General features: G+C 69.7%; 115 protein-coding genes, 3 tRNA genes and 1 pseudogene (2 of these 119 only partly in view). 61 read left to right on the top strand and 58 right to left on the bottom strand.

Features of this window, described 5'->3' with window-relative positions; translation table 11 throughout:
- The 4 genes from AC27IY_RS21705 to AC27IY_RS21720 form a co-directional block, all read right to left on the bottom strand.
- On the bottom strand, positions 1–494 hold the 5' portion of the coding sequence (locus tag AC27IY_RS21705; protein WP_487179013.1) for a DNRLRE domain-containing protein. Its footprint begins 6,118 nt before the window's first position; 494 of the gene's 6,612 nt are visible here — the first part of the coding sequence; it begins with the start codon at positions 492–494; its stop codon lies beyond the left edge, outside the window.
- Between the two features lie 738 nt (positions 495–1,232).
- On the bottom strand, positions 1,233–1,958 hold the full coding sequence (locus AC27IY_RS21710; RefSeq protein WP_487179014.1) for a hypothetical protein: 726 nt from the start codon (positions 1,956–1,958) through the stop codon (positions 1,233–1,235).
- 205 nt (positions 1,959–2,163) lie between these two features.
- On the bottom strand, positions 2,164–2,889 hold the full coding sequence (locus tag AC27IY_RS21715; RefSeq protein ID WP_487179015.1) for a hypothetical protein: 726 nt from the start codon (positions 2,887–2,889) through the stop codon (positions 2,164–2,166).
- 58 nt (positions 2,890–2,947) lie between these two features.
- Positions 2,948–3,607 (bottom strand): transposase, encoded by a 660-nt coding sequence (locus AC27IY_RS21720; protein ID WP_487179016.1) that lies wholly within the window; start codon positions 3,605–3,607, stop codon positions 2,948–2,950.
- Between AC27IY_RS21720 and AC27IY_RS21725 the strand changes: the two genes are divergently transcribed.
- The 4 genes from AC27IY_RS21725 (at position 3,493) to AC27IY_RS21740 (ending at position 5,779) form a co-directional block, all read left to right on the top strand.
- On the top strand, positions 3,493–4,275 hold the full coding sequence (locus tag AC27IY_RS21725) for a transposase family protein (RefSeq protein ID WP_487179017.1): 783 nt from the start codon (positions 3,493–3,495) through the stop codon (positions 4,273–4,275). The genes AC27IY_RS21720 and AC27IY_RS21725 overlap by 115 nt on opposite strands.
- Before the next feature lie 332 nt (positions 4,276–4,607).
- Entirely contained in the window at positions 4,608–4,922 is a 315-nt protein-coding gene (locus tag AC27IY_RS21730; RefSeq protein WP_487179018.1) for a hypothetical protein, read from the top strand.
- Positions 4,923–4,938: 16 nt separating this feature from the next.
- Positions 4,939–5,238 (top strand): hypothetical protein, encoded by a 300-nt coding sequence (locus AC27IY_RS21735; RefSeq protein ID WP_487179019.1) that lies wholly within the window; start codon positions 4,939–4,941, stop codon positions 5,236–5,238.
- A 151-nt stretch (positions 5,239–5,389) separates the two neighbouring features.
- Positions 5,390–5,779, top strand: coding sequence for a hypothetical protein (locus AC27IY_RS21740; protein WP_487179020.1), 390 nt, complete (start codon positions 5,390–5,392; stop codon positions 5,777–5,779).
- A gap of 728 nt (positions 5,780–6,507) precedes the next feature.
- On the opposite strand, the gene AC27IY_RS21745 is transcribed toward AC27IY_RS21740, so the two are convergent.
- Positions 6,508–6,580 (bottom strand) — tRNA-Arg (locus tag AC27IY_RS21745).
- A 936-nt stretch (positions 6,581–7,516) separates the two neighbouring features.
- On the opposite strand from AC27IY_RS21745, the gene AC27IY_RS21750 reads away from it, so the two are divergent.
- Positions 7,517–8,578 (top strand): D-alanyl-D-alanine carboxypeptidase family protein, encoded by a 1,062-nt coding sequence (locus AC27IY_RS21750; RefSeq protein WP_487179118.1) that lies wholly within the window; start codon positions 7,517–7,519, stop codon positions 8,576–8,578.
- A gap of 13 nt (positions 8,579–8,591) precedes the next feature.
- On the opposite strand, the gene mscL is transcribed toward AC27IY_RS21750, so the two are convergent.
- The 3 genes from mscL to AC27IY_RS21765 are packed head-to-tail and all read right to left on the bottom strand — an operon-like array spanning position 8,592 to position 10,442.
- Positions 8,592–8,990 carry a large conductance mechanosensitive channel protein MscL gene (mscL, locus tag AC27IY_RS21755; RefSeq protein ID WP_344211136.1) on the bottom strand — a complete coding sequence of 133 codons (399 nt, stop codon included), beginning with the start codon at positions 8,988–8,990 and terminating at the stop codon, positions 8,592–8,594.
- Positions 8,991–9,021: 31 nt separating this feature from the next.
- Positions 9,022–9,639 (bottom strand): RcpC/CpaB family pilus assembly protein, encoded by a 618-nt coding sequence (locus AC27IY_RS21760; RefSeq protein WP_487179021.1) that lies wholly within the window; start codon positions 9,637–9,639, stop codon positions 9,022–9,024.
- Positions 9,636–10,442 (bottom strand): S-methyl-5'-thioadenosine phosphorylase, encoded by an 807-nt coding sequence (locus AC27IY_RS21765; RefSeq protein ID WP_329589604.1) that lies wholly within the window; start codon positions 10,440–10,442, stop codon positions 9,636–9,638. Before AC27IY_RS21765 ends, AC27IY_RS21760 begins: the two co-directional genes overlap by 4 nt.
- Before the next feature lie 115 nt (positions 10,443–10,557).
- On the opposite strand from AC27IY_RS21765, the gene AC27IY_RS21770 reads away from it, so the two are divergent.
- Entirely contained in the window at positions 10,558–12,528 is a 1,971-nt protein-coding gene (locus AC27IY_RS21770; RefSeq protein WP_487179022.1) for an MFS transporter, read from the top strand.
- Between the two features lie 1,323 nt (positions 12,529–13,851).
- Here the strand turns inward: AC27IY_RS21770 and AC27IY_RS21775 are convergent.
- From AC27IY_RS21775 to AC27IY_RS21785, 3 genes are all read right to left on the bottom strand, one after another.
- Positions 13,852–14,190, bottom strand: coding sequence for an FmdB family zinc ribbon protein (locus tag AC27IY_RS21775; RefSeq protein ID WP_487179023.1), 339 nt, complete (start codon positions 14,188–14,190; stop codon positions 13,852–13,854).
- A gap of 69 nt (positions 14,191–14,259) precedes the next feature.
- Positions 14,260–15,765: a potassium/proton antiporter gene (locus tag AC27IY_RS21780; RefSeq protein ID WP_423452377.1), complete on the bottom strand. Its 1,506-nt coding sequence runs from the start codon at positions 15,763–15,765 to the stop codon at positions 14,260–14,262.
- A gap of 24 nt (positions 15,766–15,789) precedes the next feature.
- On the bottom strand, positions 15,790–16,359 hold the full coding sequence (locus AC27IY_RS21785; protein ID WP_344211126.1) for a 5-formyltetrahydrofolate cyclo-ligase: 570 nt from the start codon (positions 16,357–16,359) through the stop codon (positions 15,790–15,792).
- A 24-nt stretch (positions 16,360–16,383) separates the two neighbouring features.
- Between AC27IY_RS21785 and galU the strand changes: the two genes are divergently transcribed.
- From galU to AC27IY_RS21825, 8 genes are all read left to right on the top strand, one after another.
- Positions 16,384–17,286: a UTP--glucose-1-phosphate uridylyltransferase GalU gene (gene galU / locus AC27IY_RS21790; protein WP_364455263.1), complete on the top strand. Its 903-nt coding sequence runs from the start codon at positions 16,384–16,386 to the stop codon at positions 17,284–17,286.
- Positions 17,273–18,496 (top strand): molybdotransferase-like divisome protein Glp, encoded by a 1,224-nt coding sequence (gene glp, locus AC27IY_RS21795; protein WP_423452379.1) that lies wholly within the window; start codon positions 17,273–17,275, stop codon positions 18,494–18,496. Before galU ends, glp begins: the two co-directional genes overlap by 14 nt.
- Positions 18,493–18,978, top strand: a complete 486-nt coding sequence (gene moaC / locus AC27IY_RS21800; protein ID WP_364455256.1) for a cyclic pyranopterin monophosphate synthase MoaC — start codon at positions 18,493–18,495, stop codon at positions 18,976–18,978. Before glp ends, moaC begins: the two co-directional genes overlap by 4 nt.
- On the top strand, positions 18,963–19,460 hold the full coding sequence (locus AC27IY_RS21805; protein WP_364455253.1) for a MogA/MoaB family molybdenum cofactor biosynthesis protein: 498 nt from the start codon (positions 18,963–18,965) through the stop codon (positions 19,458–19,460). The genes moaC and AC27IY_RS21805 overlap by 16 nt, the downstream gene beginning before the upstream one ends.
- Positions 19,461–19,508: 48 nt before the next feature.
- Positions 19,509–20,162 (top strand): GNAT family N-acetyltransferase, encoded by a 654-nt coding sequence (locus AC27IY_RS21810; protein ID WP_329592790.1) that lies wholly within the window; start codon positions 19,509–19,511, stop codon positions 20,160–20,162.
- Between the two features lie 124 nt (positions 20,163–20,286).
- Positions 20,287–20,904, top strand: a complete 618-nt coding sequence (gene sepX, locus AC27IY_RS21815) for a divisome protein SepX/GlpR (protein ID WP_344211116.1) — start codon at positions 20,287–20,289, stop codon at positions 20,902–20,904.
- 49 nt (positions 20,905–20,953) lie between these two features.
- A tRNA-Ala gene (locus AC27IY_RS21820) sits at positions 20,954–21,027 on the top strand.
- Positions 21,028–21,140: 113 nt separating this feature from the next.
- Positions 21,141–21,758 (top strand): hypothetical protein, encoded by a 618-nt coding sequence (locus AC27IY_RS21825; protein WP_487179024.1) that lies wholly within the window; start codon positions 21,141–21,143, stop codon positions 21,756–21,758.
- Here AC27IY_RS21825 and AC27IY_RS21830 read toward each other — a convergent pair.
- The 8 genes from AC27IY_RS21830 to AC27IY_RS21865 form a co-directional block, all read right to left on the bottom strand.
- Positions 21,751–22,896, bottom strand: a complete 1,146-nt coding sequence (locus tag AC27IY_RS21830) for a site-specific integrase (protein ID WP_487179025.1) — start codon at positions 22,894–22,896, stop codon at positions 21,751–21,753. The genes AC27IY_RS21825 and AC27IY_RS21830 overlap by 8 nt on opposite strands.
- Positions 22,893–23,078: a helix-turn-helix domain-containing protein gene (locus tag AC27IY_RS21835; RefSeq protein WP_091086446.1), complete on the bottom strand. Its 186-nt coding sequence runs from the start codon at positions 23,076–23,078 to the stop codon at positions 22,893–22,895. The genes AC27IY_RS21830 and AC27IY_RS21835 overlap by 4 nt, the downstream gene beginning before the upstream one ends.
- On the bottom strand, positions 23,071–24,432 hold the full coding sequence (locus tag AC27IY_RS21840; protein WP_487179026.1) for a replication initiator: 1,362 nt from the start codon (positions 24,430–24,432) through the stop codon (positions 23,071–23,073). Before AC27IY_RS21840 ends, AC27IY_RS21835 begins: the two co-directional genes overlap by 8 nt.
- Positions 24,433–24,882: 450 nt before the next feature.
- Positions 24,883–25,041 (bottom strand): hypothetical protein, encoded by a 159-nt coding sequence (locus tag AC27IY_RS21845; RefSeq protein WP_487179027.1) that lies wholly within the window; start codon positions 25,039–25,041, stop codon positions 24,883–24,885.
- Positions 25,038–25,457, bottom strand: a complete 420-nt coding sequence (locus AC27IY_RS21850) for a hypothetical protein (protein WP_487179028.1) — start codon at positions 25,455–25,457, stop codon at positions 25,038–25,040. The genes AC27IY_RS21845 and AC27IY_RS21850 overlap by 4 nt, the downstream gene beginning before the upstream one ends.
- Complete coding sequence (locus tag AC27IY_RS21855) at positions 25,454–26,152, bottom strand: DUF2637 domain-containing protein (protein WP_487179029.1); 699 nt, start codon at positions 26,150–26,152, stop codon at positions 25,454–25,456. Before AC27IY_RS21855 ends, AC27IY_RS21850 begins: the two co-directional genes overlap by 4 nt.
- An 85-nt stretch (positions 26,153–26,237) precedes the next feature.
- Complete coding sequence (locus tag AC27IY_RS21860; protein WP_487179030.1) at positions 26,238–27,608, bottom strand: FtsK/SpoIIIE domain-containing protein; 1,371 nt, start codon at positions 27,606–27,608, stop codon at positions 26,238–26,240.
- Positions 27,609–27,705: 97 nt separating this feature from the next.
- Entirely contained in the window at positions 27,706–28,038 is a 333-nt protein-coding gene (locus AC27IY_RS21865) for an SCO3933 family regulatory protein (RefSeq protein WP_371249809.1), read from the bottom strand.
- 138 nt (positions 28,039–28,176) lie between these two features.
- On the opposite strand from AC27IY_RS21865, the gene AC27IY_RS21870 reads away from it, so the two are divergent.
- The 4 genes from AC27IY_RS21870 to AC27IY_RS21885 all read left to right on the top strand — a co-directional run bounded on the left by AC27IY_RS21870 (position 28,177) and on the right by AC27IY_RS21885 (position 31,872).
- Positions 28,177–29,019 (top strand): GntR family transcriptional regulator, encoded by an 843-nt coding sequence (locus AC27IY_RS21870; protein WP_487179031.1) that lies wholly within the window; start codon positions 28,177–28,179, stop codon positions 29,017–29,019.
- Positions 29,016–29,687 (top strand): HAD family hydrolase, encoded by a 672-nt coding sequence (locus tag AC27IY_RS21875; protein ID WP_371249811.1) that lies wholly within the window; start codon positions 29,016–29,018, stop codon positions 29,685–29,687. The genes AC27IY_RS21870 and AC27IY_RS21875 overlap by 4 nt, the downstream gene beginning before the upstream one ends.
- Before the next feature lie 398 nt (positions 29,688–30,085).
- A complete protein-coding gene (locus AC27IY_RS21880; RefSeq protein ID WP_487179119.1) occupies positions 30,086–30,916 on the top strand; it encodes a DUF4365 domain-containing protein in 831 nt (276 codons plus the stop codon).
- A gap of 728 nt (positions 30,917–31,644) precedes the next feature.
- Positions 31,645–31,872 carry a hypothetical protein gene (locus tag AC27IY_RS21885; RefSeq protein WP_487179032.1) on the top strand — a complete coding sequence of 76 codons (228 nt, stop codon included), beginning with the start codon at positions 31,645–31,647 and terminating at the stop codon, positions 31,870–31,872.
- 400 nt (positions 31,873–32,272) lie between these two features.
- Here AC27IY_RS21885 and AC27IY_RS21890 read toward each other — a convergent pair whose 3' ends face one another.
- From AC27IY_RS21890 to AC27IY_RS21905, 4 genes are all read right to left on the bottom strand, one after another.
- Positions 32,273–32,794: a hypothetical protein gene (locus tag AC27IY_RS21890; protein ID WP_487179033.1), complete on the bottom strand. Its 522-nt coding sequence runs from the start codon at positions 32,792–32,794 to the stop codon at positions 32,273–32,275.
- A complete protein-coding gene (locus tag AC27IY_RS21895; RefSeq protein WP_487179034.1) occupies positions 32,791–33,927 on the bottom strand; it encodes a winged helix DNA-binding domain-containing protein in 1,137 nt (378 codons plus the stop codon). The genes AC27IY_RS21890 and AC27IY_RS21895 overlap by 4 nt, the downstream gene beginning before the upstream one ends.
- A 67-nt stretch (positions 33,928–33,994) precedes the next feature.
- Positions 33,995–34,837, bottom strand: coding sequence for an NAD(P)H-binding protein (locus AC27IY_RS21900; protein WP_345390488.1), 843 nt, complete (start codon positions 34,835–34,837; stop codon positions 33,995–33,997).
- A 63-nt stretch (positions 34,838–34,900) separates the two neighbouring features.
- Positions 34,901–36,091, bottom strand: coding sequence for an epoxide hydrolase family protein (locus AC27IY_RS21905; RefSeq protein WP_487179035.1), 1,191 nt, complete (start codon positions 36,089–36,091; stop codon positions 34,901–34,903).
- Between the two features lie 56 nt (positions 36,092–36,147).
- On the opposite strand from AC27IY_RS21905, the gene AC27IY_RS21910 reads away from it, so the two are divergent.
- A complete protein-coding gene (locus AC27IY_RS21910) occupies positions 36,148–37,116 on the top strand; it encodes a helix-turn-helix transcriptional regulator (protein ID WP_487179036.1) in 969 nt (322 codons plus the stop codon).
- A gap of 537 nt (positions 37,117–37,653) precedes the next feature.
- On the opposite strand, the gene AC27IY_RS21915 is transcribed toward AC27IY_RS21910, so the two are convergent.
- Positions 37,654–37,785: a LuxR C-terminal-related transcriptional regulator gene (locus AC27IY_RS21915; RefSeq protein WP_020545272.1), complete on the bottom strand. Its 132-nt coding sequence runs from the start codon at positions 37,783–37,785 to the stop codon at positions 37,654–37,656.
- A 363-nt stretch (positions 37,786–38,148) separates the two neighbouring features.
- Between AC27IY_RS21915 and AC27IY_RS21920 the strand changes: the two are divergent.
- Positions 38,149–38,259: pseudogene (locus AC27IY_RS21920) on the top strand (hypothetical protein); the annotation flags it as partial.
- A 31-nt stretch (positions 38,260–38,290) separates the two neighbouring features.
- Here AC27IY_RS21920 and AC27IY_RS21925 read toward each other — a convergent pair.
- A complete protein-coding gene (locus AC27IY_RS21925; protein ID WP_487179122.1) occupies positions 38,291–38,947 on the bottom strand; it encodes a hypothetical protein in 657 nt (218 codons plus the stop codon).
- 282 nt (positions 38,948–39,229) lie between these two features.
- On the opposite strand from AC27IY_RS21925, the gene AC27IY_RS21930 reads away from it, so the two are divergent.
- The gene (locus tag AC27IY_RS21930; RefSeq protein WP_487179037.1) at positions 39,230–40,096 is read left to right on the top strand and encodes a hypothetical protein; all 867 of its coding nucleotides are present in this window, start codon (positions 39,230–39,232) and stop codon (positions 40,094–40,096) included.
- 256 nt (positions 40,097–40,352) lie between these two features.
- Here the strand turns inward: AC27IY_RS21930 and AC27IY_RS21935 are convergent, their stop codons facing one another.
- Entirely contained in the window at positions 40,353–41,339 is a 987-nt protein-coding gene (locus AC27IY_RS21935; protein WP_423476996.1) for an NAD-dependent epimerase/dehydratase family protein, read from the bottom strand.
- Positions 41,340–41,463: 124 nt separating this feature from the next.
- On the opposite strand from AC27IY_RS21935, the gene AC27IY_RS21940 reads away from it, so the two are divergent.
- On the top strand, positions 41,464–41,916 hold the full coding sequence (locus tag AC27IY_RS21940; protein ID WP_371249825.1) for a MarR family winged helix-turn-helix transcriptional regulator: 453 nt from the start codon (positions 41,464–41,466) through the stop codon (positions 41,914–41,916).
- 77 nt (positions 41,917–41,993) lie between these two features.
- On the opposite strand, the gene AC27IY_RS21945 is transcribed toward AC27IY_RS21940, so the two are convergent.
- On the bottom strand, positions 41,994–42,248 hold the full coding sequence (locus tag AC27IY_RS21945) for a hypothetical protein (protein ID WP_371249826.1): 255 nt from the start codon (positions 42,246–42,248) through the stop codon (positions 41,994–41,996).
- A 249-nt stretch (positions 42,249–42,497) separates the two neighbouring features.
- Here AC27IY_RS21945 and AC27IY_RS21950 point away from each other — a divergent pair, with 249 nt between their 5' ends.
- Complete coding sequence (locus AC27IY_RS21950; protein ID WP_487179038.1) at positions 42,498–42,980, top strand: NUDIX hydrolase; 483 nt, start codon at positions 42,498–42,500, stop codon at positions 42,978–42,980.
- A gap of 137 nt (positions 42,981–43,117) precedes the next feature.
- Here AC27IY_RS21950 and AC27IY_RS21955 read toward each other — a convergent pair whose 3' ends face one another.
- Complete coding sequence (locus AC27IY_RS21955; RefSeq protein WP_487179039.1) at positions 43,118–43,879, bottom strand: NosD domain-containing protein; 762 nt, start codon at positions 43,877–43,879, stop codon at positions 43,118–43,120.
- Positions 43,880–44,153: 274 nt separating this feature from the next.
- Positions 44,154–44,783 carry a hypothetical protein gene (locus AC27IY_RS21960; RefSeq protein ID WP_487179040.1) on the bottom strand — a complete coding sequence of 210 codons (630 nt, stop codon included), beginning with the start codon at positions 44,781–44,783 and terminating at the stop codon, positions 44,154–44,156.
- Positions 44,784–44,855: 72 nt separating this feature from the next.
- Here AC27IY_RS21960 and AC27IY_RS21965 point away from each other — a divergent pair, with 72 nt between their 5' ends.
- Complete coding sequence (locus AC27IY_RS21965) at positions 44,856–45,731, top strand: alpha/beta fold hydrolase (RefSeq protein WP_487179041.1); 876 nt, start codon at positions 44,856–44,858, stop codon at positions 45,729–45,731.
- Positions 45,732–45,826: 95 nt separating this feature from the next.
- On the opposite strand, the gene AC27IY_RS21970 is transcribed toward AC27IY_RS21965, so the two are convergent.
- On the bottom strand, positions 45,827–46,294 hold the full coding sequence (locus tag AC27IY_RS21970; protein WP_487179042.1) for a hypothetical protein: 468 nt from the start codon (positions 46,292–46,294) through the stop codon (positions 45,827–45,829).
- 59 nt (positions 46,295–46,353) lie between these two features.
- Between AC27IY_RS21970 and AC27IY_RS21975 the strand changes: the two genes are divergently transcribed.
- The 5 genes from AC27IY_RS21975 (at position 46,354) to AC27IY_RS21995 (ending at position 48,798) form a co-directional block, all read left to right on the top strand.
- Entirely contained in the window at positions 46,354–46,494 is a 141-nt protein-coding gene (locus AC27IY_RS21975) for a hypothetical protein (protein WP_364455190.1), read from the top strand.
- A gap of 91 nt (positions 46,495–46,585) precedes the next feature.
- Positions 46,586–47,173 (top strand): RNA polymerase sigma factor, encoded by a 588-nt coding sequence (locus tag AC27IY_RS21980; RefSeq protein ID WP_487179043.1) that lies wholly within the window; start codon positions 46,586–46,588, stop codon positions 47,171–47,173.
- On the top strand, positions 47,166–47,882 hold the full coding sequence (locus AC27IY_RS21985) for a hypothetical protein (RefSeq protein WP_487179044.1): 717 nt from the start codon (positions 47,166–47,168) through the stop codon (positions 47,880–47,882). The genes AC27IY_RS21980 and AC27IY_RS21985 overlap by 8 nt, the downstream gene beginning before the upstream one ends.
- A 125-nt stretch (positions 47,883–48,007) precedes the next feature.
- Positions 48,008–48,481 carry a hypothetical protein gene (locus AC27IY_RS21990; RefSeq protein ID WP_423452395.1) on the top strand — a complete coding sequence of 158 codons (474 nt, stop codon included), beginning with the start codon at positions 48,008–48,010 and terminating at the stop codon, positions 48,479–48,481.
- Positions 48,481–48,798, top strand: a complete 318-nt coding sequence (locus AC27IY_RS21995; protein WP_449950920.1) for a winged helix-turn-helix domain-containing protein — start codon at positions 48,481–48,483, stop codon at positions 48,796–48,798. The genes AC27IY_RS21990 and AC27IY_RS21995 overlap by 1 nt, the downstream gene beginning before the upstream one ends.
- Positions 48,799–48,800: 2 nt before the next feature.
- Here the strand turns inward: AC27IY_RS21995 and AC27IY_RS22000 are convergent, their stop codons facing one another.
- Both AC27IY_RS22000 and AC27IY_RS22005 read right to left on the bottom strand, forming a co-directional pair.
- On the bottom strand, positions 48,801–49,418 hold the full coding sequence (locus AC27IY_RS22000; RefSeq protein WP_487179045.1) for a hypothetical protein: 618 nt from the start codon (positions 49,416–49,418) through the stop codon (positions 48,801–48,803).
- Between the two features lie 48 nt (positions 49,419–49,466).
- Positions 49,467–49,862 (bottom strand): RidA family protein, encoded by a 396-nt coding sequence (locus tag AC27IY_RS22005; protein ID WP_344211644.1) that lies wholly within the window; start codon positions 49,860–49,862, stop codon positions 49,467–49,469.
- A 111-nt stretch (positions 49,863–49,973) separates the two neighbouring features.
- Between AC27IY_RS22005 and AC27IY_RS22010 the strand changes: the two genes are divergently transcribed.
- Positions 49,974–50,948 carry a helix-turn-helix transcriptional regulator gene (locus tag AC27IY_RS22010; protein ID WP_423477005.1) on the top strand — a complete coding sequence of 325 codons (975 nt, stop codon included), beginning with the start codon at positions 49,974–49,976 and terminating at the stop codon, positions 50,946–50,948.
- Here the strand turns inward: AC27IY_RS22010 and AC27IY_RS22015 are convergent.
- Both AC27IY_RS22015 and AC27IY_RS22020 read right to left on the bottom strand, forming a co-directional pair.
- Positions 50,942–51,094 carry a hypothetical protein gene (locus AC27IY_RS22015; RefSeq protein WP_423477006.1) on the bottom strand — a complete coding sequence of 51 codons (153 nt, stop codon included), beginning with the start codon at positions 51,092–51,094 and terminating at the stop codon, positions 50,942–50,944. The two genes, AC27IY_RS22010 and AC27IY_RS22015, sit on opposite strands and share 7 nt — an antisense overlap.
- 17 nt (positions 51,095–51,111) lie before the next feature.
- Positions 51,112–51,681 (bottom strand): dihydrofolate reductase family protein, encoded by a 570-nt coding sequence (locus tag AC27IY_RS22020; protein ID WP_423477007.1) that lies wholly within the window; start codon positions 51,679–51,681, stop codon positions 51,112–51,114.
- Positions 51,682–51,753: 72 nt separating this feature from the next.
- Here AC27IY_RS22020 and AC27IY_RS22025 point away from each other — a divergent pair, with 72 nt between their 5' ends.
- On the top strand, positions 51,754–52,326 hold the full coding sequence (locus AC27IY_RS22025) for a TetR/AcrR family transcriptional regulator (RefSeq protein WP_364455168.1): 573 nt from the start codon (positions 51,754–51,756) through the stop codon (positions 52,324–52,326).
- Between the two features lie 4 nt (positions 52,327–52,330).
- Here AC27IY_RS22025 and AC27IY_RS22030 read toward each other — a convergent pair whose 3' ends face one another.
- From AC27IY_RS22030 to AC27IY_RS22045, 4 genes are all read right to left on the bottom strand, one after another.
- Positions 52,331–52,741: a VOC family protein gene (locus tag AC27IY_RS22030; RefSeq protein ID WP_364455165.1), complete on the bottom strand. Its 411-nt coding sequence runs from the start codon at positions 52,739–52,741 to the stop codon at positions 52,331–52,333.
- Between the two features lie 9 nt (positions 52,742–52,750).
- Positions 52,751–53,137 (bottom strand): helix-turn-helix transcriptional regulator, encoded by a 387-nt coding sequence (locus AC27IY_RS22035; RefSeq protein ID WP_423477008.1) that lies wholly within the window; start codon positions 53,135–53,137, stop codon positions 52,751–52,753.
- Between the two features lie 66 nt (positions 53,138–53,203).
- Positions 53,204–54,112, bottom strand: coding sequence for a glutaminase A (gene glsA / locus AC27IY_RS22040; RefSeq protein WP_423452402.1), 909 nt, complete (start codon positions 54,110–54,112; stop codon positions 53,204–53,206).
- Positions 54,109–55,011: a polysaccharide deacetylase family protein gene (locus AC27IY_RS22045; RefSeq protein WP_344211043.1), complete on the bottom strand. Its 903-nt coding sequence runs from the start codon at positions 55,009–55,011 to the stop codon at positions 54,109–54,111. The genes glsA and AC27IY_RS22045 overlap by 4 nt, the downstream gene beginning before the upstream one ends.
- Positions 55,012–55,071: 60 nt before the next feature.
- Between AC27IY_RS22045 and AC27IY_RS22050 the strand changes: the two genes are divergently transcribed.
- Complete coding sequence (locus AC27IY_RS22050) at positions 55,072–55,473, top strand: hypothetical protein (protein ID WP_487179046.1); 402 nt, start codon at positions 55,072–55,074, stop codon at positions 55,471–55,473.
- Here AC27IY_RS22050 and AC27IY_RS22055 read toward each other — a convergent pair.
- Both AC27IY_RS22055 and AC27IY_RS22060 read right to left on the bottom strand, forming a co-directional pair.
- Positions 55,430–56,221, bottom strand: coding sequence for a polyprenol monophosphomannose synthase (locus AC27IY_RS22055; protein ID WP_487179047.1), 792 nt, complete (start codon positions 56,219–56,221; stop codon positions 55,430–55,432). The genes AC27IY_RS22050 and AC27IY_RS22055 overlap by 44 nt on opposite strands.
- 106 nt (positions 56,222–56,327) lie before the next feature.
- Positions 56,328–56,615, bottom strand: coding sequence for a DUF4287 domain-containing protein (locus tag AC27IY_RS22060; protein ID WP_423477011.1), 288 nt, complete (start codon positions 56,613–56,615; stop codon positions 56,328–56,330).
- A gap of 102 nt (positions 56,616–56,717) precedes the next feature.
- On the opposite strand from AC27IY_RS22060, the gene AC27IY_RS22065 reads away from it, so the two are divergent.
- Complete coding sequence (locus tag AC27IY_RS22065; protein WP_487179048.1) at positions 56,718–57,365, top strand: winged helix-turn-helix transcriptional regulator; 648 nt, start codon at positions 56,718–56,720, stop codon at positions 57,363–57,365.
- Positions 57,366–57,374: 9 nt separating this feature from the next.
- Here AC27IY_RS22065 and AC27IY_RS22070 read toward each other — a convergent pair whose 3' ends face one another.
- The 4 genes from AC27IY_RS22070 to AC27IY_RS22085 all read right to left on the bottom strand — a co-directional run bounded on the left by AC27IY_RS22070 (position 57,375) and on the right by AC27IY_RS22085 (position 60,384).
- Positions 57,375–58,376: a polysaccharide deacetylase family protein gene (locus AC27IY_RS22070; protein ID WP_487179049.1), complete on the bottom strand. Its 1,002-nt coding sequence runs from the start codon at positions 58,374–58,376 to the stop codon at positions 57,375–57,377.
- A gap of 158 nt (positions 58,377–58,534) precedes the next feature.
- Complete coding sequence (locus AC27IY_RS22075; protein ID WP_371249842.1) at positions 58,535–58,894, bottom strand: bleomycin resistance protein; 360 nt, start codon at positions 58,892–58,894, stop codon at positions 58,535–58,537.
- Positions 58,895–58,911: 17 nt separating this feature from the next.
- Entirely contained in the window at positions 58,912–59,502 is a 591-nt protein-coding gene (locus AC27IY_RS22080; protein ID WP_487179050.1) for a DinB family protein, read from the bottom strand.
- A gap of 66 nt (positions 59,503–59,568) precedes the next feature.
- Positions 59,569–60,384: a hypothetical protein gene (locus AC27IY_RS22085; protein ID WP_487179051.1), complete on the bottom strand. Its 816-nt coding sequence runs from the start codon at positions 60,382–60,384 to the stop codon at positions 59,569–59,571.
- A 177-nt stretch (positions 60,385–60,561) separates the two neighbouring features.
- On the opposite strand from AC27IY_RS22085, the gene pip reads away from it, so the two are divergent.
- Entirely contained in the window at positions 60,562–61,524 is a 963-nt protein-coding gene (gene pip, locus AC27IY_RS22090; RefSeq protein ID WP_487179052.1) for a prolyl aminopeptidase, read from the top strand.
- 6 nt (positions 61,525–61,530) lie between these two features.
- Here pip and AC27IY_RS22095 read toward each other — a convergent pair whose 3' ends face one another.
- The gene (locus AC27IY_RS22095) at positions 61,531–62,025 is read right to left on the bottom strand and encodes an Lrp/AsnC family transcriptional regulator (RefSeq protein WP_371249846.1); all 495 of its coding nucleotides are present in this window, start codon (positions 62,023–62,025) and stop codon (positions 61,531–61,533) included.
- A 116-nt stretch (positions 62,026–62,141) separates the two neighbouring features.
- Here AC27IY_RS22095 and AC27IY_RS22100 point away from each other — a divergent pair, with 116 nt between their 5' ends.
- Positions 62,142–62,594, top strand: coding sequence for a DUF2000 domain-containing protein (locus AC27IY_RS22100; RefSeq protein WP_364455126.1), 453 nt, complete (start codon positions 62,142–62,144; stop codon positions 62,592–62,594).
- Positions 62,595–62,637: 43 nt separating this feature from the next.
- Here AC27IY_RS22100 and AC27IY_RS22105 read toward each other — a convergent pair whose 3' ends face one another.
- Positions 62,638–63,423, bottom strand: a complete 786-nt coding sequence (locus tag AC27IY_RS22105; protein ID WP_423477017.1) for an alpha/beta fold hydrolase — start codon at positions 63,421–63,423, stop codon at positions 62,638–62,640.
- 104 nt (positions 63,424–63,527) lie between these two features.
- Here AC27IY_RS22105 and AC27IY_RS22110 point away from each other — a divergent pair, with 104 nt between their 5' ends.
- Positions 63,528–64,178 (top strand): TetR/AcrR family transcriptional regulator, encoded by a 651-nt coding sequence (locus AC27IY_RS22110; protein WP_423452411.1) that lies wholly within the window; start codon positions 63,528–63,530, stop codon positions 64,176–64,178.
- A gap of 233 nt (positions 64,179–64,411) precedes the next feature.
- On the opposite strand, the gene AC27IY_RS22115 is transcribed toward AC27IY_RS22110, so the two are convergent.
- Together AC27IY_RS22115 and AC27IY_RS22120 are read right to left on the bottom strand one after the other, a co-directional pair.
- Positions 64,412–65,620, bottom strand: coding sequence for a hypothetical protein (locus tag AC27IY_RS22115; protein WP_449950966.1), 1,209 nt, complete (start codon positions 65,618–65,620; stop codon positions 64,412–64,414).
- A gap of 113 nt (positions 65,621–65,733) precedes the next feature.
- Positions 65,734–67,368, bottom strand: coding sequence for a dolichyl-phosphate-mannose--protein mannosyltransferase (locus AC27IY_RS22120; RefSeq protein ID WP_423452413.1), 1,635 nt, complete (start codon positions 67,366–67,368; stop codon positions 65,734–65,736).
- Between the two features lie 77 nt (positions 67,369–67,445).
- Here AC27IY_RS22120 and rsmI point away from each other — a divergent pair, with 77 nt between their 5' ends.
- The gene (gene rsmI, locus AC27IY_RS22125; RefSeq protein WP_344211012.1) at positions 67,446–68,285 is read left to right on the top strand and encodes a 16S rRNA (cytidine(1402)-2'-O)-methyltransferase; all 840 of its coding nucleotides are present in this window, start codon (positions 67,446–67,448) and stop codon (positions 68,283–68,285) included.
- Positions 68,286–68,335: 50 nt separating this feature from the next.
- Entirely contained in the window at positions 68,336–69,880 is a 1,545-nt protein-coding gene (locus AC27IY_RS22130; RefSeq protein WP_487179120.1) for a dolichyl-phosphate-mannose--protein mannosyltransferase, read from the top strand.
- Here the strand turns inward: AC27IY_RS22130 and AC27IY_RS22135 are convergent.
- Positions 69,816–71,363 carry a hypothetical protein gene (locus AC27IY_RS22135; RefSeq protein WP_344211008.1) on the bottom strand — a complete coding sequence of 516 codons (1,548 nt, stop codon included), beginning with the start codon at positions 71,361–71,363 and terminating at the stop codon, positions 69,816–69,818. The genes AC27IY_RS22130 and AC27IY_RS22135 overlap by 65 nt on opposite strands.
- Positions 71,364–71,463: 100 nt before the next feature.
- On the opposite strand from AC27IY_RS22135, the gene AC27IY_RS22140 reads away from it, so the two are divergent.
- From AC27IY_RS22140 to AC27IY_RS22155, 4 genes are all read left to right on the top strand, one after another.
- Positions 71,464–72,684 carry a glycosyltransferase family 2 protein gene (locus AC27IY_RS22140; RefSeq protein WP_423477020.1) on the top strand — a complete coding sequence of 407 codons (1,221 nt, stop codon included), beginning with the start codon at positions 71,464–71,466 and terminating at the stop codon, positions 72,682–72,684.
- Between the two features lie 104 nt (positions 72,685–72,788).
- On the top strand, positions 72,789–74,570 hold the full coding sequence (metG, locus tag AC27IY_RS22145) for a methionine--tRNA ligase (protein WP_449950971.1): 1,782 nt from the start codon (positions 72,789–72,791) through the stop codon (positions 74,568–74,570).
- Positions 74,571–74,598: 28 nt separating this feature from the next.
- Positions 74,599–75,453 (top strand): TatD family hydrolase, encoded by an 855-nt coding sequence (locus tag AC27IY_RS22150; protein WP_423477021.1) that lies wholly within the window; start codon positions 74,599–74,601, stop codon positions 75,451–75,453.
- A 100-nt stretch (positions 75,454–75,553) separates the two neighbouring features.
- Entirely contained in the window at positions 75,554–76,468 is a 915-nt protein-coding gene (locus AC27IY_RS22155) for a resuscitation-promoting factor (protein ID WP_487179053.1), read from the top strand.
- Positions 76,469–76,478: 10 nt separating this feature from the next.
- Here the strand turns inward: AC27IY_RS22155 and AC27IY_RS22160 are convergent, their stop codons facing one another.
- Together AC27IY_RS22160 and AC27IY_RS22165 are read right to left on the bottom strand one after the other, a co-directional pair.
- Positions 76,479–77,678, bottom strand: a complete 1,200-nt coding sequence (locus AC27IY_RS22160) for a hypothetical protein (protein ID WP_487179054.1) — start codon at positions 77,676–77,678, stop codon at positions 76,479–76,481.
- Entirely contained in the window at positions 77,675–79,843 is a 2,169-nt protein-coding gene (locus AC27IY_RS22165; RefSeq protein ID WP_487179055.1) for a serine/threonine-protein kinase, read from the bottom strand. Before AC27IY_RS22165 ends, AC27IY_RS22160 begins: the two co-directional genes overlap by 4 nt.
- A 46-nt stretch (positions 79,844–79,889) precedes the next feature.
- On the opposite strand from AC27IY_RS22165, the gene rsmA reads away from it, so the two are divergent.
- Positions 79,890–80,750, top strand: coding sequence for a 16S rRNA (adenine(1518)-N(6)/adenine(1519)-N(6))-dimethyltransferase RsmA (gene rsmA, locus AC27IY_RS22170; protein ID WP_487179056.1), 861 nt, complete (start codon positions 79,890–79,892; stop codon positions 80,748–80,750).
- 1,079 nt (positions 80,751–81,829) lie between these two features.
- Positions 81,830–82,516 (top strand): C40 family peptidase, encoded by a 687-nt coding sequence (locus AC27IY_RS22175; RefSeq protein ID WP_487179057.1) that lies wholly within the window; start codon positions 81,830–81,832, stop codon positions 82,514–82,516.
- On the opposite strand, the gene AC27IY_RS22180 is transcribed toward AC27IY_RS22175, so the two are convergent.
- Positions 82,489–83,652, bottom strand: coding sequence for an arginase family protein (locus AC27IY_RS22180; RefSeq protein WP_487179058.1), 1,164 nt, complete (start codon positions 83,650–83,652; stop codon positions 82,489–82,491). The two genes, AC27IY_RS22175 and AC27IY_RS22180, sit on opposite strands and share 28 nt — an antisense overlap.
- Positions 83,653–83,867: 215 nt before the next feature.
- On the opposite strand from AC27IY_RS22180, the gene AC27IY_RS22185 reads away from it, so the two are divergent.
- On the top strand, positions 83,868–84,770 hold the full coding sequence (locus tag AC27IY_RS22185) for a 4-(cytidine 5'-diphospho)-2-C-methyl-D-erythritol kinase (protein ID WP_344210989.1): 903 nt from the start codon (positions 83,868–83,870) through the stop codon (positions 84,768–84,770).
- 1,174 nt (positions 84,771–85,944) lie between these two features.
- Here the strand turns inward: AC27IY_RS22185 and AC27IY_RS22190 are convergent.
- Complete coding sequence (locus tag AC27IY_RS22190; protein ID WP_487179059.1) at positions 85,945–88,182, bottom strand: Orn/Lys/Arg family decarboxylase; 2,238 nt, start codon at positions 88,180–88,182, stop codon at positions 85,945–85,947.
- 153 nt (positions 88,183–88,335) lie between these two features.
- Here AC27IY_RS22190 and AC27IY_RS22195 point away from each other — a divergent pair, with 153 nt between their 5' ends.
- Positions 88,336–90,144, top strand: coding sequence for an ABC-F family ATP-binding cassette domain-containing protein (locus AC27IY_RS22195; RefSeq protein ID WP_344210985.1), 1,809 nt, complete (start codon positions 88,336–88,338; stop codon positions 90,142–90,144).
- 313 nt (positions 90,145–90,457) lie between these two features.
- Here AC27IY_RS22195 and AC27IY_RS22200 read toward each other — a convergent pair whose 3' ends face one another.
- Positions 90,458–90,964 (bottom strand): MarR family winged helix-turn-helix transcriptional regulator, encoded by a 507-nt coding sequence (locus AC27IY_RS22200; RefSeq protein ID WP_329589730.1) that lies wholly within the window; start codon positions 90,962–90,964, stop codon positions 90,458–90,460.
- Positions 90,965–91,021: 57 nt separating this feature from the next.
- On the opposite strand from AC27IY_RS22200, the gene AC27IY_RS22205 reads away from it, so the two are divergent.
- From AC27IY_RS22205 to AC27IY_RS22215, 3 genes are read left to right on the top strand one after another with little or no spacing between them, the layout of a single operon-like run.
- Positions 91,022–91,792, top strand: a complete 771-nt coding sequence (locus AC27IY_RS22205) for a trans-aconitate 2-methyltransferase (RefSeq protein WP_423452424.1) — start codon at positions 91,022–91,024, stop codon at positions 91,790–91,792.
- Positions 91,789–92,136, top strand: a complete 348-nt coding sequence (locus tag AC27IY_RS22210) for a VOC family protein (protein ID WP_423452425.1) — start codon at positions 91,789–91,791, stop codon at positions 92,134–92,136. Before AC27IY_RS22205 ends, AC27IY_RS22210 begins: the two co-directional genes overlap by 4 nt.
- A gap of 50 nt (positions 92,137–92,186) precedes the next feature.
- Positions 92,187–93,668, top strand: a complete 1,482-nt coding sequence (locus tag AC27IY_RS22215; RefSeq protein ID WP_487179060.1) for a CYTH and CHAD domain-containing protein — start codon at positions 92,187–92,189, stop codon at positions 93,666–93,668.
- Here AC27IY_RS22215 and AC27IY_RS22220 read toward each other — a convergent pair.
- The 4 genes from AC27IY_RS22220 to AC27IY_RS22235 form a co-directional block, all read right to left on the bottom strand.
- Positions 93,643–94,500: an NUDIX hydrolase gene (locus AC27IY_RS22220; protein WP_423477032.1), complete on the bottom strand. Its 858-nt coding sequence runs from the start codon at positions 94,498–94,500 to the stop codon at positions 93,643–93,645. The genes AC27IY_RS22215 and AC27IY_RS22220 overlap by 26 nt on opposite strands.
- A complete protein-coding gene (locus AC27IY_RS22225) occupies positions 94,487–96,550 on the bottom strand; it encodes an RNA degradosome polyphosphate kinase (protein ID WP_344210974.1) in 2,064 nt (687 codons plus the stop codon). Before AC27IY_RS22225 ends, AC27IY_RS22220 begins: the two co-directional genes overlap by 14 nt.
- Positions 96,551–96,670: 120 nt before the next feature.
- Positions 96,671–97,579: a TetR/AcrR family transcriptional regulator gene (locus AC27IY_RS22230; protein ID WP_449951009.1), complete on the bottom strand. Its 909-nt coding sequence runs from the start codon at positions 97,577–97,579 to the stop codon at positions 96,671–96,673.
- 43 nt (positions 97,580–97,622) lie between these two features.
- Positions 97,623–98,558 (bottom strand): acyl-CoA desaturase, encoded by a 936-nt coding sequence (locus AC27IY_RS22235; RefSeq protein WP_344210970.1) that lies wholly within the window; start codon positions 98,556–98,558, stop codon positions 97,623–97,625.
- 267 nt (positions 98,559–98,825) lie between these two features.
- Between AC27IY_RS22235 and AC27IY_RS22240 the strand changes: the two genes are divergently transcribed.
- The 12 genes from AC27IY_RS22240 to AC27IY_RS22295 all read left to right on the top strand — a co-directional run.
- Positions 98,826–98,897: transfer RNA gene (locus tag AC27IY_RS22240), tRNA-Gln, on the top strand.
- A 135-nt stretch (positions 98,898–99,032) separates the two neighbouring features.
- Positions 99,033–100,484 carry a bifunctional UDP-N-acetylglucosamine diphosphorylase/glucosamine-1-phosphate N-acetyltransferase GlmU gene (gene glmU / locus AC27IY_RS22245; protein WP_487179061.1) on the top strand — a complete coding sequence of 484 codons (1,452 nt, stop codon included), beginning with the start codon at positions 99,033–99,035 and terminating at the stop codon, positions 100,482–100,484.
- Positions 100,481–101,458 carry a ribose-phosphate diphosphokinase gene (locus tag AC27IY_RS22250; RefSeq protein ID WP_329589748.1) on the top strand — a complete coding sequence of 326 codons (978 nt, stop codon included), beginning with the start codon at positions 100,481–100,483 and terminating at the stop codon, positions 101,456–101,458. The genes glmU and AC27IY_RS22250 overlap by 4 nt, the downstream gene beginning before the upstream one ends.
- Before the next feature lie 100 nt (positions 101,459–101,558).
- A complete protein-coding gene (locus tag AC27IY_RS22255) occupies positions 101,559–102,191 on the top strand; it encodes a 50S ribosomal protein L25/general stress protein Ctc (protein ID WP_344210966.1) in 633 nt (210 codons plus the stop codon).
- Between the two features lie 67 nt (positions 102,192–102,258).
- A complete protein-coding gene (pth, locus tag AC27IY_RS22260) occupies positions 102,259–102,843 on the top strand; it encodes an aminoacyl-tRNA hydrolase (RefSeq protein ID WP_364455054.1) in 585 nt (194 codons plus the stop codon).
- A gap of 117 nt (positions 102,844–102,960) precedes the next feature.
- The gene (locus AC27IY_RS22265; protein ID WP_487179062.1) at positions 102,961–104,397 is read left to right on the top strand and encodes a sugar transferase; all 1,437 of its coding nucleotides are present in this window, start codon (positions 102,961–102,963) and stop codon (positions 104,395–104,397) included.
- Positions 104,397–105,161 (top strand): 3'(2'),5'-bisphosphate nucleotidase CysQ, encoded by a 765-nt coding sequence (locus AC27IY_RS22270; protein ID WP_344210960.1) that lies wholly within the window; start codon positions 104,397–104,399, stop codon positions 105,159–105,161. The genes AC27IY_RS22265 and AC27IY_RS22270 overlap by 1 nt, the downstream gene beginning before the upstream one ends.
- A 19-nt stretch (positions 105,162–105,180) precedes the next feature.
- Positions 105,181–106,095: a sulfate adenylyltransferase subunit CysD gene (gene cysD / locus AC27IY_RS22275; RefSeq protein ID WP_487179063.1), complete on the top strand. Its 915-nt coding sequence runs from the start codon at positions 105,181–105,183 to the stop codon at positions 106,093–106,095.
- Positions 106,096–107,358: a sulfate adenylyltransferase subunit CysN gene (cysN, locus tag AC27IY_RS22280; RefSeq protein WP_329589758.1), complete on the top strand. Its 1,263-nt coding sequence runs from the start codon at positions 106,096–106,098 to the stop codon at positions 107,356–107,358. It begins immediately after the preceding gene.
- Positions 107,359–107,470: 112 nt separating this feature from the next.
- The gene (locus tag AC27IY_RS22285; RefSeq protein WP_487179064.1) at positions 107,471–108,367 is read left to right on the top strand and encodes a sulfotransferase; all 897 of its coding nucleotides are present in this window, start codon (positions 107,471–107,473) and stop codon (positions 108,365–108,367) included.
- Entirely contained in the window at positions 108,364–109,272 is a 909-nt protein-coding gene (locus AC27IY_RS22290) for a glycosyltransferase family 2 protein (RefSeq protein ID WP_487179065.1), read from the top strand. The genes AC27IY_RS22285 and AC27IY_RS22290 overlap by 4 nt, the downstream gene beginning before the upstream one ends.
- Positions 109,269–109,964, top strand: the 5' portion of a protein-coding gene (locus tag AC27IY_RS22295) for a WecB/TagA/CpsF family glycosyltransferase (RefSeq protein ID WP_364455040.1). Its footprint extends 84 nt past the window's final position; only the first 696 of its 780 coding nucleotides appear in the window; its start codon is at positions 109,269–109,271; its stop codon lies off the right edge, out of view. The genes AC27IY_RS22290 and AC27IY_RS22295 overlap by 4 nt, the downstream gene beginning before the upstream one ends.

Raw genomic sequence — 109,964 nt, forward strand, 5'->3', positions numbered from 1 at the left:
AACCCGGTCGGGGTGGCGGTGACGACCAGGTCGATGCCCTTGCCATAAGCGGAGGAGTAGGTGGCGGTGCTGCCGTTGAGCTTGGGCTTGGGCAACGTGTGAGGGGCGTCGACCTGGGCGGCGACGTCGCCGCTCTTGCTCCTGATCACTTCGGTGTTGCCGCCCGCGGACAGTATCAGGCTGTCCTTGGCTGCTTTTGGCTTGATTACTCCATCTGCCTCGACAAGGGTTGTGTCGATCGGGGTGAAGCCGTCGCCTTTGGCGTTCTTGACCCGGATGGGCTCCAGATACAGCTCCATGCGCAAGGTCTTGCCGTCGGGGTTGGCGTAGTAGGTGGCGCTTTCCGAGCGCAGCGACTCAATCTCGATGCGCCGGTTGTCCTTCTTGGCCTGCGCCAGCGCCGTACTGGTTGGCGTGGCGGGGGTGCTCGGCGGAGTCGTAGGAGTGGCGGCAAGGGGCGGCGTCGCGCCCTGGGCGATCGCGGGCGTGCTCATGAGGGAGAACGGCATGGTCAGGGCCGCGATCAGGGCAGCGCGACGGCGCGTCCGGCTGGATAAGCGGGACGCTGTTCGTGATGGGTTCACTCGAGCCTTTCGAACTGATGTGGCAAAACCAAGTGATCATCACATGTGGGTGATCTAGTGTAAAGAGCCTTTTCAGTGACGGGGCAGGTGGATTATGTCAGCATCGGAACCGCACCCAGGTAAAGACCAGACTCAATCCATCAGTAACAATCTTTACGCACCTGAAGTGACAACCTCTGCTCAGGCGTAAGGACGAGTTTTCGGGCCTTCTGTCAGACGTAGGAGTGCGCTGAGCTGGAGCAGGTGCCAGCCCTGCCCGTGTGGAAGATCCTGCTGTCCTTCGCCGAGTTCGCTCATGGCCGGCCGTCCGCCGCCGGTTAGCCGCCGTCCCACCTCGGCCTGGAGCAGGGGCTCCGCCCGGAGCAGGATCACCGTCCAGGCGAGCCCTTCCGCCTGCTATTTGATCACCTCGCGCACATGTCGCCCATCGAGGTCTGGATCACCTCGATCAGGCACGTTTAGCTCGGCTGAGAAGCCCGCATACCCGCGGGGCATACCGGCTCCAGGGTCCCGCTGACGGCCTCACCTGGACGGACCTGAGGATCGTAAGCGAGGTCGACGGCGGCTTCGGCCTGAGCGCGTCGGCCCGCTACGTCTGACTCTTGCTGATCTGGCGGGCCGCCGCGTACGGCTCCTGGCTGTGGGAGCTCAGCGTGCGAGCTTGACTATCTTGCTCTCGTACACCCCCACCGACCAGCCGACCTGGCGGTTGGGGTGTCCTGCCTGCGCCCTTACCTTGCCCGAGATGGTGATCTTCGTGCCTGCGGGGACTTTCTCGCTCCACAGCATTGCGTTCGTCTCGTCCAGGGTCCGGTGGCGGCCACAGTCCCATGCCCCTGGGGAGGCTTCGTCGCCGATCTGGTACGAGATGAAGAGCCGATCCACCAGATCGCCCGTACACAGCTGCTCGATGCGGAAGTAGCCGCCCGGGCTCGTGACCGTCAACGCGAAGGACGACTCGCGCGGCCACACCCCCGAGGCCTGTCCGGCCAGCTTCAGGGTCCCCAGCCTGGAGGGAAAGGCCTCGACTGGATCCGGCTCGACCAGCCGGGCCGGCGGCGTGTACTCATAGACCGCCAAGAGCCAGTCGGCGTGCTGCAGGAACGTGCGGGTGGGGCACGGCTCGCCCTTTTCGCGGACGCAGCCCCAATCGGTGATGTCGAAGGTGACGGTCACCTGCTCCACGCCCTTGGGCACGCTCACCGAGTCCAGGACCATCCCCACCCCCTGTCTGGTCATGCACTGCTGGAACCAGTTGCCAGTGGGTTTGCCGTTCACGATGACCCTCGGTCTTTCCACCTTGAGCAGGTTGCCCTTCGGGCACAGCGCGGCCACCTCCAGCGGCTTGCCCGAGACCGGAACCGTGACCGACACCTTCTTCTCGCCCTTCGACTCCGCCTTGAGCGTGGCCGAGGCCAGCCGGCGGTAGGCGGAGCCGTCACCGGAGGTGAAACGGCGTGCTATCTACCTCAGCAACCGAATCGCCGGGATTGGTCTGAGCGTCGAGCGGGACGGAATGGGGCCCGTTGCTCGAACTTCGACGCCTTCAGGTTGTCGACGATTCTCTCAAACCCGGTAGTCACCTGGCCTCTGGTAGCCGAATGGCTATCAGGCGAACGCCAGGCTGGATGCCGACTTCGTCGATTGAGCGATAATCAAAGTCCGAGTCCAGATTCTTCTGGGCCCACTGGCGTCCCATGTCTCGATAAATGTGGTTGTCCTTGTAGTTCTTGAGTGTCCAGGATTCGCCGTAAGTATAAGGCTCGATGTAGTCGGACAGTGCGGCATACAGATCGTCCAGAAGCTCGCTGATGGTCAAATCTTTGGTCGCCTGAATCCGAAAAGGGATCTTGCCGAGGCGGTAATGGATCCGCCACAGCTCAACTTCGAGCCACTGATCCTTCAGTTCGAGATGTGCATGTTCGATGGCGGCCTCTAGAATCTCCTGCCTCGCGGGAACCGCGATCTCCGAGGACAAGGATGAAGTGATGGCATCGCGAACGATTGATTCAATGGAGTTGAGGCTCTTGTCGGTTGATGATGACATCGCCGCAACGAAGTCACTCACGGTCGGACGATTGGAGAAATCCTTTGGAGCGTAGAGTACGTACGGCCTCTTCCAGAGTATGCCAAAGAATATCGCCGCGACACCCGTAGGGAACACTACCGCGAATATCGCGAACAGACCTTGGATCCAGCCGGTTGCCTGTGTGGTGGCGATCCCTATGGTGAGTTCTGTAAGGCCGAGAAATAACGATATTATCCACAAAGGATTGATTTGCTTGGGTGGCGTGTTCGGGGGCATGAAGAGCTATTCATCCTATTCAGCTGGACGGCACGTTCGGTAAGGACATGAAGGTATATCAGAGATGCCGCAAAGAGGCCAGAGCGACGAAGTGGACGAAGTCTGGAGTGGCGTCGTCTGACCTTTCGTGCTTACGGCGCCGGAGGCGGAGCCTCGCCGCATGGCTTGAGCGCACGTGCGATCTTGTGCCAGTCCTGCCGGGCGGCGTATCGGAACGAGTAGCCAGCAGGTGAATCGCGCAGGTCTGCACGGTCATGCGGGGGTCGGACCGCCTCCACCGCCTGCGGCAGGCCCTTGGGCCCGTCGAGACCGGCATCAGTCCATCGTCCACGCCGCGGTTCTTCAGCTCGGTCAGCTCCGCCGGCCAGTGCTTGGCGTCCTCACCGCCGTCGCCGGCCCATCCTTCACTGCTGGATGTCTGAGCAGTATGACGATGTTGCGCCGCCGCACCCGCCCTCGGCGCTCGGTTGCTCATAGAAGGAGGCTTTTCCAACCTGATCGCGCTGGTCAGCACGGGGTGGCGCCGGGACGGGTTGGCATGAGAAGAGGCTCCCGGTAAGACAGCAGTCGACCAAGATCCGATGCCTCTACCGGAGAGCCTCGTTGCTGTCATATCGTGCCGCGATCCCGCTGTCCAATCACACCCTGACCCGCCTGGCGGCACTGATCCGCGCTCAGCGGGCCGAGCGCCGCTGCCGGTGGCGACGACTGGACCCATCCCGGCAAGCCCTGCTCGTACTCGCCCACCTGCGCAACGGCGACACCTACGCCCGCCTGGCCGCTGGCTTCCACGTCGGCACCAGCACCGCCTGGCGCTACGTCCGCGAGACAGCCGACCTGCTCGCCACGCTCGCCGACGACGTCCACGCCGCCGCCTTATGCGCCGCCCGGCTGGCCTACACCATCCTGGACGGCACCCTGATTCCGATCGACCGGCTAACCGACGAACGCCCGTACTACTCCGGCAAACACCGACGCCACGGCGTCAACGTGCAGGTCCTGGCCGATCCCGCCGGCCGGCTCATCTGGGCCTCACCTGCGCTGCCCGGTGCCACGCACGACCTGACCGCGGCACGCGCCACCGGCCTGATCGACGCGCTCACCACCGCAGGAGTGAAGACCTTCGCCGACAAGGGATATCAAGGCGCGAGAGGCAGCATCCGCACCCCGCCCAAAGGCCACCGGCTGCGGCCGCCACTTTCGCGCCACCAGCGCTCGGTCAACCGCGCACACACCCGCATCCGCGCCTGCGGGGAACGCGCCGTCGCCACCTTGAAGACCTGGAAGATCCTGATCCGGCTGCGCTGCTGCCCGCACCGCGCCACCACGATCGTGCAGGCCATCCTCGTCCTGCAGCTCATCGAAGAAGGCCGCTACTCAGGATGAAAAGGGCTCAATGATCGTTTCGAATGACCGCGCCAATTCATGCCTGACTCAGTGCGTCAAGGTGACTTATATCACAGATGTCCCTTCGATCTGATAGGGGCGGTTTCTACAGCGCGGTTGACATGCAGTATGCCTCGCTGTGAATCGCGAAAGCGGCATTCCGTAACGTCCCAGGCGGACATCTGGACATTAACCATGCCGTGATCGTCGATCAGGATCCGGACTGCTCGTCTTTATCAACTCCTTATGACGCGATGCGGCCTCTTCCCGAGGCCTGCGTCAGCGTGCCCTGAAGAGGTGGCGACATGCGAGTCCGGCGGCGGTTACGGACGATGGTGCTGGCCATCGCGATGGCGATGGCCGTGGTGATCTCCGGCTTAGGGATTCTTGACAACCTCGTGATTCCGGCGGCGGCGTCGGTGTCCGGGCCGGATCCCGAGACGTCGGTGGACGGCCGGCCGGTGACGAAGGCCAAGGTGGCCAAGGGGGCGGAGGAGTCCCAGCCGAAGGTCGACCGTAAGGAGCCGGTCTGGCCGAGCCCGGGAACCGCCGAGGTGGATCCTGGCGAGAAGGCGATCACGGCGTCTCGTCCACAACGACAACAACCCCACGAACCACTGCGGCGTCGACATCGGCGCAGCTCGTGAACAGGCCGTTGCCGAATTGACCGGAGGGCGCGTCTCCGGCGCGGCGGGCAAACAGGGCATGAAGGTCGTCCGCCCCGGTGTGGGCTCCACCGACGTGGATGTGATCGGCCCCAACGGCGAATGGATCGCCGTGGGCGGGCCGGCCAAGGCCAAGAACATCAACAAGCTCCGCCAGAAGCTCTCCATCCTCAAGTACGCTGCCGACGCGGAAGGGGTCCGCGCCATTGCCTACTTCGAGGTGGGCACTCCGTTGTCGGTGATCCAGGCGGCGATGTGGATCCTCGGCGCCAAGAATGTCGTGCAATTCACCCGCTAGGAAGGCCATGGGATTCGGAGAAGTGTTGTGGGTTCGGCGATCCGAGTCCCTGGCAGTCCTACTCGGCTCACTCGGCCGGCTGGCGTCCTACGGTTTGCGGCTCACGCATCCGCAGACAGGTGGGGTACGGTCCCTGGCCGAGTGCGGCCCGGTGGAGACCACCCTCGATGCTCTCCTGGCCGAGGTGAACCTGCCTCGGCCACTCACACTGCAGCTGTGGATCAACGTCGATACCGACGTCCTGATGTCGGTGTCGACCCAGGGAGGCCTGGTCGTGGTCGAGTTCGACCTGGATGGCCTGACCACGGATGAGGCCCACCGCGCTGTGGCCGCCGTCTTTTGGCTGGCGGTCACCGACACCGCCTCGCTGGGGCTGGTCGTCGACAGCCGTCTTCCGGATACCGGTACAGAATGGGAGGACTTCTTCCTCAACGGCTCTACTGCAGAGCCGTACATGCCCGAGCTGCTGTGGCAACCCCAGGCGTCGTCGTTGCGCCTTGCGCCACAGTCGTGGCTGTTTCAGGCTCGTGATCACATTTAACAGGGTGGGCCGTTCGGCATGGATGATCTTCCGATCACCCCCTCGGTGGCGATCGGGAGGATCGTCGAGTCGCTCTCTCACGCCTCGCTTGGTCCGCCGCCGAGCAGATCGAATATGTTTCCAAGACATTGAACCCGGTGCTTCCAGGCAGGCGCGGTCGTTCTGGAGATCCGGAGTACCGCTCCGGTTCGGAGGCGGGCTCAACGGCGAACCCCTCACCGGGCCACAACGGTTGTCGCCCCAGCGATGGCCCGAGCGGATCCGCCGCTTTCTCGGGCTCAAGGCCGAAGCTCAGGATGGACAGGGCGATGCCTCCGAGGATGGCTGCCCCCGTGAGCGCGCCCTGCGACTGTGGCGGCAGGGCCGGCAAGTCCTTGGGCTTGTTCTCCGCGGTACGACACCGCGCTGCTGACATCTGAGCCTTGCCCGGCCAAGGGCAGGAGGATGCCGATGTCCTCAAGAGCGATGGCCGGATGACGCTCCGGGCTGCATGTACATATATGGCGCGATCGACGGCTGTGTTGCCCGCACGCGGGGGCGGTCGTAGCGGGTTGTCGGCTGCGCGGATGACCTGGGGGAATCCCTCCAAGATCATCCCCCACATGTCCCATGATCATGGTCTTACGGCCGCATGCGGGCACCGTTGGCTGCCTACCGAGGTCCGGAAAGCAAAAGACCTGCGGCTGTGAAACCGCAGGTCAGGGGCCTGAAATGCTGATCTAGGTGAGTGCCCCCGGCAGGATTCGAACCTGCGGCACCCGCTTTAGGAGAGCGGTGCTCTATCCCCTGAGCTACGGAGGCGGACTCTCGTAAGCCTAGCGAAAGTATGGCACTGCGTGGGACATGGGGGCGGGACCAGTTCGGCGGGGTTGGTTATGGGTGGTCTGAGCTGCGGTAAAGGCCTGACAAGTGGTCGGGGGTCCGCTCGTTCGGCGTGGCTAGCTTCTGCGGGTGACCATGAGGCGGTGTAGGCAGGCGCGGCGGCGGCCTGTGGTGTTGTTCGGGGCGTTGCTGGCGCCGGGGATTCTGGCCGGCGGATTGCTGGCGGGGCAGGTGCGGGGGTTCGGGGATCGGTCGGACCATGCCGGTGCGCTGGGAGGCGGGGGACGGGTTGCGGTGATGGCGTTCGAGCCGCTGTACGTGTCTGCTCCGGCTCGGCCCCAGTGGGTGTACGGGGGGTTCGTGCCTGGGGTGCCCCGTGAGGTCGTGGCGCGGGCGGAGGCTGTGCTGGCCGATCGGGACGAGAAGGTGGTGGTGAGCACGGCTTCTGATGGGAGTGGTGGTCGGCGGCGGGCTGAGGTCCAGGGGGCGGGGGCTTCGAATTCGGCGGCGCGCGGGGGAGGTGGCCGGCGTCGTGGGGTGGAGGTGGAGGAGCCTTATGCGCCGGTGCCGGTTCGGCCTCGTGAGGGGTGTCCGGGGGAGTGGGAGGAGACGTGGTTGTGGGAGGTGTGCCGGGCCGGGGAGCGGCAGGAGGTGCAGGGGTTCGCCGATGGGCTGTTGTCCGGGATCTGAGTGCGGGAGTGCCTGTTCCCTGCCGGGGGCGGGGTTTCGGGGCTGGTGGGACGGGGTGGTTGAGCAAAGTGGGCTTTTTGTCTCATAACAGCTCTTCGGCATTCGGTCCGGACACTCGGAGGCCTGTAGTAACGTGCGTGCCTGACCCGGGTAACAAGTTTGCATACGGAGGAGTCGAACGTGCCAGCCCCTCGATCAGCGGGTCTGATCGCGGCTGTCGTGGCGATGGTGGCTTCTCTGGTGGTGTCCTCGGCGCAGGTGGGGGCGGCGGAGGCGGAGGCTTCGGCACAGAGTGATCGGCGGGTTCAGGAGCGGCAGGATCCCGGCAATCTGACCGAGCTGAGGAAAGAGGCGGAGCGGTCGGCCAAGGAGCTGGAAGAGGCCACCAAGGCTCTGGAGAAACGGCGTAGCACGATCGCCGCCTCCGAGAAGCAGCTCAAGGGCAAGCTTACGGCGCTGCAGGAGCTGGAGCGGCGGCTCGTGGTGATGCGGCAGCCCGTTTCGCAGATGGCTGAGTTGTTGTATGTGCAGCCGCTCAACGGCGGCGGAGTGCTGCCCTTTCTGACCGGCGGCGCTGACCAGAGAACTTTGCGGGCGCTCAGCGATGCCAACCAGATCGTGGCGGTACGGCAGCAGGCCGTACAGCAGACGAGTGTGCTGTACGCGCAGGCCGAGCAGTTGGCGAGCGAGGCGCAGGAGTTGCGGGCGGGGAACCTGCTGGCGGAGGCGCAGCTCGCGGCCGAGATCGACACGTTGCGGCAGCGGTCGGACAAGATCGTGAAGTCGTTGACCGCGGCGCTGGTGAAGCTGGGTATCAAGATCGACAAGGTGGGGCGGGCGGCGCTCGGCTGCGACCCGTTGCGGGCCGCCACCGCCGGCGAGTATCCCAACGGGCTCATTCCCAGGGGCATGCTCTGTCCCTTGCAGCAGAAGGGGTTCAGCCTGCGGGCGGACGCGACGATCGCGTTCGTCAGTCTGAACGAGGCTTTCAAGCAGCGGTTCGGCAAGCAGATGTGCGTGACCGACGCCTATCGGAGCCTGGCGGAGCAGCAGGCCGTCTACTATCGGCGGCCAGGGTTCGCGGCTGTGCCGGGGCGGAGCAACCACGGGCTCGGGCTGGCTGTGGACCTGTGCGGCGGCGTGGAACGGTCAGGGTCCGTGGAGTTCGTGTGGATGGAGAAGAACTCCAAGAAGTATGGATGGTTCCATCCGTCGTGGGCCTACAGCAGCCCGTTCGAGCCGTGGCATTGGGAGTATGACCCCCAGCTGGGGTCACTGCTCGATTGACGTCGGCCGGGGTTCAGGCCGCTATCAGTTCGGTTGTGCAGAAGGCGCAGCGGGAGGCCTGCTTCGGGATCTCCGACAGGCACTCGGGGCAGTCGCGCGTGGTCGACTCGATCTTGGCTGCGGTGCGTTCCTTGAGGTGGGTGTAGGGCTTCACGACGAGGAAGTAGACGACTGCGGCGATCATCAGGAACGAGATGATCGCGTTGATGAAGTTGCCGTACATGAAGTTCGATCGGCCGATGGTGACCTTGAGGGAGGAGAAGTCAGGGAGGTCGCCGAACGCTGAGATCAGCGGGGTCAGCAGGTCGGCCACGAAGGACTGCACGATCGAGTTGAAGGCCGCGCCGATGACGACCGCGACGGCCAGGTCGATGACGTTCCCTTGCATGAGGAACTTCTTGAAACCGCTCATGAGCAGATCGTAGCTGGACGGTTACTCTTCGCTAGGTCGGCGGTGGCAGGGTGATCGACAGATGGGCGGTGGACTGGGCCGCTGCCAGCTCTGCGGCCTGGGTGGTTGTCGTGGCCAGGAGGAGAAGGGTGCCGCGTGGCGTGGACGACGAGAGGTCGCGCTGGGTGCGTGGCGGGGGGATCGTGATGACGGTCACGGCTTCGGCGATCGCGCGGGCGGGGGTGGGTGCGGTGGCTTGCGGCCAGGTGGCCAGGATGTTGACGGTGGCGCCTGGGGAGAGCAGGGCCGCGGCGTCGGGGTCGTTGACGCGTACCGGAGTGGCGACCATGCCTGGCGGGAGGCTGGCGTAGGCCGTCCTCAGCAGGCGGGCGTCGGTCAATGGCTCGCCGCGGCGCATGGGGGACGTCAGGTGGTGGGTGGTGCCGGGGGCGAGGCGGCGGATCGCGCCGGCCGGTGGATGGTTGAGGGGGACGGGGGTCAGGTCGGTGGGCGTCAGGGGGCCCGCGGGGAGGTCGTGGGCGGCCGCCAGGACCGTCGCGGGCGGGGTGGGGCGGGTCGCCGCGTAGGCGGACAGGACGGCCAGGGCTGCGAGCGCCGCCGCGATGAGGCGGCGGCGACGGCCGTAGCGGACCAGCCAGCTCCTGATCACGGTAGGTCGAACGGGAGCTTGAGGCCGTCGAGTGCGCTGCCGCACGGGCAGGTGCGTTCCTCGGGAAGGGCCTGGACGGTGGCGGAGACCAGGGAGCGCATGCGGGTGACGTTTTGGGCGAAGAACTCGAGGACCTCGTCGTGGGTCACCCCCTGCCCCGCCTCGACGCCGGCGTCGAGATCGGTCACCAGGCAGAGGGACGTGTAACAGAGGGCCAGCTCGCGGGCCAGGATCGCCTCGGGGAAGCCGGTCATGCCGACGATGGACCAGCCGTTGGCGGCGAACCACCGGGATTCGGCGCGGGTCGAGAAACGGGGGCCCTCGATGACCACGAGGGTGCCGGCGTCGGCGGTGTGCCAATCGGTGGCCCGGGCGGTGTCCACGGCCGTCGCCCGGCCGGACGGGCAGTAAGGATCGGCGAAGGAGACATGGACGGCGCCGCCGGTGTCGTAATAAGTCTGGACACGCCCTGAGGTGCGATCGACGAGCTGGTCGGGGATGACCATGGTGCCGGGGCCGTAATCGGCCCGCAGGGACCCTACGGCGCTCGGTGCGAGCACCTGGCGGACGCCGAGGGAGCGCAGCGCCCACAGGTTGGCGCGGTAGGGGATGCGGTGGGGCGGGAAGCGGTGATCGCGGCCGTGCCGGGGGATGAACGCCACCGAACGGGAGCCGATGCGCCCGACGGTGACGACGTCGCTCGGGGGGCCGTAGGGAGTGGCGAGCTCGATCTCCTCCGCGTCGTCGAGGAGGGAGTAGAAGCCGGAGCCGCCGATGACGCCGATGTCTGCGCGAGTGACCATGGCGCAGAGAGTAGCCGGGTCGGTGCGGGGCCCGGTGCGGCCGAGCGGCGTTCTGTGGATAACGTGCCATCGTCGCAGTGCGTGAGAACATCAGTACGAAGAGTAGTATCGCCGCATGCGACAACAGCGTCTCGGTCTCATCATCGTCGCGCTCATGCTCGGCATGTTGCTGGCGGCGCTCGACCAGACGATCGTGTCCACGGCCCTGCCGACGATCGTGAGCGACCTGGGCGGGCTGGAGCAGCTGGCCTGGGTGGTCACGGGATACATGCTCGCCTCCACCGTCTCCACGCCCCTCTGGGGCAAACTGGGCGATCAGTACGGGCGCAAGCGCCTGTTCATCGGGGCCGTCGTCATCTTCCTGGTGGGATCGGCGCTCTGCGGGCTGAGCCGGAACATGGGGGAGCTCATCGCGTTCCGGGGGCTCCAGGGGCTCGGGGGCGGCGGGCTCATGGTGCTCGCGCAGGCGATCGTGGGTGACGTGGTGTCGGTCCGCGAACGGGGGCGTTACCAGGGGTTCTTCGGGGCGGTGTTCGCCGTTTCGAGCATCGTGGGGCCGCTGCTGGGCGGGGTGTTCGTGGACCGGCTGTCGTGGCATTGGGTCTTCTACGTGAACCTGCCGCTGGGCGCGGTCGCGTTGTTCGTGATCGCGACGGTGCTGCCCGGGGACCTCGCGCGGGCCAGGCACACGATCGACTACGCCGGTGTCGTGCTGCTCGGTGCGGCCACGTCGTGCCTGGTGCTGGTCACCACGTGGGGCGGGACGACGTACGCCTGGACGTCGCCGGTGGTGGTGGGGCTGGCCGGGGCGGCGGTGGCGTTACTGGTCATGTGGGTGTTCGCGGAGCGGCGGGCGGCCGAGCCGGTGCTGCCGCTCGGGCTGTTCGGGCTGCGGGCGTTCTCCATGGCGTCGGCGGTGGGGTTCGTGGTGGGGTTCGGGATGTTCGGGGCGCTCACCTACCTGCCGCTCTACCTGCAGGTGGTGCACGGGGTCAGCCCGACGCTGTCGGGAGTCTACCTGCTGCCGATGATGGCGGGGATGCTGACCATGTCCATCGTGAGTGGGCAGATCATCACCCGGACGGGGAAATACCGGTTTCTGCCGATCGCGGGGACGTTGCTCGCGTCGGCCGGGCTGGTTCTGCTGTCGACGATGACGGAGCACAGCAGCCTGCTGACGATGGGGGTCTACCTGCTGGTCCTCGGGGTCGGGCTCGGGATGACCATGCAGGTGCTGGTGATAGTGGTGCAGAACGCGGTCGACTTCAAGGATCTCGGGGTGGTGACGTCCGGGGCGACGTTCTTCCGGTCGATCGGGGGGTCGTTCGGGGTGGCGGCGCTGGGGGCGGTGTTCGCGGCGACGCTGAACAGCGACCTACGGGAGGCGTTGCGGGGGGCGCGGCTGCCGCCGGGGTTCGAGCCGCGGCGGGTGCAGGAGGACCCGACCGTCATCCAGCGACTGCCTCGGGAGCTGGCTGCGGATTTTCTGCACGTGTACGCGGACGCGATCGCGGCGGTGTTCCGGGTGGCGGCGCCGGTCGTGTTCGGGGCGTTCGTGCTGAGCTGGTTCATTCCGCAGACGCGGTTGCGGGAGACGACCAAGGCGGCGGACCTGGGGGAAGGGCTGGGGGCAACGTCGGCGGAGCGGTCGTCGCTGGCGGAGGTGGAGCGAGGGCTGATGCGGCTGGCGGACACCGAGCTGCGGCGGGGATATTACGAGCGGCTCGGGGCGGCGGCGGGGCTCGACGCGATCTCGCCGCAGGGGGTGTGGGTGCTGGCGCGGTTGGCCGAGGGAGGGTGGGTGCGGGGGGACGAGCTTGCCGAACGCGCGCAGAAGAGTAAGGAGTGGGGGCGTCCTTACGTCGATCAGCTCGTGGCGATGGGGTTGGTGCGGAGGTCGGAGGACGAGGAGGCGCTGCGGCTGACGGAGGAGGGGCAGCGGGCGGTGACGCGGTTGGTGGGGTGTTCGCGGGAGGGGTTGAGGCGGCTGGTCGCGGATTGGGGGGAGGATCCGCAGCTTGAGCGGATGGTGGATCAGGTGGCGCCGGAGTTGTTGGGGGCGCGAGGTGATCGGCCCCCGTCTTGAGGGGCGGCGTGCGGGATTGGGGTGCCGGGGGCGTGTTCACGGCCGCATGGGGGTTGGCGGGAGCACAAGTGATGAGGGTTGGCGGGAGCATGAGTGCGGGCGGGCACGGGCCGGGGGGAGGCCGCGGCACGCGAGCGGAGCAGAGGCCGTGGCACGCGAGCGGAGCGGAGGCCGTGGCACGCGAGCGGAGCGGAGGCCGTGGCACGCGAGCGGAGCGGAGGCCGTGGCACGCGAGCGGAGCGGAGGCTGGGGTGCCGGGTGGAGCGGAGGCTGACACGCCGGGCGGAGGCCGGCGCACGGGCGGGGAAGGCTGGCACGCGGGCAGTCAAAGGCTGGGGTAGCGGGTGAGGCGGAGGCTGGCACACGGGCGGGGCCGGCATGCGGGCAGTCTAAGGCTGGGGTAGCGGGTGAGGCGGAGGCTGGCACACGGGCGGGGAAGGCTGGCACGCGGGCAGTCAAAGGCTGGGGTAGCGGGTGAGGCGGAGGCTGGCACACGGGCGGGGCCGGCATGCGGGCAGTCTAAGGCTGGGGTAGCGGGTGAGGCGGAGGCTGACACGCGGGCGGGGGTCGGCCCGCGGGCAGGGTGGAGGAAGAGGGCGCGGGCGGGCGTTGAGACATGGTGACGGCCATCGCGTGACCCTTCAAGGCGCAAACCAGATCGAAGGTGGGCACGTGATGGCCGCGGACAACAGTGTGGTGGACGGGAGGTGATCGGCGCAGCGCATCCCCGATTGGTGACCCCGACTTTGTTGTGACCCTAGGGGAGGGGCGTGCGGCTGGCGCGCGGTTGTGGGACGGTTTGCGCTGTCGTACGGACCCATGGTGGCCGCGTCGACGGGCCTGATGCCATGGCGGTCGAGGGGCAGTTACGTCGTGACGTGGCTGCGGCGATGAGCCTGGTGGTGGGTACGGTCGTGGCGACGGTCAGGCTGTGGCGCTGCACGGCAGTGGTGCGGCGCAACCAGAGATGGTCAAGCTGCTGTGACCGGGTAGGTGGTGCTGCCGGGCCCGGGCAGGTGGCGCTGCCGTGACGGGGCAGGTCGGGCTGCCGGACCCGGGCAGGTCGGGCTGCTGTGACCGGGCAGGTCCGGCTTCCTCACGGGGCAGATCGGGCTGCTGTGACCGGGCAGGTCCGGCTTCCTCACGGGGCAGATCGGGCTGCTGTGATAAGGCAGGTCGGGCGCGGCCGTATGTGGTCGGGATCGGCCGTATGTGGTCGGGATCGGCCGTATGTGGTTGGGATCGGCCGGGTGGCTGCTCGTACGCGTCCCACGTACGAAGGCGGCCGGCCGGTACGGCCCGAGGCCGTCCGGCGGGCGCGCGTCAGTTGGAGGCGGCGGCCGGGGCCGGGGTGGAGGAGGACGAGCTGGGGGAGCCCGAGGAGGACTTGCTCTCCGAGGACTTCGACCCGCCGTCCGAGGACGATCCGTTCGACGAGGAGCCGGACGATCCGTTCGACGAGGAGGTCGACGAAGAAGAGGACGACGTGCGGTTGTCGGTCCGGTAGAAGCCGGAGCCCTTGAACACGATGCCCACCGCGGAGAACACCTTCCGCAGGTTGCCCTCGCACTTCGGGCACACCGTCAAAGCGTCGTCCGTGAACTTCTGGACGACCTCGAGCTGCTCACCGCAGTCGTTACAGGCGTACTGGTAAGTCGGCACGCGGCTCCTCCTACAGACTCTGGCACTCGAGCGTTGCGACTGCTAATGGTAACCGATCCGGTCAAACGGCTATTCCAAACCTCGTTCTCCGTACCAGCCGGCCAGCTTGCCGCTGCGGCTGACGGCGCGCAGGCGGCGTTCGACCTGGTCACGGCAGGTGGCCGTGGTGACGATGAGGAGTTGGTCGTCGGATCTGATGCGGGTGGAGCCGCCGGGTACGAACGATTTGCCGTCCCGTACGACGAGGGTCACCTGGGCGTCGGAGGGCAGCCGCAGCTCGAAGATCTCCACGCCGTGCAGGCGGGAGCCGGGCGGCACCTTGACCTGCAGCAGGTCGGCCTTGAGCTCCTCCAGCGGCGCGGACTCGACCGACAGGTCCCGTACCTCCCCCGGCGAGGTCACGCCGAGCACGCGGGCCACGAACGGCAGCGTCGGCCCCTGGACCAGCGTGAACACGATGACGATCACGAAGACCTGGTTGAAGATGTCCTTGGAGCCCTCGACGCCGGCCGCCCAGGGGATCGTGGCGAGCACGATGGGGATGGCGCCCCGCAGCCCCGCCCAGGACAGGAACGCCTGGTCGCGCCAGCTCACCCAGCCCAGCCGCAGCGCCCACGCGAAGGCCGCGCTGACCAGCACCGACAGCGGCCGGGCGAGGAGCACGAGGACGGTCCCGGTGATCAGCCCGGGTACGACCGCGGACGGCATCTCCTCGTGGCTGGCCATCATGCCGAGCATGACGAACAGCCCGATCTGCGCCAGCCAGGCCGCGCCCTCCGCGAACCCGCGGGTGGCGGCCCGGTGCGGCAGGCGGGAGTTACCGAGGATCAGCGCCGTCAGGTAGACGGCCAGGAAGCCCGAGCCGTGCAGGAGCACGGCGCCGCCGTACGAGACGAAGGTGAGCGCGAGCACGGCGAGCGGGTAGAGGCCGGAGGCGGGGAGTGCGATGCGGCGGAGGGCGTAGGCGCCCGCGGGCCCGACGGCGAGGCCGATCGCGGCGCCGATGACGAGTTCGAGCCCGGTCTCGAAGAGGAACGTCCCGACGTCGGGCGCCTCGCGGACGGCGCTGCTGAGCAGGGTCACGGCGATGACGGTCGGGGCGTCGTTGAACCCGGACTCCGCCTCCAGGATGCCGGCCAGCCGCGGCGGCAGCGGCAGGCGGCGCAGGACGGAGAAGACCGCGGCGGCGTCCGTGGAGGCGAGGACGGCGCCGAGGAGCAGCGCGGTGTTGACGTCGAGACCGAGGATGCCCTGGACGGCCAGCGCGACCACGACGATGCTGACCGTCACGCCGACCAGCGCCATGATCAACGCCATGGGCACGGACTTGCGTACGTGTGACCAGGTTGTGGTCAGGCCGCCCTCGGCCAGGATCAGCGCGAGCGCGGTGAGCCCGATCTGCTGGGCGAGCAACGGGTACTCGAACGACAGCCCGAGCCCGAAGTCGCCCAGCACGAGGCCGAACCCGAGGAAGATGAGGAGGCTGGGCAGGCCGCTGAAGTGCGCCACGCGCACGGACACGATGGCCGCGATGACGATGGCCGCGCCGGCGAGCAGCCAGACATCATGCGTCATCCGGCCCCCTTCTCGTCCCCGCGGTCACATAAGACTAATGAGTCCCTCGGGTGTCATCGCGAAGCGGACCTGCTGGTCATGAGGCTCGGCGGGCACGCCGTCGAGCAGCTCGCCGGCGTGCAGCAGGGCCACGGTCGGGACGTTGGGGCCGACGCGGGCGAGGGCGCGGTCGTAGGATCCGCCGCCGCGGCCGAGGCGCACGCCGGTCGTGCGGTCGACGGCGAGCGCGGGCACGATCACCAGCGCGGCGGTGCGGATGGCGTCGACGCCGCGGCGGGTGTCGACCGGCTCCATGATGCCGTGGCGGCCGGGGGCGAGGGTGTCCGGCCCGTCGTAGACCGCCCAGTCGAGGTCGTTGTCGTCGCGCAGCACCGGCAGCATGACGGTGGCTCCATGTTTCCAGAGAGCGAACACGAGCCCGTGCGTCTCCGGCTCCACCCCCGCCGACCAGTAGCAGGCCACCAATCCGGCCATCTGGACCCACGGCTGGTCGAGCAGCGTTTCGCGGGCCTTGATGGCGTTTGCGCGTAGCTGGTCCGGGGAGAGAGAGGCGCGCGCCGCGTTCAGCTGACGACGGAGGTTCATCTTGTCCATAGGTCCCTCCACTAGGGTCTACTCATGGCTGACTTCGACCCTGTGACGAAAGCCGTCGTGCCCGCCGCGGGTCTGGGCACCCGGTTCCTTCCGGCGACCAAGGCGACACCCAAGGAGATGTTGCCCATCGTCGACAAGCCCGCGATCCAGTATGTCGTCGAGGAGGCCGCGTCCGCGGGCCTCCTGGACGTTCTGATGGTCACCGGCAAGAACAAGCGATCGATCGAGGACCACTTCGACCGCGCGTTCGAGCTTGAGGAGGTCCTTGAGGCCAAGGGCGATGAGCACCGGCTGTCCCAGGTCCGCGAGCCCGCGTCCCTGGCCACGCTGCACTACGTGCGGCAGGGTGAGCCCAAGGGACTCGGCCACGCCGTGCTCTGTGCCAAGCAGCACGTTGGCGACCATCCGTTCGCGTGCCTGCTCGGTGACGACCTCATTGACCGCCGTGACGCGCTGCTCAAGCGCATGATCGAGGTGCGCGACACCTATGGCGGCAGCGTGATCGCTCTGATGGAGGTGCCGAAGGAGCAGGTTTCCCTGTACGGCGTGGCGACGATCGAGGCGACCGCCGAGGACGACGTCGTGAAGGTGACCGACCTCGTGGAGAAGCCTCCGGCCGACGAGGCGCCCTCCAACTGGGCCATCATCGGGCGCTACGTGATCGACCCGGCGGTGTTCGAGGTGCTGGAGAACACCCCGCCGGGGCGCGGCGGCGAGATCCAGCTCACCGACGCGCTGCGCACGCTGGCCGGGCGCGGTTCCGAGGCGGGCGGCCCGGTGCACGGGGTGCTGTTCCGCGGGCGGCGCTACGACACCGGCGACAAGCTGGACTACCTGCGCACGGTGGTGAAGTTCGCGGCGGATCGGGAGGATCTGGCGGGCGAGTTCGTCCCGTGGCTGCGGGAGTTCCTCGATGAGGTCGGCTGATCCGGCTGGATCGGCGAGCGCGCTGAAGCCGGTCGAGGCGCACCTGGCCGACATCCTGGCCACGGTGCGCCCGCTCGCGCCCATCGAGCTCGACCTGGAGCAGTCGCTGGGGGCGACGCTGGCGGAGGAGGTCTCCGCGCCGGTGCCGCTCCCGCCGTTCGACAACTCCGCCATGGACGGCTATGCCGTACGGGCCGCCGACATCGCCGAGGTTCCGGTGACCCTGCCGGTGGTCGACGACGTCGCGGCCGGCTCCGACGAGCTGCGCGCCGTCGGGCCCGGCCACGCGGTGCGCATCATGACCGGCGCGCCGCTGCCCGCCGGGGCCGACACCGTGGTCCCTGTCGAGTGGACGGACGGCGGGACGGTCTCCGTACGCATCGAGCGCTCCACCGGGCCGGGCAACGCGATCCGCCGGGCCGGCGAGGACGTCCAGTCCGGTGACGTCGTGCTCAGGCCGGGCACCCTGATCGGGCCCGCGCAGCTCGGCATCATCGCCGGGGTGGGGCGGCGGCGGGTGCTCGCGCGGCCGCGGCCCCGGGTGGTCGTCATCGCCACGGGCGCCGAGCTCGTGGAGCCGGGCGGGCAGCTCGGGCCCGGCCAGATCTGGGATTCCAACAGCTTCGCGCTGACCGCCGCGGTGCGGGAGGCGGGCGGGGAGGGGTTCCGGGCCGGGGCGGTCGGGGACGATCCCGCCGTGCTGCTCGACCGGCTCGACACCGACCTCGTACGCGCCGACGCCATCATCACCAGCGGCGGGGTGTCGATGGGCGCGTACGAACCGGTCAAGGAGGCCCTGTCGCCGCTCGGGACCGTACGCTTCGAGAAGGTGGCCATGCAGCCCGGGATGCCGCAGGGGTTCGGCGTGCTGGGGGACGACCAGGTGCCGATCTTCGCGCTGCCCGGCAATCCGGTGTCGTCGTTCGTGTCGTTCGTGCTGTTCGTCCGGCCGGCGCTGGCCAAGATGCGTGGGCTGCCGTCCGGCATGCCGGAGTCCGTCACCGCATGCGTCACCGGGTCGCTGCGCTCGCCCGCGGGGCGGCGGTCCTACCTGCGGGGCGTGCTCGCCGCCGACGGCACGGTGTCGCCGGTGCACGGGCAGGGCTCTCACCAGCTTGCCGCGCTGGCCTCGGCGAACGCGCTGATCGTGGTGCCCGAGGACATGACCGAGGTGCCCGCGGGGGCGGAGGTGGAGGTGATCCGGCTGTGACCGGACCGGACGCGGGCGGGCTCACGCACCTCGACGAGACCGGCGCCGCCCGCATGGTGGACGTCTCCGCCAAGGACGTCTCCGCGCGCAGCGCCGTCGCCACCGGGCGGGTGCTGCTGTCGGCCGAGACCGTCGCGCTGCTGCGTACGGGCGAGGTGCCCAAGGGTGACGCGCTGGGGGTGGCGCGGATCGCCGGCATCATGGGCGCGAAACGTACGCCGGACCTGATCCCGCTCTGCCATCCGATCGCGCTGCACGGCGTCAAGGTGACGCTGGACGTCGAGGACTGGGGCGTGGCGATCACCTGCCGGGTGAAGACGGCCGACCGCACCGGCGTGGAGATGGAGGCGCTGACGGCGGTGTCGGTGGCGGCGCTCGCGCTCATCGACATGGTCAAAGCGGTCGATCCGGGCGCGGTGATCACCGACGTGCGCGTGGAGGAGAAGCTGGGCGGCAAGACCGGACGATGGACGCGGTCATGATGATGCGGGCGCTGGTGATCACGGTGTCGAACCGGGCGTCGGCCGGGATTTATGAGGATAAATCCGGGCCGTTGCTCGTACGGCTGCTGCGTGACGAGGCCGGCTGTGACGTCGTCGACGGTCCCGTGGTCGTCCCCGACGGCGAGCCGGTGGAGATGGCGCTGCGGGACGGCGTCCTCGGCGGCTACGAGGTCGTGGTCACCACCGGGGGCACCGGGCTGACGCCGATGGACCTCACGCCGGAGATGACCGCCCGCGTGATCTCCCGGGAGGTCCCGGGCATCGCGGAGGCGATCCGGCAGGCCAATCGCGAGAAGGTCCCGACGTCGATCCTGTCCCGGGGGCTCGCGGGGCAGGCGGGCGACACCCTGATCGTCAACCTGCCCGGTTCGTCCGGCGGCGTAAGGGACGGTGTCGCCGTACTCGCGCCCATTCTGCGGCACGCCGTCGAGCAGATCCGCGGCGGCGATCACCCGCGCTGAGCACTACTTCGATCCGCGCGTGGCGACATCGTGCCCGTTGGGGGGATGATGAGAGTTGTGGATCGACTTCGCGGCTGGCCGGTGAGCCTCAACGAAGGGCCGGTCGGCCTCCGGCCGCTGCGGTTGGGCGACGTACGCGTGTGGCGGGAGACCAGGCTGCGCAACGCCGACTGGCTGCGCCCCTGGGAGCCGAGCAACCCCGAGACGCCTCTGTTCAGGACCGGGCTCGGCCCGTACGTGTCCATGGTCGGCACCCTGCGGCGGGAGGCCAGGCAGGGGCTCGCGCTGCCCTGGGTGGTCACGTACGAGGGGCGCTTCGCCGGACAGCTCACCGTCGGCGCCATCGTGTGGGGATCCGCCCGTTCCGCCCAGGTCGGCTACTGGATCGACGGCAAACTGGCCGGTCACGGCATCACCCCCACCGCCCTCGCCATGGCCGTCGACCACTGCTTCTTCACCACCGGTTTGCATCGGCTGGAGGCGAACATCCGCCCCGAGAACTCCGCCAGTCGTAGGGTGGTTGAGAAACTCGGATTCAGGGAAGAAGGCATTCGGCGTCGCCAACTTCACATCGACGGAGCCTGGCGCGACCACATTTGCTACGCGTTGACCGTCGAGGACGTCCCCGGCGGGCTGCTCGTACAGTGGCGTCGCGCCCGCGAGTCAGCGGCTCGCGGCGGGTCTTCTGTCGAAGAGGTTTGACGATCTCGCGACACACCGCACCGAATGCTCGTCAATCAGTGACACGCGGTCTTACGGTGCGTGACGTGAGCAGATTGAAGACGCAACGAGCCGACCCGCGTCTTCATGCTGCCCGGAGGTGGTCGTGAGCAGCGTCCTCCTCTATCTCGCCATCGTCGTGATGTGGCTGTGCGTCCTCATCCCGATGTGGCTGCGCAAGGACAAGACCAACCTCGCCGAGCTGGCCGAGCTCGAGGAGTACTACACCGGCGAGCACCAGCTCCCCGACCTCGACAACCTGGCCGCCGCCGCGGCGGCCGAGGGCTACGAGGACGACGCCGGCATCGGGCTGCTCACCGGGCCGCCCACGGGCGAGTTCGAGAAGGTCGACGTCCGGCAGTTCCGGCTGCGGCGACGGGCTATCATCGTGGCCCGGCGGCGCCGGTTGCTGTTCTTCTGCGTGCTGCTGGTGGTGGCGTCCGTGGTCACGGCGGCGGTCAAGATGATCCCGTGGTGGGGCGTGGCGCCGTCCGTGCTGGTCACGGTGGGCTACCTGTGCTTCCTGCGGGTCGCCGTACACGTGGACAAGGAACGCCGCGAACGTGCCCGCCAGGCCCTCGCCGAACGCCGGCGCCGGGCCCGCCAGCGCCGCCAGGCCCTCGCCGAGGAGCCGCCGGCCGAGGTGATCGACCTGACGGCGCTGCACGAGGACGTGCTGTTCGACCAGTACGCGGAGCCGCCCAGGCGCGCGGTGGGGGACTGAAAGGGTGGCGCGAGAACCCTCGGGGGGATGCTAACCTAAACGAGTCCTTGGGGATGTAGCGCAGTCCGGTAGCGCACTTCGTTCGCATCGAAGGGGTCAGGGGTTCGAATCCCCTCATCTCCACCCAGGTCAAAGGCCGCTTCCAGGGCGTTGGAAGCGGCCTTTTGCGTTGCTGGGTGACTAACTGAGTGACTAACGTCTCGAATCCCCGGCGTCCCCTGTGCCATCATCCAGGTGTGTCCGACTTCTGGCCGACGCTCCTCGCGGGTCTCTTAGGAGCACTCGTGGGAGGTGCGTTCACTGCGTTTGGGGCATGGTTCCAGACGAGAGGCCTCAGCAAGGTCACGTCCCTTCAGATAGAAGAGATGATTCGACAGGGACTTGAAGTGACGCGCCGTCAGGTCAAGGTGGAAGCAGCTCTGGAGTTGCAGCGTGCCCTAGGACTACTGCGGACAGCGATCCACAAGATCGAACAAGACCACAGCGGTCACAAACCCGGGTCATGTGAGGCTCCTGACCTGCGTGCTGAACTGGCTGAGCAGATGGCGACCCTAGATCAGTCGTACCTGCTATACGAGCGGATGTTTGGCGACTGGGAGGCCATCGATGAGGCTCTCATGGAGCTTTTCGATTTCCTGGATGATGTGACCATGGGGCGGGCCCCCGCCCGTGTTCGCCCTAGTGACAGGAAGTTCTTGGAGAGCTGGTGCCTTACGGCTGTCTGGACTAACGGCGCTGCCGATCTCGTCAGCGATGCGTCCGTAGCCATCAGGATGGCTCTGGCATCTGAGGTGGGAGCAGAGCGGCGCGTTCGGAGAACTGTAGCGCCCTCCGAACGCACCAGGACTAACTGATCTCCCTTGGAGGAAGAATTCGATCCATCGCCTCAGCTCCCTCAAGAAGAACGGGGCGGAGCTGCTTGCGGTAGACGGTCTCCGTCACGCTGGTGTTCCGGTGGCCGACGAGGCGTGATATGGCCTCGATCGGCATGCCGGAGTCGGAGAGCAGCGAGACGAAGCTGTGCCGCATCTCGCGGGGTGTCCAGTCCTTCTGGTTGAGACCGGCCTTCTTGAGGACGGCCCGGAAGGAGCGGCGGACGTTGTGTGCGTCGAGCTCCGTGCCGACCTTGGACGCGAACACGAGGTCGTTGTCCTGCCAGCGGTCACCCGCTGCCTTCTTGGCCACGTCCTGATGTTCGCGGTGGAGCTTGAGGACGTCAACGCAGCGCCTCGGCATGGCCAGGGTGCGGCGGGACTTCTTCGTCTTGGTGTCGCCGCCTTCGCGGACGGAGCGCCAGACCATGATGGACGGTGGTGTGCCGTCCAGGTTGACGTGCGACCAGGTGAAGCGCAACGTCGTGCTCCTGTGCGAGATCCCGAAGGGCAACGACAGGACGACGTACGCGTGCAGGGCCGTGCCCTCGGATGCCTTGAGCACGGCTTCGGCCTGAGCGAGGGCCAGCGACTTGGACGGTCGGCCCTCTTTGCCCTTCGGGATCTCGCACAGGAGCACGACGTTGCGCTTCACCTTGTCGCGGGCCTGAGCGCGTGAGATCGAGCGGACGAGGATGGAACGCAGCTCGCGCAGGGTGCGGGTGCTGAGGTCCTTGGATTTGTCGGCGAGCCAGCGGTCGACGTCGTCCGCCGTCAGGTCTACGAGCTTGCGGGCGCCCAGGCCGGAGATGATGTGCTTGTTCGCGAGGATCTTGCACTTCTCCACCGTGGCGGCGTCTCGTCCGCTGAGCCCGAAGTCCAGCCAGTTCTGTACGGCGTTCGCCACGGTGTAGCCGGTCCCGGAGACCACCAGGCCGTCTTCGTAGTCGCGGATGATCTGCTTGAGCTTGTCCTTGGCGGCGGTCTTGGTCTTGCCGCTGGCCTTCTTGACGATGCGCTTCCCGGCCGGTGTGTAGCCGACCGTAAGCGAGGCGATCCAGCGCTGGCGGGACTCGTCCCAGTGCAGGCCGCCGTCCCCGCGGCTGCGACGTTTCGTCATGACGCCTCCTGCTGCAACAGGGCGATGTACTCGCGGAGGGCGCTCTCCGGGATCAGGCGGCAGCGGCCCTGCTTGACCGAGCGGAGACGGCCGGAGCGCAACTGCTCGTAGATGACGCTGCGGCTCATGCGGAGCTTCAGCATGGCGTCAGGAACGCGGTAGAGCTGGACGTCATCAGCCATGCTTGCCTCCTTCGCTGATCGTGGCGGCCAGGGCGGATTCGCCCGGCGTGAAGCCCTGCCCGGCGTACTTCCAGTGGGCGAGGACGAGGGTGCTGGTCGGGTCGTGTCTCAGGCGTTGCAGCTCTTGGGCCTCGCGGTACTCCACGCGGACGCGGCGCAGGGCGGTCAGGGTGGTGGAGTAGGCGCGGCTCTTGGTGGAGAAGTGGCCCCGGAAGCCGAGCATGTGAGCCCACTGGCGTAGCCGGAGCGGGGCCAGGTCGGGATGGGTGTCGGTGTTGCCGAGGTCCCAGGCGGTGCGGATCAGGCGGGCGGCGTGCTCGGTGACGCCGTGGGTGTGCAGGCGGGCGAGGTCTTGCCGGGTGACGCGGCGGTCCAGGGTGCCGGAGGTTTCGGCGGCTTTGGTGGCGTACTTGGCGATGTAGCCCGCGACGGTGGCCTCGGACAGGGCGTCGGCGTCGAGGCCGGCGCTTTGGATCGGGCGTACGTCGAGGGTGCCCCAGGTGAGCGGTTGCCCGGTTTCCGGGGCGGGCAGGCGGACGGCTTGGGCGGCGGACTTGATGGTGGTGGTGAGCAGGTCGAGGGTGGCCCAGGCGGGCGGGTTGGTGAGCGTGTCGCCCTCGCGGCCGTCGAGGCGGATGACCGCGTGGAAGTGGACGATGCCCCGGGCCTGGTACTCGGCGACCTTGGCGAAGGACAGGCGGGCGGTGCGGGCGAACTCCTTGCGGGTGAGGCCGGTGGCGGCGGCCAGGTGCTGGCGCAGGTAGATGGTGAAGCGGTGCCACAGGACGGCGGCGTGGGCGTTCCACAGGATGTGGCCGGTGCGGTCGTAGGTGGCGGGGTCGAGCGGTTGGCCTATGGTCGGGTCTCCCTTCTGGTGGCGGGTGAAGCAGGACGGGCCGGTACGGCGCGGGTGGCAGAGGTTGAGCGTGCCGTCCTTGTCGGGGCCTCGGTGGACGGGGCCGAAGGACGGGGCGGTGAGCGTGGCGAGGACGCGCGGGTGGGTGCGGACGATCTCCGGGACGCCTTTGTCTCCGCCGAGCAGGCCCGCGCGGATGAGGTGGAAGGTGTCTTGGCGGTAGGTCTCGGCGCAGGCCGGGCAGCGGGAGGCGCGGCGGTTGCCGCAGCGGATCAGGAGTTGGCCGTGTGGTTCGTCGCGGGTGCTGAAGGTGTGCAGGAGTTCGCCGGTGGTGCTGTTCAGGGTGGTGGACTCGCCGGTGAGGCGGATCGGGTCGGTGCAGCCGCGGAGCCGGTCGACCTGGTGAAGCCAGCGGGTGACGTCCTGGTTGGAGCGGCGGGCCAGGTCCCGGATGACTGAACCGATGAGGTCGCTGAGCTGGGCGGGTGCTTCGGTCACTGAGCCTCCTCTCCGCTGCCTTCGCAGCACGGGCAGTTGATGACGATCAGTTGGTGGGTGCGGGTGGAGCGGACGCGGACGGAGCCGTATCCGCCGCATTCCGGACAGGGCCGGTCGCGCATACTGGAGTTCCTTCGTTGAGTGCGGAGGGTGACGCCCCACGGGGACGGCAGGCTGCCAGGCTTGAGCCGTCCCGTGGTGGCGTCGCGGAGCTAATCGCGGCTGTCGAAGTCGATGCCGGTGCCGGAGCAGTCGCGGCAGGTGTCGTCGTCGTGGAGGCCGGTGCCGTTGCAGGTGGCGCAGGCGTAGAACTGGATCATTCGGGTTCACCTCCTTGGCGGGTGCAGGGGCAGGGCTCGTCGGGTGTTGTGGTGTCGCAGTCGGGCGGGTCGCCGTCGAAGTCACAGCCGTACCGGGCGCAGCAGGTGCAGAACGGGCACGGCAAGCGGGTCATGATCCGGTGGGAGGCTGCTTGGTGCCCGTTCCTCGACAGGCCGGGCAGGTCTCCGAGACCTCGATGATCAGCGTCTGACCGGTGGGCTGCGGCTGGCTGCGATAGGCGGTGATGGTGCCGAAGCCGAGGCAGCGGGGGCAGTAGCGGCGGTTCATGACGTGGTGTCTCCTCTCGTGGTGATCCAGGCGGAGCGGTCGCCGTGGGTGTGGTTGATGGCGGCCAGGACGCGGGCGAGGTTGGTGGCGTCCAGGCCGGTGATGACGGGGCCGAGCTCGACCGGCAACCCGTCGGCGATCGACAGGGCGATGCGCAGCACGGCGGCCTCGCTGCGCGAGCAGGGCATGCGGCCTCGGACGAGGGCGGCGTGGGCGGACTGCCAGTCGATGACCGCGTACGGGATGCGGTTGTAGGTGGCGGTGACGTAGTCGATGGCGTAGCGACGGAACTCCGGCCGGTGCAGCCACACGCCGTGCTGAATGAGCAGTTCGACGGCAGCTTCCAGGGCGAAGGAGCCGCGTGCCCAGGCGCGGGCGGCGTCGACCAGGTGGGCGGGAGTGGGGTTGTGGGTCATGCGACGGGTTCCTTCCGGAGGTGAGTGAGCAGGTCGGCGGCCAGGCCGGGCGAGACGTGCATGCGGGTGGCGAGCTGGTCGCCGGTGATGGGCCGCTGATGGGTGGTGTGGTGGTCGTCGGCCAGGCGGCGCGCGTAGGCGAGCAGCGCGGGCGAAGGGCCGGACTCGACCGCGGCTGATTCGGCAGGACCGGGAGCGATCGGCGGGGCCGGGGCGAGCTGCGGCATCTCGACTGCCGTCACTGCTTCGGCGGGACCGGGCTGTTCGTCGGCGTCGTCGTCCATCAGCTCGGCCGCGTGTCCGGACGGGGAGCGGTGGGAGGCGCGGCGCTCCAGCATGGAGACCGCGACCAGGAAGGCGACGGCGGGTGTGGCTGCGGTGATCCAGCCCCACACGCTCGGGTGCGCGGTGGCCAGGTTGGCGGCCAGGGTGAGGACGATGCCGCCGGTCAGCACAAGTGCCGGCCATGAGAGCGGGCCGTGGCGGCGGCGGCCGGTGCGTTTGTCGCGCTGGAGCTCGCGGGCGGCCATGACGCACATCAGGTCTATGCACACGGCGACCGCCCAGGACTGCCAGCCGTGCTGCCCGTGGCGGTTGGCCAGGTCGCTGATGTGGGTGAAGGACCCGACAGCGGCGATGACCGCTAGGACGACGATGGGGCCGGTGTCGAGCAGGCGGGCGCGGATACGTCCCATGAGAGGCACCTCCTTTCGGTTTCGGGCATGGGGCGGGTAGGGACCTGGCGCGATGAGGCCCGCGCCGGGCCGGTGGGCGAAGGGGTTAGGTGGGTTCGCCTTCGCGGGCGAGGGCTTCCAGTTCGGCGTCCGTGACGGTCACGGTGTCGGCGCCGGTGAGCAGGTCGGCCCAGGCGGGCGCGAGCTGGGCATGTTGGGTGACGGCGGCTTCGGCTGCTTCTTCGCTGACGTAGACGGAGCGGGCGCGGTACCAGCGGCCGTCATCGCCGACCACGATGGCGGTGCCGGGCATGCTGGCGGGGATCTGGCGGGCCGCGTCGAGGGCGGCCGGGTCGGTGTCGCCGAGGGTCATGGTGGCGGTCTCCGGGTCGTTGACCCGGTGGCAGATCCGGCCGGAGAGCTGGGAGCGCAGGGCGGTGACGCCGGGGCCGAGGTCGGAGCCGACCCGTTGCCCGCACACCACCAGGTAGACCCCGAACGCCCGGCCGAGCTGGGCCAGTCTGAGGAGCGCGGTGGCGGTAGTGGCGATCTCGTCCTTCTCGCCCTTGTGGGCCATCAGGAACAGCTCGGCCACCTCGTCCACCAGGACTACGACCGGTGTCGGCCGCAAGTCTTCGGGCAGCTTCCAGACGTTGCGCGCCTTGTTCGCCCGGCACAGGGCCATGCGGGTCTTGACCAGGCAGATCAGGTCGTTGAGCAGGCCGACGCATTCGGTCCGCTCGGTGGCGATGGCCGACAGGCGTGCCCCGTAGGAGGTCAGCTCGACGCCGCCCTTGAGATCGAACCCCACCAAGGCGACCGGTTGCGCGGACAGACCGGTGATCAGAGCATTGAGCAGGGTGGACTTGCCGGACTGGGTCGCGCCCGTGATGAGCCAGTGCGGCACCGTACGGAAGTCGACCAGCCATGGCGCGCCGGTCTCCAGCAGCCCGACCCGCACTCTGAGCAGCCCCTCCGACAGCAGCGGGATACGGATCTCGGACAGTGGGTCACCTCGGGTGGCGAGCAGTGTCACCCGGCCCGGCCGAGAGCTGATGAGCCGGACGGAGTGGACGCGCCAGGCGTGTGCGAGGTTGGACAGGCGGGCGGTGTAGTCGTCCGGCGTCTGTCCGTCCATGAGGGTCACGTTCACCCGGAAGCCGAGGCGGTGCGGACGGATGAGGCCGAGCCGGGGCGGCTTGTCGATCTGCACCCGGCGGACCTTCCGCCGCTGTGCGAGTGAGATGGTGGCGTAGCCGACGACCGGCAGGCCGTCGAAGGTGTAGCGCCAACGGCGCCGTTTGCGGGTCAGGGTGCAGCCGAGGGCGACGTTGCCCCAGGTGGCGTACACGTGTGCGGTCTTGAGGGGGTAGCCGACGCAGAGCCAGAACGAGACGGGGTGCAACGCGTGCCATACCGCCAGGACCGTGCAGACCGCGACAAGGATCACGGTCAGCGGGATCAGCCAGTCGGACATGTTTGGAACGTTCCTTTCGTACCGCGAGAAGTCGGCTCCCAGGGGCAGGCGATTGGCCGGCAGGCGGTACGTCCGTCCCTGAGAGCCGGTGCAGCGGTCAGGCCGCCTTCGCTGCGGTGGCCGGGGCGATGGTCTCGGCGCGAAAGCCGAGCCCGGAGCGGCCGTTCATGGACCAGAAGAAGGCCGCCAGGCCGACCGGGCGGACCTGCACGCCCTCGGGGATCTGCGGGAACGTCGCGCTCGGGAACGTCACCACGATCACCGGGTTGCGCCGGTCGTCGTTCGGCTTGGGCAGCAGCGGGATGGTGTAGAGCTCGCGCCCCTCGGCGTCGCGCTTGACCTCGCCGGTGGCGCGGTCGACGATCTTCGGCTCGGGCTCACCAGCGACGATGAACGACAGGCCGGAGATGTCGACGGGGATGTTACGCATGCTGATCTCCTCTGAAGGTTGCCTAACTTGGCTAGGCATCTTGCTGACGAGAATCATGTTGCCCAGCATGGCTAGCCATGTCAAGCATCTGCGAGTAACTGGACTAGGCAACCTAGGAGAACTAGGCTGTTTTGCGTGATGAGTCTCGATCCTGACGACCCCCGCCCGCCGTATCAGCAGGTCGCCAACGCCTTGCGTGCCGCGATCCTGACCAAGAAGTTCGAGCCGGGCGAGAAGCTCCCCTCAGGCCATGACCTGGCGAAGACGTACGGCGTGGCGCGCATGACCGTCCAGCAGGCCATCCGTCTGCTACGCGACGAGGGGCTGGTCGTCTCCCGCCAGGGCAGCGGCGTGTTCGTCCGCGAACGCACCGAACGGCCGGTCGAGCTGCGCCCCCACATCGAGAGGGCCTTCGAGGAGCCGAACGTCTCCATCGATTTCGCCGGCTTCTCCGGCGAGACCCTCAACGGGATGCTTCAAGAGCCTCTCGACAAGATCCGCCTCGGACGGCTCACCCCCGAGTCCATCGCCATCCGCATCCTGGTCCCCGACATGGAGCACCCCATGTCCCTGCCTTGCCGGGCCGAGGACCTAAGCGACGATCCGGTGATTCGCACCCGCGCCCTGCGCATCCAGCAGCGCAGCGTCCAGGCTATCGCCGACGCCGTACACGAGCTGGCGGACCTCGGCCTGGTCAAGACCGCCACCGTGCAGGTACGCGTCCAACAGACCGCGCCCGCGTTCAAGTTCTACGTGATCAACCGCGAGCGGGTGTTTTTCGGCTTCTACCCCGTCGTCAAGCACACCGTCCGCATCAAGGGCGAACCCCACGAGCTGTACGACGTGATGGGCAAGGACGCCCTGCTCTTCCACTACGAGATCACCGAAGACCCCACCTCGATGGCCTCGCAGTACGTCACCGAGACCCGCCGCTGGTTCGACAGCATGTGGACCACCATCAGCCGCGAGATCGAGCTATGACCAGCGCCGCTGATCTCGTCCGCCGGGCCGATGCCATCCTGCTCGACTTCGACGGCCCGGTGTGCAGCATCTTCGCCGGACTGCCCGCGCCCGTGGTCGCGGCCCGACTCAAGCAGGTGCTCGTCAAGGAAGGCGTGGAACTTCCGGAGGATGTCGAGGCGCTGGACGACCCGCTCAAGGTGTTGCGCCGTACCGCTGACATCGCGCCGGAACTGGTCGACAAGGTGGAGACCGCCCTCATGGGCAACGAGGTCGAGGCCGCAACCAGCGCCGAGATTACCCCCGGCGTTCGCGAGTTCCTCGAAGTATGCGCAGAGGCCGGCAAGCCGGTCGCCATCGTGAGCAACAACTCCACACCCGCCATAGAAACGTTCCTTGCTCTGGCCGACCTGGGGGAGTGGATCACTGCGGTTTCCGGGCGCTCGGTCGGGGCGCCGGAGCAGATGAAGCCGCATCCGCAGTCAGTGCTGTGGGCGTGTAAGGCGCTGGGCGTCGAACCGAACCGGGCCGTGCTGATCGGGGATTCCGACTTCGACATGCAGGCCGCGGGCAATGCCGGAACGCGCAGCATCGCCTACGCCAAGGAACGAGGGAAGGCCGACAGACTCACGCAGGCGGGAGCCGATGCGGTGACCGACAGCATCGCTGAACTGATCGAGCAGCAGTAGCAGGGCAAGATCGGCAAGCTCGCAGGGTGGTGCGTGATTCATACCTTCCCTACGTCATCAAGCCGCCGCCCGATGGGCGGCGGGCGGCCGGGCGGTCCGGGCGGGCGTGCGGCCTCTCCGGGCCGGTCCCGCCCGGCCACCCCGCCGCACCATCAAACGCAGGAAGAAACCTGGCGCAGGATGTTCACCCAGCGCCCCGCGAGACGCTAGCTCCCGGACTGAGCCGATGAGGTCAGAGCTTGCCTCCGGCGGGAGCACTCTGGCACGAGGAGATCAGCGTGAGGGGCACGTATATGCGGGCGGAGGCGCCGCCCTATGATCTTCGGCATTGCTCTGCAAGGACTATTTATATCTATATCTCGCTTGAGCGGCCTGCCGCTCTATGGTGCAATAACTGCATGCCCCCGAAAAGACCTCAGTCGCATAAGGTAGCGGACATTGCGCTCGGGTGTGTTGTCGAGGTGTTCAGATCTCAGAACTGGATCGTTGAAGAGATGAATCGCGATTATGGCGAGGATTTGCATGTACGTATTGTGAAAGGTGAAGTCGTCACCCCTTATGTCTTCTATGTCCAGGTTAAGGGCACGGGTAGCTTATCTCGATACCGCACAAAGGACGGAAAATGCATCAAATACCCCTTTGAGGGGTGGCGATTGCGCTATTGGGCTGACTTCTGGGAGCCGGTCGTTGTAGCAGTGTGGGATTCTCTTACTGGAGAAATATATTGGGAGATTGCGCAGGATGCAGAAGATCCCGAGGGTGCAACGAGGCGTTCTCATCTCCTGATCCCGTTGGATAACAAGCTTGATGCGCAAGGATTGGCGCGTATCAAGAATCGTACGCTGAAGCGCCATCGGCGCTTCGAAAACGAAAAAGCTGGGGCGAGTGTGCTGGTCGAGCGACTGGAAGAGCTCCTGGGAGTCAGCATCTCCTATGACCCCCAAGGCGGGATATTGATAGTTGGAGATCCAGACGGCGGCGCCACAATGACCGTGTTTGGGAAGTATGCCGAATGGCTTGAGAGGCGAGCCAGTGAGCTAGGCATTACGCCCGACGATCTGGTGAACGATGCACTCAGTGTCGGACTCCCCGTAATCGAATCTCTCCTAGATGGAAAAGAGCTCGTTATAACGGATAGTCAGGGCCGAGTCGAGCAGCGCTGGAATAGTGTTGATGAGTTCTTTCGCTATATCGACCGCAGGGAAGAGGTTCAAGGTTTTGATGATTGAGACTGGCGAATGGGGGCTCGGTCTGGGTTTCTCCGGGGCATGGTGAGGTGGTCTCGCATTAAGGTAGTCGAGGCCGTGACGATCGCTCACTTCGGAACTCATCGTTGTGGCTGGGGCGATCGGCTGCCGCGGACCGACTTCGTCGGTCCTTGCCACTGAGCTCGAGGGCTGAGGTCTGCTGTACAGCAACCAGTACAGCAACGCAGACGCACTCAAGCGCACGGCGACCGTCTATGTCTGCTGGTCAGGTCCGTGCGAAGGTGATCGACGTGCTGTCTGCCTTGCCCTTGTGACAAAGGCTCATGGACGCGTGTCGATTTCGCGGGCGTCAACCTAGGCCTGAGGGGCCTTGGGAATCTTCAAGATCTGATGCTCGTTGGCCTGTGTGAATCCGTCCGTTGGTCGATCGGGCAGGCTGTCGGTTCAATTCCGGCCGGGATTGCAGCATGGGTCGTCCTCGTGGTGACACTGACCGTAGTCCGTTACTTGCTTGATCGGTCCTCAGGAAACCCCAGCCAAGAAGGGAGGAACACTATGCGGAGTGCATCAGCAGAAGTTCTCTGGTCGATCGGTTGCAATCTCGCGGGAGGCGTCCTCCTGCCCGCCGACGAGCGGACGGATCTATTGACGGCAGCAGCGACGACCGGCCCGAGATGGATTCGGTGAGGTACTTTCGCCGGCCCTGGGACGATGATCGTGGGGATCAGTACGCCAGTTGGGGAACGTCGGTGTACTACCTCGCGATCGACGGCACCGGAACCGCTCGGCAGCAGGTCGAGGTATACGCCAACGGAGTAGTTCTCGCGTATGACGAGCAGCATGATGATGACGAGTTCGGCGGGTTAACTTACGCGGACCTCGATCTGGAGGAGTTCTCGCCCTTCGAGATCTCGCGGCAGGAGTTCTTCGACGCACTTGCTGAGCTCAAGCCCATGAATCGGCGAAGCGGTGAGTGACGAACTGGGTGACGATCGAGGTGTACGGCTGCGGACGTTCGCGGACTGCTGGAGACCGAACGCCCAGGTCAGGCGGCGTAACCCGTCCGGTAGCGGTCAGCAGCAAGTGGCTTCGCATCGAAGGGGTCAGGGGTTCGAATCCCCTCATCTCCACCTAGGGCCGTTCTTGAGACGGCTGGACTGAGGTTGACGGGATCCCGTCTGATCATCGCGATCGGGCGGGATCTTGTCGTTTCAGGGGTTTCCGAATCTGGTTCGTCCTGGTTTAGGGACCGGAGAGCAGGTGTCCGGGAAGGTCCGGGTGGTGTCAGGCCGCTGGTGGAGGACCGAGATCCGGCCGTTGGGCATGGCGAAGCCGACGGTGGGCTGGGCGCTGCGGTGGGGTGGCGGGTTTTGCGGCTTATGGGCCGGGTGGTGGTCTGCTCTGGCCTGCAGGTGGCGTGCCGTCGAAGGGCTCGACCGGGGCCCGCGTGGTGTCGGCGGGTGTGATCGGCTCGTTTTGGGGCTGGTGGATGTGGCGCCACTGGTCGAGGAAGTGGTCGTTGGCGACCGTGACGAGCAATGCGACCAGGATGGTCTGGGCGACGCGTCCGTGGGCGAGCCGGTTCTTGGGATCGCCGAGGTCGAGGTCATGTCCCTTGAGCCGGCCGTTGATGCCTTCGGTATTGGCGCGGACAGACTTGTAGGTCCTGATGCAGGCGGGACTCAGGTGGGTCAGGTCCTGGCGGAATTTGTCGAGGTGGCCCAGGTCGCCGGTGTGCAGGGTGATGGTCTGATGGTGGCAGATCTTCGGCAGTTCGCCGGTCTTGTGGTCGGGTGTCGGGGGCAGGACGCGGGGTTCGGCCGCCGGGTGGGCGGCTCGCTGCCGGGCGTCGGTCAGGTCGACCGCGGTGGGGCGGCACCTCAAGCGGGGCTTGATCACTGCCGATCGGTTTCCTCGCCGGTCACCGCATCCTCGCGGCCGATGAACGTGGCCCTGCCGCTGCGGACGTCGTGGTCGGTGCCGGGCGCGGCGAACTCCAGCAGCCGGGCGCCCTCGGCCTCGACCTCGGCGCGCTCGGTGGTGGCCAGCGGCCGGAACGGGTCGATCTCCAGAGTCGCTGATGCCTTGCCCAGATGGAGCTTCCAGGCGCCCGTCACCTGCCCGTCCACCAGGAAGGTGGCGCGCATCCCGTTGCGCGTCATGACCCGTTTGCGGTCCTGCTCCGAGATCACGCGGGTGCGGTCGGCGTGGGAGGCCAGCAGGTTGTCGTATTCGGGCAAAAAGCGAACCGGCGCGTGGGCGTCGGCGCCGGGGCGTGGCGCATCTGGCAGGTCGAACAGCTCGATCCCGCGCTCGTCGTGGAAGACCGCCAGCTGCGGCCGCAGCCTCTCCAGGACGGGACGCAGCCGGGTTCGGCCGGCCCATGTCTGCACGTCGGTGACCGAGGCCGGGCCGAACGCGGCAAGGTAGCGCAGCACGATGTGTTCGGAGTCGGCGGCGGGGGCGGGCTCGGCTCCGGTCCAGTCGGCCGCCGTCGCGTACCGGGTGGTGCCACCGACGCCCCAGACGGCGCGTGGTGGCACCTGCACCAGCGGTACCAGGTTGCGCACGACGGTGGCGAGCGCACGGGGCTCGCGATCGGGCCACCGCTCGTGCAGCGCCGCCCTGAGCTCCTTGGGGCTGAGGTGCCGTGCGCCGAGCAGCGCCCGGCCCGACTCCGCCACGGCCGCACGGTCAAGACCGGTCAGGATCGTCTTGAACGCGGTGTCCAGCTCACGGTCGAGCGCAGGCTGCGCCCATGGCCGCAACGAGCGGTAGTCCGCCGTGGTGACCAGGTGGATGGTGCTGCGCATCAGCGCGACCCGCACCAGGCGGCGCTCGGTCAGCGCGTCCGCCAGGTCGGCGGTGCCGAACTCCCGTAACCTGCTCCAGAGCCCGAAGTAGGGCGCGTACGGCGCCTGCGCCTGCATGCCGACCAGCCGGGTGACCGTCTCCTCGGCGGTCGCCTCGGCCCGTTCCAGCAGCCACTGTCGGGCCAGCAGAGCTCGTCCCAACTCCCGTCGCCTCAGCACCTGTGCCACTGTGCCGTCCTTTCCGTCCATCCGGCAGGGGTGGCGGATGCCGCCCCTGCCTCGTTGATCATCCGCCGAAGTCGGCCCGGTGATCCGCGGCCCACCGGGCGTAGGCGCGCGCGGGGTGCCCTGTGATCTGCTCGATGACGTCGTTGACCGGCGCGGGCTTGCCGACCGCCTGCGCCATGAGACCGAACAGCGCCGCCAGAAACTCAGGGTCCATGAACCGGCTCATCTGCTCCAGCACCGCCTCCGGGTCGAGGTCCTCGACGGTGAGCGGGCGCCCCAGCATCTCGCCGAGGATGCCGACCTGCTGTGCCTGGGTCAGCGACTCGGGGCCGGTCAGGTCGTAGGCCCGCCCCGCGTGCCCGCCGCCGATCAACGTCCGCGCGACCACCTCGGCGACGTCCCTCTCGTGCACGGCGCTGAAGGCCGCTTCGGCGTACGGCGCGCGAATGACGTCACCGCCCTGGAGCTGCATCGCGAACGTCAACGAGTTGATGGCGGGGAACAGGAGCCGCAGGAACGTCCACTCGATCCCGGACGCCTCGATGGCCCGCTCGACATCGCGGTGGTACTGGGCGATCACGTCGGGCTGCCGCTCGGCGCCTGGGACGACCGCCCCGGAGGACAGGAACACCAGCCGCCGTACCCCGGCCTGGCCCGCGGCCGCCAGCAGCGGAGCGACATCCATCCCGTACTGCAGAACCAGGAAGGCGGCCTCGACGCCGGCCAGCGCCGCCGGCAGCGTCTCGGGCTTGGTCAGATCGCCCCGGACGACGTCGACTTCCTCCGGAAGCTCCGCCCGCTCCGGAGTACGGGTCAGCGCCCGCACCGGCGCACCCGCGGCGACCAGCTCCTCTACCGCCTGACGTCCGAAGTGAGCCGTGGCACCGATGACGAGATACATGAGTGTTTCCTTTCGCGCGAAGACATGGGGGCTGAGGGGGGTCCGCCGAAAAACCGGCGGCGGTCAGCGAACCTTGCGGAAGAACTGCCGGATGTCGTGGACGAGCAGATCGGGGGCGTCGTGAGCGGCGAAGTGGCTGCCCCGGTCATAAACGTTCCAGGAGAAGATATTTTTGTGGTCGCGGTCGGCGAACGTCCGGATCGACTGAAAGTCCCAGGCGAAATTGGCCAGGCCGAGGGGCACGGTGGTCGGCTCGGGCACGGAGGTGCCCCGGCCGTTCGACTTCTGCTGTACAGGGGCCGCCGCCGCGTCCTCGTAGTAGAACCGGGCGGCTGAAGCGGCCGTGTTGGTCAGCCAGTAGATCATCACGTTCGTGAGCACGAAATCCGGGTCGAGCGAAGCGCCGAGCAGCTGCGCGTGCCAGCCCAGCAGGCCGGCCGGTGAGTCGGCCAGTGCGTGCGCCAGATTCTGCGGCTCGGTGGACTGGAGCTTGTCATACGCGCCCCGGTTTTGGGTGAACCACTCGGCGAACGCGAGCTTTCCGCGCTCCTCCTCAGACAGACCGGCCGACTCGGCGGGGTCGCCCGACGGGAACGAGAAGACCTGCGTCACGTGCACTCCAGAGACGTGCCCAGGGTCAACCCGGCCCACCTCGGGCGAGATCAGCGATCCGCCGTCGTTGCCAGCCGCGCCGTACCGGTCGTACCCGAGCCGGCGCATCAGCTCGGCCCAGGCCCGGGCCACCCGGTACCGATTCCAGCCGCGCTCCCGGGTCGGCCCGGAGAAGCCGAAGCCCGGCACCGACGGAATGACCAGATGGAACGCGTCCGCCGGGTCGCCGCCGTGCGCACGCGGGTCGGTGAGCGGGCCGATCACGTCCAGCCACTCGACCACCGAGGTCGGCCAGCCGTGGGTCAGGATCAGCGGCGTCGCGTCCGGCTCCGGCGACAGCACGTGCAGGAAGTGGATGTTCTGGCCGTCGATCTCAGTGGTGAACTGCGGGTACGCGTTCAGCTTCGCCTCCCAGGCCCGCCAGTCGTACCCCGTGCGCCACCGCTCGACCAGTTGCTTGACGTAGCCCACCGGGACGCCGTACTCCCAACCCGGCGGCACCGGGCCGACCGGCGCCGACTCGCTCGCGGGCAGCTCCTCCGCCCACCGAGTCCGGGCCAGCCTCTGCTGTAGATCGTCGAGCTCGGCCTGAGGGATGTCGATCCGGAACGGGGCGATCGTGCTGTCGTTCGTCATGGTCATCAGCGTAGGAACCAATTAGGTAAGACCCGTTCCTAATGAACGGGCAGACTCGAAGAATGTTGGAAACCTCGGCGCGGCTGCTGCGCCTGCTCTCGCTGCTCCAGACGCCCCGCGAGTGGACCGGCGCCGAACTGGCCGAACGGCTGTCGGTCAGCACCCGCACCATCCGCAACGATGTGGAACGCCTGCGAAACCTCGGCTATCCGGTGCACGGCAACCGAGGCGCGGTGGGCGGCTACCGGCTCGGTGCCGGGTCCGCGCTGCCGCCGCTGCTGCTCGACGATGAAGAGGCGGTCGCGGTGGCGATCGGACTGCGCACCGCCGCCGGGGGCACGATCACCGGAGTCGAGGAGACCTCGCTGCGCGCGCTGGCCAAACTGGAGCAGGTGCTACCGACCCGGCTCCGGCGCCGTGTCAACGCCCTCCAGCGGTACGCCGTCGCGGTACCCCGGGACGACCTGGGCCCACGGGTGGACGCGGACACGCTGAGCGCCCTCGCCGCCGCCTGCCGGGATCACGAGCGCCTGCGATTCGACTACCGAAGCCACGACGGCTCCGAGAGCCGGCGCGAGGTGGAACCATACCGACTGGTCAACTGGGGACGACGGTGGTACCTCGTCGGGTTCGACGTCGAGCGGGCCGGCTGGCGGACGTTCCGGGTGGACCGGCTCCACCCACGCACCCCGACGGGTCCCCGATTCACCCCCCGCGATCTCCCCGAGGAGGCCATCGACCAGGTACGCCGGGGCGTGTCGTCGGCTGCCTGGCGATACCGGGCCCAGGTCGTCGTGCACGTACCAGCCGAACAGCTCGCCGAACGAATCAACGCCGCCATCGGCACGATCACGCCGGTCGACGACACCCGCTGCCTGCTGGACACCGGCGCGGACAGCATCGAGGCGCTCGCCGTTCACCTCGGCCTGCTCGGCGTGGATTTCACCGTGACGGAGCCCGCGGAACTCGTCGAACTCGTGCGTGCACTCGCCGACCGCTATCACCGCGCCACCGAGCCACAGCACACCTGATATGGCGGGCGTCCTTGTCAAGTGGGCCTGCGGTTATCTGGGGTATTCAAGCGAACTGGCTGGTCAGCCGCCTGAGGGTCGTTCAGACACGTAAGGCAAGTAGGTTGCTCGCGTTCGGCGCGTAGATGGATGGTCGAGAGGTCTATCAGCCGCGTGAAAGGACCCCCACCGGGCGCTCGAGGACGTGCCCGAGGGCGGCGTCCACACCTTTGTGACGGACGGGATCGAAAGCGCCCTGCGGCAAGGCCAGGGAGGTCGCCGGCGGCAAGAACGTCGCCGTGATGGGCGGCGCGGACCTCGGGCGGCAGTTCATGAGGCGGGGCTGGTCGACCAGATCGGGATCCATCTGGTGCCTGTGCTGTTCGGCGGGGGCCAGCGGCTCTTCGACCACCTGGGGGCGACCACATCCAGCTTGAGGTGGTCAACGTGGTCGACACCCCGCTGGCCACCCATCTGCTCTACCGCATCGTGAAATGACCCGTCATCGCTGAGCGGGCCTGTCCGGAATCGCCTTGGCCGGGGCATGGAGCTGGACGCTCATCTCTCGGTCGTCGCGGAGCCGCCGAGCCCGGCCTGGCGGGCCTTGACGATGGCTTCGGCACGATCGGTGGTGTGGAGCTTGGCGAAGATGTTGGAGATGTTGTTGCGAATGGTCTTCTCGCTGAGCACAAGTCGTTCGGCGATGGCGGTGTTGGACTTCCCGCGGGGCCATGAGGTCGAGGATGTCGCGCTCCCGGGACCTGGCCGACAACCCGCAGGCCTGGCCCCACGCGAACCTCGCCGGCCATCCCGCCGCCGCGGCGGCAATGCCGTAGGACTGGACCCCATGGCTCCGTCATGCCAGCGGACAGTCGGCCTGTTTCCCTGCCGATCAGATTGCCGCGGTAGGCGCGCGGAGTGTGCCCGGACCTTTCCCAGACCTTCCCCGTCTTCCCTATCGAGGATCAGCCGGCCTGTCGCCGGTCGATCCGTCATGCCCGGAGCGCCATGATCGCCGATGTCGTCATCGCCGGAGCCGGGCCCAACGGCCTGATGCTGGCCTGTGAGCTCAGCCTGGCCGGAGTCCGCTCCCTGGTCCTGGAGCGTCTGCCGGAGCGCACCGAGGAGAACCGCGCCAATGGCCTGGTCGGCCAGGTGGTGCGGACGCTCGACCGGCGAGGCCTGTACGAGCGGCTCACTGGAAACCCGGACCCACCTGGCTTCCTGTCGGACGCGTCGGCACGCCGGGCGTGCGCGTCGCTGGCGGCCGTGAGTGCGTTGACTCGGCCTGGCGCGGCCGGAGCAGCGTCTCCCGTTCCCGATCGGCCGCCTGTTCGGCGCGTTCGAGCGTCCGGCGGGCGTCCTCCTGGCCCTGCTCGGCGCGGGCTTGCGCGAGCTGCGCGCCGCGCACGTCGGCCTGTGCCTGCCGTATGTCGGCGTCGGCTTGCTCCTCGGCATCCTTGACCAGCTCGCGGGCGTGCGCGACCTGCCGCTCGGCCTCCTCCCGCACGGTCCGGATCTGGGCATCGGCTTCGGTCCGGGCATCTCGGATGGTGGTCTGGGCATGCTCCTGGGCGGCGCGGACCTGCTCGGCGGCGTCCCTCTGCGCCTGCTCGACCTGCTCGTCGGCGAGGCGCTTCGCCTCGGCCACTCTCGCGGCCGCGTCCCGCTCGGCTGCCTCGATCGCTTCGGCGGCGCTCCGCTGGGCGGCCTCCTTGTCCTGCTCGGCCTGGGCGGCGCGTTCGTCTGCCGCGTCGGCGCGGGCGAGGGCGTCGGCCGCGATCGTCTCGGCGGTGCGCTGCTGCTGCTCGGCGAGGCGACGCGCCTGGAGTTCGGGCGAGGTCCGCCTCAAGTTTGCCCATCCCGGCGAGGATGCCGCGCTGTAGCTCGCTGAGGCCGGCGATGCCCCGCCGCGTGGAGGAGTCCTCGGTGTACGCGGTCCAGGTCGCGACCGAACTCGGTTTGCACTGCTACAACCCTCAGCTCGACCGTCTTCGGGTTTCGTGACCACTGTCAAGCCGACCGCATCGAGGCGGGCGCCTCACTCGACCTGGGAAACGATCACGCGCGATCTTGCACGCCTCTGCTGCCTTCCAGGCCAGGCACACTCGTGAACACCCTTGAACCTGGCGGAGTGCTCGCACGTCTGAGGGTCATGCGCTCACTCGCCTTCCTCGCCTTCATCGTGCTGACCGCCTGCGGCAGCGGAGTGGCGGCCGACGAGCCGGTTACGTACGCGGCCAACGCCGTCTCCGTTCTGGAGAGCCCCGGTCACGGGCCGCAGATGTGCGCCGCGATGCAGGAGTCGCTGCCACCCCAGTGCGGTGGGCCGGACATCGTCGGCTGGGACTGGTCCAAGGTCCAGCACGAGAGCGTCCAGGGTACGAAGTGGGGTCAGTATCGGGTGGTCGGCACTTGGGACGGCTCCCGGCTGACCCTGACCGAACCACCAGGGGCGGCGGTCCAGGGCAGACTGGAGGAGCACAGGCTCAACAGTCCGTGCCCCGTCCCGGAGGGCGGCTGGCGGCCGGCCGATCCCGCCAAGGCCACCCAGGAAGCGCTCCAGGCGACTCAGCAGCGGCTGGAGAATGAGGAAACCGTGGGCGGGGTGTGGCTGGACCAGAGCTATCTGGATTCGATCCCCGGCTACGACGGCAGCAAGCGGGAGTGGGCGGAGAAGTACGCCAACGACCCGACCAAGCTGGTGCTGAACGTGAAGTTCACGGGCGACCTGGCCGGCAGGGAGGCGTGGATCCGGGAGAGCTGGGGCGGCGTGCTCTGCGTCAGCCAGGCCCAGCGCAGCCTGGAAACGCTGCGGCAGATCCAGGAGTTCGTCGGTGACGATCTTGGCCAGCGCATCACCTCGACTTCCGTCGACATCATGAAGGAGCAGGTGGTCGTGGGCGTGTGGGTGGCCGGCGAGGAGCTCCAGCAACGTCTGGAGGACAAGTACGGCGAGGGCGTCGTGCTCCAGCAGGCGGTACTGAAGCCGGTGCAATAGGGAAGCCGTGGCCACAGACCAGTGACCACCCTGACGTGCTGTTAGAGAGTCGGCGCGTTGGGGGCGTCCCGGCCCAGCGCGAAGGTGTATGCCTGCAGGCGCCGGTAGCTGACACTGGCAGGCAGCAGTCGTCCGACCTGATCAAAACGCGTAGAAGCCCGATCCGCGGACCCACATGATCGGCGGAGTAGCGGTGCTCGCGAGGCACCGCATCCATGGCGAGGGCGTTGCGACCGCGGCGCGCGAGGTCGTCACCTCACGAGAAGCTCATCTCCGCCAGGCCCTTCTCCAGCGTCACGTCAGGCGAGTAGCCCAGCTCCTTCCTCGCGGCGGTGATGTCGTAGGAACGGTCACGGCCGGTGAAGCTGACGAGCCAGTTCGTCAGCGGCGGCGCCGTCTTCCGGCCGAGCAGGCGTGCCGTGCGGTCCATCACCGCCGCCATGGGCGCCGCCATCGCCAGAGGGACGCTGCGGCTCTTGGACAGATCCACGCCGCGGGTCGCCAGCAAGGGGGTGAGGAAGTCGCGGATGGGCATCGGCGTGCCGTCCGTCACGTGGTAGACCCCCTTGTGGCGGCCCCGGGTGAGCGCGAGGATCGCGGCACTGGCCAGGTTCTCGACGTGTACGAAGTCGACGATGTGCCTGCCGTCGTCGATCCAGGCGAACCGTCCGGCCTCGGCGACCTTGACCATCTCGTTGATCGTCGTCATTCCGCGGCCCCAGATGAACGGCGGGCGGAGCACCACCAGCTCGGTCTTCCCGCTGCGGGCTTTCAGGAGCGCGCGCTCGGTGGCCAGCTTGACCCGACTGTAGGCGATGTTCGGCCGGCCCTCCGGCGTCGACTCGTCGACGACGGGACGGCGTTGACTGCCCGTGGAGACGGACGCGGCGCTGGTCAGTACGAAGCGTCGCACCCCGGCCGCGACGCTCGCGGCGTGCAGGGCGGCCGTCGGTACGTGATTGGCCTGTTGGAAGAGCGAGTCGGGGCCCCAGAACTCCATGTACGCCGCGACGTGCACGACCGCGTCGGCCTCGCGCAGCTTGGCGAGCCAGTTCGGCGCCGGGGAGTCGGCCCGGCCGAGCTCGGCGAGATCGCCGGACACGGGTTCGGCGCCGGCCGCACGTACCCGCTGGATGCTCGAGCCCGATCTGGCCAGTGCCATGACCTCATGTCCCTCGGCGACGAGGCGGTGGACGAGAGTGCCGCCGACGAAACCGCTGCCGCCGGTGACGAAGATCTTCATGGTTCACTCCTTGTGATTGAGCACGCACTTACCTCAGATGCATTGGGATCAAATAGTTCGGTGCCAATGTATCGACGTCTATGTAACCTCCCGTACGATGGGGGCGTCAAGTGGGAGGTGGGCGATGCCACGCGCGAACGAGGGCGTGACCGCAGCACAGGTCGCCGACGAGTTCAGCCGTACGGCGAAAGTTCTGGTACGTCACTTCAACGAGCGTCTGGGCGAGCACGGGGTGTCGACGCCGAGATTCCGCCTGGTGGTGGAGGTGGCGCGTTCGCAGCCGGTTCGTCTCACCGAGCTCGCTCTCGCGGTCGGCATCGCGCAGGGGACCGCCTCCACCCTGGTCGACGCGCTCGTCCGCGACGGACTACTCGAACGCCAGACCAGCGCGGACGACCGCCGGTCCGTACTCCTTCGAGTGACGGCGCAAGGGGCCGCACTGGCGCAGGACTGGACAGCCGGCTATGAACTGGCGGCGGAAGAGCTGTTCAGGCCACTCACCCCCGAGCAGCTGTCGACACTGGTCGACATATTGCGAACGCTCAGCGCCGGCGAGGCGTCGGCCGCCGGCGACTGAAGAAGGCCTTGCCGGCGCGTGGATCGTTGTAGCGCCGCAGGTGTCGTCGCCTGGAGCGATCTCGAGTGGAACCGCGCTCAGCGCGATGAACGGTCCTGCACAGCTGCCTCGATCCGCAAGCCGACACCGGCCATGACGGCGACCAGAAAGACGGCAAGCCAGGGAAGCGAAGGGAAATCCGGATGCCAGACCAGCTCGATCACCGCTCCGGCGAAACCTCCGCCGATCCCCAAGGACCCCAGCAGGCGTAGCGCGGCCACCGTGTAGCGCAGCGCTGCCGCCTCCTCGAAGTCCTCGCGGTCCGCCTGCTGGGGGTTGTCCTGTGCGGCCATGGGCGTGAGCTTCTCACGCTGAGATCAGGATCCGATAGCGGCGGCGGACGGGAAACGATCACAGCGAAGTCGAGAAGCGATCTTCTCAATCCGTCTTGCGCCCCAGGCCGGCCATATTCGTGAGCGCCCCACCTAGGTCGAAGGCCGCTTCCCAGTTGTGGGAGGTTGCCTTTTGCGTTGCCGGGTGACGGACGGGGTGACTACGCCGGATGGGAGTAGGCGATGCGGAGCCGGCAAGGTTCTCGGGTTGTGCTGCTTGATCGGGACGATCGGATTCTCCTGATCCGGCACAGGTATGACGGTGTCATCGTCGTCCCCGGCTCTCCGGTCGGGGAGTTGTTCTGGGTGCCCCCGGGCGGAGGGCTGAAGGAGGGCGAAGACTTCCTCCGGGGCGCTCGTAGGGAGCTGATGGAGGAGACCGGACTGACGGAGGTCGAGTGGGGGCCTTGCTTGTGGACTCTCGATGTGGACGTCCGGTGGGGTGGCGAACCCGTACACATGCACGAGCGGTACTTCCTGGCGCGGGTGCGCGGCACGCAGACCGTCACCCGTGCCTATCTGGAGCCGGGCGAAGAGCAGGCGATCGATGATCACCGATGGTGGTCGTTGGCTGAGCTGGTCGAGGCCGAGGCGACAGAGACCCTGCGGCCTGTGGGGCTTCCGGGGTTGTTGGCCGAGGTGCTGGCCGCGGGGGGACGTCCGTCGGGTGAGCCGCGTGTCCTGCACGTTTAGGAGTGCTTCCGCCTGAAGTCACCCGGGAATGGAGGCCGCTGCCGGACCGTGAAAGCGGTGTCCGGGGTGGCCGGTGTCGGATCCCCCGCCCCTGCTGAGGAGCGGGGAATCCGCGTCGATATGTCACTCTCCCCGGTTCAGGAAGCGCACCTGACGTTGACGCATTGGTGTTCCGCGTCGTGGGCGTCGTTGCCGCTGGCGTGGTTGCCGTGACCATCGCTGGCGGCTACTGCGGCTCTGATGCCGTAGTCGCCGTTGTTGCGTGCGCGGTTGTTCTTGATCACGGTGTCCTTATCCGTGGCGTCGACCTCGATGCCGTCTTGCTTGGTGGGGGGGGTGCCGTTGCCGTTGCCGTTGGCGTCGTTGTTGTCGATGCGGGTGCCGGTCGCAGCGGAGTTGACCAGGATGCCGTCTCCGGCGTTGTTCACCACGCTGTTGCGGTAGAGCAGGGTCCCTCTGCTTGACCCCGTGAGGAGGATCCCAGTGCCGTTGGCGATGGCGTGGATGTAGTGGACGACGTTGCGGTTAGCCCCATTTCCGAGAGTGACCCCGCTTGCGAAGCCGGTGACGGCGCCGTTCTTGATCGTCACCCCGGGGAAACCGGTGTTGCGCGATCCCGCCTGGCTGTTGTCGATCCCGCTCGAGGAGCCGGAGATGCCGGAACCGTCGATGGTGTGGCCGTTGAGGTCGATGGTGATGTTGGCCGCGCCGACTTCGAGCCCGTTGCCGGAGCAGTTGTGCAGGTCATTGGCGAGCTTGATGGACTTGGTGATGAGGCCTCCGCAGCGAACAGTGGTCTCGCCCTTGTAGTTGCTGTCCAGCGCCGAGGCGGGCGTCGGCAGGACGCAGGCGAGCGCGATGCCCCCCAGGCCGCAGGCGAGTAGAGTTTTTGAGAACATGGAATTCCCCCGTGAGGACACAGTCTGGTTTCTGTGGCACCGATATCCTCCCGCGAGCGGGAAGCACTCAAACAACGGAGGAAATTCTCCGATTTCGTAACTCGGAGAACATGAAAGATTAAGCGTCATTAATGGGCGTAACGTGCGACATATGCTTTAAATGGAAGCAAATGGTGCATCGTGCATCCCTGCTGGTCCGGCCCCTCGGTAACAGGTGCGGATGCGGGGTCGGGGCAACGAGGGCCATGCATACCTGACGAAAGCCCGCTACTCGCTAGTACGGCCCCACTCCCGGAATCAGTACGACAGCCGGTATCCAGAAGTGGGCGACAGGCATAAGCGCGAGAGATATCGCTATCAGTAAGGATTTGTAGACGGGTCTCACCCGAGCGACGCCGAACCCGAGGCCCGCCGTGAGCAGGAGCGTCGCGAAGACCACGGCCATGGCGGCCGGGACGCAGGCGTGATGCTGGAGCCCGGTGTCGACGATCAGCCTGCCGTCGTTGTCCGTCAGGGCGGGTGAGGCTGCGAACTCGCGCAGGAGCGGAGCGGCCTTCCAGGATGCCGCCGCCAGGTCCGCCAGGCCCAGCCCCGCCCCGGCGAGGATCGCCGTGACGAGGCCGGCCCACCACGTCTTGTCCCTGGCCCAGCGTGCGGCCAGCAGGCCGGCCACCAGCGCGCACACGTGTCCGACGGCACTGCCGGAGGTGTAGGCCAGGGCGGCGGCCGTACGCCACTTCGCCACCACCTGGTCGTCGGGTTGCGCGTCGGGCCACATGCTCTGCCCCACGTCGAGACTGAGCGCTGCGAGCAGGACGGCCGCGCCGCCGGTCACCGCGATCAAGGCTGCGTACCAGGTCCTGGCCCGCCAGTTGGTCGGCGAAGTCCGCGTCACGCCGTACATCGTGCCCGATCATGGGCTGGGTCGTCGGTAAATGTCGGGCATCTGGCAGCCGGTCGCCGTTACCGTGCCTTCATGTTGCATGCGCACGAGCGGTTCGTGGCCTCCGGGCCGTTGCGGATCTGGACGGAGCGGGTCGGGGATCCCGGGCTTCCCGCTGTTCTGCTGGTCACGGGGTCGGCCGCTCAGGGTGTCAGCTGGCCTGATGCGCTGGTCGGGCGGCTTGTCGAGCGTGGGGTTCAGGTGATCCGATTCGATCATCGGGACACCGGCCGGTCCAGCGTCGTCGACTTCGATGCCCATCCCTACACGATCGGGGACATGGCTCGCGACTGCCTGGCGGTGCTGGACGGCCATGGGCTGAGCTCCGCTCATGTGGCTGGAGCCTCCCTGGGCGGGATGATCGCGCAGTGGCTGGGGGTGCACGCGCCGGAGCGGGTCCGGTCGTTGACGGTGATGTCCAGCTCGCTGATGGGGCATGATCCGAGACCTGCGTGGGCACGGGCGCGGGCCGGGGAGCCGGCCGACCCGGATGATCTGCCGCCGCCGGCACCGGCGTATCTCGCGCATCTGGACGCCGGGCTGCCGCCGGGTGTGGAGTCCGACGTGGCCTTGTTCCGGGTCTTCAACGGGCCGGTCCGGCCGTTCGACGAGCGGGCCGCCCGGGAGATGCTGGAGCTGGCGCTGACGCGGGCCACCGATCCGGCGGCCGCGGCCAACCACTTCCGGGCCGTGTGGATGGATGACCCTGACCTGCTCGCTCCGCTGTCGTCGATCACCGCGCCGACCTCGATCGTGCACGGCGACCAGGATCCGGTCTATCCGCTCGGTCACGGCGAGGCGCTGGCTGCCGCGATTCCGGGCGCGGTGCTGCACGTCGTGCCCGGGATGGGGCATGTCATGACCTCGCCCGGCCTGCCTGAGGAGGTCGCCGACCTGATCCGGCTGTGACCCGCCGAGCTGCAGGGCCGCATTCGGCTGGTCGCGCTCGGGCTACTACGGATGGCGCGAGCGGCTCTCGGCCCGTTGGCTGATCGTGCGCCGTCTCATGATGTCAACCGACGTAGTCGGGCGTGCAAGTAGTCGATGCGCCGGTACAGCGCTTCGTAGTCAGGAGGTTGAGCGCGCGCGTTGTGGGCGGCGATCCACAGGGCCTTGAACTCCGTGACGTCGCCCTTCAACGCCTCGACCACGAGCTCCAGGTTGCCCCATCGGGGCAGGCTGATGCAGCGGATCACCCCGTGCGCGGTGGAGTGACTCATCGCTCCCGTCTGCTTGGCCAGGGTCCGGCTGCTGGGCTCGCCCGCGTACAGATAGAGGTCCCGCAGGCGTTCGCGGAGAACGGCCAGGGGATCCTCCGGCAGGGGGGCTTGCGGAGACATGGTGATGTCAAGATTCCAGATTCCCGGAGGACGCAAACCCACGGCTGTCAGCTTCTGTCCGCCGGCGTACGGGTTCATCGGATCGCGTAAGACCTTGGCACAGATCGTCAACGGCTCTTCGGCGCGCCACATCCTGATAACGCGCCCTCGGCATCGGCCGAGGTGATACCGGACTCTCGGAGGAAGGCTCCATGTTGCTGCCCCACCTCGCCGCACTGGTCGTGGCAGGCGCCGCGTTGCTGACACTCCCCGCCATGATCTACATGTTCTCGGCCGACTCGGGGCGCCGGGCCAGAGCGCTGCGTCTGCTGCGTCTGCTGCTGCGGCGGTAGGCCCTGAGACGGGTGCGTGAACACTCGAGGCTCCTGTGACAAGACACAGGTGACATCTCGAAGGGGGTCCAGTGCCGAAGACAGATCATCTATGGTGACCGACACGTCACCACTGGTGGTGGACTCCGAGATCATCGCAGGTTCCCTCGATGATCCGGAGCAGTTCGCCGCCCTGTTCGACCGCTATGCCGCGACGCTCTACAGGTACATCTCCTTCCGGCTCGGGCCGGAGCTCGCCGAGGATCTCGTCGGTGAGACGTTCCTGATCGCGTTCCGCAGGCGCAAGGCGTACGACATCTCCTACCGCGATGCCCGGCCCTGGCTGCTGGGCATCGCGACCAAGCTCATCACCGGTCATCGCAGGACCGAGGTCAGCCGCTACCGCGCGCTGGAGCGGCAGAGCCCGGCCCAGCCCGTCGAGGGGCCGGAAGAGGCGATCACCCGTGAGCTGACCGCTCAGGGGTCGCGGCCGGTTCTGCTGAACGCGCTCGCGCTGCTGTCGCGGGGCGACCGGGACGTGCTGCTGCTGGTCGCCTGGAGTGACATGACGTACGAGGAAGCGGCCCGCGCGCTCGGCATACCGGTCGGCACGGTCAAGTCACGACTCAATCGGGCCCGGCGCAAGGTCCGTCACACCCTGGGTGGGGTCAATCCGTTGGAGGAGCACGGTCATGGATGAACTGAAGACGCTCATCAAGGAGCTGGAGCACGAGCCGCCGCACTCCCTGGCCCGGCAGCGGCTCCGGCTCGCGCAGGAGGCGGCCGCGGCGCCGCGTGGCCGGCGATCTGGAAGGCTGCTCCCGTTCGGCGGGCGGCGGCTCGCGGTCGGCGCTGCTGTGGCGGCGGCCGTCGCGGTGGGCGTGGCCGTGCCTTCCCTGCTCGGCTCCGCCGACCCGGCGTACGCCCTGACGAAGAACCAGGACGGGTCGATCAACCTCAAGGTCTACGATTTCCGGGACCCCGAGCAGGTCGAGCAGGAGCTGGGCGAGTGGGGGGTGCGGGCCGACATCACCTACCTGCCTCTCGGCAAGCGCTGCGGGAACGTCCGGGCGCCGTTCCTCAAGGGCGACGACTTCGGCGCGGGCGAGGAGTTGTCGAGCGGTGATGCCGCCACGCAGGCCAGGTTCCGGGAGAAACTGCGGAAGTCGGCCTCCTACCAGGCGATTCGCCCGAAGGACGGCATCACCATCTATCCCCGCCACATCAAGCCGGGCCAGATCGCGATGATCGAGGTCATGGAGAATCCGGCCACGCCATCGGAGGCGCGTCCCGGGGTGGCCTGGCAGTTCAGCGGGCGGCTGACGACCGGGCCGATCCAGCCGTGCGAGGTCGTGGCGGATCCCTCGGCCGGCGACATCGGCGACGCCACGCCGCCGCCCGGCAGCTGATCCGCTTTCCCACGCGCTCCCCTCGGGCCGGGGGGAGCGCGCCTCGCATGACGACTTTCCTCAGAGGAAAGCACGTGCTACTTTCCTTATGGGAAAGTAGTCATGCCGACCTCGGAGGTGGCCTTTTGAACCCGCACGACGCCCAGTCCTCGCTCGACGACATCCGCCGGCTCCAGGACACGACCAGGAACGAGATCGCCCGCCGCAGCTTCGCGATGCCCCGCGTGATCGTCGTGGCGCTCGGCCTCTTCGTCAGCTTCGCCGCGATCGATCTGGGGGCGCCGTGGCAGTACATCGGCGCCGTGGCAGGGTTCGGCCTGTTCGCGGCGGTGGGCATCGTCTATGAATATCGGGCCGCGGTCCAGAGGCAGCCCACCCTCCAGGAGACGCTGTACCACGTGATGGTGCTGCTCGGCGTCTGCATGGTCTTCGGTGCCGGGCGCACTCTGGCCTTCGCGCTCCTTGACGCGCCCGCGCACGGTCTGATGTCGCAGGCCATGGCCGGCGCCGTCGTGGCGGCCCTCGCGTACGTCGCGGCCACGCCGCTCAACCGCCGCGTCATGAGGTCGCTCGTCCGGCAGGACGGCAGGCGAGCCTGATGGATCCGCAGTTCGACGAGTTCCTGCACGTACCGGCCAGGCTGTCGATCGTGGCGGTGCTGGCGCCGGCCGACTGGGTGGACTTCGGCTTCCTGCGGGACTCGATCGGCACCAGCGACTCGGCCCTGTCCAAGCAGGTCTCCGCCCTGGCCGGCGCTGGGTACGTCGATGTGCGCAAAAATCAGGACAAGCGGGCGCGGCGTACGTACGTGCGGCTCACCCCGCAGGGCCGGGAGGCGTTCGTACGGCACGCGGCGGCCCTGGAGCGGATCGTCGCGCTCGCCCGCGTCAGCGAGGAGCGGCCCCCCGCCCCGTAGCGTCAGCCGCACACCCCGGGCAGGCCGCACACCTTCTTCGCCATCCTCCTGGCCTGACCCGTGATCTCCTTCTTCGCGCCGCTGCCCCTGGCGTTGGCGGTGTAGAGGAACAGGGCGGCGCCCCGGCGTCCGATGACCGCCAGGTCGTCGGACTGCGACAGCCGCCGGCCGCTCGCGGCGTACTCGTGACCCGCCACCGACAGACCCTCGTCACCGACGCGCAACGGTTTGCCCACGTAGCCGAACCGGTCGCGCTTCGCCACGGCCGGCTTCGAGCACCTGGCCAGGTCGGCCCGGAGCTTGCGGAAGGCGTCCTGGGCGGCTCGGGGATTCCGGTACAGCACGAGTTGTTCGCTCGTGCCCGAAGGCGCGCTGGTGGAGTAGGTGATGGTGCGCATCGCCACCCGGCCGTCGCGGGGCTTCCCCTTCGACCGGCAGGGGTTGAACTCGAGCTGCCGGGACAGACTGTCGCTGATCTCCCACCACTCCTCGTCCTCGACCACGGGTCCCTTGACGGCCGCGGGCTCGGTCAGCAGGAAGTTCCTGGGAATCCTGGGGGCGGTGGCGTGGGCGGGGCTCGTTCCTGCCAGGAGCGAGCCGATCGCCAACGCCGCCGTCATCGCCTTGATGATCACAAATGATGAGATGTACGGCCGTGACGAGAAGTTCTACGCCACGGCGGTGCCCTCAAGCTCGACCATCAGGTCGGGGATCGCCAGCCGGGTCACTCCGAGCATCGTGGTGGGCGGGGCCACCCCCGCTGCGCCCAACCGGGACGCCAGCACGCCGTAGTGCTCGAAGAGCCGGTCGACGTCGGTGGTGTAGACGTTGAGCCGGACGAGGTTCGCGAGGGACATGCCGGCCTCGCCGAGCACGGCCTCCAGGTTGTCGAGGCTCAGCGCCAGTTGGGCCCCCATGTCGTCGGCGTGCTGGGGCTTGCCCTCGCCGCTCATCGCGGTCTGCCCGGAGCAGTACAGGGTCCGGGTGTGCCCGGAGACGACCTCGCCCTGGTTGTAGCCCAGCCCGAGGGACCACGGCCACGGGTTGACCGGCGTTCGCTCCATTGCCACATCAGCTCCATTCGGTTCATCGACGCCCGCACCTTTCGGGCGCGTCGATGAGCTTGGCAAACAAAGCACGACATCCTGTGTCGTGTATTTCGGTAATGTTCTTGAATGCGTGCCGATCGGCTGGTCTCGCTGGTGCTGCTGCTGCGCCAGTACGGCCGGCTCTCCGCCACCGCGCTGGCCCGCGAGCTGGAGGTGTCCACCCGTACGGTGCTGCGCGACATCGAGGCGCTGTCCGCGGCCGGTGTCCCGGTCTACGCCGAACGCGGCCGGAACGGCGGGTTCGCGTTGTTGCCCGGCTTCCGTACCGAGCTCACCGGGCTGAACCACGACGAGGCCCTCGCCCTGCTGGTCGCCGGGTCGCGGCGCGGCGCGCAGGCGTTCGGGCTCGGCTCGGCGCTCGCCTCGGCGATGCTCAAGGTGGTGGACGCGCTGCCCGACGGATATCGGGACACCGCGGCCGGCGCGGCCGAGCGGCTGCTCATCGAGCCGGAGATCGACCTCCTCTCGCGCCGGCTGGCCGACGAGGAGGTGCCCGGCGTGGTGGCGGCCGAGGTCCTGCGGGCCGTGTTCGCCGGGCACAAGCTGGACATCCACTACGCGGCCGAGGGCCGGGAGCCGCGGTGGCGCACGGTGGACCCGGTCGGCCTGGTCACCGTACGCGACCGGGGTTACCTGCTGGCCACGCGGTCGGGGGAGGACCGCACCTACCGGCTGTCCCGGATCCTGGCCGCGAGGGAGCTCGACGAGCCCGCGCAGCGGCCGGACCGGGTCGATCTCGACCGGGCCTGGCAGGAGCGCAGCACGCGGTTCCGCAACGGTGGTGACCAGGTGACCGTGCTGGTACGGCTGGACCCGGCGCGGCGGGAGGACCTGGTGCGGACCGCGGTGGCCGTCTTCGCCGAGGAGGTCGACGCGGACGGCCGGCTGCGGATGGAGGTGTCCTTCCAGGATCACCGGCACGCCCGATGGGCGTTGTGGCAGCTGGCCACGTACGCGGAGGCCCTGGCCCCGCAGTGGTTACGTGACTACCTGCACGATCGCGCCGTGACGCTGGCCGGCCGCTACGCCGCGGGTCAGTAGCCGGTGCGGCGCGGGGCGGCCGTCGGGCGCCGGGAGAGGTTCGTCCGGTGGGCGGGCTTGAGGTCGCGCACCGCGGGCCGGGGATCGCGCGTCGTGGGCTCGGCGTCGCGCTTCGGGGTGAGCGAGAGGGGGAGTTTGATGTGCATGTTCCTCCTTGTGGGGGTCAGGCCCTGGTGAGCCAGGTGATCTGGGCGCCGTTGTCGAAGGACTCGCGCCTGGTGGGGGTGAACAGGGTGGGGCGGAACGCTCCGGAGAACGCGGGGATGCCGTCGCCCGCCACCACGGGGTAGCTCTTGAGGATGATCTCGTCGATCTCCGGGAGCAGGGAGGCGGCGAGCTTGCCGCCGCCGCAGAGGTAGACGTCCTTGCCGGTGTCCTCGGACTTCAGCCGCCGGACGAGCTCGACGGGGTCGCCCTTCTCCAGTCGCACGGCGGGGTCGTCGATGGTCAGCGTGCTGGAGACGACGTACTGGCGCAGGTGGGCGTACGGGCTGGTGGTGACGCCCAGGGCCGGCTCGTAGGTGCCGCGGCCCATCACCACGGTGTCGAAGACCCGGTTGGGCGCGTCGTCGAGGCCGACGAGCTTGCGGACATGGGTGGGGACGGTCTCGGGGTAACGGTCGTTGATCCAGGCCGCCAGCTGCTCCGACACCGGGTAGAAGTCGACCTCGTGGCCGGGGCCCGCGATGTAGCCGTCGAGCGAGACGGCGATGTAGTAGACGAGCTTGCGCATATCGAGCAACTCCCGATGTAGTACTCTGGTTGGAGTGGTCAAAACGTAGTACTACAGACGGAGTGGTGTCAAGTGCGCAGGAATCCCGAGCGGCGGCAGGCGTTGATCGACGCGGCCATCGAGGTGCTGGCCAGGGAGGGAGCGCGGGGGCTGACCTTCCGCGCCGTCGACGCGGAGGCGGCCGTGCCCCCGGGCACGGCCTCCAACTACTTCGCCAATCGCGACGACCTGTTCACCCAGGCCGGCGGGCGGATCTACGAGCGGCTGCTGCCCGACGAGGCGACGATCGCCCGCGGCCGGGAGGGCGTGCAGGACGAGACCCGCTACGCCGAGCTCATGCACGAGCTGGTGGACCGCATCTCGGCCTTCAAGACCGGCTACCTGGCCCTGCTGGAGCTCCGGCTGGAGTCCACCCGGCGTCCTGAGCTGCGGGCGGTGCTCACCAAGCGCATTCGCGAGGACATCGACGCCAACATCGCCTATCACGCCGCCTCGGGCCTGCCGGGCGACTCGACCGCGGTGGTGCTCCTCTACCTGGCGCTGAACTGGCTCATCGTGGAGCGGCTGACGCTGCCGGACATCTTCACCGACCAGGAGGTACGCGAGCTGGTGGACATGGCCGTGCGAAGGGCGTTGAACGCCTGATGCGTCAGCGCAGCTGCTGGATGCGGACCAGGTTGCCCGAGGGGTCGCGGAAGGCGCAGTCGCGGGCCCCGTACGGCTGCTCGGTCGGCTCCTGGACCACCTCGGCGCCGCCGTCCCGCACCTTCGCGAAGGTGCCGTCGAGGTCGGCGGTGGCGAGCAGGATCCAGCCGTAGGTGCCCTTGGCCATCATCTCGGCGATGGTCCGGCGCTCGTCGTCGGTGATGCCGGGGTCGGCGCCGGGCGGCGCCAGCAGGATGGAGATGCCGGGCTGGCCGGCGGGGCCGACCGTGATCCAGCGCATCCTGCCCTGCCCGACGTCGCTGCGCACCTCGAAGCCGAGGGTGTCGCGCCAGAAGGTCAGGGAGGCGTCCGGGTCGTCGTGCGGGAGCACGGTCGTGTGAATGCTGAGGTCCATACGGCTACGCTAGCCCGTCCCCGCGGGCGCGGGCCGGGGCCGGTAGCGGTGCGGCGGCACGCCGAGGCGTTCGGTGAAGCGGGCGGCGAAGGCGGCGGGGGACGGGCAGCCGACCGCGCGGCACGCCTCGGCCACGCCGATGTCGCCCCGGCTCAGCAGCGCCGCCGCGTGGTCGACCCTGCGGGCCATCAGATAGTCGTACGGCGAGCGGCCGTAGGCGAGGCGGAAGCGGCGGCTCAGCTGCGCGGGCGGCAGGCCCGCCGCGCGGGCCAGCGCCGCGACGTCCAGGGGGCGCGCGTACTCGCGGTCGATCCGGTCCCGGACCCGGCGCAGCCGCGCGAGCTCGCCGAGGCGATGCGCCTCGTTGAGCGCCCGCGTCCACGAAGGGTGGCACATACGGTCTCCTTCCGATCAGCTCTCAAGGTACGCGCCGGTCGCTGATCACCGCTTCTCGAATCCTGATCAGCAGGGGACGTCGAGCAGGTGGAGGTCGAGCCGCTGGGCCAGGTACGCGCAGGCGGCCATCGCCCGCACGCTGTTGCCGTGCTCGTCGAGCGGCGGGCTGTAGGCGGCGATGCCGAGCCGCCCGGGGAACGCGGCCGCCAGGCAGCCGGACACACCGCTCTTGGCCGGCAGCCCGGCGTGCACCAGCCAGGCCCCCGACGCCTGGTACATGCCGCAGGTCGTCATCACCGCCAGCACCGTACGGGCCACCCGCGCCTCGATCAGCCGCTCACCGGTGCCGGGGAGCCTTCCCCCGCCCGCCAGGGTGGCGGCCATCCTGGCCAGGTCCGCCACCGTCACGCGGATCGCGCACTGCGTGAAGTAGCGGTCCACGGCCTCGGCCGGATCGCCGACCAGGGAGCCGTGGGCGTGCGCCAGGTAGGCGAGGGCCTTGTTGCGGTCGCCGGTGCGGCGCTGGCTGTCGAGCACGGCGGCGTCCACCTCCAGGTGACGCCCGGCGCAGCGGCTCAGGAACTCCAGCACCCCGCCACGGACGAGCGAGGTCGTGACGATGGCGCCGATGTTGGTCATCGCGTTGAACGGGGTGCCCGTCCCGCCCCGCACCACCGTGGAGTCGAACGCGGCTCCGCTGGGCTCGGTCCCCACGTGCTCGTGCACCTTCGCGAAGCCGTGCTCGGCCAGCGCGAGCGCGTACACGAACGGCTTGGCCGCCGACATCAGCGGGAAACCGGCGTCCCGGTCGCCGGCGGCGTCGGTCTCGCCGTCCGTGGCGACCATCGCCACGGCCAGCAGGCCGGAGTCGACGCCGGCCAGCGCGGGGATGTACGAGACGACCCGCCCGCCCCGCACCGTGGCCGCCTCGGCGAGCGCGCCGTCGAGCAGCGGCCGCCAGCGCCCGGAGGTCACCGCACGTCCGCCGGGCGGGCCTCGCCGTCGAAGGGGTAGCGGGCGCGGAAGTCGTCCTCGGCCTCGGCCAGCGACATGAACCGCACGCCGTCGTGGGCGCGGAGGTGGCCGATGAGCCGTTCCAGCATCAGCAGCACCTGGGGCCGGCCGCTGACGTCGGGGTGCAGGGTGATGGGGAAGACCGCGTAGTCGAGCTCGCGGTGGACCCAGTCGAACTGGTCGCGCCACTGCTGTTCGAGGTCGCGCGGGTTGACGAAGCCGTGGCTGTTCGGCGAGGCCTTGATGAACATCATCGGCGGCAGGTCGTCGAGATACCAGCTCGCGGCGAACTCCACCAGGTTCACCTCCTGGCCGTGGACGAGCGGCCGCATCCAGGTCGAGGCGTCCCGCCCGTAGTCGATGCGGGTCCACTGCTCGCCCTTGCGCGCGTAGAAGGGCAGGAAGTCGTGGTACGACTGCGAGTGGTCGTACGTGAAGCCGTAGCGCAGCAGCAGGTCGATCGTCCGCTCCGACATCTCCCACCAGGGCGCGACGTAGCCGCGGGGCCGCACGCCGAGCACCCGGTCGAGCACCTCCAGGCTGCGGGCCAGCACGTCCTCCTCCTGCTGGGCCGACATCGCGACCGGGTTCTCGTGCATGTAGCCGTGCGCCCCCACGTCGTGCCCGGCCTCGACGACCATGCTCATCTGCTCCGGGAACGACTCCGCCGAGTGCCCCGGCAGGAACCAGCTCGTCCGGATGCCCTCCCGCTCGAACAGCCGCAGCAGGCGCGGGGTGCCCACCTCGGCGGCGAACACGCCGCGCTGGATGTCGTTCGGGGACTCCTGGCCGCCGTACGAGCCGATCCAGCCGGCGACGGCGTCCACGTCGACGCCGAAGCAGACGTTGATGGTCTTCATGCCTCAGGACGTACCCGCGGGCCCTCCACAGACGGGTATAGCGCGTGTCACCATACGGAGATGATCGCCAAACGCGTCGCTTTGGCCTGTGTGGTCGGGATCATCCTGCCTCTCGCCCTCGTCGGGTGGGCGGTGGCCATGGCCGCGCTCTTCCCCGACTCCTCCCTGTGCGGGGAGTACACCGGATGCTTCGGCTACCTCATGAAGGCGTGGGAGGTGGGACGCTGGGTCGCGGCCGTGGTGGCCTGGCCGCTGCTCTGGCTGGTGGGCGTGCGGCCCGCCTGGCCCGTGGCGGTCGTGGCCGTGCCTCTGCTGGTGGTGATCTGGCTGGTCGTGGAGGCATTGCCGCTCTGGGCGCTCTGGTACGCCTTTCTGCTCGCCCTGGTCAGCGGGCTGATCGCGTACCCGGTCGCGGTGCTCATCGTCGGCCGGTTCGGCCGAAGCGGAGAGCCAGTGGGGTGAGCATGGACTCCAGCTGCACGGCGAAGCTGATCTTGCTGGAGCCGGCCGCGCGTTCCTCGAAGTGGATGGGCAGCTCGACGATCGCGTGGCCGAGCTGCTTGCACCGGTAGTTCATCTCGACCTGGAAGCTGTATCCGTCGCTGCGGATCGCGTCGAGGCCGATGCCTTCGAGCACGTCGCGGCGCCAGATCTTGAAGCCGCCGGTGGGGTCGCGTACGGACAGGTCGAGTATGGCGTTGACGTAGCGGCCGGCGAAGCGGCTCAGCAGGCGGCGGTGCCGGCCCCATTGGGTGGACAGGGAGCCGCCGACGACGTACCTGCTGCCGATCACCAGGCCCGCCCGGGTCGCCAGGATGGTGCCGAGCAGGTGCGGGATGTACTCGGGGCGGTGGCTGAGGTCGCCGTCCATCTGCACGACGTACTCGTCGCCGTGAGCGAGGGCCTCCTTCATGCCGGCGATGTGGGCCCGGCCGATGCCCTCCTTGACCGTGCGGTGCAGCACCACCATACGGTCGCGGCCGTCCTCGTTCGCGTGCTTGGCGAGGTCGTCGGCCAGCAGGCCGGTGCCGTCGGGGGAGTCGTCGTCGGCGATGACCAGGCGCAGGTTGGGCAGGTCGAGCGCGAGAACGCGCGCCGTCAGGTCCCCGATGTTGCCGGCCTCGTTGTAGGTCGGCACCACGACGGCGACGCGCGCATCCCGCCACGGCGACGGCAGCGCCCACGGGGCGGCTGCGTCCGTTTCGGTCACGTCGTCCAAAATGCTCTCCTCATACCCGTTTCGGCAACTGTCGATTATGGCGATACGGGCGGGGTGAGCAAGATCGACGCGACTGATCAGAGGTGATCGTCCGGTTTCAGGGGCGGTTGTCCTTGCCGTCGAGCCAGAGGGTGTCGCTCTCGTCACGGTGCGAACCCGCGCTGCCGACGTGCTTGGCGTCGATCTTCGGGCCCTTCTTGATGACGTGCACGAGCGCCATCGCGTGGCCGCGGCCGAGGCCGTAGTCCTCCTTCAGCCAGTCGACGATCACGCCGGCCTTGGTGGCCGGCTCGTCGAAGCCGCGCTCCTTCGCCAGGGCGATGAACTGGCGCGGCGTCAGGCCGGTCTTCTCCTCGATGTTGTCGAGGTACGCCTGGAACGACATGTGGGGATCTCCGTTCTGCCGGAACGGCCCGTCCCGGCGAACAGAAGCTTGTTATTTGCAAGCACGGTTTGTCAACTGCATCTTGGAGCTACGATTTGTACCGTGACTTCTCGTGAGTACGGCCAGTTCTGCGGCCTGGCCCGCGCCATGGAGATCGTCGGCGAGCGGTGGACCGTGCTGGTCGTCCGCAACCTGCTGGCCGGGCCCCAGCGCTTCACCGACCTGCGCCAGGGCCTGCCCGCCATCCCGACCAACATCCTGTCGGCCCGGCTCAAGCAGCTGGAGCAGGAGGGGCTGGCCACCCGGCGGGCGCTGGCGCACCCCGAGCGGTCGGTCGTCTACGAGCTGACCGACCACGGCCGCGACCTCGAACCCGCGCTGGTCGCCCTGGGCCGCTGGGGCGCCAGGACGATGGGCGAACCGCGCCCCGGCGAGCTCGTCACGGCCGAGGGGGTCGCCATGTCCTTCCGTACGGCGTTCCGGCCGGAGGTGGCGTCGGGCGTCAGCGTGGGCTACGAGGTCCGCCTGGCCGAGTTCACCCTCCACGCTCAGGTGGACGACGGGCGGCTGACGGTCGGCCGCGGGCCGCACCCGGCGCCCGACCTGGTGATCGAGCGCCTGGCGGGCCAGCCCGTCCGCGACCTGATGAGCGGCGCAAGGACCGTGGACGACGTGCTGCGCGACGGGAGCGTACGGGTGGAGGGCGACCGGGCGTTGTTCGACAGGTTCGCCGAGCTGTTCCGCTTCTGAGCGGCGGCCTCAGCTCGTCCGGCAGGAGACCGAGGGCCAGGTCCAGTTGCCGTTGTGCTGGATCGTGAAGCCGAAGGTGTTGCCGCTGCCGTTCGGGCGCATCGTCATCACGTTCCCGCTGGAGTCCCAGGACGGGGTGCCGTTCCAGGTGTTGATGACCTTCTGGGGCGGCGTCACGGTGACCGTGACGATCCACGAGGCCGAGCCGGAGACGGTGACCGACAGGTTGAAGCGGTCGCTCCACTGCTGGCCCTGCTGGATCGTGGCGGTGCAGGTGCCGCCGCCGGGCGGCGGGGTCGTCGGCCCGCTCGTGGGGTCGCCGCCGCCGTCAGGGGCGACCGCGCGGCCGGTGGTGGGGGAGATCATGCCGGCGCACAGGTTGCGGCTGCGCAGGTTCGCGGCGATCTGCGGGATGGCGGCCACGGTCGTGGCGTACTGGTCGTGCATGAGGATGACCTGGCCGTTCTGCAGCCGGCCGGCGGCCTGGACGATCTGCGCCGTGCTCGCGCCGTTCCAGTCCTGGGAGTCGACGTCCCAGATGACCTCGGTGAGGCCGAGCTGCTGCTCGACGGACCTCAGCGTGGCGTTGGTCTCCCCGTACGGCGGCCGGAACAGGCGGGGCGCGGTGCCCGTCGCCCCCTGGATGGCCTGCTGGGTGCGCTGCAGCTCGGAGAGGATCTGCGCGCTGCCGAGCTGGGTGAGGTGCGGGTGGGTGTAGCTGTGGTTGCCGATCCACATGCCCGCGTCGCGTTGCGCGCGGACCAGGGCCTGGTTGTTCTGGGCGTTCTGGCCGATGTTGAACATCGTGGCGCGCAGCCCGTTCGCGCGCAGCGTGTTGAGCAGGTTCGTGGTGTTGGCGGGGTTGGGGCCGTCGTCGTAGGTCAGGCCGACGTAGCCCGCGCTGCAGTCGGCGGCCAGGGCCCGGCCGGCGACCAGCGCGGTGGTGGCGGCGGCCAGGCAGACGGCGAGGAGCGTGGCGAGGAGGGTGGAGCGGCGTTTCCTGTCGATCATGTCGTGTCCTTGATCGTTGGGGGCGACTCACCTCCGGTCATTGTGGGAACGGGTCGGAAACGTGTCAACGAAAGCTGGAAATGTTTCGGGGAGCCGGTGATGTGCTGTCAGCTATTCCCTGGTAAATGGCTTGAAATGTTTCGGTGGTAGGGAAGCTTTCATGAGGTGAGGCGGGAGCCGACGCGGTGCAGGGTGCCGTCGGGGTCGACGTACGCGAACTCGCGCAGCCCGTAGTCGGTGTCGTGCGGCGGGTGGAAGCGCCCCGGGAGGCCGGTCGCCGTCCACTCGGCGTGCAGGGCGTCGGCGTCCGAGACGTACAGGTAGACGACCCCGCCGGTGCGCGCCGGGTCGTGCTCGTCCCATTCACTCAGGTGCAGCGAGACCTCGCCGCGGTCGGCGTACCCGTAGCGGGCGGGGCCCGCGTAGGCGCGGACGGCGAACCCGAGCCTGCGGTAGCGGTCGAGCGCCGCGTCCAGGTCCCGCACCGGCAGCACGGGCGCGACTCTCTCGAACTTCACCTTGTCGGACATCTCTGTCACCGGCCGCCGGCCTCGCGGGCGGCCTGCTCGACCCGCTTGTGGTGGTCCGCCCACCAGTTCTCGTCCCCGCCCGGCAGGTTGTCGTTGTCGCGGCGCAGACCCGCGGCGCCGTCGATCAGCTCACGGACGATGTCGGCGTGGCCGGCGTGCCGGTTGGTCTCGGCGATGACGTGGACGAGGATGCGGTGCAGCGACACGGCGTCGCGGCCGGACGGCCACCAGGGGACGCGGCCGACGGCGTCGAGGGGCAGCTCCTCGATCGTGGCGTCCGCGTGCGCCCAGGCGCGGCGGTAGAGGGCGACGATCTCCTCCCGGGACTCCTCGGGGGTGGCCCAGAGGTCGGCGTTCGGCTCGGCGCCCTCCTCGAACCCGGGCGGCTGCTCGGCGGGCGGGCGGCCGAAGGTGTCGCCGAAGTAGCCGTACTCGATGCCGGCCAGGTGCTTGACCAGGCCGAGGAGGTTGGTGCCCGTGGGGGTGAGCGGGCGGCGGACGTCGTACTCGGACAGGCCGTCGAGCTTCCACAGGAGGGCCTCGCGCGCGCTCCTGAGGTAGTGGTGAAGGTCTGCTGTGGGGTCCGATGTCGTCATGGCGGCCATTGTGTCAGCGCCTGGTCAGATCTGTTGGTCCTGGGCCGGCGACCCTGCCGGTGGTGTTCAGCCGCCCAGGACGCGGTCGAGGGCGGCGCTGAGCCCGAGTCTGTCCATGAGGGAGGGCTCGTACGTGACCAGCGGCACCTCGGGCACGGTGAAGAAGGACGTGGGGGCGGTGAAGAAGGACGTGGGAGCGGTACCGGGGGCGCAGGTGACCGGTCCGGCGAGCACGGCGTCCAGGAGCTCCCGCAGGCCGATCGCGTCGAGCAGCGCCGCCGGCTGCTCGTCGGCGACCTCGGTCTCCTCGGCGACCTCGGTCTCCTCGGCGACCTCGGCTTCGTCGTCGGAGTCTGTCTCCTCGTCGAGCTCTTCGTCCGTCTCCAGGTCGGCGTCGGTCACCTCGTCGGTCTCCTCGTCGGTCTCCTCGTCGGTCGCTGCCTGGAAGGTCGGCCAGCAGGCCGGCGGATCCGCGACCAGGGTTTCGAGCATCGTCGCGACGTCGGGCGAGCCGAGCATGCCGAGCTCGAACGCCTCCGTGTCGTCGCCGATCACGTCCGCCGCGGCGGCGGCCTTCTGCTCGGTCCTGGCGCCCCGGCACGCGCGCAGGCCGTCGAGCAGGATCGTGCGGATCGACGTCCCCGACGGGGCCTGCCACCGCACGGCGGCATGGACGGGCGCCCAGCTCCGGGCGGACATCGCCAGCAGCCGCTCGCGGAGCTCCCCGACGGTCATGTCGTCCGGCGGCGACGGGACGTCGATCTTGACGGCGTCCTCGCCCCCGCACGTGACGTGGACGGGCAGCTTCTCCGCCGAGGCCGGCTCGGCGGCCATGAGGAGGCCCGAGGCGGTGGCGAGTGCCAGGATGGCGTGCTTGTACATGATGCTCCCTGCGAGTGCTTATCCGATCATCCGCAGTGATCATTACCCTAAGTGACGTTTGAATTACTTCATGGTTGGATCTAACGCTCTTTACCGCGCGGGCGAAAACGGTTGGAGAGGTGCGGTCAAGGGCTGATATACAGCGCTGTCACATTTTCGGAGCGGAAGGAGCCGCACTTGTATCCCCCGATCGAGCCGTACGACCACGGCATGCTGGACGTCGGCGACGGCAACCTCGTCTACTGGGAGGTCTGCGGCAACCCCGAGGGCAAGCCCGCCGTCGTGGTGCACGGCGGCCCCGGCTCCGGCTGTTCCGTCGGCTCGCGGCGCACGTTCGACCCGGAGCGTTACCGGATCATCCTGTTCGACCAGCGCAACTGCGGTCGCAGCCGCCCGCACGCCGCCGACCCGGCGACCGACCTGAGCGCCAACACCACCCACCACCTGATCGCCGACATGGAACGGCTGCGCGAGCACCTGGGCGTGGACAAGTGGCTGCTGTACGGCGGCTCGTGGGGCTCGACGCTGATGCTGGCCTACGCCGAGGCGTACCCGGAGCGGGTGTCCGAGATGATCATCGTCTCGGTGACCACTACCCGCCGCTACGAGATCGACTGGCTCTACCGGGGAGCCGGCCGCTTCTTCCCCGAGGCGCTGGAGCGCTTCCGGCAGGGCGTGCCGGAGAGCGAGCGCGGCGGCGACACCTTCGACCTGCTGGCGGCGTACGCGCGGCTGACCTCCGACCCCGATCCCGAGGTGCGCATGAAGGCCACCCTCGACTGGTGCGCCTGGGAGGACGCGGTCATCTCCGCCGAGCCCCACGGCAAGCGCAACGCCTACAGCGACCGCCCCGACGACGCCAGGCTGGCGCTCGTCCGCATCTGCTCGCACTACTTCTCGAACGCCGCCTGGCTGGAGGAGGGCGTGCTGCTGCGCGAGGCGCACCGGCTGGCCGGCATCCCGGCCGTGCTCATCCACGGCCGGCTCGACCTCAGCGGCCCGGCCGACACCGCGTGGGAGCTGGCCCGGGCGTGGCCCGACGCCCGGCTGGTCGTGGTGGAGGACTCCGGTCACACCGGCAGCGAGACGCTGCGCAAGGAGCTGTTCGCCGCCCAGGACGCCTTCGCCTCGCGCCGCTAGAGCTTCTCATCGTTTGCGCCCGGTGCGCGGGCGCGATGGCGCCTGCGGCGGCAGCACCTCCACCGACGTCTTGCGGATGTGGTCGTAGACCAGCGAGGTGCGTACGTCGGCGATGTTGCGGTGGCGGGCCACGTGGTCGAGCACGAAGTCGCGCAGGTGGCCGGCGTCGCGCACGCCCACCTGGATGATGAAGTCGTCCCCGCCCGAGACGACGAAGACGGCCAGCGTCTCGGGCAGGGCGGCGACGTAGTCGCGGAAGCCCTCGACGGCCTCGCGGATCTTGGGGTGCAGCCGTACGTTGATCAGCGCCTGCACGGGCCGGCCGACGGCGTCCAGGTTGACCTCGGCGTGGAAGCCCTCGATGACCCCGGCGGCGCGCAGCGAGCGCACCCGCTCCAGGCAGGTCGAGGGCGCGATGCCGATGCGCTCGGCCAGCTCGCGGTTGGTCTGGCGGCCGTCGCGCTGCAGCTCGGCGAGTATCGCCGTATCAAGTTCGTCCACCCGCCCATCGTGGCACGGATCGCCGAATCTTCTTCGGAAAACAGCTCGCTCGCTTGGTGAAACGACGGCCTGAGTGTGAGTCTGCTGTCGGAACTTCGGAGAAAGGGGATCGGGGAATGAGCGTGACGGCCGGCCTGGAGCGACGCGGCGACCTGCCCACCAGGGAGCTGCCGGTCAAGTGGGTGATCGTCCTGGACCGCGACCTGCCGCGCGGGCTGCAGGCGAACGCCGCCGCCTGCCTGGCCGCCTCCGTGGGCGTCGCGGTGCCGGACATCGTGGGGGAGGGCGGGGTGGACGCGGCCGGGGCCGCGCACGCGGGACTGCCCTGGACGGGCTGCACCGTGCTGGCCGCGCCCGCCGCGATCGTCCGGCGCATCAGGGACGACGCGGCGGCCGAGCCGGACCTCGTCATGGCGGACATGGCGGACCTCGCCCAGCGGGCCTCCGTCTACAACGACTACCTGGCCGCGCTCGCGCGCGCCGAGGAGCCGTCGTACTACGCGGTCAGCCTGTTCGGGCCGCGCCAGGTCGTGGAACGGCTCACCGGGCGGCTGCCGCTGCTGCGCTGAGTCAGACCGGCTGGGTCAGGCCGGCTGAGTCAGCCCGGCTGAGTCAGACCGGCTGGGCGGCCAGGAACTCCAGCACCATCGGGCTCGCGATCTCGCGGAACTCCTCGAAGTAGGCGTGCCTGGCCCCCTCGATCAGCCGCAGCCCGGCCCCCGGGATGCGCCCGGCCAGCAGCGGCGCGTTGGCCGCCGGGTTGAACACGTCGTCGGTGCCGTGCACGACGAGCGTGGGCGCGGCGATCGCGGGCAGCGCGTCCCAGGCGTCGTGCCCGGCGCTCGCGGCCAGATGGCGGCGGCGGGCGTGCGCGGGCATGCCGGGATCGCCGGTCGTGTGATGGGGGCCGGGATGCGCCGCCAGCCAGGCCGGGGTGTACATGAGCTCCAGCAGTGCCCGCTCCGCCGCCGCGCGGTCCGGCTGGGCGAGCGACCTGCGGACCTCGTTGCTCCGCTCGACGCCGTGCGCTCCGCCGGGCGAGCTGCAGCCGAGCACCAGCGCGCCCACCCGCCCGGGATGGTCGGCCGCGAGCCACTGGGCCACCCGGCCGCCCATGGACGTGCCGTACACGTGGGCCCGCCCGATCCCCAGCGCGTCCAGCACGGCCACGACGTCGGCGGCGAAACCCCGGGTCGTGTACGGCTCGTCCGGCTTGTCGCTGTCGCCGGTGCCGCGCCAGTCGAGGGTGACGGTGAGGTGGCCGGTCGCGAAGTCGTCGCGGACCGGATCCCACCAGCGGTGGTCGTTCGCCTGGCCCTGGAGCAGCACGAGCGCCGGCCCGTCGCCCCTGACCTGGTAGGACAGCTTCACTCCGCCGTCGGTCGTCGCATATGGCACGCCTCCGATGGTGCCGCATCCCGGCCTGTGCTCGCATCCCTGGATCGGAGTGAGTCCTCACTCCTTCTTGACGGAGTGAGCACTCACTCCGTATTGTCGAAGACATGACGAACGAATCAGGCCGGCGTCGAGCGCCGGCGATGACCCCCGAGCAGCGCCGCGAGATGATCGTCCGCGCCGCACTGCCCCTCGTCGTGGAGCACGGCACCTCCGTCACCACCGCGCAGGTCGCCCGCGCGGCCGGCATCGGCGAGGGCACCGTCTTCCGCGCCTTCGGCGACAAGGACGCCCTGCTCGACGCCTGCATGGCCGAGGCGCTGCGTCCCGACGACACCCTCGCCCACATCGCGTCCGTCTCGATGGAGCTGCCGCTCGCCGAGCGGCTGATCGAGGCGGCCGAGGCCATGCGCGGCTACCTGTCCAGGATGGGCGCGGTCGCCGGGGCGCTCGCCGCCTCCGGCGGGCTGCGGCGCGGCGACCCGACCGCCCCCGCAGCGCGGGAGGGCGAGAGCCGGGAGGAGCACCTGCGCAGGGGCGCCGACGCCCGGCAGGCCTCGATCGCCGCGCACCAGGAGGTGCTGGCGGGCCTGTTCGAGCCGGAGCGCGACACGCTCAAGCTGCCACCGGACCGGCTCGCGCTCGCGTTCCAGATGCTGGTCCTGTCGGCCGGCCGCCACAACCCCGACGCGCTCACCACCGCCGAGCTGGTGGACCTGTTCCTGCACGGCGCGCTCACCACCGGCCGGCCCGGCTGAGTCCTGGCGAAAAATGTGGGCGCGGGTGGGGAATGGACCGGGGGCGGGTGTGGTTACATAGACCGTGGCCGGTGTGTCCAGTGTCCCCGGGCCTCACCTATCGCCTTCACGGAATACCGTTCGGCTGGAGCCGTGTTGTGCCTTTCGCCGAGAGGCGACCTGCACACCGGTACACAATCGCGTCGAGCGCCCGCCCTCTCCGGAGGGCGGGCGCTCGACGCGTTTTGACGGGGTCAGCCGGCGCGGCCCGAGCTGACGTACTTGCGCGGGCGCAGGGCGTGGGCCCGCAGCGCGGCCAGGGCGGCGAGCTGGCCGGGACGGTCCATGCGCACCACCAGCTCGTCGCTGTAGGCGAGGCCGAGCGCGGTGAGCTGGGCGACCAGGTCGCTCACCGGGCCCGCGACGTTCTCGATGCCCGCGGCCGGATGCCATCCCTCGCCGCCGACCACCTCGGCCACCCGCTCGTGCAGCTTGGCGGGCGACATCAGGGTGCCGTCGGCCAGCAGCATGAGCGCCGCCTCCCTGGCCGACACCTCGAACTCGTGCTCGCCCTTGGCCAGCAGCAGCCGGGTCACGGCCGTCCACATGGCCTCGGGCGAGGCCAGCAGCCGCCGGCCGTGGTCGGTGATGACCATGCGCGCGCCGTCGCGCCGGATCGCGCCCAGCTCGCGCTCGGCCAGCTCGCGCAGGCGCAGCGCGGCCGGCGACGGGGCGAGCCGCAGCGGCAGGGTGCCCTCCCTCGCGGCCAGCGAGAGCAGCTTGTGCAGCGCGGGCAGCGGCTGCGGCGACACGGGCGCGTGCAGGCGCACCTCGAACGGCTGGGCCAGCTCCCGCCGGGCCGGGCCGCGGCCGAGCACCCAGCGGTTGAGCCGCTCGCCGTGCACCCGGTTGAGCCAGCTGTCGCCGCCCAGGTCGGCCCGCGCCTCGGTGAGCCAGCGGCGGGTGAGCGCGACCCTGTCCATCTGCTCGCCGGCCACGATGGCCAGCTCAAGTGCGGCCGAGCAGGCGAGGTGGGCGCCCAGCTCCTCCGGCCCCATGATCATGCTCCACTGCAGCTCGGGCACGTCGGGCGGAAGCACGCCCGTGGCCTCAAGGGCCTTCTGGTAGGCGCTGGTGCCGGCGTCCTCGCCCTCCCGCGCGTACGTCCGCAGGATCTGGGCCGTCGTCGGCGACACGCACAGCGCCGCGTATCGTTCCAGGCCGCCCAGCTGGAGCAGCCGGCCGAGTGAGCGGGCCAGCCGCTCGTGGTCGCCGTCCGCGCGCAGCGGCCCCACCTTGAGCGGCAACGTGTACCAGAGGAACTCGCAGACGTCGAGCTGGGTCACGCTCTCCAGCGGCTCGCCGCCGGTCAGCCATTCGACGGCGGTCCTGGCCTCTTCTGCGATCTCCGGCTCAGAGCGCTCCAACTCGGCGAGCAGGGCGGTGACATCCGGTGCACTCATGCCTCGAAGTTTGCCGTATCGACCCCTGGCCTGACGATGGCCGAATCCGGTGCGTATTGGGTCTTGCACAGTGACTACCCTAAAAAAGCGCTATTGACCGGACTGTGAGCGGATCAGATCCATCGCTTCTCGAACAACATACGGGCCTTCCACTCGGTGTACGGGAGCAGCTCAGCGGACAGAATCGGGTGCAACCACCAGAAGTTGATCAACGCTAGCAGGGCGAAGGCCCCCACGACGGCGGCCCCCACGGTCCGGCGCACCGGCGTCGCGCCGGTGGCGGTCGGCCGGGCGGGGCCGATGAGCAGCCCGGCGCAGAGCGTGATGGCCAGCACCATGAACGGCACCATGGGGATGGCGTAGAACAGGAACATCGTCCGGTTGTCGGCGATGGCGAAGTAGAACCACGGCAGCCAGCCCATCGCGTAGGCCAGCAGCACCGCCCCGGCCCGCCAGTCGCGGCTGGAGACGTAGTACGCGATGAGCGCCACCAGCGCCGCCAGCGCGCCGAACCAGATCACCGGCGTGCCGACGCCGAGCACCGCCTCCGAGCAGTCCTTGACGCCGCAGGTGTCCTGCCGTCCCTCGTAGTAGAAGGCGACCGGGCGCAGCAGCAGCGGCCACGACCACGGCTCCGACATGTAGGGGTGCGTGCTCTCCAGTCCGCTGTGGAAGGTGAACACCTGCCACTGGTACTTGATCCACGACCGCATCGAGTCGAACAGGAAGAACAGCGGATTGCCGGCAGAAGTGGCCTGCGCCCAGTTGCGCCCGTAGCCGTTGGCCGAGGCGAACCAGCCGGTCCAGGTCAGCATGTAGGCCACGAACGGCACCACCGCGAAGGACAGGAACCCCTGCGGCACGTCCTTGTTGAGCGCCCCCACGTACGGGTGCCGCAGCCCCACCGCCCGCCGCGCCCCGAAGTCCCAGAGCAGCGACAGCACCGCGAACGCGGCCAGGAAGAAGATCCCCGACCACTTGACCGACATCGCGAAGGCCAGGCACACCCCGGCCGCGAGCCGCCACGGCCGCGCGCCGAGCCGCGGCCCGTACGGGGACAGCGGCCCGCTCTCGTACCAGGCGACCAGCCGCTCCCGGGCCTGGTCGCGGTCGGCCACCAGGCAGGCGAACGCGGCGAGCACCCAGAACATGAGGAAGATGTCGAGCAGCGCCGTGCGCGACAGCACGTAGTGCAGGCCGTCCAGCGCCAGCAGCAGCCCCGCGAAGCAGCCGAGCAGCGTCGAGCGGGTCATCCGGCGCGCCACCCGGGCCAGCACCAGGATCGACAGCGTGCCGACGACCGCCGCGGCGAACCGCCAGCCGAACGGCGTGAGCCCGAACAGCCACTCGCCGAAGCCGATCATCCACTTGCCGAGCGGCGGGTGCACGACGTAGGAGGCGCACTTGTCGAGCGCGTCGGGGGCGCAGCTCTCCCAGATGTCGGTGTTGCCGGCCAGGATCGCCTTGTCGGCGTCCTTGACCGCGACCCGCTCGACCCCCCAGGTGATGAGCGAGAAGGCGTCCTTCATGTAGTAGGTCTCGTCGAACACCACGGACTTGGGATGCGCGAGGTCCCAGAAACGCAGGATGCCGCCGAAGAGAGTGACCAGCAGCGGGCCGATCCATCCCCACATGACGCTGCCGCGCATGGGAGGGATCATCCGATCGCGCACGGACCGCGTCGGGGGAAGGCTCTCGCCGGCCTCCCGCTCGTCGAAGGCCTGATACGGGGAATCGGTCACCGCCATTCGGACATCGTACGGGGCCTAAGCCGGTAGGTACGTAGAAACACGGTCTAATACGGATGCCCTGCCACAATGGACGAGTGACTGAAGAAGGCAGGCTGGTGCTGGCCGGAGCTCCCATCGGCAGGGCGGGCGACGTCTCGCCCCGGCTGCGCGACCTGCTCGGCGAGGCCGACGTCGTGGCGGCCGAGGACACCCGGCGGCTGCGCAGGCTCGCGGCCGAGCTGGAGGTGGAGATCACCGGCCGGGTGGTCTCCTACTACGACCAGAACGAGGCCGGCCGGGCCCAGGAGCTGCTGGAGAGCCTGAAGGAGGGCCGCACGGTCGTCGTCATCACCGACGCGGGCATGCCCGGGGTGTCGGACCCCGGCTACCGCCTGACCAGCCTCGCCGTCGAGGCCGGCATCACGGTCACCGCGCTGCCGGGGCCGAGCGCCGTCACGACCGCCCTGGCCGTGTCGGGGCTGCCGAGCGACCGGTTCTGTTTCGAGGGCTTCCCGCCGCGCAAGGCCGGCGAGCGCTCCCGCCGCCTCGGCGCGCTGGCCCGCGAGGAGCGCACGATGGTCTTCTTCGAGGCGCCGCACCGGCTGGCGGAGTCGCTGAAGGCGATGGCGGAGGCGTTCGGCGCCGAGCGGCCGGCCGCCGTGTGCCGCGAGCTGACCAAGACCTACGAGGAGGTCCGCCGCGGCGGGCTCGGCGAGCTGGCCGAGTGGGCGGCGGGCGGCGTGAAGGGCGAGATCACCGTCGTGGTGTCCGGCCATGTGCCCGGCGCGGTCGAGCCCGACCCGGACGAGCTGGTCGCGGAGGTCGAGCGCAGGGTCGCCGAGGGCGCGCAGCGCAAGCTCGCCGTCGCCGAGGTCGCGAAGGAGGCGGGCGTCCAGAAGCGCGAGCTGTATGACCTGGTTCACAAGCGCCTATAGTGCGCTTCGTGAGCAATTGGGGTGTCTCGCGGCAACGGCTGGTCCCGCCGATGCAGGGCTCACCCCTCGTGGGATGGCTCGGCCCGCTCCTCGTCGCCGTCTTCGGCGGCGTGCTCCGCTTCGTCCGGCTCGGCGTGCCCCACGCCGTCGTCTTCGACGAGACCTACTACGCGAAGGACGCGTACTCGCTGCTCAGGTTCGGCGTCGAGCGGGCCACGCTGGGCGACGCCAAGGACCCCGTCGCCGACCGCAGGCTCATCGCCGGCAACCTCGACATCTTCCGCCAGTGCGGCGAGCCGGCCGACTGCGCCTCGTTCGTCGCCCACCCGCCGCTCGGCAAGTGGATGATCGCCGCCGGCGAGTGGCTGTTCGGGATGAACCCCTTCGGCTGGCGGTTCGCCGCGGCGCTGGCCGGCACGCTGACGATCCTGGTGCTCGCCAGGGTCGCGCGCCGGATGACCCGCTCCACCCTGCTCGGCTGCCTCGCCGGGCTGCTGCTCGCGCTCGACGGCCTGCACCTGGTCTTCTCCCGTACGGCGCTGCTGGACGTCTTCCTCACCTTCTGGGTGCTCGCCGGGTTCGCCTGCCTGGTCGTGGACCGTGACCGTACACGGGGGCTGCTGGCCGACCAGGCCGAGCGCGGGCCGCTCGGCGGGCTCGGCCCCCCGCTCGGCGCGCGCCCGTGGCGGCTCGCGGCCGGCGCCTGCCTCGGCGCGGCCTGCGCGGTCAAGTGGTCGGGGATCTTCTTCCTCATCGCGTTCGCGGTGCTGTCGCTCGTGTGGGACGCCGGGGGCAGGCGGGCGACGGGGGCGCGGCGGGCCTACCGGGGGACGCTGACGCACGACCTGCCCGGCGGGCTGGCCGCGATGGGGCTGCTGCCCGCCGTGGTGTTCCTGGCGAGCTGGGCCGGGTGGTTCGCGTCCCCGCTCGGCTGGGGGCGCGACTGGGAGGGCGCCACCTCGTCGGGGCCGCTCCACTTCGTCGTGGCCTCGTTACGGTCGTGGTTCGGCTACCAGAGTCAGGTGCTCGGCTTCCACAGCGGGCTGGACGACTATCACCCGTACATGTCGGAGCCGTGGTCGTGGCCGCTGCTGTTACGCCCGGTCTCGTTCTACTACCCGACCGGCCTGCCGCCGTCGGCCTGCGGCGCGAGCGCCTGCTCGCAGGCCGTGCTCGGCGTCGGCACCCCCGCGCTCTGGTACGGCGCCGTCCTCGCCGTCCTCGCCCTGATCGTGAGGTACGGCGCCGTCCGCGACTGGCGGGCCGGCGCCGTCCTGCTCGCCGTGGCGGCCGGCTGGCTGCCGTGGTTCTACTACGCCATCGCCGACGACCGCACGATGTACCTGTTCTACCTGCTGCCCGTGGTGCCGTTCATGGTGCTGGCGGCCACGCTGGCCGCGGGGCTCGTGCTCGGCAGGGAGGACGCGCCGCCCGCGCGGCGGGCCGTGGGGGCCGCCGTCGCCGGGGCGTTCGCGCTCGTCGTGCTCATCAACTTCTGGTGGCTCCAACCGGTGCTGACCGCCGAGACGATCACACACGGAGAGTGGTGGGCTCGGATGCTGATGCGTTCCTGGGTGACCTCCGCGCCCAAGTGACGCCCTTGCGCAGCGTGATCGCCGCCGCGACGCAGGCCAGCGGGACGGCCGGCAGCACGTAGCGGTAGTCGAACTCCGCCGTCGCCGCCGGGGCCAGCAGCAGGCCCACCGCGCCCAGCCACGGCAGCACCACCGGGCCGCCGAACGTGCGCCAGCGCACCACCACGCCGTACAGGCCGACCAGCAGGACGCCGCCGAGCACGATGCCGGGCAGGTAGAACACCTTCTGGTAGCCGGCCATGATGTCGGCCCACGGGTGCGTGATCCTGGTCTCCGGCGGGCCCTGCTCGTAGCTGAAGGCGTCGGTGTCGGTGCGCCCGCCCGCGTACGACGACCACTTCGGCAGCCGCTTCGGCTGGCCGTTCTCGTCGAGCTCGACGTACGGCTTGAACTGGTACATGTTGTAGGTCGACTCGTCGGGGAAGCGTGGGCGCGACCAGTGGAAGGAGCGGAAGAAGTCCCTCGCCACGACCTTGAGGTAGTCACCAGGCTGTGACAGGATCGCCCGGGTGGCGAACGCGCTGGCCGCGTCGTTGGTGATCTCGCTCCACTTCTTGTTGACGCCCCAGCGGTGCAGGACCTCGCCGGTGCCCTGGCCGTCGCCGTTGCCCTGGCCCCAGAGGTACCACTGCGCGTAGTCCTTGCGCTGGTCGACCGGGTCGTTGATGCACAGCAGCAGGAGCTGGACCTCTTTGTACTTGTCGAAGGTCATCTTCTCGCAGTCGGCGAAGATCGCCGTGCGCATGTAGAGGATGAGGCCGTCGCTGTTGGTCATCGCGAACTTGCCGTACGCCGAGGCGAACCACCCCATGTACGCCAGCACCGGGATCGCGCACGCGGTGACGAGCGCCGTGATCGGCCGCCAGCCCGTCCGCTTGACCAGCAGGTAGAGCACGACCAGCGCCAGGATCGGCAGCCCGATCGAGCGCGTCAGCCAGGTCAGCGCGAGCAGGAACCCGATCACCGCCCCGGCCTGCCACGTCAGCCGCCGCTTCCACAGCACCAGCGTGATGACGCCCACCACGAGCAGCGTGAACTGCGTGTCGGACATCACGAGCTGTTCGAGCTGGATCTGGTAGGCGTCGAACAGCACGGGCGCGGCGGCCAGCGTCGCCCCCCACTTCGGCAGCCGGAACTTGATGCGCAGCAGGGCGTAGATCAGGCAGGCCGTGGCCAGCCCCATCAGGTGCTGCGCGAACGTCACCAGCGCGAAGCTGTGGAACGGCTTGAGCAGCATCAGCCAGAAGCTGTAGCCGTCGGGCCTGATCGGGTGCGGACGCGGGTGCAGCGCCACCGAGACGTACTCGTAGGAGTCGTTGAACCACATGGCCGGCCCGTAGCCGAGCATGGTGATGAGCCGCAGCACGGCGCCGACGCCGAAAGCCGCGGCGAACACCCGATGCCGGCGTACGAAGGACAGCAGCCGAGCTGCCCGGCCTGGAGCGGAGTGGTCCACAGGAGTAATCTCCGCGACGCTCACCATGCTGTAAAGAATGCCAGTCGTTTCTCGGACTTGACCCGAGCATGCTCGGGCAGAGTGCATGATGGTCCACTGGATGAGTCTTATCTTGAAGGGTAGACACGTGGAACTGACGGTGGTCATGCCCTGCCTCAACGAGGCGGAGACCGTGGAAGTCTGTGTGCGCAAGGCCCTGGCGTGCATGGAGGAGCACGGCATCGAGGGCGAGGTGCTGATCGCCGACAACGGCAGCACGGACGGTTCGCAACAGCTTGCCCGCGATGCCGGCGCGAGGGTGGTGCACGTCGACGCCAAGGGCTATGGCAACGCCCTCATGGGCGGCATCAGGGCAGCTCGCGGCAAATTCGTCATCATGGGTGACGCCGACGACTCCTACGACTTCACGGCCCTGCTGCCGTTCGTGGAGCAGCTCCGTGACGGCGCCGATCTGGTCATGGGCAACCGGTTCAAGGGCGGCATCGCCCCCGGGGCCATGCCGCCGCTCCACCGCTACCTGGGCAACCCGGTGCTGTCGTTCATCGGGCGGCTTTTCTTCCCGTCCGCCATCGGCGACTTCCACTGCGGTCTGCGCGGCTTCCGTCGCGACTCGATCCTGAAGCTGCACCTGCAGACGGGTGGCATGGAGTTCGCCTCCGAGATGGTGGTGCGCGCCACGCTGTCGGGGCTCGACGTGCGCGAGGTGCCGACGACGCTCTCGCCCGACGGCCGCTCCCGCCCGCCGCACCTGCGCTCCTGGCGCGACGGCTGGCGTCACCTGCGCTTCCTGCTGCTCTACAGCCCCAAGTGGCTGTTCTTCTACCCCGGCGTCGCGATGATGATCATCGGTTTGGTGGCGGGCACGCTGCTGACCTTCGGTCCCGTCGAGATCGGCGAGCTGGCCTTCGACGTCGACACCCTGGTCGGATCGTCGGCGCTGGTGGTCATCGGCTTCCAGGCGGCGCTGTTCGCGCTGTTCACGAAGGTCTACGCGGCCGAGGAGGGCTTCCTGCCCGAGTCGCCGCGCATCCGTAAGATCATCGACATCGTGACCCTGGAGAAGGGCCTCGTGGTCGGCGGCCTGCTGGCGCTCGCCGGCGTGGTCGGCCTGGTCATGTCGCTGGTCCACTGGCAGGTGCGCAGCTTCGGCGAGCTCGACCCGCGCGAGTCGCTGCGCCTGGTGGTGCCGTCCGCCACCGCGTTGATCATGAGCTTCCAGACGATCTTCGCCGCGCTGTTCGTCAGCATCCTCGGCATCCGCCGCACCCGTGAGACGCCGGTCGACCACGTCGCCGCCGTCGCAGAGGAGGCTGCCCAAGCCGTCACCCGCGAGGAAAGCCCGGCCTAGTTTTTCTTTGCCGTACGACGCGCCGGGGCGGGCCGCCCCGGCGCGTCGCGCTGTTACGGGGGAACGGGTCCGAGCCGGACGGGGATCGCCGTAGGCTTAGGAACATGTCCCAGCACATCTTGACCGCCGTCGCGTGGCCCTACGCGAACGGCCCCCGCCACATCGGGCACGTCTCCGGGTTCGGCGTGCCGTCCGACGTCTTCAGCCGCTACCAGCGGATGGCGGGCAACAAGGTGCTGATGGTGTCAGGCACCGACGAGCACGGCACGCCCATCCAGGTGCAGGCCGACAAGGAAGGCGTCACCGCCAGGGAGCTGGCCGACCGCTACAACCGCGTCATCGCCGAAGACCTGACCGGCCTCGGCCTCTCCTACGACCTGTTCACCAGGACCACCACGAAGAACCACTACGCGATCACGCAGGAGATCTTCAAGGGCCTGCACGCCAACGGCTACATCTTCCCGAAGACCACGATGGGCGCCATCTCGCCCTCGACCGGCCGCACCCTGCCCGACCGCTACATCGAGGGCACCTGCCCCATCTGCGGCTACGACGGGGCCCGTGGCGACCAGTGCGACAACTGCGGCAACCAGCTCGACCCGATCCAGCTCATCAACCCCAAGAGCCGCATCAACGGCGAGACGCCCGCGTTCGTCGAGACCGAGCACTTCATGCTCGACCTGCCCGCCTTCGCCGAGGTGCTCGGCGGCTACCTGCAGTCCAAGCAGGGCGAGTGGCGGCCCAACGTGCTGAAGTTCGCCCTCAACCTGCTCGGCGACCTGCAGCCGCGGGCGATCAGCCGCGACCTCGACTGGGGCGTGCCGATCCCGCTCGACGGCTGGCGCGACCAGCCCAACAAGCGCCTCTACGTGTGGTTCGACGCGGTGATCGGCTACCTGTCGGCCTCCGTCGAGTGGGCCCGCCGCTCCGGCGACCCCGACGCCTGGCGCCAGTGGTGGCAGAACCCCGACGCCCGCGGCTACTACTTCATGGGCAAGGACAACATCGTCTTCCACGCCGAGATCTGGCCGGCGATGCTGTTCGGCTACAACGGCCAGGGCGCCCGGGGCGGCAAGGCGGGCTCGCTGGGCGCGCTCGACGTGCCGTCCGAAGTGGTCTCCAGCGAGTTCCTGACGATGGAGGGCCGCAAGTTCTCCTCCTCCCGGCAGGTCGTCATCTACGTGCGCGACTTCCTCGCCCGCTACGACGCCGACGCGCTGCGCTACTACATCGCCGTGGCCGGCCCGGAGAACCAGGACACCGACTTCACCTGGCAGGAGTTCGTCAACCGCAACAACGGCGAGCTGGTCGCGGCCTGGGGCAACCTGGTCAACCGGTCCATCTCGATGGCGGCCAAGAACTTCGGCGCCGTTCCCGAGCCGGGCGAGCTGACCGACGCCGACCGGGCGCTGCTGGAGCGCTCGCGGGGCGCGTTCGGGCCGGTGGGCCAGGAGCTCAACAGGTCCCGCTTCAAGAACGCCATCACCGAGGCGTTCGACGTCGTCCGCGAGGCCAACCGCTACCTCGCCGAGCAGGAGCCGTGGAAGCTCAAGGACGACCCGGAGCGGCAGAAGTCGATCCTGCACGTCGCGCTCCAGGTCGTCGACGACGCCAAGACGATGCTCACGCCGTTCCTGCCCTCCTCCTCCAACAAGGTCCACGCCATGCTGGGCGGCGAGGGCGTCTGGTCCGGCATGCCGGAGATCCGCGAGGTCGACGAGGACGGCGGCCAGCCCTACCCGGTCATCACCGGCGACTACGACGGCGCGGCCCGCTGGGAGCACCGCCCGATCAAGCCGGGCACGCCGCTCACCGCGCCGGTTCCGCTGTTCAAGAAGCTCGACCCCAAGGTCGTGGACGAGGAGCTGGCCCGGCTGGAGAGCTGACCTCGCGGGGCCCGCTAGTTTGGGGGGCGTGAGCAAGCTTCCCGCCCCGCCCGAGCCGCTGCCGGAGCCGGTCTTCGACAGCCACTGCCATCTCGACGTCATGGTGGGCAACCGGCAGGCGTCCTCCGGAGATCCCGTCGCCCAGGCCGCGCAGGCGGCCTCGGCGAGCGTGCGGAGCATCCTGGAGGACGCCCGGTCGGTCGGCGTCACCCGGCTCGTCACGATCGGCTACGACCTCGACTCCTCCCGCTGGTGCGCCCAGGCGGCCGCCGAGCACGACGACGTGCTCGCGGGCGTCGCCATCCACCCCAACGAGGCGCACGCCGCGACGCCCGAGGTCCTGGCCGAGATCGAGGCGCTGGCCGGGCGTCCCGAGGTGCGGGCCGTGGGGGAGACCGGGCTCGACTACTTCCGCGACTGGGCGAGCAAGGACGACCAGCACGCGAGCTTCCGGGCGCACATCGAGATCGCCAAGCGCACCGGCAAGGCCCTGGTGATCCACGATCGCGACGCGCACGACGACGTGCTCAGGGTGCTGGCGGAGGAGGGCGCGCCGGACAGGGTGGTCTTCCACAGCTTCTCCGGTGACGCCGAGCTGGCGAAGAAGTGCGCCGACGCCGGATATTTCATGTCTTTTTCCGGGCCGGTGACGTACAAGAACGCCGACCACCTGCGCGCGGCCGCCGCGGCCGCGCCGCTGGAGCTGGTGCTGGTCGAGACCGACGCGCCCTACCTGCCGCCGGTCCCGCACCGGGGCAAGCCCAATGCCCCCTACCTCATCCCGCTCACCCTCCGCTGCCTGGCCGAGGTCAAGGGAGTCCAGCCCGCCGACCTCTGCGCGGCCATCAACGCCAACGGAGTCAAGGTCTTCGGCGACTGGTGACCATTTTTCGGTGAAGCGGTGGAGGCCGGCGCGGTGCCGCGGTTAGCGTTCGGGCGGTCACTCTCCGTCATCGGAGGTGGCGTGTGACCGGAGGTGGTACGTGCGTGGCAGAAGGCGTAAGCCGCGCCCGCCGATCCCGTGGCGCTCCCCCTGGACGCTCGTGGTGTGCCTGGCGGGTGGCGCGGTGGTGGCGGCGATGGCCGTCACCTCGGCCATGGCCAAGGACGTGGTCGTGGTCGTGGACGGCAAGCGGACGGCGGTGCGGAGCTTCGCCGCGTCCGTACGCGACGCGCTCGGCGAGGCCGGCGTGGCGCTCGGCTACGGCGACGTGGTGCGCCCGCCCGCCCAGCAGCCGCTCGCCGACGGGGCCACGATCGAGGTGCGCCGCGCCCGCCCCATCACGCTGACGCTCGACGGCCGCACCAGCGAGCACCTGGTCACCAGCACCGACGTGGCCGGCGCCCTCGCCGAGCTGGCCATCCCGGCCGCCGCCGGCCGGGTCTCCGCGCCCCCCGACGAGGCCGTGCCGCTGTCCGGGATGGCGCTGACCGTCTACACCCGGCGCAAGGTGTACGTGGTCGCCGGGGCCACCCGCCTGGCCACCCGCACCACCGCCAGGACCGTGCGCGAGGTGCTGCGGCAGGAGCGCGTCGGCCTCGGCCGCGGCTACCTGGTGGAGCCGCCGCTCTCCAGCTTCCCCAAGGACGGGACGGTCATCACGGTCAGGCCGCCGCGTACCGATCCGATCGATCCCGGGGTCGCCGCGCTCAACTGGGGGGCGCTGGCGGAGTGCGTGTCGAAGGGCGATCCGCGGGCGTACAACGCGGAGGGGCCCTACTACGGGATGTACCAGTTCAGCGTGCCGATGTGGCGGGCCGTCGGCGGGCCGGGGCTGCCGTCGGACTGGCCGGAGGAGGAGCAGACGTACCGGGCGCAACTGCTCTACCAGCAGGTGGCGGGGCGCTGGCAGGGCCAGTGGCCGAGCTGCGGCGCCCGCCTCTTCGCCCGCCCCTGATCCTCTGTTCTCAGCCGGCGACGGACACCCCGAACTGGGCGCCCTTGGGCGGTCTCACCGTCTCCAGGCTCTCGGCGTTGCGCCCGGCCACCGCCACCTGCCCGGCCGGTCGCGCGTCGGGCTGCCCCACGAACAGCTTGTTGCCGCTGAACGTCACCGACCAGCCGAACAGCCCCTCGGCCTCCGCCAGCCTGCGGTCCTCGGCGGCGTCGCGCCACGAGACGACGCGGACGCCGCCCCCGTACGGCGCGCCGACGGCCAGCCTGCCGTCGGCCGAGGCCGCCAGCGCGAAGCCGAACCCGTCCTTGCCGCCCTGTTTGACCGTCCTGATGACCTTCTTGGCCGGGTCGAGCAGCTGCACGCTGCCGGCGCCCGGCGAGCTGACCGCGTACCCGGAGCCCTCGGAGTAGGCGACCGCGTAGCCGTAGCGGTCGCCGCTGCGGGCGGTGGGGGAGTCGAGCTTGAGGCTGGTGAGCTTCGCCGCGAACACGTCGTCGAGGAACACCGCCGAACCCGAGTTGATCTTCCCGGCCTCGACCTGGCGGCCCGCGCCGTCGTCGTTCTCGTACGGCACGCCGACGAGCAGCGCGTTCTTCGGCCCCCACGCCATCGACCAGCCGAACTGGTCGCCGAGCTCGCTGTTGCCGCGTACGTCCACGGTCTCCTGGCTGATCCTGCGCAGCTCGCCCTCGCCCTTGCGGACGTAGAGGGCGCCGGCGTCGGTGAACTGCTTGTCGTCCTCGTACGGCGCGCCGATCGCCAGCAGGTCGCCCCGCGCCGCCAGCGACCAGCCGAAGTGCGCGGACCGCTGCGGCTGCGCCGCCGTCAGGCGGACCGGCGCGCGGGTGCCGCCGCCGTAGACCACGTACACCGCGCCCGCGTCCTGCTCGCCGCCCACGTCCGCGTACGGGGCCCCGACGACCAGATCGGCGCAGGGGTCGCCGTCCACGTTCGCCAGCCGTACCGACCAGCCGAAACCGTCGCCCGTCGCCAGGCCGGGGACGCGCACCGGCACCACCTTGCCGCCGGACACCACGTGTACCGCGCCCTTGTCGTCGTCGCCGAACGGATCGCCCACCGCCACGTCGTCCACGCCGTCGCCGTCGAAGTCGGCGGGCGTGGCGCAGGCCGCCGCCCCTGCCGCCGCCTGGACGACCGTCGTCCCCGCGACCAGCACCCCGAGGACGAGCAGCGGCGCCCCGAGTCTCACAAGGCCACCTCGATCTGTTTGCCGTTCTCCAGCATCGTCGCCGTTAGCTTGACCGGCCTGCGGTACGTCGCCAGGTCGAACACGAACGCGCTGTCCACCCGCGCGCCCGGCAGGATCGCCGGGGGCAGCGTGACGGCGGCCGGATCGTGCTCGCCGCCGCGGTCGTCGACCAGCGTGACCACCGGCTGGACCAACGTCCTGCGCTCGCCGCCCGGGTTGAGCATCGTCCAGCGGATCACGCAGAGCTGGCCCTGGGTGGCGACCTTGCCCTCGTACTCCTTCAGCCCGCACCGGGGCGCGGACGAGATGATCGCGATGGGGTCGTCGAGCTCGCCGCCGAGCGGGAACCTGCGGCCCACGTCGTTCGGCTGGGCGCCGGCGGTCGCGGTCCGCGACGGGCCGCCGCCCGCGGCCGAGGTGCCGGGGCCGCGGCCGGACGTCACGATCAGGACCCCCGCCGTGACCACGATGGCCAGCACGGCCGCCGCGGCGGCGATCAGCCAGCGGGTGCCCGCGGTACGGTCGCCGCCGAGGGTGTCGGGCTCGTTCGGCAGCGGCTCGGGGGAGATGGCGGTGCGCCGGTCGCCCGGCTGGGTGTCGGCGGCGCGCTGCTCGGAATGCGCCATCCGGTGCAACTGCTCCCGCGCGGGCACCCCGCCGAGGCCCCACGCCTCGCCCGCCCGCCTGGGCGGGTCCTGTCGCGTCCGGCCCAAGGGCTCGTGGGGGGTGGGGATGGGGCCGGGGGCCTTCGTGGCCTCGGCGGCTTTGGTGGCCTCGGTGGCTTTGGCCGCTTTGGTGGCCTCGGGGGCCTCGGGGGCCTCGGGGGCCTCGGTGGCCTCGGGGGCCGAGATCGTGGCCGCCGTGCCGGTGGGCGGAATCCCCGACCCGTCGCCCTCGCCACTGTCTCCTTCGGGCCCCTGCTGGCCGCTCTTGCGCTTGAACAGGCCGCGTACACGTCCGGGACCGGCACCACCGCTCTGCTGCCCGTCGCCCTGGGGGGTGGGCCAGCGGGCCAGCTCTTCCTTGGCCGCCAGCTCCTCCCTCCGCGCCAACTCCTCGAACGCCGCCTGCCCCTGCCCCTGCCCCGAGGGCCCGGCTAAGGACCCAGGGGACGCGCCGGACGGCGACCGCCCGGCGTCGGATAATCCGCCTGTCCCCGTACCGGTCGGCCCCCGTTGTGCCGCGTCCCCCGATGGCGGCGGGGGCGCCGTGAAGGTGGCCGTGATGTCCGGCTCGTCCACCACGTTCCTCGGCGGCTGCCAGTCGTTGAGCATCTCGGTGGCGACCAGCGTCGGCGGGTTGATCGACGGCGCCGGCGTGTTCCCGCCCACCAGTGCGATCAGCAGGTCCTGCGCGGTGGGTCGTGCGGCCGGCTCCATCGAGGTGGCCAGGCGTACCAGCTCGTTGAGCGGAGCGGGCAGCGCGCCCAGGTCGGGCGGCGTGTTGAGCACGCGGTGGGCCATCGTGATGGGGTCGCCACGCCCGAACGGGTGCCGTCCGTTGCCCGCGTACGCGATGAGACAGCCCCAGGCGAAGATGTCCACGGCCGGGCTGATGGCCTCCCCGCGCACCTGCTCGGGCGCCCACCACCCGGGGCTGCCCAGCAGCTCGCCCGACATCGTGAACCCGGTCTCCCGATCGAGCGCCCGCGCGATCCCGAAGTCGATCACGCGAGGCCCGGACAGGGAGAGGATGACGTTGGCCGGCTTGAGGTCGCGGTGCACCAGCCCGGCCACGTGGATCGCGGCCAGCGCCGCCGCCACGCCGAGGCCGACGCCGTGCAACGGCCCCGGGTCCAGCGCCCCGAACTTGGCGATCTGGTCGGAGAGCGGGGTGCCCGCGATGTACTCGGTCACCATGAAGGGACGGCCGTCGCCGGTGTTGCCGTTGTCCAGCACCTGAGCGGTGCAGAACGACGCCACGCGCCGCGCGTTCTCCACCTCCGCGTGGAACCGGGCCGCGAACCCCTCCTGGTTGGCGAACTCCGCCTTCACGACCTTGAGCGCGACGAAGCGGCCGGTGGGCGCACGGGCGAGGAAGACGGTCCCCATGCCGCCTTCGCCGAGTCGCCCCAGCAGGCGGTACGGGCCGATCTCCCGCAGGTCTGTCGGACGGAGCGGCGCGGCGCCCGTTGGCTCCATGAGGGACGTCCCTTCCTGTTCCACGCCATCCTCTCCTTTGGTCTCCCCATCCGCCATCTCCAGTTCTTCGATGCGGGAGACTGGTTGGATGATGAGCCTGTTGGGCCCTGCAGAAATACGTATTTTGGCGGACAAGCTAAATCTTCGTCCGACAAAAAAGCTCGGCCAGAACTTCGTGATCGACGCGGGAACCGTCCGTCGGATCGTCCGGGTGGCCGAGCTCTCGGCCGACGACGTGGTCATAGAGGTCGGCCCCGGGCTCGGCTCGCTCACCCTGGCCCTGCTGCCGTCGGCCGCGCACGTGGTGGCCGTCGAGATCGACCCGGTGCTCGCGACCCAGCTCCCCGTCACGGTCGCCGAACGCGGCCTGGCCGACCGCCTCACGGTCGTCAACGCCGACGCCATGAAGATCACGCCCGCCGACCTCGGCGGACACGTACCTACGGCTCTGGTGGCGAACCTGCCGTACAACGTGGCCGTCCCCGTCGTCCTCCACCTCCTGGAAGCCCTCCCGTCCCTGCGCAAGGGGCTGGTCATGGTGCAGTCCGAGGTCGCCGACCGCCTCGCGGCCGGTCCCGGCTCCAAGGTGTACGGGGTGCCGTCGGTCAAGGCCGCCTGGTACGCGGACGTACGGCGAGCCGGCCCGGTCGGCCGCACCGTCTTCTGGCCGGTCCCCAACGTCGACAGCGGCCTGGTCTCCCTGGTCCGCCGCGACCCGCCGGCCACGAAGGCCACCCGCGAACAGGTCTTCGCCGTCGTGGACGCCGCCTTCGCCCAGCGCCGCAAAACCCTGCGCGCCGCCCTGGCCTCCTGGGCCGGCAGCGCCCCCGAGGCGGAAAACATCCTGCGCGCAGCAGACGTGGACCCGTCCGCCCGCGGCGAACAACTCGACATCACCGCCTTCGCCCACATAGCCGAACTCAAGCCCTAACCCCAACCACCAACACCCCCCACCTCGTCCAAACCACCACCCCGGATGCCACGCGAAGCGCTGGCTGCCGCACGGTTGGACGTCGCGCGGTTGGACCTCGCTCGGACGCCAGCCGTGCACATCGGACGCCACTCCGACGCCCTCCGCGGTTGAATCCCGCGCGGTTGGACCTCACGCCATCGGCTCCTGGGCCGTTGGCTCGCGAGCTGTTGGCCTCCGCGTGGTTGGCCTCCGCGTGGTTGGCCTCCGCGTGGTTGGCCTCCGCGTGGTTGGCCTCCGCGTGGTTGGCCTCCGCGCGGTTGGCCTCCGCGTGGTTGGCCTCCGCGCGGTTGAACCGCACGCCATCGGCTCCCAGGCCGGTGGTCCGCGAACGCTTGGCCTCCGAGCGCCTGGCCCCCGCGCGGTTAGACCTCACGCCATCGGCATCCCGGGTCATCGGCCCGCGCGATTGGGCCCTGCACCATTGGGACCCGCACCATTGCGTCCCCGGCGGTTGGGCCTCGCGCGGTTGGATCCCGCGTCATGGGCTCCCGCGCGGTTCGAACCCCCGGGCCATTGGACCCCGTGCCGTTGGCCTCGCGCTGTTGGTCCCGTGCCGGGGGCACCCTGCCCGTGCGGCCAGGATCCCTGCGCATGGGGCCGGGGGTCAGCCTGGTCGCACCAAGCCGTCGGGGCATCCGCCCTTACATCGGCCGGCCGATGGCGTCGGCCTCCTCGCTCTGACCTAATGACATCGACCTGCTCGCTCAGACATGACAAGCGCCTACTTGCTGACCCGAAGCCGCCGAGCGGCCCGACCTGCGCATCGACCAGCGAGGTCACCAGGCCTCCAATCGGTGAGGTCGCCATGCCTCCGTCCGTGAGGTTGCCAGGCCCCAACCGGTGATGGTCGCTAGGCCCCCACCTGCCGAGATCGCCAGGCCTCCGCCGCCTGCCACTCCCTATCCACAGGCATTCACCCGACCCGCGCTCTTATCCACAGAATCCCGTTCGGCCCCTCGGTCACCCGCCGTTCCGCAGGACCCTGGCCTCAGCTCGTCCTCGTCCTCGTTCGCGCGTTCACGATCAAGGAGACCCGAATGCCCCGAATGCCCCGCACCAGCGCCGCAGCCTCTCCCCCCGCCAGCTTGCCCGCCGCCACCTCGCCCACCGCCCCTGATGCCCGCACGGCCGCTCCCCGCCCTCTGGCCTGCACCGCCGCCCTGGCCTGCGCCCTCCTCGCCGCCACCACCGCCCTGGCCACCACTACCGAAGCCACCGCGACCACGACCATGGCGGCGGCGACGGCGGCGGCCGAAGCCACCCGCCCCACCAAGAAACGCCTCACCAGAAAGAAATCCATCAAGAGGAAACTCACGAGAGGCCAGATCGCCGCCTCCGCGGCCCTGGCCCAACTCGGCGTCTCCTTCTCCTGGGGTGGAGGCTCGCCGAAGGGCCCCACTCTCGGCATCGGCAGAGGCGCGGCGACCCGCGGCTTCGACTGCAGCGGCCTCACCCTCTACGCCTGGTCCAGAGCCGGCGTGCGGTTGGGCCATTACACCGGGGCCCAGTTCCGCCAGGGCCGCAGGATCAGCCGCACCGCCCGCCGCGCCGGTGACCTCCTCTTCTTCGGCGGCGGCCGAGCCGACCCCACGCACGTGGCCCTCTACCTGGGCGGCGACCTGATGGTCCACGCCCCCAAGACCGGTGACGTGGTCCGCACGACGAGCTTCGCCAAGTCCTCCTACTACCGCGCCGTCTACCGAGGCGCCGTACGCCCGGGATGACCGGCGACGGCAGCCACCAGCCCGCCGACCAGCTCCGCCAGCACTTCCCGATCCCCGTCCGCCTCGCCCTCGGAGTCGCCGGCCTCATACTCCATGAGCCCGAGCCCGGCCACCTCGAACCGACCACCGATCGCCGTCACCAACGAAAGCAGCCGCTCAGGATGCATGCCACCAGGCGTAGGACACCCCACGCTCCGGAAGACCTCCGGGTCGAGCACGTCGAGGTCGATGTGCACGTACACGGCGGCGTCCGGGCCGCCCGCCGCCTCGATCGCCGCGAGAAGAGCCTCCGCCGTCTCCGTCTCCGCCATCGTCACCCACCGGATTCCGGCATGCGTCACGAAGGCCGCCTCCGGCGGATCGAGATCCCGCACCCCGGCCAGCACGATCCGCTGCGGGTCCAGCGGCTCCTCGGCCACCAGCCCTTGGGGCCCCTCGCCCGTGAGCGCCCGCAGCACCATCCCGTGATAGGCGCCCGACAGCGAAGACTCCGGCGTGTTCAGATCGCCGTGGGCGTCGAACCACACCACCACCAGCCGATCGCCATACCGCCTGCGCGCCGCCGACACAGGCTCCAACTCCACCCCGCAGTCCCCACCAACGGCGACGACCAATACCCCATCACCGACCCCCTCAACCGCAGCCCGCACCCGAGCCGCCGCAACCCCCAAACTCCCGTCCTCAACCGCTTCCCGCACCCATCCCGCTGTCGCGGCAGGAGCGCCGTCCTCGACCGCTGCCCGTACCTGTACCGCTGTCGCGGCAGGAGCGCCGTCCTCGACCGCTGCCCGTACCTGTACCGCTGTCGCAGCAGGACCGCTGTCCTCGACATCTGCCTGGGCCAGCGCCGCCGCGGCAGGACCGTCGTCTTCTACCGTTGCCCGTGCCCGTGCCCGTGTCGCTGTCGTGGCGGGGCCGTTGTCCTCGGTTGTCGGCTGCTGCGGAGCCGCCGAGACGCCCGAGCTCTCGTCCTCGACCGCCACCCGCACCCTCTGCGCGGCCTCGCCCGCCACACGTACCGTTGCCGCGTCGACCAGGTCGGCGACGATCCGCGCCCCTTCGCGCAGCCGCTTCGCCGTACGCGACCCAGACCCCCGCCACTGCGGCACTTCGACAACTGCAACTTTTCGCAACATCGCTACAAACCGCCTTCAGCCTCGCGAGACCCCGCGTCTGCCATCACCCGTCGTAACTGCACAGCATGGGGGCAAACGGTCATCAACTCGACCCGACATGCCGAGGATCCGGCCGTTCCGGGGCTCATCTTTCGAGAACCGCATGTCAGAGCTCCGGGCACCGATAACATCGAGTGTCCTTGACCCCGGCAAGCGATGAGAGTGGCAGAAAATCGATGAGTTCGGTGACCGTACGTGTGCCCGCGAAGGTCAACGTGCAGCTTTCTGTCGGCCCGCTCAGGGATGATGGCTACCACGACCTGGTCAACGTCTTCCATGCCGTGTCGATCTTCGACGAGGTGGTGGCCAAGGAGTCCGAGTCCATCACCGTGTCGGTCAACGGCAAGTGGGCCGACCAGGTGCCCGTGGACGACAGCAACCTGGCGATCCGCGCTGCCCGCGCCCTCGCCAAGCATGCGGGACGCACCTACGGCGCTGACCTGATCATCAACAAGGACATTCCGGTGGCGGGTGGCATGGCGGGCGGCAGCGCCGACGCCGCCGGCGCCCTGGTGGCCTGTAACGAGCTCTGGGGGCTCGGCCTGCCGTTCGACGATCTGATGGAGATCGCCGGGGACCTCGGCAGCGACGTCCCGTTCTCCCTGCTCGGCGGCACCGCCGTCGGCACCGGCCGGGGCGAGCAGTTGAGCGAGCTGCCGACGGGCGGCACGTTCCACTGGGTGTTCGCGCTCGCCGACGGCGGGCTCTCCACCGCCAGCGTGTACGCCGAATGCGACCGGCTCCGGGCAGCCGAGGCGGCGGAGGTGCCCTGGCCGCAGCTCAACGACTCCCTCCTGGAGGCCCTGGGCACCGGCGACGCCTATGCCCTCGGCTCCCACCTCAGCAACGACCTTCAGGCCGCCGCGCTCAACCTGCGCCCGGAGCTCGCTCCTACGCTGGAGGCCGGTCGCCAGCACGGCGCGCTGGGCGCCATCGTCTCCGGCTCCGGCCCCACCTGCGCGTTCCTCGCCATCGACGCCCTCCACGCCCGCGACCTGGCGGGCAGCCTCACGGCCACGGGCGCCGCGCACACCGCCGTCCCGGCCCACGGCCCCGTCCACGGCGCGACCCTGGTCTGATCCCGCGATTCCGCCGCCCCGCCTTCCGGCGTTGGAACGGTCGATGTGCCGCCGCGGTCCGGTGGGGTGAACGCAGGGTCGCTCGGCGTCCACTGCAAGATGGGTCTCCTGCAAGCTGGGGCACTTCGCCGTGTCCGTGTCTGCGAGGCTCCGGTGTCCGTGTTCCAGGGAAGGCAGTGCACGCCCAGGGATGGCGGTGCACGCACGGAGATGGCGGTGTGCATGCCCAGGCGTGAATGGTGCACGTCCAGGAATGGCAGTGCACGCCCGGGGATGGCAGTGCACACCCAGGGACGGTGCACACCCAGGGACGGTGCATGCCCAGGGATGGTGGTGTACATGCCCAGGCGTGAATGGTGCACGCCCAGGAATGGTGGTGCACGCCCGGGGATGGTGGTGCACACACCCAGGGACGGTACACACCCAGGGACGGTGCACACCCAGAGACGGTGCACACCTGGGGTAGGCGGTGCCCACCGGCCGGAGATAGCCAGCCAGCCAGCTACTCGCTCGGTGTGTTCGGTCTGGCTATCACGGCTGATCGGCTTGGTCGCCCTCCGCACGTGCCGCCTCGGGCGGGGGGCGAAGGTTGCCTCTACCTCTCTCGCCGAGCAGGCCCGGCTGTTTCCACCCACTCCGCCGGAAGTCGCGTCGTACGTGATGCGCCAGGTCGGCGTCAGGCGAAGCCGCCTTGAACGCCGTGCCGAAAGCCGCCCTGGCTTGCATTACTCGGGGTCGGGAGCGGCGATCAGGCTGGTGCGCAGGTAGCCCTGTGATCTTGTTATCGGCTGTCCGCCTCCTCCCGCACTCGGGGTCGGGAGCCGGTGCGCAGGTCGACCGTGACCCTGCTGTCGGCTGTCCGCCTCCTCCCGCGCTAGATCCCAGGCTTCCTTGAGCTGAGAAGGCGCAGTTCGTAGAGGAGCTGAGGAGACGCAGCCCGTACAGATAGAGGCGCGGCCTTGAGGCGACGATGGACATGGGCGTCCTGGAGGTGTGTTTCGACTGCCCATGCAGTCAAACGCGGACGGCGAGTTTTGCCGTGCTGCCGGCTCGCAGGCATTCGCCGTTCCTTCCGCGCATCGCTGCGCGTGAGGATGGTGGGCGTCGCAGCCCCCGACAGGGACGGTCGGGGGCTCGCGGACGAGACGGACGAGGTTGTGGCGGGAGTGCGTGGTCAGTTCTTGAGGACCTCGACCCAGTAGCGGCCGTCGGTGTCGCGGTGGGCGCCGTGGATGTCGGTGGCGAGGTCGGGGAAGGCGCGGTCGAAGTCCTCCAGGACGCGTAGGTAGGTCATCAGCGTACCGTCGGCGGGGCCGGTCGCCTCGCCGGGCATCAGCATGGGGATGCCGGGCGGCGTGACGACCACCGTGGCCGCGGCGACCCGGCCCGGCAGGTGGCTCAGCGGGACGCGTTCGGTGCGGGATCGGATCATGGCCTGGTAGCAGTCGGCGGGCGTGACCACGGGCTCCGGCAGGTAGGTGAAGACCTGGTCGAGGAGGTTGCCGACCCCGGAGTCGCGCAGCTTCTCGTGGACCAGGGTGCAGAGCTTCTGCAGCGAGATCGCGGGCGGGCCGAAGCCGGGCAGCACCTCCGCCAGGGGCAGGTCGGCGTCGTAGGCGTTCTTGAAGTCGGTGAGGGCGTCGATCAGGGTGCCCCACTTGCCCTTGGTGATGCCCATCGAGAACAGCACCAGCAGCGTGTGGTCGCCGGTCTTCTCCACCACGATGCCGCGTCGCTGCAGGTAGGCGGCCACGACGCGGGCCGGGATGCCCCAGTCGAGCGTGCCCGTGGCGGCGTCGGCGCCCGGACAGGTGATCGTCACCTTGACCGGGTCGAGCAGGCAGTAGCCCTCGGACATGCCGTCGAACCCGTGCCAGCCGGCGCCCGCCTCCAGGGTCCAGCAGCGGGGTTCGGAGCACAGCAGCGCCGGGTCGGCGTCGGCGAACGGGACGGTCCTGCCGGTGCGCGGATCGGTGACGGAGGGCGGCTGCCACACGCCGAAGAACCAGCCGGGCCGGGTGCCGTCCTCGCGGATGCGGGCGGCCAGGCGCGTCATCGCCTGCCGGAACCGGACGGCCTCGACGATCGCCTCCCCGGTGAGGAACGGCCCCGACGGGCCGTCCATCATCGCCGCCGCGACGTCCAGGGAGGCGATCATCGGGTAGAGCGGCGACGTGGAGGCGTGCATGAGGTAGGTCTCGTTGAAGGCGTCGTAGTCGACCGGCGCCCGCTCCGAGGGGCGGACGTGCAGCATCGCGGCCTGCGACAGCGCCGCCAGCAGTTTGTGCGTCGACTGGGTGGCGAACACGGTGGGGCGGCCAGGCCCCGGCAGCGTGTGCTGGTCGACGGCCATGCCGTAGCGACCGGCGTAGAGCGGGTTGAACCGGGCGTAGGCGAACCACGCCTCGTCGAAGTGCAGGCGCGGCACGCTGGCGCCCAGCAGCTCGCCGACCCGCACCGCGTCGTAGCACACCCCGTCATAGGTGGAGTTGGTGATCACGGCGTAGGTCGGGTCGCCGGCGGCGAGAGGATGGGCGGCCACCCGGGCCTGGATCGCGGCGGCCTCCAGCGCGGCGGGCTGGATCGGCCCGGCCAGCCCGAGCCCGTTGCGCTCGGGCACCAGGTAGACCGGGCGGGCGCCGCTGATGGCCAGCGCGTGCTGGACCGACTTGTGGCAGTTGCGGTCGACGAGGACGGTGTCGTCGCGGGCGATCGCGTGGTGCCCGACGATGCGGTTGGCCGTGGAGTTGCCGTTGACCACGAAGAACGTACGGTCGGCGCCGAAGACGCGGGCCGCGTTGCGCTCGGCCTCCCCGATGGGGCCGGTGTGGTCGAGCGGCGACCCCAGCTCCGTGACCGAGATGGACAGGTCGGTGCGCAGCAGCCGCTCGCCGTAGAAGTCGAAGAACGCCCGGCCCACCGGCGATTTGAGAAACGCCACGCCGCCCGCGTGCGCCGGGGTGTGCCAGGAGTAGTGATGGTGGTCCTGCAGGCGGCGCAGGGCGCCGAAGAAGGGCGGGAGGATCTTTTCTGCGTACTGGTCGGCGGCGTGGGCGATGCGCCCGGCGATGAACTGCGGGGTGTCCTCCAGCGGGTAGACGTAGCCCTGGATGACCTCGTAGACCCACAGCGGGAGCTCCTGCTCCTGCGTCATCAGGAAGACGGGCAGCCCGCGGAACCGTTTGGCGACCGCGCCCAGCAGCTCCTCGGCCCCCGGCGCGTCCCACGACGCCAGCACCGCCGTGAGCGACGCGTCCGAGCCGACCACCGCCAGGGCGTCGTGGGCCCGGTGGGTCCAGCGTACGTGGAGCCCGAGCTCGTCCATCGCGGCGCAGACGCGGCGGATCTGCTCGGCGAGCGCCGAATCGGCGTCGGGACGTTCGGTGACGGCGGCCAGAACCGTTCGCTCCATGCGGCACTCCGTGGTCGGGGGGAACGGCCGGGGAGGGTCACACCGGCCACTCATCATGGTAACGGTCAGCAGTCGTAAGGCAACTTTGAGTAATGAAGGGAGGGGGAGGAGACGGCGAGGTGCTGGGCGAGGAGCCGATACCCTGGGTAGGTCATGAATCTGGTCAATCTTGAGTCGGTCTCCCACGCCTACGGGCCCAAGCCGCTCCTCAGTGACGTCTCCCTGGGCATCGAGGCCGGGGAGCGCATCGGCGTCGTCGGACGCAACGGAGGCGGCAAGACGACCCTGATGTCGGTGATCGCGGGGGAGGTGCGGCCCGACAGCGGACGGGTCACGCACACCCGCAACCTCCGGATCGGGTTCCTGTCGCAGCACGACGCGCTCGACCCGGCCGCCACCATCGGCGAGATCGTGCTGGGCGGGCTGGCCGAGCACGAGTGGGCGGGCGACCAGGCGATCCGCGAGATCCTCGCCAACCTGATCGGCGACCTCGACCTCGGCTCCAGGGCCGCGGACCTGTCGGGCGGCGAGCGCCGGCGCACCGCGCTGGCCAAGCTGCTCATCGACGACCACGACCTGATCATGCTGGACGAGCCCACCAACCACCTCGACATCGAGGCCATCGCCTGGCTCGCCGCGCACCTGTCGGGCCGCAAGAGCGCCCTGCTCGTGGTGACGCACGACCGGTGGTTCCTCGACGCGGTCTCCACCCGCACGTGGGAGGTCGTGGACGGGCGCGTCGAGCGCTACGAGGGCGGATACGCCGCCTACGTCCTCGCCAAGGCCGAGCGGGCGCGCATCGCCCAGGCCGCCGAGGAACGCCGCCAGAACCTCATGCGCAAGGAGATCGCCTGGCTGCGGCGCGGCCCGCCCGCCCGTACGTCCAAGCCGAAGTTCCGCATCGAGGCCGCCCAGGCCCTCATCGCGAACGAGCCCCCGGCGCGCGAGACCGTCGAGCTGATGCGCTTCGCCGCGGCCCGGCTCGGCAAGACGGTGTACGACCTGGAGGACGTCACCCTGCACGCCGGCGGCCCGGAGAACGGGCCGCTGGTGCTCGACCGGTGCACGTGGCAGTTCGGGCCCGGCGACCGCATCGGGCTGATCGGGGTCAACGGCTCCGGCAAGTCGTCGGTGCTGCGCCTGCTCGCCGACACGGTCAAGCCCGACTCGGGCCGCGTGGTCCGGGGCCGCACCGTACGTCTCGCGCATCTTTCGCAGGAGCTCACGGAGCTGGACCCGACGCGACGGGTGCTGGAGTCGGTCGAGGAGGTGCGCAAGTACCTCCAGCTCGGCAAGAAGGAGTGGTCGGCCTCCCAGCTGCTCGAACGCCTCGGCTTCAAGGGCGACGCGCAGTGGAAGGTGATCGGCGACCTGTCCGGCGGCGAGCGGCGGCGGCTGCAGCTCCTCAGGCTGCTCATGGACGACCCCAACGTCCTGCTGCTCGACGAGCCCACCAACGACCTCGACATCGAGACGCTCAACGAGCTGGAAGACCTGCTCGACGGCTGGCCCGGCACGCTCGTCCTGGTGAGCCACGACCGCTACTTCCTGGAGCGGGTCACCGACCGGTGCGTGGCGCTGCTGGGCGACGGGCGGCTGTCGCTGCTGCCCGGCGGCGTGGACGAATACCTCGAACGGCGGGCCGCGGGCACCGCGCTGACCGCCAGGGTGGCGGGCGGCGCCGGCGCGGCGGTCACCGCCTCGGCGTCCCAGGAGAGCGCCACGGCGACCGGCGAGCTGTCGGCCAAGGAGGAGCGCGAGCTGCGCAAGGAGCTCAACCGCCTGGAACGCCAGCTCGACAAGCTGGCCGGGCAGGAGGAGCGGCTGCACGCCGCCATGGCGGAGGCGGCCAGCGACTACGCCCGGCTCGGCGCTCTGGACGGCGAGCTGCGGGAGATCACGGCGCAGAAGGACGCGATCGAGTCGGAGTGGCTCGAACTCGCCGACCGCCTCGGCGACTGACGCGACCGACCGACCCTGGTCCGCCTGCCCCAAGGCGGGGTCATGCCAGGGGTCTGCCCAGGTCAACAGACGTTTCTGTGAGGGATGTCGGGCGCGCGGTCCGGGTAAGGAGCGGCTGGGACGTGGGGTGAGCGGGCTCCCCGGTGAGGGGCGCCCGGCGTCAGCGGGCTCTCGGGAGGGGCGCCCGGCGTGAGCGGGCCCCCGGGGAAGGGCGCTCGGCGTGAGCGGGCTCCCGGGGTGGGGCCGCCCGGCGCGAGCGGTGCCGCAACGCCCGACGTGAGCACGGGTCGAGCGAGGTGCCGGGTGGGCGGGGTCAGCTGGGGGAGTCGAACGGGGCCAGCAGGGTGCGCAGCAGCGAGGCGAGCGTCCGCTGATCGGCCGCCCCCAGCCCCGACAGCAGCTCGTGCTCCCGCCGCAGCAGGTCGGCGAAGGCCGCGTCCACCCGGGAGAGCCCTGTGTCCGTCAGCGACACGAGGACGCCGCGCCGGTCCTCGGGGTCGGGCCGGCGTCGTACGAGACCCGCCTGGGCGAGCCGGTCGATGCGGTTGGTCATGGTCCCAGAGGTGACCAGGGTGGCCCGGAGCAGGGTGCCGGGGCTCAGCTCGTACGGCTTGCCGGCCCTGCGCAGTGCGGTGAGCACGTCGAACTCCCACGGCTCGAGGTCGTGCTCGGCGAAGGCCGCCCGCCGCGCCCGATCGAGATGCTTGGCGAGACGTGACACTCTGGAGAGCACCTGGAGCGGCTCGACGTCGAGGTCGGGGCGCTCCGTCCGCCAAGCGGCGACGAGGCGATCGACCTCGTCTCTAGCTTCCTCCGTCATGACACACAAGTGTACTGTCTTGACATCGAGATATCTCTCTCGATATCAATTATCTTCATGTCGAGAGATATCTGGGACCCGGTGACCTACGCGGTGTACGCCGACGAGCGTTCCCGGCCGTTCATCGAGCTCATCTCCAGGGTGGGGGCGGTCGACCCCGATTATGTCGTGGACGCCGGCTGCGGCAGCGGCGAACTCACCGCAGACCTGGCCACCCGCTGGCCGAGGGCGACCGTCGAAGGGTTCGACTCCTCGCCCGCCATGATCACCAAGGCGCGCGGCCTCGGCACGTCCGTGCACTTCGCCGTCGCCGACGCCGAGACCTGGCGGCCCGACCGGCCCGTGGACGTGATCGTCTCGAACGCCCTCCTCCAGTGGGTGCCCGACCACCGCTCGGTGCTCGAACACTGGATGGAGTCGCTGGCCGCGGGCGGCTGGCTGGCGTTCCAGGTGCCGGGCAACCACGACGCACCGAGCCACGTCGCCATTCGGGAGCTGTGCGCCTCCCGCACCTGGTCGGACAAGCTCGGCGGCTACCAGCGGCTCTCCGAGGTGGACGACGCCCTCGGCTACTGCGACCTGCTCAACCAGGGCGGCACCCAGGTGGACGCCTGGGAGACGACGTACGTGCACGTGCTGAAGGGCGAGAACCCCGTGCTGGACTGGGTGTCGGGCACGGCCCTGCGCCCGATCCTCGACCGGCTGGACCACGGCGACCAGCGGCGCTTCAAGGCCGACCTCGGCGAGCTGCTGGCGCAGGCCTATCCGGCGAAGAGGTACGGCACGCCGTTCCCGTTCCGCCGCGTCTTCGTGGTGGCCCAGAAATGATCACCGGGCTGCACCACGTCCAGCTGGCCGCGCCGGCCGGCAGCGAGCCGCTGCTCAGGGAGTTCTACGCGGGGGTGCTCGGACTGCGCGAGGTGCCCAAGCCGCCGGAGCTGGCCGCCCGTGGCGGCGTCTGGTTCAGGGGCGAGGGCGTGGAGGTGCACCTGGGCGTCGAGCCGGACTTCCGGCCGGCGCGCAAGGCGCATCCCGCCTTCCTGGTGGACGACGTGAACGCCCTGGCCGCCGCGATCCCCGGGGCCGTGCCCGACGACCTCCTGCCCGGCCACCGCCGGGTCTACGTCACCGATCCGGTCGGGAACAGGATCGAGCTGCTGCAACCCCGGTGAGTTCACCTTGAGGTGGCAGAATCGTCCGAAATCGGACTTTGTGAGGTGTAGTGGGCATCGAGATCGAGGACAAGTTCGACGTTCCGTACGACTACGCGCTTCCCGACCTGGACGACCTCGCCACCGGCGTCACCGGGCCGAAGAGCTACCAGCTCGTCGCGCTCTACTACGACACACCCGACCTGCGGCTGGCCGCCAGAGGCGTGACGCTCCGACGGCGAAGGGGCGGCGACGACGCCGGCTGGCATCTCAAGCTGCCCAAGGCCAAGGGCGTGCGGCAGGAGATCGCCGTGCCGCTCACCCGGAGCACCAGGACGGTCCCCCCGGAGCTGGCCGAGCTGGTCCGCGCCTACACCCGCGGCGCCGAGCTGGAGGTGGTCGCCGAGCTGGACACCCGCAGGAGCGTCACCGTCCTGCACGACGACGGGACCAGGCTGCTGGAGGTCGCCGACGACCGCGTCAAGGCCACCGACCGCCGCGAGGGCGGCCGGGTCGTACGCTGGCGCGAGGTCGAGGCCGAGCTGATCGACGAGAGCCGGGGGGCGCTGCTGGCCAAGGTCGGCAAGCGGCTGAGGAAGGCCGGCGCCGAGCCGTCCGGGGCCGCCAGCAAGCTCGCGAAGGTGCTCCAGCCGGCCCCGCCGCCCCTGGCCAGCTGCGAGCCCGGCTCGGCGGGCGAGGTCGTGCTCGCCTACCTCGCCGGCCAGGTGAACGCCCTTCTCTCCCAGGACCCCCGCGTACGCCGCGCCGAGGACGACGCCGTCCACCAGATGCGCGTGGCCTCCCGGCGGCTGCGCAGCGCGCTGAAGGCGTTCAGGACCGTGGTGAACGGCACCGAGCAGGTCCAGGACGAGCTGCGGTGGCTGGGCACCGTGCTCGGCGAGGCCCGCGACCTGGAGGTCATGAGGGCCAGGTTCGGCGAGCGGCTGGCCGGGCTGCCGTCCGGGCTGATCGTCGGCCCCGTCCGGGAGCGCCTCGGCGCCGACCTGCTCGCCCGCGAGCGGGACGCGTACGAGCGGATCAAGGACGCCCTCAGCGGCGAGCGCTACTACGCGTTGCTGAACGCCCTCGACGCGCTGCTCGCCGGCCCGAGTCTCGGCAAGGCCGCGCCCAAGCCCGCGAAGGAGCGGCTCGCCGTCATCGCGGCGGACAACTGGAGCCGGGTGACCAAGGCGTACGACAGGGCCCAGGCCGTCGAGGACCCGGAGCGCCGCGAGATCGCCATGCACGACGTGCGCAAGGCGGCCAAACGCGCCCGTTACACCGCCGAAGCGCTCCGGCCCACCCTCGGCAAGGGCATGGCCAAGCTCGCCGAGCGGGCCGAGGACATCCAGGAGGTGCTGGGGGCGCACCAGGACGGCGTGGTCGCGCAGGAGACGCTGACCGAGGAGGCGGAGCGCGCCAGGCGGGCGGGCGAGGACACCTTCACCTACGGCCTGCTCGTCGGGATCGAACGCGACCTCGCCGCGCGGGCGCACGCCGACTTCCCCGGGGTGTGGGCGGAGACGGTCAAGGCGGTGGCGAAGCTGCTGTGACCCGGTGGCGTTCGACGCCGACGACCTGGTCGCCCGCCCGGTGCAGCACGGCGAACGCGCCCTTGCGCAGGTTGATCTCCTTGCCGGTGAGGGCGTGGAGCAGCCCGGGCAGCACCTTGCCGTGGCTGCACACGACCGCCGGGACGGTGATCTCGCGCACCAGGACGGGCGTCTTGCGCAGGTCCTGGCCCTCCTCGCTGAGCAGCGGGTCCAGCAGGATCTCGCCGCCGTACGGCTCCAGCGTCTGCACGCAGCGCGCGCTCGGCGAGCTCATCAGCAGCTCGGGCCGGTAGGCGGGCAGCGCGGTGGCCAGGACGGCGGCCTGGGCCCGCCCGCCGGCGTCGAGCGGGCGGCGCTCGTCGTCGCCGTCCCACTCGGCGCGGGAGCCGGCCGTGGCGTGCCGGACGAGCACGAGCGGCACGGTCTCCAGCGGCGCGCCGGCCAGACGGCGCACCAGCCCGGCGTCCCACCCGAACGTCAGCAGCGCCGCGGCTCGCTCCGGCGGCAGCCAGCGCAGCTCGTCGACCTCCTCGCCGGGCGTGAAGCCGTCGTCGGCGACCACCCGCGCGACCCAGTAGTCGACCCGCTTGAGCCGGCCGCGTACGAGGTAGTGGACGGGCGGCAGGGCGCGGCCGAGCGCGACCGTGAGGCCGGTCTCCTCGCGCACCTCGCGCAGCGCGGCGGCGACGACGTGCTCGCCGGGTTCGAGCTTGCCCTTGGGAAGGGTCCAGTCGTCGTAGGCGGGGCGGTGGATGACGGCCACCTCGGGACGGCTCGCCGGCCCCCGCCAGACCACGGCTCCGGCGGCCCGGAGCAGGTCAGTCGTCGTCAACGGTCCTCCATCGCCGGGTGCTGATGAGATGGGTCTGGAGGTCCTCGCCGGGATGGCGGGTCCAGGAGCCGTCGGAGCCCAGCCACCACGTGCTCGTCGTCTCGGCCATGGCGAGGTCCATCAGCTCGACGAGGTACGCCTTGTGCTGCTGCGAGGTCACCTTGACCAGGGCCTCGACGCGGCGGTCGAGGTTGCGGCGCATGAGGTCGGCGCTGCCGATCCAGATCTCCGGCCGCCGCCCGAGGCCGAACTCGTAGACGCGGGAGTGCTCCAGGAACCGCCCCAGGACCGACCGGACGCGGATGTTCTCCGACAGGCCGGGGATTCCCGGGCGGAGCGCGCAGATGCCGCGTACCCACAGGTCGACCGGCACGCCGGCCCGCGAGGCCCGGTAGAGGGCGTCGATGATCGGCTCGTCGACCAGCGAGTTGGTCTTGATCCGGACGCGGGCGGGCCGCCCGGCCTGCTGGTGGGCGATCTCCCGCTCGATCCTGGCCACCAGGCCGCTGCGCATCGAGTGGGGGGCGACGAGCAGGCGGCGGTAGGCGGAGTGGTTGGAGTAGCCGGTCAGGTGGATGAACAGGTCGGTGACGTCCTCGCCGACCAGCGGGTCCGCGGTGAGCAGGCCGAAGTCCTCGTACTGGCGGGCGGTCTTGGGGTTGTAGTTGCCGGTGCCGATGTGGCAGTAGCGGCGCAGCTCGCCCGAGGGCTCCTGGCGGACGACGAGGGCCAGCTTGCAGTGGGTCTTCAGGCCGACCACGCCGTAGACGACGTGGCAGCCGGCCCGCTCCAGCTTGCGCGCCCAGGAGATGTTGGCGTGCTCGTCGAACCTGGCCTTGATCTCCACGACCACCACGACCTGCTTGCCCGCCTCGGCCGCGTCGATGAGCGCGTCGACGATGGGGGACTCGCCGCTGGTGCGATAGAGGGTCTGCTTGATCGCCAGAACGCGCGGGTCGGCGGCGGCCACCTCGATGAAGCGCTGGACGCTCGTGGCGAAGGAGTCGTACGGGTGGTGCAGCAGCACGTCGCGCTCGCGCAGCGTGGTGAAGATGTCGTCCTCGGCGCTGATGGCCTCGGCCGGCACGAACGGGCGGTAGCTGAGCTCGCCGCGCTCCAGGTCGGCGATGGCGTGCAGGCCCGACAGGTCGAGCGGCCCCGGCAGCCGGTAGATCTCGTGCGGAGCCAGCTCCAGCTCCTCCACGAGCGGCGCCAGCACCTCCGGCGTGATCGTCTCCTCGACCTCCAGCCGCACCGGCGGGCCGAAGCGCCGCTTGAGCAGCTCCTTCTCCAGGGCCTGCATGAGGTTCTCGGTGACGTCCTCGTCGACGTCGAGGTCCTCGTTCCTGGTGACGCGGAAGACGTGGTGCTGGAGGATCTCCATGCCCTTGAAGAGCTGGCCCAGGTGGGCCGCGATGACGTCTTCCAGCGGGACGAAACGGTCCTTCGACGCCAGGATGAACCGGGGGAGCTGCGAGGGCACCTTGACCCGGGCGAAGACCGTGTGGTCGGTGGCCGGGTTGCGGACCAGGACGGCCAGGTTGAGGCTGAGGCCCGAGATGTACGGGAACGGGTGCGCCGGGTCCACCGCCAGCGGCGTCAGCACCGGCCGGATGCGCTCCCTGAACAGCTTGCGCAGCTCGGTGCGCTCCTCGCGGTCGAGGTCGTCCCAGCGGACGATCTCGATGCCCTCGCCGGCGAGCTGCGGGCAGATCTTGTCATGGAAGACGGCGGCGTGCCGCCGGGCCAGCGCGTCGGCGACGCCGGCGAGGCGTACCAGCTCGTCGCGTGGTTTGAGCCCGCTCTTGGTCCGCAGCAGCAGTCCGGTGGCCATGCGCCGTTTGAGCCCGGCGATCCGGACCCGGAAGAACTCGTCCAGGTTGCTGGCGAAGATGGCGAGGAAGCGCACCCGCTCCAGCAGGGGGAGAGTGGAGTCCTCGGCCAGTTCGAGCACGCGCTCATTGAACTGGAGCCAGCTCTCCTCCCGGTTGAGGAAGCGCTCCTGCGGCAGCGGCAGATCGTTGGCAGGAGACACCGGTTCTGCGGACATATGGCGTATATTGCCCCGTTTGGTTGAACATCACGTTAACGGCACCGCAACGCTCGTTCTCGCTGATCAGCGCCCCTCTCCCTTCTATGGTCACGCAGGGCCGCCGTTCTGTTCAACCCGTCACTCGGACTGATCCACCTGTTCGAGGCGCGCGGCCCGCTCGGCGAGCTTGGCCTCCCGCTGGCGGATCTTCTCCTCGCGCTCGCGCGCCTTCTCCGCCTCCTTGAGCAGCCGCTCGCGTTCCTTCAGCTCGCGGACCCGGGCCTTCTCGGCCTCTTTCAGCTCGCGCTGGCGGACCTTCTCGGCCTCCTTCAGCTCGCGCTCGCGGGCCTTCTCCAGCTCGCGCAGCTCCTTCTCGCTGCTCGGGCGGGGCTTGGGCGGGGCGGCGGCGCGGGCTTGGCTGACGGCGCTGATGGCCGGGTGGGGGTTGAGGCCCCTCAGACCGTTCCAGGCCAGGTTGACCAGGTGGGCCGCGACCTCCTCGCGGCCCGGCTTGCGCACGTCGAGCCACCACTGCCCGGTGAGCGCGACCATGCCGACCAGCATCTGGGCGTACATGGGGGCGGACTTGGGGTCGTAGCCCCTCGCCGCGAACTCGTCGGCGAGCACGTCCTCGACCTGGCTGGCGATCTCGCTGATCAGGCTCGCGAAGGTGCCGGTGCCCGAGGCGGCGTGCGAGTCGCGGACCAGGATGCGGAAGCCTTCGCTGCTCTCCTCGATGTACTGGAGCAGCGCGAGCGCGGCCCGTTCCACCTTGATCAGGGAGTGGGAGGCGGCCAGCGCCTCGGTGATCATCGTGAGCAGCTTCTGCATCTCACGGTCGACGACCACCGCGTAGACGCCTTCCTTGCCGCCGAAGTGCTCGTACACGACGGGCTTGGACACCTGCGCGGTGGCCGCGATCTCCTCGATAGAGGTCCCGTCGAACCCCTTCTCGGCGAAGAGCGTGCGGCTGATGCGGATCAGCTGCTCTCGTCGCTCGCTACCGGACATGCGCCTGCGAGATCGGGGTTCGGTCACAGGTTCCATAATGACGGCCACGCTCCCGTGGCCGCTCATCGGATCTTTCTCGTCAGGCAACCCGCTTCGCCGCCAGGCGCTCGGGGGTCGGCCAGCGCACGTCGTGGACCCAGCCGAACCGCTCGAAGATCCGGATCAGGCCGGCGCTCAGGTCGATCTGGCCCTTGAGCGCGCCGTGGCGGGCGCAGGTCGGGTCGGAGTGGTGCAGGTTGTGCCAGGACTCGCCGAAGGACGGGATGGCCAGCCACCACACGTTGCGGGACTTGTCGCGCGTCTGGAAGTCCTCCTCGCCGAAGACGTGGCAGATGGAGTTGATGGACCAGGTCACGTGGTGCAGCAGGCCGATGCGGATCAGGGAGCCCCAGAAGAACGCGGTCACCGCGCCCTGCCAGGACCAGGTGAAGAGGCCGCCCAGCACCGCGGGCAGCAGGATCGAGGTGAGGGCGATCGGGCCGAACCACTTGTGCAGCTTCATCACGTCCGGGTCCTTGCACAGGTCCGGGGCGTACTTCTCGCGGTTCGTGCGCTCGCTCTCGAACAGCCAGCCCATGTGGGCGTAGAGCAGTCCCTTGGCCATGTTCTTGAAGCCCGGACCGAAGCGCCACGGCGAGTGCGGGTCGCCCTCCTTGTCGGAGAACTTGTGGTGCTTGCGGTGGGTGGCCACCCAGTCGAGCACGGACATCTCCAGCGACAGGCTGCCGGCGATGCCGAGGGCGATCTTCAGCGGCCGCTTGGCCTTGAACGAGCCGTGCGTGAAGTAGCGGTGCAGGCCCACGGTGACGCCGAGGCCGGAGACGACGTAGAAGACGAAGGCGATGGCGATGTCCGTCCAGCCGAGACCCCATCCCCAGGCGAACGGAACGGCCGCGGCGACCGCGACGAGGGGGAGCCCGACGACCAGGCCGAAGGTGACGAGTTCGGCGCGGGATTTCGGCTCGGGTTCGAAGTCCGGCTTGGGTGCGGGGGAACGTTCGGCGAGAACGGTCATGGGCGACCTCCAACAGCACGTATGAGGATGATTGTCCGGGCTACGCAACCGTAACCTACGCCATCGTAGGTTAGGAAGTCCTGTGCCGCGGATTGCGGAGATGTGACGCTCTTCCCCGTAAGGTGGGTGGGAATCATCGCTTGTGGCGGTTGGCGCGTTCTGTTATAAGAAGCGACCCTGGCACCTGCGCGGATGGTCAATCCCGGCGCGGGACCGGGCCAGGGCTCGGTATCGTAGGGATGTGTCGGACGCCACGTGTCCGATCTGTCCCGGATCGTCTAATCGGCAGGACAAGTGGTTTTGGTCCACTTTGTAGGGGTTCGAGTCCTCTTCCGGGAGCTTTGAGGCCAGACCCGGCGCGATTGTCCGGGGGTCGGGCAGGTATCCTCACGGTGTCGGGAGGGTAGCGGTGCGGTAGTCATAGAGGAGCCGTACCAATGGCCCTGATCGTCCAGTCACAGGGAGCCTCAGTCCGTGAGTGTGCCGCGCCCGGCAGCCGTGATCGTCCTCGCCGCCGGCGAGGGCACCCGGATGAAGAGCCAGACCCCGAAAGTCCTGCACGAGCTGTGCGGCCGCGCGTTGGTCGACCACATGCTCACCGCCGCCCGCGAGCTCGATCCCGAGCGGCTCGTCGTCGTCATCGGCCACGCGCTGGAGCAGGTCGGCGGCCATCTGGCGGCCCACAGCCCCGACGCCCGCGCCGTCGTCCAGCGTGAGCAGCGGGGCACCGGCCACGCCGTACGCACCGTGCTGGAGGAGCTGGGCACGATCCCCGGCACGGTCCTCGTCACCTACGGCGACGTGCCCCTCCTGCGCACCCAGACCCTCGCCGCGCTGCTCGAACGGCACGCCGCCGACGGCAACGCGGTCACCGTGCTCACCGCCGAGGTGCCCGACCCGACCGGCTACGGACGGATCATCCGCGACGGGTCCGGGGCGGTCCTGGAGATCGTCGAGGAGAAGGACGCCACGCCCGAGCAGCGGGCGATCAGGGAAATGAACTCCGGCATCTACGCCTTCGACGGCGAGCTGCTCGCCGACGCCGTCAAGCGCGTGTCCACCGACAACGCCCAGGGCGAGGAATACCTCACCGACGTCCTCGCCATCCTGCGCGGCGACGGCCACCGGGTCGGCGCCTGCGCCGCAGGCGACCACGTCGAGGTCGAGGGCGTCAACGACCGGGTGCAGCTCTCCGCCGCCCGCAAGGTGCTCAACCGGCGCCTGCTCGAGGACCACATGCGCGCCGGGGTCACCATCATCGACCCCGACAGCACCTGGATCGACGTCGGCGTGCGGATCGCGCCCGACGCCGTCATCCACCCCGGCACCCAGCTCCACGGCGAGACCGTCATCGAGGCCGGCGCCGAGGTCGGCCCCGCCACCACGCTCACCGGCACCCGCGTCGGCGAGCGGGCGGTCGTCCGCAACGCCGTCTGCGACCACGCCGACATCGGCCCCGAGGCCAGCGTCGGCCCCTACGCCTATCTGCGGCCCGGCACCGTGCTCAAGCACAAGGCCAAGGCCGGCACCTTCGTCGAGATGAAGAACGCCACCGTCGGCGAACGTTCCAAGGTGCCGCACCTCACCTACGCCGGCGACGCCACGATCGGCGACGACGCCAACATCGGCGCGTCCACCGTCTTCGTCAACTACGACGGGGTCAACAAGAGCCACACCACCGTGCGCGACGGCGCCTTCGTCGGCTGCGACACCATGCTCGTCGCCCCGGTGACCGTCGGCGACGGCGCCTACACAGCGGCGGGCTCGGTGATCATCGACGACGTTCCCCCCGGTGCCATCGGGGTGGCGCGAGCGCGTCAGCGCAACATCGAGAAATGGGTCTTGCGCAGGCGCGCGGGCACCAAGTCGGCCGCGGCCGCCGAGCGTGCGCTGGCGGAGCGAGAGCAGCAGGAGAATCAGCAGTGACCAGCATCAAATCGCCCGGCGAGAAGAACCTCATGCTCTTCTCCGGCCGGGCACACCCGGAGCTGGCCGAGGAGATCGCCCGGCACGTGGGCGTCTCCCTCACCCCCACCAAACTCATCGACTTCGCCAACGGCGAGATCTACGCCCGCTACCTGGAGTCGGTGCGCGGCTGCGACGCCTTCGTGATCCAGAGCCACACCGTCCCGATCAACCAGTGGATCATGGAGCAGCTGATCATGGTGGACGCGCTCAAGCGCGCCTCCGCCAAGCGCATCACCGTGGTCATGCCCTTCTACGGCTACGCCCGCCAGGACAAGAAGGGCCGCGGTCGCGAGCCGATCACCGCCCGTCTCATCGCCGACATGTTCAAGACCGCGGGTGCCGACCGGCTCATGTCGATCGACCTGCACACCTCGCAGATCCAGGGCTTCTTCGACGGCCCGGTGGACCACCTGTTCGCCATGCCGGTCCTGGAGAACTACCTCAAGAACAAGCTCGACCTCGACAACACCACCATCGTCTCGCCCGACACCGGCCGGGTGCGGCTGTCGGAGCGCTGGGCCGACACGCTCGGCACGCCGCTCGCGTTCATCCACAAGCGCCGCGACCTCGACGTGGCCAACCAGGTCAAGGTCAGCGAGGTCGTCGGCCGCGTACGCGGGCGCACCTGCGTGCTCATCGACGACATGATCGACACCGCGGGCACCATCTGCAAGGCCGCCGACGCCCTCTACGAGCAGGGCGCCACCAACGTGATCGTCGCGGCCACCCACGCGGTCTTCTCCGACCCCGCCGTCGACCGGCTGAAGAACTCCCGCATCAGCGAGGTCATCGTCACCAACACGCTGCCGTTGTCGCAGGCCGCCAGGTTCGACAAGCTGACGGTGCTGTCCATCGCCCCGCTGATCGCGAGGGCCATCACGGAGGTCTTCAAGGACGGCTCGGTCACGAGCCTGTTCGAGGGTGACACCTGAGCCCTATAAACTGAACCGGTTGCGCTCGTAACGCCTTCCGCTAGGGCGGGTGAGGGAGAGCGCCGACGACCGATTCCCCACCGCATCCCTAGGAGATGTCGTGTCCGAAGTACGTATCGCCGCAGAGCCCCGCACCACGTTCGGCAAGGGCGCTGCCCGCAAGATCCGCCGCTCCGACAAGGTGCCCGCCGTTCTCTACGGGCACGGCATCGAGCCCAAGCACCTCACCCTGCCGGGCCACGAGGTCCTGCTCGCGCTCCGCACGCCCAACGTGCTCATCCGGCTCAAGGGCGACGGCGTCGACGAGCTCGCGCTGCCCAAGGGCGTCCAGCGTGACCCGATCAAGGGCTTCGTCGAGCACGTCGACCTGCTGCTGGTCAAGCGCGGCGAGAAGGTGACCGTCGAGATCCCGGTCACCACCGTCGGCGACGTCAACAGCGAGGGCCTGCTCGACCTGCAGCTCACCGCCGTCCCGGTCGAGGCCGAGGCCACCAACATCCCGACCGGCGTCGAGGTCGACGTCGAGGGCCTGGAGGTCGGCGCCTCCGTCACCGCCGGCGAGCTCAAGCTGCCGGAGGGCTCCTCCCTCGCCACCGACGCCGAGACGGTCGTCGTCCAGGTCATCGCCAAGCCGACCGAGGCCGCCGAGGAGGCCGAGGGCGAGGCTGCCGAGGGTGAGACGGCCGAGGCCGCCGCCGAGGGCGAGAGCGCCGAGGCCACCGCCGCCGAGTAACGGTTTCCGTCGTGAAACGGGGCGGCTTCCTTCGAGCCGCCCCGTTTCCGCGCGTAAAGGGGTGCAAATGGACCGCTGGCTGATCGCCGGCCTGGGCAACCCGGGGCCCGAATACGCGGGCAACCGGCACAACGCCGGCTTCATGGTGCTCGACGAGCTGGCCGCCCGGGCGGGCGCGCGGTTCAAGGCGCACAAGAGCCGGTCCGAGGTGTGCGAGACCCGCGCCGCCATCCTGGCCAAGCCGCTGACGTACATGAACCTGTCCGGCGGGCCGGTCAAGGCGCTGTCCGACTTCTACAAGATCGGCCCCGAGCGGCTGATCGTCGTCCACGACGAGCTGGACGTCCCCTACGGCGCGCTGCGCGCCAAGCTGGGCGGTGGCGACAACGGCCACAACGGCCTGAAGTCGATCACGAAGGTGCTCGGCACCCGCGACTACCTGCGGGTGCGCTTCGGCATCGGGCGCCCGCCCGGCCGCATGGACCCCGCCGCCTTCGTGCTGAAGGACTTCGCCACCGTTGAGCGCAAGGACCTGCCCTTCCTGGTGGACCGGGCGGCCGACGTCGTGGAGTCGCTCATGACCCACGGCCTGGAGGCCACCCAGAACGAGTTCCATCGGGCTGATCTGCACATTTCCGGCCCTCCTCGCTGATCCCCGCATAGGGTCGTTCGCCGGTCCGGCGTCCTCCGCACCGCTACCATCTGTGACTGTCCGTTGCAGAATGGTCACCCGGAGGACAGTGCGTTGCGCGGCCATGATGAGAGCCTCATGACCGTCGGCTCCGGTCACGTCGTCTCGCGGCGGGGCGGCCCGCGCGAGCCGAGCTGGGTGCACGCCTATCGGATCAAGGCCGTGGTCGCCGATCTGTGCGGCGCGGGCATCGGGGCCGGGGTGGCGTTCGGGGTGCGGTTCGGCGGGTTCACGCCCTATGTGGTGCCGTACGTGCTGGTGAGCCTCGCGCTGCCGGTCGTCTGGACGCTCGCGGTGGCGCTGCACCGGGCGTACGAGCCGCGCATGGTCGGCGTCGGCTCCGAGGAGTTCCGCCGCGTCCTGCAGTCCGGCCTCACCCTCACCGCCGGCACCGCCATCGGCTCCTACGCGACCAAGACCGACGTCGCCCGCGGTTACGTGGTGCTCGCGCTGCCCCTGGTCACCCTGTTCTCCCTCGTCTTCAGGTACGCCCTGCGCCGCGGCCTGCACCGGTCCCGCGCGAGCGGCGGCTGCATGCGCAAGGTGGTCGCCGTCGGGCACGCCGCGTCCGTCGCCGAGCTGGTCGCGCTGTTCCGCGCCGAGTCCTACCACGGCCTCCACGTGGTGGCCGCCTGCCTGCCCGAGGGCGTGCCGGGCGAGCTGGTGGCCGAGGTGCCGGTGGCCGGCGACCTCAGCGACGTGCCGATCGCGGTCGACCAGTTCGACGCCGACACCGTGGCCGTGCTGGCCTGCCCCGAGATGGACGGCGAGGCGCTGCGCAGGCTGGCCTGGCGGCTGGAGCGCACCCGCACCGAGCTGGTCGTCGCCCCCGCGCTCATGGACGTCGCCGGGCCGCGCACCACGATCCGCCCGGCCGCCGGGCTGCCCCTGCTGCACGTCGAGCATCCCGAGCTGGCGGGGTTGCGGCAACTGCTCAAGAACGTCTTCGACCGCGTGGTGGCCGCGGCCCTGCTGGTGCTGCTGGCCCCGCTGATGGCCGGTCTCGCGATCGCGGTCCGGGCCACCAGCCCGGGTCCCGCGCTGTTCCGGCAGACCCGGGTGGGCCGCGGCGGGCGGCTGTTCACGATCCTGAAGTTCCGCACCATGCGGCGGGGGGCCGAGCAGCAGAAGATCACGCTGGTGAGCGACCGCGAGGGACTGCTGTTCAAGGTCCGCAACGATCCGCGGGTGACGCCGTTCGGCGTCCGGATGCGCCGCCACTCGCTCGACGAGCTGCCGCAGCTCATCAACGTCGTGCTCGGCCACATGTCGCTCGTCGGGCCGCGCCCTCCGCTGCCCGAGGAGGTGGCGCGTTATGGTGACGACGTACGACGGCGGCTACTCGTCAGGCCCGGCCTGACGGGGCTGTGGCAGGTAAGTGGTAGATCTGACCTATCGTGGGAGGAATCGGTCCGGCTGGACCTGCGTTACGTGGAGAACTGGTCCCTCACCCTGGACCTGCAGATCCTGTGGAAAACCTGGTCGGCCGTCGCCCGCGGGCAAGGAGCATATTGATGACGATTCGCGACGACCACGCCGTCGCCGCCGACCTGGCGAACGAAGCAGGCGAGAGGCTGCTGCAGGTTCGCCGGCGCATGGGCTTCGACGACGCGGCCGCGCTGAAGGCCGAGGGCGACCGGAGCTCCCACGTCTTCCTCATGGAGGCGCTGGCCCGGCTGCGGCCGAGCGACAGCGTCCTGTCGGAGGAGGCCACCCGCGAGGAGCGGCTCGACCCGCGCCGCCTGTCCGCCGAGCGGGTGTGGATCGTCGACCCGCTCGACGGCACCCGCGAGTTCTCCGAGGAGGGGCGCGCCGACTGGGCCGTGCACGTGGCGCTCTGGGAGCGCGGCCGGCTCACGGCGGGCGCCGTGGCGCTGCCCGCGCAGGGCCGTACGCTCACCACCGCAGAGCCGCCCAAGCTGCCGTCGTCCGGCGGCGGGCGCTTTCGCATCGCGGTCAGCCGCACCCGCCCGCCGGAGTTCGTCCAGAAGCTCGCCTACCTCGTCGGCGCCGACCTGGTGCCGATCGGCTCGGCCGGGGCCAAGATCTCCGCCGTGCTGACCGGCGAGGTGGAGGCGTACGTGCACGCCGGCGGCCAGTACGAATGGGACTCCGCCGCGCCGGTCGCCGTGGCGCAGGCCGCCGGGGCCCACACGAGCCGCGTGGACGGCGCCGAGCTGGCCTACAACCAAGCCGACCCCTCACTACCAGATATTCTGGTTTCCCTACCGGAGCTGGCGGCATCCCTGCTCGCCGGGATTCGGGACCTGCACCGCTAAACCGCCGGAGGAAGCTCCCATGCTGCAGCGCGACTACACAACGTCGCAGCTCGACGTGCTCGAAGCCGAAGCGATCCACATCATGCGCGAGGTGGCGGCCGAGTTCGAGCGCCCCTGTCTGCTCTTCTCCGGCGGCAAGGACTCCATCGTCATGCTCCGCATCGCGGAGAAGGCGTTCTGGCCCGCGGCCATCCCGTTCCCGCTCATGCACGTCGACACGGGCCACAACTTCGACGAGGTCATCGACTTCCGCGACCGCCGCGCCGGCGAGCTCGGCGCGCGGCTCATCGTGGCCAGCGTGCAGGACTCGATCGACCAGGGCAGGGTCGTGGAGGACACCGGGCGGCGCGCCTCGCGCAACCGCCTGCAGACCACCACGCTGCTCGACGCGATCGAGGAGCACGAGTTCGACGCGGTCTTCGGCGGCGCCCGCCGCGACGAGGAGAAGGCCCGCGCCAAGGAGCGGGTGTTCTCCTTCCGCGACGACTTCGGCCAGTGGGACCCGAAGAACCAGCGCCCCGAGCTGTGGAACCTCTACAACGCGCGCATCCGCAAGGGCGAGCACATCCGCGTCTTCCCGCTGTCCAACTGGACCGAGCTGGACGTCTGGGACTACATCCGGCGCGAGGGCATCGAGATCCCCTCCATCTACTTCGCCCACACGCGCAAGGTGTTCGAGCGCGACGGCATGCTGCTGCCCGACTCCGAGGTGGTCCAGCGCGGCGAGGACGAGCCCCTGTTCGAGGTGGTGGTGCGCTACCGCACCGTGGGTGACATGACCTGCACCGGGGCCGTGCAGTCCCAGGCCGCCACGGTCGAGGAGATCATCGAGGAGATCGCGGCCACCCGGATCACCGAGCGCGGGGCCACCAGGGCCGACGACCGCGCGTCCGAGGCCGCGATGGAGGACCGCAAGCGAGAGGGCTACTTCTAAATGGACATTCTGCGCTTTGCCACGGCGGGAAGCGTCGACGACGGCAAGTCCACCCTCATCGGACGCCTGCTGTTCGACTCCAAGGCGATCTTCGAGGACCAGCTCGAAGCCGTCGAACGCACCTCCCGCGACCGCGGCACCGAGTACACCGACCTGTCGCTGCTCACCGACGGCCTGCGCGCCGAGCGCGAGCAGGGCATCACCATCGACGTCGCCTACCGCTACTTCGCCACGCCGCGCCGCAAGTTCATCATCGCGGACACCCCAGGCCACATCCAGTACACCCGCAACATGGTCACCGGCGCCTCCACCGCCGACCTGGCGATCATCCTCATCGACGCCCGCAAGGGCGTGCTGGAGCAGTCGCGGCGGCACGCGTTCCTGACCTCGCTGCTGCGGGTGCCCCACCTGGTGCTGGCGGTCAACAAGATGGACCTCGTCGACTACGCGCAGGAGCGCTTCGAGGAGATCAGGGAGGAGTTCACGGCGTTCGCCTCCAAGCTCAACGTCTCCGACCTGACCTTCATCCCGATCTCCGCGCTCAACGGCGACAACGTCGTCTCGCGCAGCGAGAACATGCCCTGGTACCTCGGCACCTCGCTGCTGCACCACCTGGAGAACGTGCACATCGCCTCCGACCGCAACCTGACCGACGTGCGCTTCCCCGTCCAGTACGTCATCCGCCCCCAGCGGGCCACCGACCACGCCTTCCACGACTACCGGGGCTACGCCGGGCAGGTCGCGGGCGGCGTGCTCAAGCCCGGCGACGAGGTCGTGCACCTGCCCTCCGGGCTGAGCACCCGCATCGCCTCCATCGACACCTTCGACGGTCCGGTGGAGGAGGCGTTCCCGCCCATGTCGGTGACGCTGCGCTTCGAGGACGACCTCGACATCTCGCGCGGCGACATGATCGCCCGGCCCAACAACCAGCCGGCCGCCGCGCAGGAGCTGGAGGCGATGGTCTGCTGGATGGCCGACGGCGTCAAGCTGACCCCGCGGTCCAAACTGACGATCAAGCACACCACCCGTACGGCGCGGGCGCTCGTGCGCGACCTGCACTACCGGCTCGACGTCAACACCCTGCATCGCGACGAGGAGGCGACCTCGCTCGGCCTCAACGAGATCGGCCGGGTGTCGCTGCGGGTCACGCAGCCGCTGTTCGTCGACGACTACGCGCGCAACCGGCTCACCGGCGGCTTCATCCTCATCGACGAGGCCACCAACGGCACGGTCGGCGCGGGGATGGTGCTCGACGCGCGCTGAAGGTAGATCTTCTGGCGTTCCGTGACCGGTCGATTACCCTTAGCGATAGGGTCGCCGCAGGCCGCGCTCAGAGTCCACGCTGAGCGCGATGTTCTGATGCGAGGCCACTCCGTTGACCGATCACGAGCACGCCACCCAGGTGATCTACCTCGGTGGTCTGGGACGCAGCGGCACCACGCTGCTCGAACGGCTCCTCGGGGAGCTGCCCGGCGTGATCGCCCTCGGCGAGGTCGTGCATCTGTGGGAAAGGGGAGTGCTCGCGGGCCAGCCCTGCGGGTGCGGGGCGCCCTTTCCCGCCTGTCCCTTCTGGCGGCAGGTGGGGGAGCGCGCCTTCGGAGGATGGTCGGCCCGGCTGGCGGAGCGGGTGCTCACGCTGCGCCGGCGGGTCGATCGCACCCGTCGCGTCCCGCGCATCGCCCATCCCGACCTCGGCGACTACGTCGAGATCTACCGCAGTCTCTACGCCGCCACCGGAGCCCGGGTGGTCGTCGACTCCAGCAAGCACGCCTCCCTGGCCTGCTGCCTGGTGAGCGGCGGCGTCGACGTCCGGATCGTCCACGTGGTGCGCGATCCGCGCGCCGTCGCCCACTCCTGGAGCCGCACGGTCGAGCGGCCCGAGGACGGCCTGCCGATGACCCGGTGGGGGCCCGCCCGCACCGCCGTGCACTGGACGGCCCAGAACGCCGCGCTGGAGCTGCTCGCACGGCGCGGCGTCCCGGTCACCACCGTCCGCTACGAGGACCTGCTGGCCGCCCCCGGGCCCGCGCTCGGCGCGCTCGGGCACGAGCTGGGGCTCGGAGCCGTCGAGCCGTCGTTCATCGACGGGCGCACCGCCTGGCTCGGGCTGTCCCACACCGTCTCGGGCAACCCCATGCGCTTCAAGGTCGGGCGCGTCGAGCTGCGGCGCGACGACTCGTGGGCGACCGCCATGGCCGGGGGCGACCGGCGCGTGGTCAGCCTGCTCACCTGGCCGCTCCGCCTGCGCTACGGCTACCGGGGGGCCGCGTGAAGTGCGTCGGCGTGGTCGTGCCCACCCGCGGCGACCGGCCCGTCCTGCTGCGCCAGGCCGTCGAGAGCGTGCTGGGCCAGGCGCACTGGGGCACGCTCACGGTGGCCGTCGTGGTGGACGGCGATGCCTCCGTGGCCGAGGTCGCCGCGGGGCTCGCCGGGCTGGGCGACGGCGCGCGGCGGCGGGTTCTGGTGATCCCCAACACGCGCACGCCCGGCCTGCCCGGCGCCCGCAACACCGGCCTCGACGCCCTCGACGCCGACCTGGCCGCCTTCTGCGACGACGACGACCTGTGGCTGCCGGGCAAGCTCGCCGCCCAGCTCCGCGCGCTGCGCCGCGGCGGGGGCGAGTTCGCGAGCTGCGGCATCGAGGTCGAGCACGGCTCCCACCGGGTGCCGCGGCTCGCGGGCACGTCCACCGTGCGTGCCGCCGACCTCGTACGCTCCCGCATGGTCATGGTCCACTCTTCGACGTTCCTGTTCGAGCGCGGCGCCCCGCGCCCCGACGAGAGCGCGCCCGGCGGCCAGAACGAAGACTGGGACCTCGCCCTGCGCGCCGCCAAGCGCCACCCGATCGCCTACGTCGACCGGCCGCTCGTCCGGGTCCGCTGGGGCTCCTCCCACTACTCCGCCCGCTGGGCGGACCGCATCGCCGGCCTCGACTGGATGCTCGCCCGGCACCCCGAGCTGGCCGTGGACCCGCGCGGCGCGGCCCGGGTCTACGGGCAACTCGCCTTCGGGTACGCCGCGCTGGGCCACCGGCGCGCGGCCCTGCGCTGGGCCGCCCGCGCCCTCGTCTCCCGTCCCGCCGAGCCGCGCGCGCCGATCGCGCTCGCGGTGGCGGCCGGGCTGGTCTCCGCGCCGGCGGTGCTGTCCCGGCTGCACGACCGGGGGCACGGCATATGACGCTGCTCGTGACCGCCGAGCGCGTCCGGGTCGGCGGGCTGGGGCTGGACCCGGTGCGCGAGGACGACGTCGTCGAGCGGGTGGCGGCCGGGCTGGCCGCCGGGCGGGGCGGCCGGATCGTCACCCCCAACGTGGACATCTGCCGCCTCGCCGCCGCCGATCCCGAGCTCGGGCGGCTCGTGGCCTCGGCCGACCTCGTGGTGGCCGACGGGATGCCGCTGGTCTGGACGGCGCGGCTGCTGGGCACGCCGCTGCCGGAGCGGGTCGCGGGCGCCGACCTGCTGCGCGCGCTCAGCGCGCGGGCCGCCCGCCACGGATGGCCGGTCTACCTGCTCGGCGGCCCGCACGGCGCTCCCGAGCGGGCCGCCCGTGAGCTCGTCAGGGCCTTCCCCGGGCTGCGGATCTGCGGCGCGCACGCGCCCGCGCACGGCTTCGACTCCTGCCGTGAGCAGCGGGCCGCCGTGCGGCGCAGGGTCGCGACGGCCCGCCCTCGGCTGGTCTTCGTCGGCCTCGGCTTCCCCCGGCAGGACCTCCTCATCGCCGAGCTGCGGCGCGACCTGCCGGAGGCGTGGTTCCTGGGATGCGGGGCGGCGCTCGCGTTCGCGGCCGGCATGGTGCCGAGGGCGCCGTGGTGGATGCGGCGGGCGGGCCTGGAGTGGGCGTTCCGCCTCGCCACCGAGCCGGGCCGGCTG

It is taken from the genome of Nonomuraea sp. B208 (genome assembly GCF_057536035.1).

Coding starts and splice junctions, on each gene's coding strand:
- cysN (WP_329589758.1), top strand. CDS start 106,096: ATGGACATTCTGCGCTTTGCCACGGCGGGAAGCGTCGACGACGGCAAG.
- AC27IY_RS21865 (WP_371249809.1), bottom strand. CDS start 28,038: ATGCGTAACATCCCCGTCGACATCTCCGGCCTGTCGTTCATCGTCGCT.
- AC27IY_RS22060 (WP_423477011.1), bottom strand. CDS start 56,615: ATGTCGTTCCAGGCGTACCTCGACAACATCGAGGAGAAGACCGGCCTG.
- AC27IY_RS21765 (WP_329589604.1), bottom strand. CDS start 10,442: ATGGTCACTCGCGCAGACATCGGCGTCATCGGCGGCTCCGGCTTCTAC.
- AC27IY_RS22175 (WP_487179057.1), top strand. CDS start 81,830: ATGCCCCGAATGCCCCGCACCAGCGCCGCAGCCTCTCCCCCCGCCAGC.
- AC27IY_RS22080 (WP_487179050.1), bottom strand. CDS start 59,502: ATGACGACATCGGACCCCACAGCAGACCTTCACCACTACCTCAGGAGC.
- AC27IY_RS21750 (WP_487179118.1), top strand. CDS start 7,517: ATGGTGGCTTCTCTGGTGGTGTCCTCGGCGCAGGTGGGGGCGGCGGAG.
- AC27IY_RS21720 (WP_487179016.1), bottom strand. CDS start 3,607: ATGGGTCCAGTCGTCGCCACCGGCAGCGGCGCTCGGCCCGCTGAGCGC.
- AC27IY_RS22110 (WP_423452411.1), top strand. CDS start 63,528: ATGACGAACGAATCAGGCCGGCGTCGAGCGCCGGCGATGACCCCCGAG.
- AC27IY_RS22010 (WP_423477005.1), top strand. CDS start 49,974: ATGCGTGCCGATCGGCTGGTCTCGCTGGTGCTGCTGCTGCGCCAGTAC.
- AC27IY_RS22120 (WP_423452413.1), bottom strand. CDS start 67,368: ATGGCGGTGACCGATTCCCCGTATCAGGCCTTCGACGAGCGGGAGGCC.
- AC27IY_RS22130 (WP_487179120.1), top strand. CDS start 68,336: ATGCAGGGCTCACCCCTCGTGGGATGGCTCGGCCCGCTCCTCGTCGCC.
- AC27IY_RS21900 (WP_345390488.1), bottom strand. CDS start 34,837: ATGTATCTCGTCATCGGTGCCACGGCTCACTTCGGACGTCAGGCGGTA.
- AC27IY_RS21935 (WP_423476996.1), bottom strand. CDS start 41,339: ATGAAGATCTTCGTCACCGGCGGCAGCGGTTTCGTCGGCGGCACTCTC.
- AC27IY_RS22180 (WP_487179058.1), bottom strand. CDS start 83,652: ATGTTGCGAAAAGTTGCAGTTGTCGAAGTGCCGCAGTGGCGGGGGTCT.
- mscL (WP_344211136.1), bottom strand. CDS start 8,990: ATGAGCGGTTTCAAGAAGTTCCTCATGCAAGGGAACGTCATCGACCTG.
- AC27IY_RS21860 (WP_487179030.1), bottom strand. CDS start 27,608: ATGTCCGACTGGCTGATCCCGCTGACCGTGATCCTTGTCGCGGTCTGC.
- AC27IY_RS21810 (WP_329592790.1), top strand. CDS start 19,509: ATGAGAGTTGTGGATCGACTTCGCGGCTGGCCGGTGAGCCTCAACGAA.
- AC27IY_RS21985 (WP_487179044.1), top strand. CDS start 47,166: ATGGATGAACTGAAGACGCTCATCAAGGAGCTGGAGCACGAGCCGCCG.
- AC27IY_RS21830 (WP_487179025.1), bottom strand. CDS start 22,896: ATGACGAAACGTCGCAGCCGCGGGGACGGCGGCCTGCACTGGGACGAG.
- AC27IY_RS22030 (WP_364455165.1), bottom strand. CDS start 52,741: ATGGACCTCAGCATTCACACGACCGTGCTCCCGCACGACGACCCGGAC.
- AC27IY_RS22225 (WP_344210974.1), bottom strand. CDS start 96,550: ATGTCCGCAGAACCGGTGTCTCCTGCCAACGATCTGCCGCTGCCGCAG.
- AC27IY_RS22070 (WP_487179049.1), bottom strand. CDS start 58,376: ATGATCGACAGGAAACGCCGCTCCACCCTCCTCGCCACGCTCCTCGCC.
- AC27IY_RS21980 (WP_487179043.1), top strand. CDS start 46,586: ATGGTGACCGACACGTCACCACTGGTGGTGGACTCCGAGATCATCGCA.
- AC27IY_RS21965 (WP_487179041.1), top strand. CDS start 44,856: ATGTTGCATGCGCACGAGCGGTTCGTGGCCTCCGGGCCGTTGCGGATC.
- AC27IY_RS22195 (WP_344210985.1), top strand. CDS start 88,336: ATGAATCTGGTCAATCTTGAGTCGGTCTCCCACGCCTACGGGCCCAAG.
- AC27IY_RS22035 (WP_423477008.1), bottom strand. CDS start 53,137: ATGTGCCACCCTTCGTGGACGCGGGCGCTCAACGAGGCGCATCGCCTC.
- AC27IY_RS21995 (WP_449950920.1), top strand. CDS start 48,481: ATGGATCCGCAGTTCGACGAGTTCCTGCACGTACCGGCCAGGCTGTCG.
- AC27IY_RS22210 (WP_423452425.1), top strand. CDS start 91,789: ATGATCACCGGGCTGCACCACGTCCAGCTGGCCGCGCCGGCCGGCAGC.
- AC27IY_RS21870 (WP_487179031.1), top strand. CDS start 28,177: ATGAGTCTCGATCCTGACGACCCCCGCCCGCCGTATCAGCAGGTCGCC.
- AC27IY_RS22230 (WP_449951009.1), bottom strand. CDS start 97,579: ATGGAACCTGTGACCGAACCCCGATCTCGCAGGCGCATGTCCGGTAGC.
- AC27IY_RS21875 (WP_371249811.1), top strand. CDS start 29,016: ATGACCAGCGCCGCTGATCTCGTCCGCCGGGCCGATGCCATCCTGCTC.
- galU (WP_364455263.1), top strand. CDS start 16,384: ATGGCTGACTTCGACCCTGTGACGAAAGCCGTCGTGCCCGCCGCGGGT.
- AC27IY_RS22050 (WP_487179046.1), top strand. CDS start 55,072: ATGATCGCCAAACGCGTCGCTTTGGCCTGTGTGGTCGGGATCATCCTG.
- cysD (WP_487179063.1), top strand. CDS start 105,181: ATGCTGCAGCGCGACTACACAACGTCGCAGCTCGACGTGCTCGAAGCC.
- AC27IY_RS21945 (WP_371249826.1), bottom strand. CDS start 42,248: ATGGCCGCACAGGACAACCCCCAGCAGGCGGACCGCGAGGACTTCGAG.
- AC27IY_RS22270 (WP_344210960.1), top strand. CDS start 104,397: ATGACGATTCGCGACGACCACGCCGTCGCCGCCGACCTGGCGAACGAA.
- AC27IY_RS22115 (WP_449950966.1), bottom strand. CDS start 65,620: ATGAGTGCACCGGATGTCACCGCCCTGCTCGCCGAGTTGGAGCGCTCT.
- glp (WP_423452379.1), top strand. CDS start 17,273: ATGAGGTCGGCTGATCCGGCTGGATCGGCGAGCGCGCTGAAGCCGGTC.
- AC27IY_RS22185 (WP_344210989.1), top strand. CDS start 83,868: ATGAGTTCGGTGACCGTACGTGTGCCCGCGAAGGTCAACGTGCAGCTT.
- AC27IY_RS21940 (WP_371249825.1), top strand. CDS start 41,464: ATGCCACGCGCGAACGAGGGCGTGACCGCAGCACAGGTCGCCGACGAG.
- AC27IY_RS21955 (WP_487179039.1), bottom strand. CDS start 43,879: ATGTTCTCAAAAACTCTACTCGCCTGCGGCCTGGGGGGCATCGCGCTC.
- AC27IY_RS22135 (WP_344211008.1), bottom strand. CDS start 71,363: ATGGTGAGCGTCGCGGAGATTACTCCTGTGGACCACTCCGCTCCAGGC.
- AC27IY_RS21855 (WP_487179029.1), bottom strand. CDS start 26,152: ATGGGACGTATCCGCGCCCGCCTGCTCGACACCGGCCCCATCGTCGTC.
- metG (WP_449950971.1), top strand. CDS start 72,789: ATGTCCCAGCACATCTTGACCGCCGTCGCGTGGCCCTACGCGAACGGC.
- AC27IY_RS21970 (WP_487179042.1), bottom strand. CDS start 46,294: ATGTGGCGCGCCGAAGAGCCGTTGACGATCTGTGCCAAGGTCTTACGC.
- AC27IY_RS21845 (WP_487179027.1), bottom strand. CDS start 25,041: ATGAACCGCCGCTACTGCCCCCGCTGCCTCGGCTTCGGCACCATCACC.
- AC27IY_RS22100 (WP_364455126.1), top strand. CDS start 62,142: ATGAGCGTGACGGCCGGCCTGGAGCGACGCGGCGACCTGCCCACCAGG.
- AC27IY_RS22020 (WP_423477007.1), bottom strand. CDS start 51,681: ATGCGCAAGCTCGTCTACTACATCGCCGTCTCGCTCGACGGCTACATC.
- AC27IY_RS21770 (WP_487179022.1), top strand. CDS start 10,558: ATGCGACAACAGCGTCTCGGTCTCATCATCGTCGCGCTCATGCTCGGC.
- AC27IY_RS22015 (WP_423477006.1), bottom strand. CDS start 51,094: ATGCACATCAAACTCCCCCTCTCGCTCACCCCGAAGCGCGACGCCGAG.
- AC27IY_RS21975 (WP_364455190.1), top strand. CDS start 46,354: ATGTTGCTGCCCCACCTCGCCGCACTGGTCGTGGCAGGCGCCGCGTTG.
- pth (WP_364455054.1), top strand. CDS start 102,259: ATGGACCGCTGGCTGATCGCCGGCCTGGGCAACCCGGGGCCCGAATAC.
- AC27IY_RS21880 (WP_487179119.1), top strand. CDS start 30,086: ATGCCCCCGAAAAGACCTCAGTCGCATAAGGTAGCGGACATTGCGCTC.
- AC27IY_RS21910 (WP_487179036.1), top strand. CDS start 36,148: ATGTTGGAAACCTCGGCGCGGCTGCTGCGCCTGCTCTCGCTGCTCCAG.
- AC27IY_RS22045 (WP_344211043.1), bottom strand. CDS start 55,011: ATGAAGACCATCAACGTCTGCTTCGGCGTCGACGTGGACGCCGTCGCC.
- AC27IY_RS22190 (WP_487179059.1), bottom strand. CDS start 88,182: ATGGAGCGAACGGTTCTGGCCGCCGTCACCGAACGTCCCGACGCCGAT.
- AC27IY_RS21835 (WP_091086446.1), bottom strand. CDS start 23,078: ATGGCTGATGACGTCCAGCTCTACCGCGTTCCTGACGCCATGCTGAAG.
- AC27IY_RS22265 (WP_487179062.1), top strand. CDS start 102,961: ATGACCGTCGGCTCCGGTCACGTCGTCTCGCGGCGGGGCGGCCCGCGC.
- AC27IY_RS21715 (WP_487179015.1), bottom strand. CDS start 2,889: ATGCCCCCGAACACGCCACCCAAGCAAATCAATCCTTTGTGGATAATA.
- rsmA (WP_487179056.1), top strand. CDS start 79,890: ATGCGGGAGACTGGTTGGATGATGAGCCTGTTGGGCCCTGCAGAAATA.
- AC27IY_RS21850 (WP_487179028.1), bottom strand. CDS start 25,457: ATGACCCACAACCCCACTCCCGCCCACCTGGTCGACGCCGCCCGCGCC.
- AC27IY_RS21780 (WP_423452377.1), bottom strand. CDS start 15,765: ATGACGCATGATGTCTGGCTGCTCGCCGGCGCGGCCATCGTCATCGCG.
- AC27IY_RS22005 (WP_344211644.1), bottom strand. CDS start 49,862: ATGGAGCGAACGCCGGTCAACCCGTGGCCGTGGTCCCTCGGGCTGGGC.
- AC27IY_RS22235 (WP_344210970.1), bottom strand. CDS start 98,558: ATGACCGTTCTCGCCGAACGTTCCCCCGCACCCAAGCCGGACTTCGAA.
- AC27IY_RS22205 (WP_423452424.1), top strand. CDS start 91,022: ATGTCGAGAGATATCTGGGACCCGGTGACCTACGCGGTGTACGCCGAC.
- AC27IY_RS21730 (WP_487179018.1), top strand. CDS start 4,608: ATGGTGCTGGCCATCGCGATGGCGATGGCCGTGGTGATCTCCGGCTTA.
- AC27IY_RS22000 (WP_487179045.1), bottom strand. CDS start 49,418: ATGACGGCGGCGTTGGCGATCGGCTCGCTCCTGGCAGGAACGAGCCCC.
- AC27IY_RS21905 (WP_487179035.1), bottom strand. CDS start 36,091: ATGACCATGACGAACGACAGCACGATCGCCCCGTTCCGGATCGACATC.
- AC27IY_RS21805 (WP_364455253.1), top strand. CDS start 18,963: ATGGACGCGGTCATGATGATGCGGGCGCTGGTGATCACGGTGTCGAAC.
- AC27IY_RS22085 (WP_487179051.1), bottom strand. CDS start 60,384: ATGTACAAGCACGCCATCCTGGCACTCGCCACCGCCTCGGGCCTCCTC.
- AC27IY_RS22200 (WP_329589730.1), bottom strand. CDS start 90,964: ATGACGGAGGAAGCTAGAGACGAGGTCGATCGCCTCGTCGCCGCTTGG.
- AC27IY_RS21785 (WP_344211126.1), bottom strand. CDS start 16,359: ATGGACAAGATGAACCTCCGTCGTCAGCTGAACGCGGCGCGCGCCTCT.
- AC27IY_RS21960 (WP_487179040.1), bottom strand. CDS start 44,783: ATGTACGGCGTGACGCGGACTTCGCCGACCAACTGGCGGGCCAGGACC.